The sequence below is a fragment of the Streptomyces sp. NPDC107500 genome (assembly GCF_055582785.1).
The window spans coordinates 942329-1056458 of sequence record NZ_JBVJPF010000001.1; the positions used below are offsets into that span (position 1 = coordinate 942329).

The window sequence follows — 114130 nt, forward strand, 5'->3', positions numbered from 1 at the left end:
CCTCGTGGTCCAGCAGGTGCCGGATCGCCGCCACCTCGTCGTGCAGCGCCACGAAGGACCAGTACTGGGACCCGTCGCCCAGCCGTCCGCCGAGCCCGGCCTTGAACAGCGGGAAGAGCCGCCCCCAGGCCCCGCCGCCGCTCGAGACGACCAGCCCCGTCCGGGTGAAGACGGTCCGCACGCCCGCCTCCTGGGCGGGCGCCGCCGCGGCCTCCCACTCCACGCACAGGGCCGGCAGGAAGCCCTCACCGGCGGGCGCGCTCTCGTCCACGGCCCGGTCGCCGGTCTCCCCGTAGTAGCCGATCGCGCTGCCGTTCACGAAGACCCGCGGCGGCCGTTCCATCGCCGCGACGGCCTCGGCGAGCGCCGTCGTGCCGTGTACGCGGCTGCTGCGGATGCGTGTCTTGTACGCGTCGGTCCAGCGGCGGTCGCCCACCCCGGCGCCGGCCAGGTTGACCACGGCGTCGCAGCCCGCGAGCCCGGCCGCGTCCACCCGCCCGTTCTCCGGGTCCCAGCGGACCTCGTCCGGGCCGCTGGGCGTACGGCGTACCAGCCGCACCACCTCGTGTCCGTCCGCGGTCAGGGACCGCACCAGGGCGCTGCCGATGAGACCGGACGCGCCGGCCACCACGATGCGGGAACGTTCCAAGTCCATGCGCCCATCCTGCCGGGTGGGCCGGGAAAAGCGGCGGACCGGTGCCCGCGTCCGCGTCGTACAGTGACCGTCATGCCAGCTCCGCACATACGTCCCGCCAGGTCCGACGACGAGGAGCCGCTGCGCCGGCTCGACCGCGACACCTGGTCGCTCCTGCACGCCGTCTCACCCCCGCCGGGACCGGACGACCCCTTCTTCCGGCCGCACTCGGGCCCGGACGACCACATCGTGGCCGAGCTGGACGGCGTCGTCGCGGGCTATGTCCGTCTCGGCTTCCCGACGCCACTGGCCGCCAACGCCCACGTACGCCAGATCCGCGGTCTCGCCGTCGCCGGCACGGCCCGCGGGTGCGGCGTCGGCCGCGCGCTGGTCCGCGCCGCCGTCGAGGAGGCCCGCCGCCTCGGGGCCCGCCGCATCACCCTGCGCGTCCTCGGCCACAACACGGCCGCCCGCAAGCTCTACGAGTCCGAGGGCTTCGTCGTCGAGGGGGTGCAGCCCGAGGAGTTCTACCTCGGCGGCGCCTACGTGGACGACGTGACGATGGGCCGGTTCCTGACCGAGCGGGAGCCGTCGCCGGTCACGACGTGACCGGTTCGCCCGTGTCCACCGCCTCCGTCGCGTCCGCGGCACGCTCCGCGTCGGCGGCCACCTCGGCCGCCGTCAGCACGTAACCGGTCCCCGCGTCGGAGGTGGAGCGGGCGAACACCACGCCGTACACCCGGCCGTCGGTGGTCAGCAGCGGTCCGCCCGAGTTGCCGGGGCGGACCGTGGAGCGGATCGAGTAGATCTCCCGGGTGACGTTCGCGTCGCTGTAGATGTTCTGCCCGGTCGCCCGCGTCCGGCTCGCCACCGTCGCCGCCCGCAGGTCCAGGTCGCCGTCCTGCGGGTAGCCCGCCACCACCGCGGGGTCCCCGCGCTCCGCGTCGTCGTCGAACCGCAGGACGGGCGCGGACAGGTCAGGGACGTACAGCACGGCCACGTCCTTGCCCGGGTCGAACAGCACCACGCGCGCCTGGTACGACGGGCCCACCCCGCCGATCCGCACGGTCGGGTCGTCGATGCCGGCCACCACGTGGGCGTTGGTCATCACCCGCTCCGGCGCGAAGACGAAGCCGCTGCCCTCCCGGCCCTGGGTGCCCGCGACGCCCTCCACCTTCACCGTGCTGCGCTGGGCCGCCCGGGTCGCGGCCGGCGTCACGCTGTCCCCGGACGGCTCGGCGACCCGCGCCGTCGCCTCGTTCTCGAACGGGTTGAAGACCTGCGGGAACCCGGCCTCGGTCAGCGCGGACGTCGCCCCCGAGAACCACGCGGGCGTGGTGTCCGGCATCGCCCGCTGTACGGCGCCCAGCAGCGTCGAGTCCCGGATCGCCGAGGTGAGCAGCGAGGACGAGGACGCCGCGAGCACGCTGGCAGCCACCCACGCCACGATCAACGCCGCCACCGCGTTCGCCGCCGCCCCGCCGACCCCGTCGGCCACCCTGAGCGGGCCCGCGTCCAGCTCCCGGCGCAGCCGCAGCGCCAGCCGCCCCGCGAGCTCGTGCACGACGATCGCCGGCAGCAGCACCGTGACCACCGCGAGCACCGTCGTCGACGTCGAGCCCGGCGTCACGAGATCCGTCACCCAGGGCAGGATCCACACGCCGAGCGCCGCACCGCCCACGAAACCGGCCAGCGAGACACAGCCGGCCACCAGGCCGCGCCGGTATCCGGACGCGGCGTAGGCCAGCACCACCAGCACCAGCAGAACGTCGAGCAGGTCCACGCGAGCCGCCTTTCCACCACCGGACCCCGGGAACCCTCAGTACGTGCCGTACGGCCCCGATGATCAGACTCTGCCGCGCGACCGACCGGAAACGGTCACCCGAGCGAGCATGTGCGATCAACCGGAAAACGTCGTGGACCGGGACGATGGTTCCACCAGGTGGCACAGCACACATCGCGGGCGGACCCGATCCGCCGGACAGTGGGACCATGCGTCCCCTGAGACCACGCGGGGCCCGGGAGCGGCGTACCGTTCCCGCACCGGATGCCGCCCGCGCCTCCACCACCGGTGCGGCCGGGATGCCGCGTGCGCTGCGGGCCGCCCTCGGCGCGCTGCCCGGCCTGGCCGCCGTCGCCGCGCTGTTCCTCTGCGCCAACGGGGTCGAACAGGCGGCGACCACACGGGCCAGTCCCGTCGCCGCCGACCGGCACTCCGCGCCCCGGCCGGCCATCGTGCCCAGGTCGGCCTGGCTGGGCGGGGCCGCCCGCGACCAGCCCGCCCCGCGCTACGACGACAAGATCCTCGCCGTCTTCGTCCACCACACGGACACGCCGAACGACTACGACTGCGCCGACGTGCCGGGCATCCTGCGCGGCGTGTACATGGGCCAGACCGGCGCCCGGGACTGGGACGACATCGGCTACAACTTCATCGTCGACCGCTGCGGCACCGTCTACGAGGGCCGCGCCGGCGGCGCCGACCGCCCCGTCACCGGCGCCCACACCCAGGGCTTCAACCACCGCACCACCGGCATCGCCGCCCTCGGCACCTTCACCGCGGGCGTGCCCGTGCCGGACGCGCTCACCGACGCGATCGCCGCCGTGGCCGCCTGGAAGCTCGGCGAGACCGACACCGACCCGCGCGCGAAGGTCGCCCTGGTCTCCAGCAACGGGCTCAGCCGCTACGCCGCGGGCGCCACGGCGACCCTGCCCGCCGTCGCGGGCCACGACGACGGCTACCAGACCAGCTGCCCGGGCGCCGCCCTCTCGGACCGCCTCCCGGAGATCCGCCGGACCGCGGCACGTCTCCAGGGCCGCACGGCCTGAACCGCGGCCTCACGGGCCCGGCGGACGCCGCCGGGTCACTCCGGGCCGAACCGCTCCCACAGGCGGGGGAGGCGTGCGGCGAGGGCCTGGTTGCTCTCCAGGTCGATCGCGGTGCCCAGCGGCTCCGCGGGGGCGGGGGCGATGCCGAGGTCGGGCGCGACGGTGCCGGTGAGCTGCTCGTAGGCCTCGTCGGCCGCGTAGCCCAGCTCCTCCCCGTCGCCGTCCAGCTCCTCGTCGAAGTCGTCCAGCAGTTCGGCGAGCGAGTCGGGTTCGTGCACCGCGCCCTCGTACACCTCGCGGCCCTGGCCGATCAGCCAGCAGCGGAAGAAGTCGAAGGCGTCGTCGCTGGCACCGCCCAGCAGCACCCACGCCGCGGCCCACAGGTCCCAGGTGCAGGCGCGGTTGTAGCGGGCCTCGAAGTGGCGGGCGAAGTCGAGCACGAGGTCCGGGTCCATGGTGAGCAGCCGGTCCACCAGCAGGTCGGCCTGGTCCTCGGGATCGCCGTCGGCGCCCTGCCGGGCGGCGTCGATCAGCTCCCAGAACTCCGTCTCGTCCATCACGGGTCCAGCATCGGCCCTGCGGGGGTGCCACGCACGTGGAGTGCGGCGGATCGTTATGCGGGAATCGCCGCGCGGGAACGGTCAGCCGCCGTCCGGCCCCGCACCGGCGTACAGCCCCGCGAGCCGTAGGGCGTCCCGGGCGAACCGGTCCCGCAGCCCCTCCGGCGCCAGCACCTCCACCTCCGCACCCAGCCCCGTCAGCTGAGTGTGCGCGACCTCCTCCGACTCCACCGGCAGCGACACCGTCACCCACCCGTCCGCGTCCGGCCCCTCGGCCGCCGCCAGCGCCTCCCGGGCCGACAGCGTGTCCACCACGTGCGGGAGCCCGCGCACGCCCCGCTCCGACAGCCGCACCACGACCCGCGCCCGCAGGATGGACCGCGCGAACTGCTCGGCCCGCTCCGCCCAGAACGCGGGCAGGTCGAAGTCGTCGTCCCGCGCGAAACGCTCCTCGCCCGGCTCCACCGCCGTGAACCGGTCGATCCGGTACACCCGGTACGGCCCGCCGTCCGCCTCCCTCCCGACCCGCGCGCACAGGTACCAGACTCCCGCCTTCAGGACGAGGCCGTACGGCTCCAGCTCCCGCACCACCTCGTCCCGCGCACGCCGGTAGCGCGCCGTGATCCGCCGGTCGTCCCAGACCGCGTCCGCGACCGCCGGCAGCAGCTCGGGCGTGCGGGGCTCGCGGAACCAGTTCGGCGCGTCCAGATGGAAGCGCTGCGCCGCGGTACGGGAGGCGTCCCGCAGCGACGGGAGCAGCGCCGCCGACACCTTCAGCCGGGCCGCCGAGGCCGCGTCCTCCAGGCCCATCTCGCGCAGCGCGCCCGGCACCCCGGACAGGAACAGCGCCTCGGCCTCGCCCCGGGCCAGCCCGGTCAGCCGCGTCCGGTAGCCGCCGATCAGCCGGTAGCCCCCGGCCCGCCCGCGCTCGGCGTACACCGGGACCCCGGCCTCCGACAGCGCCTGCGCGTCCCGCGTCACGGTCCGCTCGGAGACCTCCAGCTCCCGGGCCAGCTCGGCGGCGGTCATGGCCGGGCGGGACTGGAGGAGCAGCACCATCTTGATGAGGCGGGCAGCGCGCATCCCCACATCATGCAGGAGGCCCCCGCCGCGGCGGGGGCCTCCTTCGGGTCATGCCCGGCTTACAGGCCGTAGCGCTCGCGCGCCTCCTTCACGGCCGTCGCCTTGACCTCGCCGCGCCGGGCGAGCTGGGCCAGGGCCGCGACCACGATGGACTCGGCGTCGACACCGAAGTGCCGGCGGGCCGCGTCACGGGTGTCCGAGAGGCCGAAGCCGTCGGCACCGAGCGACGAGTAGTCCTGCTCGACCCACTGCGCGATCTGGTCCGGGACCTGGCGCATGTAGTCGGAGACCGCGAGGACCGGGCCCTCGGCGCCCTGGAGCGCGCGGCGGACGTACGGCACCCGCTCCTCGCCGCGCAGCAGCGCCTCGTCGGCGTCCATCGCGTCCCGGCGCAGCTCCGTCCAGGAGGTCGCGGACCACACGTCGGCGGCCACGCCCCACTCCTCGGCGAGCAGCCGCTGCGCCTTGAGCGCCCAGTGGATCGCCGTACCGGAGGACAGGAGCTGGAGCCGCGGGGCGTTCGCCGCCGGGGTCAGGCCCGCCGACTCCGCCGTGTTGAAGCGGTACAGGCCCTTGACGATGCCCTCGTCCACACCGGCGCCGGACGGCTTGGCCGGCTGCGGCATCGGCTCGTTGTAGACGGTCAGGTAGTAGAAGACGTTCGGGTCCTCGCCCGGGGCCGCCTCGCCGTACATCCGGCGCAGACCGTCCTTGACGATCGCCGCGACCTCGTACGCGAAGGCCGGGTCGTACGTCATCGCGGCCGGGTTGGTCGCCGCGATGGCCGGGGAGTGGCCGTCCGCGTGCTGGAGGCCCTCACCGGTCAGCGTGGTCCGGCCGGCCGTGGCGCCGACCAGGAACCCGCGGCCGAGCTGGTCGCCGAGCTGCCACATCTGGTCGGCCGTGCGCTGCCAGCCGAACATCGAGTAGAAGATGTAGAACGGGATCATCGTCTCGCCGTGCGTCGCGTACGACGTCGACGCGGCGATGAAGTCGGCCATCGAACCGGCCTCGGTGATCCCCTCGTTGAGGATCTGGCCGTTCTTGGCCTCCTTGTAGTACATCAGCTGGTCGCGGTCGACCGGCTCGTACGTCTGGCCCTTGGGGGAGTAGATCCCGAGGGACGGGAAGAGGCTCTCCATGCCGAAGGTGCGCGCCTCGTCGGGGACGATCGGCACCCAGCGCTTGCCGGTCTCCTTGTCGCGGACCAGGTCCTTGACCAGGCGGACGAAGGCCATGGTGGTGGCCACGCTCTGCGAGCCGGAGCCCTTGTCGAAGGAGGCGAACGCCTTCTCGGCGGGCGCGGGCAGCGGCGCGACCGGGTGCACGCGGCGGGCCGGGGCCGGACCGCCGAGGGCGGCGCGGCGCTCCTGGAGGTAGCGGACCTCGGGGGAGTCGGCGCCGGGGTGGCCGTAGGGGACCACGCCGTCGGTGAAGTCGCTGTCCTTGATCGGCAGACCGAGCAGGTCGCGCATGTCCTTGAACTCGTCCACCGAGAGCTTCTTCATCTGGTGGTTGGCGTTCTTGGAGGCGAAGCCGGTGCCGAGGGTGTGGCCCTTGACCGTCTGGGCCAGGATCACGGTCGGCGCGCCCTTGTGGGCGAGCGCGGCCCGGTAGGCGGCGTAGACCTTGCGGGACTCGTGGCCGCCGCGCGAGTAGTGGAAACACTCGAGGATCTTGTCGTCGGACAGCAGCTTCGCCATCGCGGCGAGCTCCGGGTCCTTGCCGAAGAAGTCCTCGCGGATGTAGGCGGCGTCGCGCGTCTGGTACGTCTGCACCTGCGCGTCGGGTACCTCGCGCAGGCGGCGTACGAGCGCGCCGTTCGTGTCGAGCTGGAACAGCTCGTCCCACGCCGTGCCCCACAGGCTCTTGACGACGTTCCAGCCGGCGCCGCGGAACTGGGCCTCCAGCTCCTGCACGATCTTGAAGTTGGCGCGGACCGGACCGTCGAGGCGCTGCAGGTTGCAGTTGATGACGAAGGTCAGGTTGTCCAGGCCCTCGCGGGAGGCGAGGGTGAGCGCGGTGGTGGACTCCGGCTCGTCCATCTCGCCGTCGCCGAGGAACGCCCACACGTGGGAGTTGGTCAGGTCCTTGATGCCGCGGCTGGTCAGGTAGCGGTTGAACCGCGCCTGGTAGATCGCGGAGATCGGCCCGAGGCCCATGGAGACGGTGGGGAACTCCCACAGCCAGGGCAGGCGGCGCGGGTGCGGGTAGGACGGCAGCCCGTTGCCGCCGGCCTCGCGCCGGAAGTTGTCGAGGTGGTCCTCGGTCAGCCGGCCGTCGAGGAAGGCGCGGGCGTAGATGCCGGGGGAGGCGTGGCCCTGGACGTAGAGCTGGTCGCCGGAGCCGTCACCCTCCTTGCCCTTGAAGAAGTGGTTGAAGCCGGTCTCGTACAGCCAGGCCGCGGAGGCGAAGGTGGCGATGTGGCCGCCGACGCCGTGCTTGCTGCCGCGGGTCACCATGGCGGCCGCGTTCCAGCGGTTCCAGGCGGTGATCCGCTGCTCCAGGTCCTCGTCGCCGTCCACAGCGGGCTCGTCGGCGGTCGGGATGGAGTTGACGTAGTCCGTCTCGAGCAGCTTCGGCAGCGCCAGGCCGGCGCCCTCGGCGCGCTCCAGGGTGCGGCGCATCAAGTACGCGGCACGGTGCGGCCCGGCCGCCTTGGTGACGGCGTCCAGGGAGGCCTGCCACTCGGCGGTCTCCTCGGGGTCGCGGTCCGGGAGCTGGTCGAGCTCGCTCGGCTGGATGGCTTTGGGGTCGGTCATGTCGCCGCCTTCCTCAGTCGAAGGGGGTTCCCTCATCGGCAAGGGTTCGGGGGTGCCCTAGGTCTTTGGCAGGACAGGGCGTGGGGCTCGGGTGGAAGCCCGTCCGTGACTGTAACTCCCTGATCGATGATCGATCAAAGGGTTGAGGGGCAAAACCTCTTGATTACGAGAAAGTCGGCACGGGGTGCCTTCGGCGATGGCACGGAGTGACCTTGTGCGGGTGGGTGTTTGTGCAGGTGAGCGCGGTAGGGCTCGGGTGGTTGCGGTGTCTTCGGCGGCTGCCGGCGCGTCGTGGCTGTTCGCGCAGTTCCCCGCGCCCCTGAAGGGGCGCGGGGAACTGCGCGAACGGGGGTCTGGGGGCGGAGCCCCCAGGGGCGGGAAGGGTAGGGGCGGCGGGGGCGAGGAACTACGCCCGGGGCGCGCAGCCCAACACGTGAGCCTTGACGATCTCCGGGATCCGGGGGTCCCGGCGGCGGAAGGCCGCGACCAGCTCCTCGTGCTCCTCCGCGTACGACTGCTGCACCGTGCCCAGCCACCGTATCGACAGGGCCGTGAAGACCTCGATGCCCAGCCCCTCCCACGTGTGCAGCAGCACCGAGTTGCCCGCCGCGCGGACCAGCTCGCGGTGGAAGCCCACCGTGTGCCGCACCTGGCCCGTCCCGTCGGAGACCCGGTCGGCCTCGTACAGCGCCGCGACGTGCGGCTCCAGGGCCGAGCAGTCCAGGGCGAGCCGGTCCGCCGCCAGCTCGGCCGCGATGGCCTCCAGACCGGCCCGGACGGGGTAGCTCTCCTCCAGGTCGGCGGCGGTCAGGTTCCGCACCCGCACGCCCTTGTTCGGCGCCGACTCGATCAGCCGCAGCGACTCCAGCTCCCGCAGCGCCTCCCGCACCGGCGTCTGGCTGACCTCCAGCTCGGTGGCGATCCGGCGCTCCACGATCCGCTCGCCCGGCTGCCAGCGCCCGCTGATGATCCCTTCCAGGATGTGCTCGCGGATCTGTTCGCGCAGCGAGTGGACGACGGGCGCGGTCATGGGAGCTCCTTCGGGAGGGGTCCGTTCGGCCCCCTGGGGCGTTTGACGTTGAGTAACAATACGGCCGTCGCGGCGGGCGGGAAGGGTGCACGGGGGCGCTTCGGCGCAGGTGAGACGAGACTTACACAGCGTTCCCCGCCCGGAACACGGCGATGCCCCCGCCCGGAGGGATTCCGGGCGGGGGCACCGTACAGGCGCACTGACGAGGGACTACAGGCCGAGCTCGACCTCGAACTCGCCGGCCTCCAGGATCGCCTTGACCGCCGTCAGGTAGCGGGCGGCGTCGGCGCCGTCCACCAGGCGGTGGTCGTAGGACAGGGTCAGGAACGTCATGTCGCGGATGCCGATGACGGGACCCTCCTCCGTCTCGACGACGGCCGGACGCTTGACCGTGGCGCCGATGCCGAGGATGGCGACCTGGCCCGGCGGCACGATGATCGTGTCGAACAGCGCGCCGCGCGAACCGGTGTTGCTGATGGTGAAGGTCGCACCGGCCAGCTCGTCCGGGCTGATCTTGCTGGCCCGCACCTTGCCCGCCAGGTCGGCGGTCGCCTTGGCGATGCCGGCCAGGTTGAGGTCACCGGCGTTCTTGATGACCGGGGTCATCAGGCCCTTCTCGGAGTCCACCGCGATACCGATGTTCTCGGTGTCGAAGTAGGTGATGGTCCCCTCGGCCTCGTTGATCTTGGCGTTGATCGGCGCGTGCGCCTTCAGCGCCTGGGCGGCGGCCCGCACGAAGAACGGCATCGGCGAGAGCTTGACGCCCTCACGGGCCGCGAACGCGTCCTTGGCCCGGCCGCGCAGCTTCATCAGGCGGGTGACGTCGACCTCGACGACCGACGACAGCTGGGCCTGCTCGTGCAGCGCCTTGACCATGTTGTCGCCGATGACCTTGCGGATGCGGGGCATCTTGACGGTCTGGCCGCGCAGCGGGGAGGCCTCCAGGGTGGGGGCCTTCTTCGCGGCGGTGGCCGGGGCGGCAGCGGCGGGCGCCGGAGCGGCGGCCTTCGCGGCCTCGGCGGCGGCGATGACGTCCTGCTTGCGGATGCGGCCGCCGACGCCGGTGCCCTTGACGGTGGACAGGTCGACGCCGTTCTCGGCGGCGAGCTTGCGCACCAGCGGGGTGACGTAGGCGCCGTCGTCCGCCGGCTGGGCGGCGGCCGGAGCGGCCGGGGCGGCAGCCGGAGCCGGGGCGGCCGGCTGCGGGGCGGGAGCCGGGGGCGCCTGCGGGGCCGGAGCGGCCGGAGCCGGGGCGGCCTGCGCGGGAGCCGGAGCCGGAGCCGGGGTGGGCTCGGGCTTGGCCGGGGCCTCCTGGGCCGGAGCCTCCTGGGCGGGGGCGGCGGCCGGAGCGGCACCCGCCTCGCCGATGACGGCGAGCTTGGCGCCGACCTCGGCGGTCTCGTCCTCGCCGACCACGATCTCCAGCAGGGTGCCGGACGCGGGGGCGGGGATCTCGGTGTCGACCTTGTCGGTGGACACCTCGAGCAGCGGCTCGTCGGCCTCGACGCTGTCACCGACCGACTTCAGCCAGCGGGTGACGGTGCCCTCGGTGACGGACTCGCCGAGCGCGGGCAGGACGACGTCCGTGCCCTCGGCGGAACCGCCGCCGGACTGCTCGGCGCTCGGCGCGGGCGCCGGGGCGGCCTGCTCGGTGGACGGGGCGGCAGCGGCGGGCTCGGGGGCCGGCTCGGCGGCCTGCTCGGCCTGCGGGGCCTGCTCGGCGGCCGGGGCGCCGGTGCCGTCGTCGATCAGCGCCAGCTCGGCGCCGACCTCGACGGTCTCGTCCTCGGCGACCTTGATGGAGGACAGCACGCCCGACGCGGGCGCCGGGATCTCGGTGTCGACCTTGTCGGTCGAGACCTCGAGCAACGGCTCGTCGGCCTCGACGCGCTCACCCTCGGCCTTCAGCCAACGGGTGACGGTGCCCTCGGTGACGCTCTCGCCGAGCGCCGGAAGGGTTACGGAAACCGCCATGGTTTCGGTTGCTCCTTACGAATTGCGGAAGTCTGTGTCGTCGCGCCCAATGACCGAGGGAGGTCAGTCGTGGGAGTGCAGCGGCTTGCCGGCCAGCGCCAGGTGCGCCTCGCCCATCGCCTCGTTCTGCGTCGGGTGGGCGTGGATGAGCTGGGCCACCTCGGCCGGCAGCGCCTCCCAGTTGTAGATCAGCTGGGCTTCGCCGACCTGCTCGCCCATGCGGTCGCCGACCATGTGGACGCCGACCACGGCACCGTCCTTGACCTGCACGAGCTTGATCTCGCCCGCGGTCTTGAGGATCTTGCTCTTGCCGTTGCCGGCCAGGTTGTACTTCAGGGCGACGACCTTGTCCGCGCCGTAGATCTCCTTGGCCTTGGCCTCGGTGATGCCCACGGAGGCGACCTCCGGGTGGCAGTACGTCACCCGCGGCACGCCGTCGTAGTCGACCGGGACGGTCTTCAGGCCGGCGAGCCGCTCCGCCACCAGGATGCCCTCGGCGAAGCCGACGTGCGCGAGCTGGAGGGTGGGGGCGAGGTCACCGACGGCGGAGATGGTCGGGACGTTGGTCCGCATGTACTCGTCGACGAGGACGAAGCCGCGGTCCATGGCGACCCCGGCCTCCTCGTAGCCCAGGCCCTGGGAGACCGGGCCGCGGCCGATGGCGACGAGCAGGACCTCGGCCTCGAACTCCTTGCCGTCGGCGAGGGTGACCTTGACGCCGTCCTGGGTGTACTCGGCCTTCTCGAAGAAGGTGCCCAGGTTGAACTTGATGCCGCGCTTGCGGAAGGCGCGCTCCAGCAGCTTGGAGCTGTTCTCGTCCTCGACCGGGACGAGGTGCTTGAGGCCCTCGATGATCGTGACGTCGGCGCCGAAGGACTTCCACGCGGAGGCGAACTCGACGCCGATGACGCCGCCGCCCAGCACGATCGCGGACTTCGGCACGCGGTCGAGCTTGAGGGCGTGGTCGGACGAGATGATCCGCTCGCCGTCGATGTCCAGGCCGGGCAGCGACTTCGGCACGGAGCCGGTCGCCAGCAGCACGTGCCGGCCCTGGACCCGCTGACCGTTCACATCCACGGAGGTCGGCGAGGACAGCCGGCCCTCGCCCTCGATGTAGGTCACCTTGCGCGAGGCGATCAGACCCTGCAGGCCCTTGTAGAGGCCCGAGATCACGTCGTCCTTGTACTTGTGGACGGCCGCCATGTCGATGCCCTCGAAGGTGGCCTTCACACCGAACTGCTCGCTCTCGCGGGCCTGGTCGGCGATCTCGCCCGCGTGCAGCAGGGCCTTCGTAGGAATGCAGCCGTTGTGCAGGCAGGTACCGCCGACCTTGCCCTTCTCGATCAGGGCGACGTCCAGGCCCAGCTGCGCCCCGCGCAGGGCCGCGGCGTAACCACCGCTGCCACCGCCGAGGATCACTAGGTCGAAAACGGTGCTGGCGTCGTTCGCCACGTCACGTCCTCCATGCATGTGCGCCACGCCGGTCTCCAGTGACCGGTCGGCGGCTGGTGTCCGGCCGCTCATTGTTCTCGGCCCTTGGGTGGGCCCTGTCCTGCCGGGCTCCATCTTCGCACTTGTGAGAGGCGAACGAGACGTGGGGCCGGGGTGTGAGACGCCCCACGTTCCCGTGAGGGGAATGGCCGGCTTACTTGTCACCGACGGCACGGCAGTGCCGCCAGGGGCGCGGGGAACTGCGCGACGAGCCACGACGGACCCGCAGTCGCAAGATCACCCGCACCCCCTAGCTCTCGAGCGCCCCTAGCCCAGGTCACCCGCAGCCGTCAGCTCGGCCACGCGGACCAGCGTCCGCACCGCCGTACCCGTGCCCCCCTTCGGCGTGTACCCGAAGGGACCGCCCTCGTTGAACGCCGGGCCCGCGATGTCCAGGTGCGCCCAGGCGATGCCCTCGCCCACGAACTCGCGCAGGAAGAGGCCGGCCACCAGACCGCCGCCCATCCGCTCACCCATGTTCGCGATGTCCGCGGTCGCCGAGTCCATCCCCTTGCGCAGGTGCTCGGGCAGCGGCATCGGCCAGGCCGGCTCGCCGACCTCCTCCGCCGCCTCGTGCACCGCGGCGCGGAACGCGTCGTCGTTCGCCATGACGCCGTACGTCCGGCTGCCCAGCGCCAGCATCATCGCGCCGGTCAGCGTCGCCACGTCGATGATCGCGTCCGGCTTCTCCTGCGAGGCCGCCCACAGCGCGTCCGCGAGCACGAGCCGGCCCTCGGCGTCGGTGTTGAGCACCTCCACCGTCTTACCGCTGTACATGCGCAGCACGTCACCCGGGCGCGTCGCCGAGCCGGAGGGCATGTTCTCGGCCAGCGCCAGCCAGCCGGTCACGTTGACCTCCAGGCCCAGCCGCGCGGCGGCGACGACGGCGGCGAACACGGCGGCGGCACCGGCCATGTCGCACTTCATCGTCTCGTTGTGCCCGGCCGGCTTCAGCGAGATGCCGCCCGAGTCGTAGGTGATGCCCTTGCCGACGAAGGCCAGGGACTTCGTCGCCTTGGACGACGTGTACGACAGCTTCACCAGCCGCGGACCCGCCGCCGACCCGGCGCCGACGCCCAGGATGCCGCCGTAGCCGCCCTTGGTCAGCGCCTTCTCGTCGAGCACCTGCACCTTGATGCCGTGCTCCTTGGCCGCGGCCTGCGCGACCGCCGCGAAGGCCTCCGGGTTCAGGTCGTTCGGCGGGGTGTTGACCAGGTCGCGGGCGCGGTTCAGCTCCTCGGCCACGGCCGCGGCGCGCTCGACCGCCGCCTTGTACGCCTTGTCGCGGGGCTTGCCGCCGAGCAGCGTGGCCTCCGCCAGCGGGGCCTTGCCGTTCTTGGCCTTGGCGCCGCCCTTCTCCTTGTAGGCGTCGAAGGAGTACGCGCCGAGCAGCACCCCCTCACCGACGGCGCCGGCGTCGGCGGCCTCGGTGAGCGGGAGGGCGAAGGCGGCCTTCTTGGCGCCGGCCAGGGTGCGGGCGGCGACACCGGCCGCCCTGCGCAGCGCCTCGGCGTCGAAGGAGGCGTCCTTCTCGGGCTGGGCGCCGAGACCCACGGCCACCACGATGAGTGCCTTGAAGCCGGACGGAGCGGGCAGCTTCGTCACCTCGCCCTCGGCGCCGGAGGCACCGAGGGTCTCCAGGACGCCGGCGAGCCGGCCGTCGTACGCCTTGTCCACGGCCTCGGCGCCGGGTGCGACGACCAGGCCCTGGGACTTGGACGCCGTGTCCTTGGCGACACCGATCACGATCGCGTCGGCCCGGAGGCCGGGCGCCGCTGCGGTGCTGAGAGTGAGAGCAGTCACGGTGGTGAATTCTCGCTTCCGTATGAAGTCTGGTGTGGCCGAATGCGGGTGGGTCGACCGGGCCCGACATCCGACCCTAGATCCCTCCTGCGACGCGGTCCTCGCCCGGGCGGGCGAACACCCGGGACGAGCCTACGCTCGCGCTCGCGCGTGTCAGCTCCCGCGGGGCCGCCGTTTCCCGCCGGGTACCCGGGATGAGAGATCATTCCCGGGGTACGCCACCGCGCCACCCCACACCCTGGAGCACCCCCGTGAGACGCCCGGTCCTGTCGATAGCCCTCCTCCTGCTGCTCGCGGGCTGCACCTCGTCTCCCGTTGACGGCGGGGGCGGCGGGGACGGTGGGGACGCCGAGGACCACTGGCGGCCGCGGCCCGGCACCGCCTGGCAGTGGCAGCTCAGCGGGAAGCTCGACACCTCCGTGGACGTGCCGGTCTACGACATCGACGGCTTCGACCACACGAAGGCCACGGTCGCCGGTCTGCACGACGACGGCCGCAAGGTCATCTGCTACCTCTCCACCGGCGCCTGGGAGGACTTCCGGCCCGACGCGGCGAAGTTCCCCAAGTCCGTACTGGGCAAGGGCAACGGGTGGGAGGGGGAGCGGTGGCTGGACATCCGCGCGACGGACGTCCTGGAGCCGCTGATGGCCGAACGCCTCGACATGTGCCGGGAGAAGGGCTTCGACGCCGTCGAGCCGGACAACATGGACGGCTACCGGAACGAGACCGGCTTCCCCCTCACCGCGGACGACCAGCTCCGCTACAACCGGCTGATCGCCGAACTCGCCCACGACCGCGGGATGGCCGTCGGGCTCAAGAACGACCTCGACCAGATCCCCGAACTGGTCGACGACTTCGACTTCGCCGTCAACGAGCAGTGCGCGCAGTACGGCGAGTGCGGTGACAACCAGCCGTTCATCGAGGCGGACAAGGCGGTCTTCCACGTCGAGTACGAGCTGCCCACCGAGCGGTTCTGCGCCGAGTCCCGGAAGATGCGGCTCAGTTCGATGCTGAAGAAGTACGAGCTGGGAGTGGAGCGCGAGGCCTGCTGAGGCCGGCGCCCGCTCGGCTCCCGCTCCCGGATCAGCCGAGGACCGAGACCACCAGTGCCGTGGTGGCCGCCGTCTCCGCGACGCCGCCGAAGACGTCGCCCGTGACGCCGCCGAAGCGGCGGACGCAGTGCCGCAGGAGCAGTTCGGCCGCGGCCACGGCGCACAGTACGGCGAGGGCCGTGCGTACCGTGTCGTCCGCCCCCAGGAGCGCGCCCGCGCCCGCGGCCGCCAGGGTGACGGCGGCCGCCGCACCCAGCGCCGCGGTGGTCGGGACCACCCCCGCGACCGCCGCGCCCAGTCCCTCCGGGCGGGCGGCGGGCACACCCGCGCGGGCGGCCAGCGTGAGCGCCAGCCGGGCGGCGGTCGCCGAGACCACGGCGGCGAGCGCGCCCCGGGTCCAGGAAACGTCGTAGGCCTGGGCCAGCGCGGCGACCTGGGCGAGGAGCGTGAACAGCAGGGCGAGTACACCGAACGGCCCGATGTCCGACTGCTTCATGATCCGCAGGGCGTCCTCGGCGGGCTTGCCGCTGCCCAGTCCGTCCGCGGTGTCGGCCAGGCCGTCCAGGTGCAGTCCCCGCGTGAGGACGGCGGGGACGGCGGCGGTGGCCACGGCGGCGAGGAGGCTGCCGGCGCCCAGGAACAGCAGCAGGAGCCCGGTGCCCGCGGCCGCGGCACCGACGGCCAGCCCGGCCAGTGGCGCGCACAGCATGCCGGCGCGTGCCGCCTCCCTGTCCCAGCGGGTCACTTTGACCGGGAACACGGTGAGGGTGCCGAAGGCGAAGCGGAGGCCGTCGAGGGAGGGGGTCCTGGACACCGGCGCAGAGTACCCGGAGGTGGTTGGCGCGGCGTTGACGAGGGGCGGGGATAAAGTGCGCATATGGGAGATTGGTGGCAGCGGAACATCGTGGAGCCCGGCAAGCTGCCGCTACTGCTCGCCCTGGGGTCCTTCGTGCTGACGTTCGTGATCACCCGGGTCGTCACGCGTCTGATCCGGGCGGGGAAGGGGCCGTTCGGGAACGTCAAGGCGGGCGGGGTGCACATCCACCACGTGGTGCCCGGGGTCCTGCTGACCGTCGTCGGGGGATTCGCGGCGGTCGCGGGGGGACGACACGGGTTCGGGTCCGCCGTCGCGGCCGTGGTCTTCGGCATCGGAACGGGTCTGGTCCTGGACGAGTTCGCGCTGATCCTGCACCTCGACGACGTGTACTGGAGCGAGGAGGGGCGCCAGAGCGTGGAGGTCGTGGTGGTCACGGCGGCCCTGGTGGGGCTGGTCCTCGCCGGGTTCACGCCGTTCGGGGTCGACGGGGTGGACCAGGACGAGTTCCAGGACCGCGCGAGCGTCGTCACGACCGTCGCGGGGAACTTCCTGTTCTCGTTGCTCGCCCTGGCCAAGGGCAAGACGCGGCTCGCGGTCTTCGGGGTGATCGTGCCCGTGATCGCGCTGATCGGCGCGGTCCGGCTGGCCCGGCCCGGCTCGCCCTGGGCCCGCCGCTTCTACGCCGGCCGCCCGCGCGCCCGCGCTCGCGCCCGCCTGCGGGCCTACCACCACGACCGCCGCTGGTCCGGCCCGCGCCGTGCCTTCCAGGACTGGATCGGCGGCCGCCCGGACGCCGGGCGCTGACGCCCGCGGCGCCTGCGCGGGTGCGGGCCGGGCCGTGCCCCCCCGGCCCGCGCCCGCGCCCGGCGCGGATCACTCGGCGGCGGTGACGGCCTTGTCGGCGGACGACTCCGGCAGCTCCGCGGCCAGTGCCGCCGCGGCCTGGACCAGGGGCAGGGCCAGCAGAGCCCCCGTGCCCTCACCCACCGTCACACCCTGGGACAGCAGCGGCTCCAGGGCCATCCGGTCCAGCGCCTTCGCCTGGCCCGGCTCGCCGCTGTCGTGCGACGCCAGCCACCAGTCCGGTGCCCGGAAGGCGACCCGCTGCCCGACCAGCGCGCAGGCGGCCGACACGACGCCGTCCAGGATCACCGGCATCTTCCGCACCGCGGCCTGGAGCAGGAAGCCCGTCATGGCGGTGAGGTCCGCGCCGCCCACCGTGGCGAGCAGCTGCAACTGGTCGCCGAGTACCGGCCGGGCGCGGCGCAACCCGTCCCGGATCGCCGCGCACTTGCGCATCCAGGCCAGGTCGTCGATGGGCAGCCCGCCCCGCCCGGTGACGACCGACGCGTCGGTCCCGCACAGCGCCGCGACCAGCACGCCCGCCGCCGTCGTCCCGCCCACGCTCACATCGCCGAGCACCACCAGGTCCGTGCCCGAGTCGGCCTCCTCGTCGGCCACCGCCATCCCGGCCCGGAAGGCGGCCTCCGCCTCCTCGGGGGTCAGCGCGTCCTCGATGTCGATGCGCCCGCCGCCACGCCGCACCCGGTGGCCGGAGACCTCGGCCGGCAGCGACTCGGGGTCGCAGTCCAGCGACATGTCGACGACCCGGACCGGCACACCGAGGCGCCGGGCGAGCACCGACACCGGCCGGCCGCCCTCCAGCACCTCGCGCACCAACTCGCCCGCACCGCCCGCGGGCCGCGCGGAGACACCCAGTTCGGCGATCCCGTGGTCGCCGGCGAAGAGCACGGCCCGGGGCCGTTCGACCGGCCGCACCGGCACGGCGGACTGCGCCGCGGCCAGCCACTCGCCCAGTTCGTCCAGGCGGCCCAGCGCTCCGGGCGGCACGACCTGACGCTCCCGGCGCGCCTCCGCGTCGCGACGTACGCCGCCGTCCGGGCGCTCGATCAGGTCGGTGAAGTCGTCGAGATTCAGCGAGCTCATTCGCCGAACAGTACCGGCCCCGGTCGAACACCAAGGAGGGCCCGTGGGCAGCGCGCCCGGGCGGCGTCGTTGCACCCCGGAACGCGATCACCTACGTAACGTTTTGCCTGGATTGTCGTTCGCACTCGTCCCGGGAGCCGCCCATGTCCGCACCCCCCGCCCCCTCGGTGCCTCCCGTCCCCCGCTACCGGCCCCACCGGGCGGACTGCCCCTGGTGCGGCTCGCGCCGGCTGCGGGCACGGCCGCGGCGCGAGGAGCCGCGGCAGGGCGAACCCGGCCGGTCCGTTCTCGAGAGGTGCGCGGACTGCCGGCTCGGGTTCAGGAACCCGCCGGTCCCCGCGGAGACCGGGCACGCCGCGCTCCGGGCCGGGGTCCGGCTGAGACACGCGCTCGCCGCCCGCGCGATGCTCCGCCACTGCCCCGAGCCCGAGAGCTGGCTGGACGTCGGCACCGGCGACGCCGACTTCCCGCACGCCGCCCGCGCGCACTTCCCGTACACCTCGTTCGACGGCCTGGACGCCACCCACCGCGTGCTGCGGGCCCGTGCGGTGGAGCGGGTCGAGGAGGCGTTCGTGGGGCGGCTGACGGACCCGCACATCGCGTCCCGGCTGCGCGCCCGCTACGACGTCGTGAGTCTCTTCCAGTACCTGGAGAGCGTGCCCGACCCGCGGGCCGAACTGCGGGCCGCGGTGCGGATGCTGCGGCCCGGTGGTCATCTGCTCGTCGCAGTGGCCGACCCGCGCCGGATCCTTCCCGCGCATCCCGTGGGCCTGGCCGCCGAGTTGGTGGCCCAGGGCTGCACCGTGCTCGGCGGCACCCGGGGGCAACGGATCGTCGCGCGCCGGGACTGGTCAGCCGCGTAGCACCAGGGCCTGGCCAGCAACCACCAGCAGCACCTGCTCGCACTCGTTCGCGAACGCCGCGTTCAGCCGCCCGAGTTCGTCCCGGTAGCGGCGGCCGGACGCGGTGGCCGGGACGATGCCCGAGCCCACCTCGTTCGACACCGCGACGACCGTACGCCGGGTGGCGCGGACCGCCTCCGTCAGCTCCCGCACCCGGTCCCTGAGGGCCCGTTCGCCCCCGCCGGACCACTCCGCGTCGTCCCACGCGCCGACCGCGTCCATCGCGTCCGTCAGCCACAGCGACAGGCAGTCGACCAGCAGGGGCGGGCCGTCGTCCTTCAGCAGCGGCACCAGGTCGCAGGTCTCGGCGGTGCGCCACGAACCCGGGCGCCGTTCCCGGTGGGCGCAGACCCGCGACGCCCACTCGGTGTCGCCGCCCCGGGAACCGCCGGTGGCCACGTAGAGCACGTCCGGGAAGGGCTCCAGGCGGCGTTCGGCCTCCACTGACTTGCCCGACCGGGCGCCGCCCAGGACGAGGGTGCGCCGGGGTACGTCGGGTACGTCCTCGTAGGCGCCCACCGTCAGGGTCGTGTCGTCGGGCACGGCCCTCGCCCCGGCCGCCGCGAGCCGCCGCGCCAGTTCCGGGCCGGGCGGCACGTCGTGGTCCAGGTGGACGGCGACGACGTCCGTCGTCGGGCCCGCCGCGCCGACCGACCGCAGCTTCGCCAGCGCGTCCGGCCGCCCCACCACGTCCGCGACGATCAGGTCGTACGGCTCCGCCGGCTCCTCCAGACCGGCCGGGGCGCCACCCGGCGGCACGTAGAGGAGCCGCCGCCCGTCCGGTCCCGTCACGGCGTAACCCGTGCCCGGCGCGTCCAGCGCCACCGCCCGCACCCGGTGCCCGGTCAGCACCGCCAGCTCCCGCCCGTCCGGCACCCGCCCCGGCTGCGGCAGCCCGGCCGGTACCTCCACCGCGGGCCCGTCGTGCGGATGGGAGAGCAGCACCTGCCGCACCCCGGCCAGGGACCGCCCGGCGCGGGCCGCGGCGAACGCGGCGCCCGGCGTCAGGTCGAGCAGCAGCGCACCGTCGACCAGCAACGCGGTCGCCGCGCGCGCCTGCTCGCCCTGCGCCGCGGCACAGGCCGCGCAGGGACAGTCGGGGCGGGGGAGTCCCGCGGGGGCACCGGTGCCGAGCAGAGTCACGTCCACGCACCCGATTTTCGCCGGTCGCCCGGCGACGTGCGCGCCCGAGGCCCCCAAGGAGCACGCACCGCCTTGTACGGCGCACCCCGCTCAGCGCATAGGCTGCGGTCGGAGGCCGGACCAAGATCCGGCTTCCGCTCTGCATGTGCTCACATCTTGGAGGCGTACATGGCGGCATGGACGTGGCGGTTCGAGACGGCCGGCGGGACGGAGGTCCAGCCCGCGGTGGAGCCCGAGGAGTTCACCACGCAAGGGGACGCCGAGTCCTGGATCGGGGAGTACTGGCAGCAGCTCAAGGAGGGCGGCGCGGACCAGGTGCGGCTCTTCGAGGACGCCACCGAGATCTACGGCCCGATGAGCCTGCACGCCGAGGGCGCCGAGAGCGCCGAGGCGCCCGAGGCCTCGGAGGCGTAGGCGCGGGGAGCGGACGGGGGCGGCCGCGTCCCCGTCACTGCTCGCCCAGCGTCACCTCGGCGGTGCGCTCGTCGCCGTCCCGGGTGTACGTCACCTTCGTCCGGTCGCCCGGCGCCATCGACGCCAGGGCCTCGGCCAGGGAGGTGATGGTGGTGACGTCGGTGTCCCCGACCCGGACGACGACGTCGCCGGGACGCATGCCCGCGTCGTCCGCCGCCCCGCCGTCGCTCACCTCGACGACGGCCACGCCCGCGGGACGGTAGTCGTCGTCGACGACCGTACGGGCGGTGATGCCCAGCGCCGCCCGGCCCGAGTCGGTGACCCGGCCGTCCTCGACGATCTGGCCGGCGACCGTCCGCACCATCGACGCCGGGATCGCGAAGCCGATGCCCGGGGCCGCGCTGTCGCCCATGCCCGGGTCGGTCGCCGCCAGCGTCGGGATGCCGATCACCTGGCCGTCCAGGTTCACCAGGGCGCCCCCGCTGTTGCCGGGGTTGATGGCCGCGGACGTCTGCACCATGTTGGCGATGGTCGCGCCCGTGCCGCCCCCGCCGCTGCCCTCCGTGACGGTCCGCCCGGTCGCCGACACGATGCCCTGCGTCACGCTGGAGGACAGGCCGAGCGGCGAGCCCATCGCCAGCACGATCTGCCCGACGGCGACCTTCGCGGAGTCACCGAAACGAGCCGCCCTCAGCCCGTCCGGAAGCCGGTCCAGCTTGATGACCGCCAGATCCTGCTCGGGGTACGAGGAGACGAGCCGCGCGGCCACGGCGCCCTCGCTGCCGGCCGTCGTCACCCGGAAGGACTCGCGGTCCCCGACGACGTGCGCGTTGGTGACGACGTGCCCCTTGCCGTCGTACACGACCCCCGACCCCAGCGAGTCGCCCGCCTGGATCTGCACGACCGACGGCAGCACGTCCTTGATCACCCGCTCGTAGTCGGCCTGGAGGTCGTTGGCGGCGCGCGGCGCGGCGGCCTGCGCCGTGCCGCCCTCCCGTGCGCCGTCGGAGCCCCGGCCGGATCCGGTGCAGCCGGTCACCAGCAGCAGGGCGCAGGCCCACGCGGCGACGGGACCGAGCCGGCGTGGCACACGGGTACGGGAAGCGTCCATGCCCCGAGTCTCACCGCGCACCCCGGCGGCGGCTTCCGGTGAACACCCGAACGGGCGCCGGGCAGGCCCCGGGTCGTGTCCGCGAAGTCCCGCCTGCCCCGCAGGGCTCTGAGGAGACGACTAGCCGCGCACTCCGCACAGATGCAGCAGCGCCGCCGTCCCGCGGTACGGGTCCGTCCGGCCGGCCCGCTCCTCGGCGGCCAGCAGGGGTTCGAGATCGGCCGGGGGAGCGGTCTCGTCGCTCGCCGTGTCCGTGAAGACCCGGACGCCGTACCAGACGTGCAGCGGGGCACCGATGCTCGCGAGTTTCGCCGTCAGCGCCGCCAGCCGGTCCGCGCGCACATCGAGGCCGAGACGGTTCTGGTAGTGCGTGGTGTCGAAGGCGGTCAGCGCGCCGGCCCAGTCGCCGTGCAGGCCCGGGCGCATGGCGAGCGCGTCGCCGTTGCGCACCAGGAGCGACAGCAGGCCGCCCGGCGCGAGCATCCGGGCCAGTCCCGCGAGCAGCGGATCGGGTTCCTCGACGTACATCAGCACGCCGTGGCAGAGCACCACGTCGAAGCTGCCGGGCAGGAAGTGCACGCCGGTGTCCCGGCCGTCGCCCTCGACGATCCGCATCCGCTCCCGGATGCCCTCCGGCTGCCCGGCCAGCGCGTCCCGCGCCGCGGCGATCATCGTGGCGTCCCGCTCCACGCCGGTCACCTGGTGCCCGGCCCGTGCCAGCCGCAGCGCCTGGGTGCCCTGGCCCATGCCGACGTCGAGCACCCGCAGGCGCCTGCCCACGGCGAAACGGCCGGCTATCTGCTCGTCCAGCTGTCGCGCCACCATCTCCTGCCGTACGACGTTGCGCAGACCCGGCAGTTTCGCCGTCCAGCTCTGGGCCGCGTCACCGGCGAAAGGCGTCGTGCTCAGGGCCGCTCTCCGCGCTTGACCTGGGGCTTGGGCAGCCGCAGGCGACGCATCTGGAGCGACCGCATCAGGGCGTAGGCGACGGCACCGCGGCGGCGCTCGTCGGGGAACCGCTCGGCGAGGCGCTTCTTCAGCCGGAAGCCGGTGACGATCGAGTCCAGCACGATCAGCACGATCACGACCAGCCACAGCAGCAGCGCGACGTTCTGCAGCGAGGCGACGCGGACCATGCTCAGCACGAGAATGATCACGGCCATCGGCAGGAAGTACTCCGCGATGTTGAACCGCGAGTCGACGAAGTCGCGCGCGAACCTGCGGACCGGGCCCTTGTCGCGGGCCGGCAGGTACCGCTCGTCGCCCTTCGCCAGCGCCTCGCGCTGGCGCGCCATCGCGGTCCGCCGCTCCTCGCGCTGCCGCTTGGCGGCGTCCTTGCGCGTCAACGGCGTACTGGCGACGCTGCGGCGCTGGGACTGGGCCACGCTGCGCTTGGGCGTGGGCCTGCCCTTGGGGGCCTGCGGGTCACGGGGCTGAGTGGAGTCGGTCACCGGCGCGCTGGCGCTCTGGGCCTTCTCATCCTTGGCACGGCTACGGAACACAAAACCCAAGGGTACGGGGTGCGGGGGTGTGGACCCCAGTCCGGTGGGGAACGATCCGGCAACGCCGGTCGTCAGTAAGGGGACAGAGGGGACTTTGCGTACGCCCTCGGACACCGGTCATTCCGGACAACCCCGGGGAGCACCTACTCCTTGCGCCGGATCGGGAGCGTACGCAGTCGTCCTTGGGGATGAGCGCATCCGTCCCCGAACAGTGCGGTAATGGATGCAGGGCCCGTACTGTGGGTTCTGTTGCAGTCGCTGGAGCCGGAGTCGGCCAGAAGGGGGCGCGCGAAGCCCATGAGCGGTGTCATGAAGCGTATGGGGATGATCTTCCGCGCGAAGGCCAACAAGGCCCTGGACCGGGCCGAGGACCCGCGCGAGACCCTCGATTACTCGTACCAGAAGCAGCTGGAGCTGCTGCAGAAGGTGCGCCGCGGGGTCGCCGACGTGGCGACCAGCCGCAAGCGCCTGGAGCTGCAGCTCAACCAGCTCCAGTCCCAGTCGGGCAAGCTGGAGGACCAGGGCCGCAAGGCGCTGGCGCTGGGCCGCGAGGACCTCGCCCGCGAGGCGCTCTCCCGCCGGGCCGCCCTCCAGCAGCAGGTCACCGACCTGGAGACGCAGCACGCCACCCTCCAGGGCGAGGAGGAGAAGCTCACCCTGGCGGCCCAGCGGCTCCAGGCCAAGGTGGACGCCTTCCGCACGAAGAAGGAGACCATCAAGGCCACCTACACGGCGGCCCAGGCGCAGACCCGCATCGGCGAGGCGTTCTCCGGCATCTCCGAGGAGATGGGCGACGTCGGCCTGGCCATCCAGCGGGCCGAGGACAAGACCGCCCAGCTCCAGGCCCGGGCCGGCGCCATCGACGAGCTGCTCGCCTCCGGTGCCCTCGACGACCAGTCCGGCATGCACAAGGACGACATCCAGGCCGAGCTGGACCGGCTCTCCGGTGGTACGGATGTAGAGCTGGAGCTCCAGCGCATGAAGGCCGAGCTGGCCGGTGGCAGCACCGCCGACCGGCAGGCCATCGAGGGCGGCGAAGGTCAGGGCAGGACGCAGTCCCAGCAGCAGCCGCAGGACACCCCGCGCTTCGACAAGCAGTAGCCCACGCGCCTAGGAGGGCCGACATGATCGTACGGATCATGGGGGAGGGACAGCTGACGCTGGCCGACGACCGGCTCGCGGAGCTGGACAAGCTGGACGACGAACTCCTGGCCGAAATGGAGAACGGCGACGGCCCCGGCTTCCGCGCCACCCTCCAGGCCCTCCTCGCCAAGGTCCGCGACCTGGGCGAGCCCCTCCCGGAGGACTCCCTGGAGCCGTCCGACCTCATCCTGCCCTCCCCGGACGCCACCCTGGAGGAGGTCAAGGAACTGCTGAGCGACGACGGCCTCATCCCGGGCGGGGCGTGACGTTCTGTTTTTCAGCCCGTCCGGCGTTTGAGGACGAGGCCGTCAGGCCGAAAGCGGGGGTCTGGGGGCGCAGCCCCCAGCAGACGCCCACTGAACGCGGGCCCAGTGAGAACCCACGCCCACTCCAGCTACCGTAAACAGCCGTGAGCACCCTCGCCCGCGCCCGCTGCACCCTCGGCGCCCACCCCTCCGCACTGGACACCGCCCTCGCCGCGGCGGTCCTGGTGTGCATGGTCGCGGGCTCCTTCGCGGACCCGCACGGCCCGGAGGGCGTCACCTGGAGCCTGCGCACACCCGCCGTGCTCAGCCTGGTCCTGATGGCCGTCGGCGCCGCCGCCCTCGCCTTCCGCCGCCGCGCCCCGCTCGTGGTCCTCGGCGTCACCGGCTCCGTCTCCGTCGTCGAGAGCGTCACCGGCGACCCCCGCGCACCCGTGGTGATGTCCGCCGTCATCGCCCTCTACACCGTCGCCGCCTCCACCGACCGCCCCACCACCTGGCGGGTCGGCCTGCTCACCATGACCGTGCTGACCGGCGCCGCCATGCTGTTCGGACCGCTGCCCTGGTACGCGCAGGAGAACCTCGCCGTCTTCGCCTGGACCGGCATCGGTGCCAGCGCCGGGGACGCCGTCCGCAGCCGCCGCGCCTTCGTGCAGGCCATCCGGGACCGGGCCGAGAAGGCCGAGCGCACCCGTGAGGAGGAGGCCCGCCGCCGGGTCGCCGAGGAGCGGCTGCGGATCGCCCGCGACCTGCACGACGTGGTCGCCCACCACATCGCTCTGGTCAACGTCCAGGCCGGGGTCGCCTCGCACGTCATGGACAAGCGGCCCGACCAGGCCAAGGAGGCCCTCGCCCACGTCCGGGACGCCAGCCGCAGCGCGCTGGACGAACTCCGGGCCACCGTGGGGCTGCTCCGCCAGTCCGGCGACCCGGAGGCGCCGACCGAACCGGCTCCCGGCCTCGACCGGCTGGACGAACTCGTCGGCACCTTCCACCACGCCGGGCTGACCGTCGAGGTGGCCCGCGCCGACCAGGGCACCGAACTGCCCGCCGCCGTCGACCTGGCCGCCTACCGGATCATCCAGGAGGCCCTGACCAACGTCCGCAAGCACGCGGGACAGCGGGCGAAGGCCGAGGTCAGCGTCGTACGGGTGGGGCCGAACATCGAAGTGACCGTCCTCGACGACGGAACCGGCGACGGCGGCGGGGACGGCACTTCCCCGGACAGCGGCGGCCACGGACTCCTCGGGATGCGCGAGCGCGTCACCGCCGTGCGCGGCACCCTCACCACCGGTCCCCGCTACGGAGGCGGCTTCCGCGTCCATGCGATCCTTCCGGTCAGAAGCCGCACCGAAGCCGCGGAGGACCCCGTATGACGATCCGTGTCCTGCTCGCCGACGACCAGGCGCTGCTGCGCAGCGCCTTCCGGGTGCTGGTCGACTCCGAGCCCGACATGGAGGTGGTGGGGGAGGCGTCCGACGGCGCGGAGGCGGCGCGGCTGGCCGCCGAACGGCGGGCCGACGTGGTGCTGATGGACATCCGGATGCCCGGCACGGACGGCCTCGCGGCCACCCGCCTGATCAGCGCCGACCCCGCCCTCGCCCATGTCCGTGTCGTCATACTGACCACCTTCGAGGTCGACGACTACGTGGTGCAGTCGCTGCGCGCGGGCGCCTCGGGCTTCCTCGGCAAGGGCTCCGAACCGGACGAGCTGCTCAGCGCGATCCGCGTCGCGGCCGGCGGGGAGGCCCTGCTGTCGCCGACCGCCACCAAGGGTCTGATCGCCCGCTTCCTCGCCCAGGACGGCACGGCCGGGGAGGACGGCGACCCCGCCCGCGCCGAGCGGCTGGAGACGCTGACCGGACGGGAGCGCGAGGTCCTGGTCCAGGTCGCCGGCGGGCACTCCAACGACGAGATCGCCGAGCGCCTCGAGGTCAGTCCGCTCACCGTCAAGACGCACGTGAACCGGGCCATGGCCAAGCTGGGCGCCCGCGACCGCGCCCAGCTGGTCGTGATCGCCTACGAATCCGGGCTGGTACGTCCAAGGGTGGAGTGACCTCTACCCGCGTGTACTGCGGCGGCAGTAGGCGCCGGATAAGGAAATGGACCTGCGGGCTAGGGAACCGGGGCCGCCCATGGCCCAGGGTGTTGGAGTGGGCGTACAGACGTGCCCCGTCCCCTCCGCTCGGCCACAGAAGAGAGACCCTGACCCATGTCCTGGCTGTCGAGATTCAGCCTCGCGCAACGGGCCCTGATCGGGCTGATGTCGATCGTCGCGCTCGTCTTCGGGGCGATCGCGATCCCCCAGCTCAAGCAGCAGCTGCTGCCCACCATCGAACTGCCCATGGTGTCGGTGCTCGCGCCGTACCAGGGTGCCTCCCCGGACGTGGTCGAGAAGCAGGTCGTCGAGCCGATCGAGGACAGCCTCGAAGCCGTCGACGGGATATCCGGCGTCACCGCCACCGCGAGTGAGGGCAACGCCGTCATCATGGCGTCCTTCGACTACGGCCCGAACACCCAGCAGCTCGTCGCCGACGTCCAGCAGGCCGTCAACCGGGCCCGCGCGCAGCTCCCCGACGACGTCGACCCGCAGGTCATCTCCGGCTCGACGGACGACATCCCGACCGTCGTCCTCGCCGTCACCTCCGACGAGGACCAGCAGGCGCTGGCCGACCGGCTCGACAGGACCGTCGTCTCCGAGCTGAAGGACATCGACGGCGTCGCCCAGGTCACCGTCGACGGCGTGCGCGACGTCGAGGTCACCGTCACGCCGGACCCGGCGAAGCTGGCCGCGGCCGGGGTGAGCCCGCAGGTGCTCGCCCAGTCCCTCCAGGCCGGCGGCGCCACCGTCCCCGCGGGCTCCTTCGACGAGGACGGCGCCAACCGCACCGTCCAGGTCGGCGGCGGTTTCACCTCGCTCAAGCAGATCCAGGACCTCATGGTCACCGGCGAGGGCGTCGACAAGCCCGTCCGCCTCGGCGACGTCGCCACCGTCAAGGAGGAGGAGGCCAAGGCCGACTCCCTCACCCGCACCGACGGCAAGCCGTCCCTCGCGGTCGCCGTGACGATGGACCACGACGGCAGCGCGGTCGCCATCTCGAACGCCGTCGAGGACAAGCTGCCCGACCTGCGCGAGCAGCTCGGCTCCGGCGCGGAACTCACCGTCGTCAGCGACCAGGGCCCGGCGGTCTCCAAGGCCATCTCGGGTCTGACCACGGAGGGCGGGCTCGGTCTGCTCTTCGCCGTCCTGATCATCCTGGTCTTCCTGGCGTCCATCCGCTCCACCCTGGTCACCGCGGTCTCCATCCCGCTGTCGGTGGTGCTGGCGCTGATCGTCCTGTGGACGCGCGACCTGTCGCTGAACATGCTGACGCTGGGCGCGCTGACCATCGCCATCGGCCGGGTCGTGGACGACTCGATCGTGGTCCTGGAGAACATCAAGCGCCACCTCGGCTACGGCGAGGAGCGCCGGGAGGCCATCCTCCAAGCGGTCCGCGAGGTCGCCGGGGCGGTAACCTCCTCGACCCTCACCACGGTCGCCGTGTTCCTGCCGATCGGTCTGGTCGGCGGCATGGTCGGCGAGCTGTTCGGCTCCTTCAGCCTCACCGTCACCGCCGCGCTGCTGGCGTCCCTGCTGGTGTCGCTGACGGTCGTCCCGGTGCTGTCGTACTGGTTCCTGCGGCCCCCGAAGGGCACCCCCGAGGACGCCGCCGAGGCCCGCAGGCTGGCCGAGGAGAAGGAGTCCAGGAGCCGCCTCCAGCGCTTCTACGTCCCCGTCCTGCGCTTCGCCACCCGCCGCCGGCTGACCAGCGTGGCCATCGCGGTCGTCGTGCTGATCGGCACCTTCGGCATGGCGCCGCTGCTGAAGACGAACTTCTTCGACCAGGGCGAGCAGGAAGTCCTCAGCGTCAAGCAGGAGCTGAAGCCGGGCACCAGCCTCGGCGCGACCGACGCCCAGGCGAAGAAGGTCGAGAAGCTCCTCGGCGACACCGAGGGCGTCAAGGACTACCAGGTCACCATCGGCTCGTCCGGCTTCATGGCGGCCTTCGGCGGCGGTACGGACACCAACCAGGCGTCGTACCAGATCATGCTGGAGGACTCCGCGTCCTCCGAGGACGTCCAGGACCACATCGAGGACGGTCTCGCGAAGCTCGACGGCATCGGCACCACCACGGTCGCCGCCGGTGACGGCTTCGGCAGCCAGGACCTGAGCGTCGTCGTCAAGGCGGCCGACGCGAAGGTGCTCCGGGACGCCTCCGAGCAGGTCCGCAAGACGGTCGCCGGGCTCGACGACGTCACCGACGTCACCAGCGACCTGGCGCAGAGCGTGCCGCGCATCTCGGTCAAGGCCAACGCCCGTGCCGCCGAGGCCGGTTTCACCGACCAGACGCTCGGCGCCGCCGTCGGCCAGGCCGTGCGCGGCACGCCCGCGGCCAAGGCGACCCTGGAGGACACCGAGCGCGACGTGGTGATCCGGTCGGCGCGGCCCGCCGAGACGATCGCCGAACTGAGGGCCCTGAACCTGGGTCCGGCCAAGCTCGGTGACATCGCCACCGTGCGACTGGTGGACGGTCCGGTCTCGATGACCCGGATCGACGGTCAGCGCGCGGCGACCATCACCGCCAAGCCGACCGGCGACAACACCGGCGCGGTCGGCGCCGACCTCCAGTCGAAGATCAACGCGCTGGACCTGCCGGCCGGCGCCACCGCCGAGATCGGCGGCGTCACGGCGGACCAGGACGATGCCTTCGTCAACCTGGGCCTCGCCATGCTCGCGGCGATCGCGATCGTGTTCATGCTGCTGGTCGGCACCTTCCGGTCGCTGGCCCAGCCGCTGATCCTGCTGGTGTCCATCCCCTTCGCGGCGACCGGCGCGATCGGCCTGCTGATCGCCACGGGCACTCCGATGGGTGTCCCGGCGATGATCGGCATGCTGATGCTGATCGGCATCGTGGTCACCAACGCGATCGTGCTGATCGACCTGATCAACCAGTACCGCAAGCAGGGCTACGGCGTGGTCGAAGCGGTCGTCGAGGGCGGCCGGCACCGGCTGCGGCCCATCCTGATGACGGCCCTGGCGACGATCTTCGCCCTGCTCCCGATGGCGCTGGGCGTCACCGGCGAGGGCGGCTTCATCGCCCAGCCGCTGGCGGTGGTCGTGATCGGCGGTCTGGTCACCTCGACCCTGCTGACCCTCCTGCTGGTCCCGACGCTCTACGCGATGCTGGAACTCCGCAAGGAGCGGCGCGCGAAGAAGCGGGCGGCGAAGAAGGGCGGCGGCGACGTGCCGCCGCAGGCGGCGGCTTCGGACGAGCCGGAGCCGGCGAAGGTCTGAGACCGCGAAACGGCGGAGGTCCCGCCCGGCACCGAAGGTGGCCGGGCGGGACCTCCGCCGTTTCCAGCACCCCGCACGGGACGGAACCGGCTACGGCAGCGCCAGCATCCGCTCGAGCGCCAGCTTCGCGAACGCCTCCGTCTCCGTGTCCACCTCGATGCGATTGACCAGCGTGCCCTCGGCCAGTGACTCCAGCGTCCAGACCAGGTGCGGCAGGTCGATGCGGTTCATCGTCGAGCAGAAGCAGACCGTCTTGTCGAGGAAGACGATCTCCTTGTCCTCCGCAGCGAAACGGTTCGCCAGCCGCCGGACCAGGTTCAGCTCGGTCCCGATGGCCCACTTGGAACCGGCCGGGGCCGCCTCCAGGGCCTTGATGATGTACTCGGTCGAGCCGACGTAGTCCGCCGCCGCGACGACCTCGTGCTTGCACTCGGGGTGCACGAGGACGTTCACCCCGGGGATGCGCTCGCGCACGTCGTTCACCGAGTCGAGGCTGAAGCGGCCGTGCACCGAGCAGTGCCCCCGCCAGAGGATCATCTTCGCGGCGCGCAGCTCCTCGGCGGTCAGCCCGCCGTTCGGCTTGTGCGGGTTGTAGACGACGCAGTCCTCGAGCGTCATGCCCATGTCCCGCACCGCGGTGTTGCGGCCCAGGTGCTGGTCGGGCAGGAACAGCACCTTCTCGCCCTGCTCGAAGGCCCAGTCCAGGGCGCGCTTGGCGTTGGACGAGGTGCAGATGGTGCCGCCGTGCTTGCCGGTGAACGCCTTGATGTCCGCCGACGAGTTCATGTACGAGACGGGCACGACCTGCTCGGCGATCCCGGCCTCGGTCAGCGCGTCCCAGCACTCGGCGACCTGCTCGGCGGTGGCCATGTCCGCCATGGAGCACCCGGCGGCCAGGTCGGGCAGGACCACCTTCTGGTCGTCGGAGGTCAGGATGTCGGCCGACTCCGCCATGAAGTGGACACCGCAGAAGACGATGTACTCGGCCTCCGGGCGCGCGGCCGCGTCCCGGGCCAGCTTGAAGGAGTCACCCGTGACGTCGGCGAACTGGATGACCTCGTCGCGCTGGTAGTGGTGGCCGAGGACGAAGACCTTGTCCCCGAGCTTCTCCTTGGCCGCGCGGGCGCGTGCGACCAGGTCCGGGTCGGAGGGCGAGGGCAGGTCGCCCGGGCACTCCACGCCGCGCTCGCTCCTCGGGTCGGCCTCACGGCCGAGCAGCAGCAGGGCGAGGGGCGACGGCTGTACGTCGAGCTCCTGGGTTTGGGCGGTGGTCACGACACGCACCCTTTCTACTTTTCGTCTAACTGACGCTATATATCATAACCGCTTCACGTCAGTTTGACGATGCCCATTGTGTCGGTGTGACGTGAATCCCGGTGCCGCTTACCGTGGGCGGGGGCGTGTGCGAGCATGAAGGGAACGCCGAGGACAAAGACTCGGGCCCGCCCGGAATGAATCCGCGGCTCCGCCGGTTGAAACCGTCGGCAAGCAGTCTCCGTACAACCCGGGAGAGATGTAGATGTCCGTATCGGACGAGTCCACCACCGTCACCGACGGCATCATCGTGACCGACGCCGCCGCGGCCAAGGTCAAGGCCCTGCTCGACCAGGAAGGCCGTGACGACCTCGCGCTGCGCGTGGCCGTCCAGCCCGGCGGCTGCTCCGGCCTGCGCTACCAGCTCTTCTTCGACGAGCGCTCGCTCGACGGCGACGTGGTGAAGGACTTCGACGGCGTCAAGGTCACCACCGACCGCATGAGCGCCCCGTACCTGGGCGGCGCCACCATCGACTTCGTGGACACGATCGAGAAGCAGGGCTTCACGATCGACAACCCGAACGCGACGGGTTCCTGCGCCTGCGGCGACTCCTTCAGCTGAGCCGCGCGGCACACGCGCACGCGACACGAAGAGGGCGGCGGCCCGGGGTCAGACCCCGGGCCGCCGCCCTCTTACGCTCACCCGTCCGGTGTCACCGGTTCCCGGACGGCGCCGGCAGTCGCGCGCCGGGCTTGTGCAGCGGGACCTTCTCGCCGTCCGCGCCCACGACCTTCCGGTCGCCGAGCGGTGCGTCGAGCCGCACCGTGCGCTCGTACTCCTTGGCGATCAGGATGCACACCTTGTCCGGATGCGGGGTCTCGGTCACCGTCACGGTCACCTCCCCGTCCTTCTCCTCGGCCTTCGCCTCGTAGTCCGCGCACACCCCGCCCGTGAAGTGCACGGTCAGCTCTCCGCCGGCGGCCGTGTACCCGTTCACCCGCACGTCCCGCGGCTCGCCCGGCTTCGAGGCCGACTCGCCGGACGGGGACGGCGAGGCCGGGGCCGCGGTGGTCAGGTACTTCGGCTCGACCGCCGGATACGTGACCGTGGACCTGTCCTCCGCGCCCGGCGCGCGCACCTCGAACAGCCAGGAGGGCACCAGCGTCTGCCGCCCCCGCACCGGATGCGCGGCCAGACCGAACACCGCGTCCTCGACCGTGACCGTCTGCTTCCCGGACTTCTCCGGTGAGCCGGCCGGCGGCGCGCACGGCGTGTCCGCGCCGTCCTCGTGCGGCACCGGGCTCGCGCAGCCCCCGATGCCTCCGACGCCGGGCCCGGAACCGCCGCCCGGCGAGTTCAGCAGCGCCAGCGCCTCCTTCGCGTCCAGGACGGGGTACGTGTCCCCCTTGACCGGCGCCTTGACCTGCCCGCTGCCGCCGACCACGTCGCCCTGCGCGCCGACCACCACGCCGGTCGTCCAGCCGTGCGTGGGCAGCCCGCCGACCTCGGGTTCGGCGTTCACGGCCCGCCGGGCGCCCATGACCTGGCCCGCGTCCAGTTTGGCGTCGTCCTGGCCCAGCGCCTTCAGCACCGGCGCCGCCGCCTTCTTCGCGGCCGCCTCGCTGACCGGGCTCCCGTCGGCGGACGGGGCCCGGCACACGGCGCCCTTCTTGCAGTCGTCGGTGCCGGGTGTGTAGCGGTGGAACGTCCAGGTGCCCGGCGCCTGCGTGGTCACCGTCAGCAGGGGGCCCGAGCCGTCCTTGGCGTTGCCGACCTTCCAGGCCCCGCCCTGGACGCGCGGTGCGCCCGCCACCCCGAGCGCCTCGGCCAGCCGGGCCACCTCCGCCTCGGTGACCTCGCCCTTCGTCCGGTACACGGGCGCCGAGCCGGGCCCCTCGGGGAGGGAGCCGTCGGCGCGGTAGGTGACGCCGTACGGGTCGGGCTCACCGGGCGCGATGCCGTTGGTTCCGTCCGTACCGCCGTCGGGGGACGTCCCGTGGTCGTCCAGGGCCAGCGGCGGGGGAGTGTCGTCGCCGGACGCCCCGGACGCCGTACCGCCGTCCGGGTCACCGCCGGAGGCGGACGTGGCCAGGTAGGCACCGCCCGTGCCGACCAGCAGCACGGCGGCGGCGACCGACGCGACGACGACCGCGGAGGGACGCCGTCGCGCGGGACGCCCGGTGCCGGCCTCGTCGGCGGCGGTGGCGTCGTTGTCGGGTCGCTCGCTGTTCACCGCATCGCTCCTTCAGCTGTTACCGGGGACAGCGATGGGACGCGGTGGGCGGGCATCCGGTTCCCGGCGACGGCGCGCGTCGCCCGAACGGCTCAGTCGCCGTAGTCCGACATCGCCTCCAGCAACTGGGCCGACGTCTGCGGCACCCGTACACCGTGGAGCAGCGAGACGGGCACCGGGCGGGTGGCGACGTGAGCCGGGGCCGACCAGCGCGGCGTCATCCGGGCGCAGTCACCGCGCAGCGACGCCAGGTCGCCGTCCAGGTCGGCCGGGGCGGGGTCGGCGGTCCTCAGGTTCGTCATAACAGAACCGTAGGCACGTCACGGACCGCGAAGAAAGTTGTACTACCGGGTAGTTTTGCCTGCTTCGATCGCGAGGCGGTCCCGGGTAGCGTGAACTGTCAACCCGCCTCCCCTCAGGAGAGAGTCCACGCCGTGCGCATCGCAGTCACCGGCTCCATCGCCACCGACCACCTCATGACCTTCCCCGGCCGATTCTCCGACCAGCTCGTCGCGGACCAGCTGCACACGGTCTCGCTCTCCTTCCTGGTCGACCAGCTGGACGTACGCCGGGGCGGCGTCGCCGCGAACATCGCCTTCGGCATGGGCCAGCTCGGCATCCGGCCGATCCTGGTCGGCGCGGCGGGCTCGGACTTCGCCGAGTACCGCGCCTGGCTCGACCGGCACGGCGTCGACACCGGCTCGGTGCGCATCTCCGAGACCCTGCACACCGCCCGCTTCGTCTGCACCACCGACGCCGACCACAACCAGATCGGCTCCTTCTACACGGGCGCGATGAGCGAGGCCCGCCTCATCGAGCTGAAGACCGTCGCCGACCGCGTGGGCGGCCTCGACCTGGTCTCCATCGGCGCCGACGACCCGGAGGCGATGCTCCGGCACACCGAGGAGTGCCGCGCGCGGTCCATCCCCTTCGCCGCGGACTTCTCCCAGCAGATCGCCCGGATGAACGGCGACGAGATCCGGATACTGCTGGACGGGGCGACCTACCTCTTCTCCAACGAGTACGAGAAGGGGCTCATCGAGACCAAGACCGGGTGGACCGACGAGGAGATCCTCGGCCGCGTGGGGCACCGCGTCACCACCCTCGGCGCGCGGGGCGTGCGGATCGAGCGGGTCGGCGAGGAGACCATCGAGGTCGGCGTGCCCGACGAGGAGCGCAAGGCCGACCCGACGGGGGTCGGCGACGCCTTCCGGGCCGGGTTCATGGCGGGACTGGCGTGGGGGGTCTCGCTGGAGCGGGCGGCGCAGGTGGGCTGCATGCTGGCGACCCTCGTCATCGAGACGGTCGGTACGCAGGAGTACCAGCTGAGCCGGGGGCACTTCATGGAGCGGTTCACCAAGGCGTACGGGGACGAGGCCGCGGACGAGGTTCGGGGGCGGCTGGGCTGATCGGCCGGGTGCGGCCTATGTGATCCGGCGGACCAAGTAGGCCGTTCCCCTTTCCTCCCGCTCCTCGCCCACGTACTCCTGGCCCCGCATCTCGCACCACGCCGGGATGTCCAGGCGGGCGGCCTCGTCGTCGGAGAGCACGCGCACCGTCCCGCCGACGGGGACGTCGCCGATGACCTTGGCCAGTTCGATGACCGGGATCGGGCAGCGGCGGCCGATGGCGTCCACGACGAGGTCCGCCCCGGTCTGCGGGGCGGACTCCGCGGCCGTCGGCGCGCCGAGCCTCTCCCGCACCGCGGCCACCGCGCCCGGCAGCACTTCGAGGAACCGTTCCACGTCCTCGGCCGGCGTCCCCGGGGGCAGTGACACCCGGACGTTGCCCTCGGTCAGCACGCCCATCGCCTTGAGGACGTGGCTCGGCGTCAGCGTGCTGCTGGTGCAGGACGACCCGGACGAGACGGAGAAGCCGGCCCGGTCCAGCTCGTGCAGCAGAGTCTCCCCGTCGACATAGAGACACGAGAAGGTGACGATCCCGGGCAGCCGCCGCACCGCGTCGCCGACCACCTCGACGTCCGGGACCAGGCCGGGCACCCGCGCCCGGATCCGCTCCGTCAGCTCCCGCAGCCGGGCCGCCTCCTGCGCGGCCTCGGCCCGCACCGCACGCAGCGAAGCCGCCGCGGCCACGATCGCCGGCAGGTTCTCGAACCCGGGCGCCCGCCCCGACTCCCGCTCGTCCGCCGCCCCTTGCGGCGCGAACCGCACCCCCTTGCGCACGGCCAGCAGCCCGACCCCGGACGGCCCGCCCCACTTGTGCGCGCTCGCCGTGAGCAGCGACCAGTCGGCCTGCACCTTGCCCCAGCCCAGCGACTGGGCCGCGTCCACCAGCAGCGGCACGCCCGCCGCCCGGCAGGCCTCCGCCACCTGCGCCACCGGCTGCTCGGTGCCGACCTCGTGGTTGGCCGACTGGAGGCAGGCCAGCGCGGTGTCGTCACCGAGGGCCGCGGCGAAGGCACCCGCGTCCACCGCGCCGGCGCGGTCCACGGGGACCTGGGTGACGGTCCCGCCGTCACGCTCCAGCTCCTCGGCCGCGTGGAGTACGGAGGAGTGTTCGACGGCAGACACGATCAGGTGGCGTCCGACGCGCCGCCGCCCGGCGAGCGCACCCGCCACCCCTGAATGCACCGCCCGCGTCCCCGAAGGAGTGAACACCAGCTCGTCGGCCCGGCACCCCACCGCCTCGGCGGCGGCCTCCCGGGCGGCGTCGAGCAGCAGCCGCGCCCGCCGCCCTTCCCGGTAGAGGCGCGCGGGATCGGCCCACCCCTCGTCGAGAGAGGCCAGCAGCGCCTGCCGGGCGACGGGATGGAGGGGAGCGGCGGAAGCAGCGTCGAAGTAGCCCACACGGCAACGCTAGAACGCCGGGTGGGACAGCGCCCCACCAGGGGCGCGGGGAACTGCGCGACAAGCCACGACGAACCGTCAGCCGCGAGACAACCCCCGCCCGCCACCCCCGTAGGCGCCCCATCCCACCCTTAAAGAGTGACCCCCGGCGCGTATGCCACCCTCCCCGCGACCCCCCGGAGGGCGTCGGCTAGGGTTTGGTCCGCATAAACATCAAACCCCTGCCCGACGCAGGGCGGCGACCGACCAGCGAGAAGGCCGCAGCCGAACAGCGCGGGCGAGACTCTCGGGAAGGCGCTACGTGAGTCCCAACGGCTCCGACCGCTCGCCGCGGCGCCCGATGCGGCGGAAGCTGCTGCAGGCACTGACCGCGGGCCTGGTCCTGGCGACCGCCACAGGTTGCACATACGAGGACTTCCCCCGCCTCGGCTTGCCCACCCCAACCACGGAAGAGGCTCCGCGGATCCTCTCCCTCTGGCAGGGTTCCTGGGCTGCCGCGCTGGCCACCGGCGTGCTGGTGTGGGGCCTGATCCTGTGGAGTGTGTTCTTCCACCGGCGCAGCCGCACCAAGGTCGAGGTCCCTCCACAGACCAGGTACAACCTGCCCATCGAGGCGCTGTACACCATGGTTCCGCTCGTCATCGTCTCGGTGCTGTTCTACTTCACCGCGCGTGACGAGTCCGAGCTCCTGAGCCTCAAGAAGAAGCCCGACGTCACGGTCAACGTGGTCGGCTTCCAGTGGAGCTGGTGCTTCAACTACGTCGAGAGCGTCAACGGTTCCTCCGGTGACGCCAAGACCTCCGAGGAACTGTCCGCGATCCCGGACCGGTTCAAGGAGGACTTCCCGGCCAACGCCGGCGGCACCTACGACTGCGGTACCCCGAGCACGCGGAACCCGCAGACCGACAACCCCGGTCCGACCCTCTGGCTCCCCAAGGGCAAGACGGTTCGCTTCGTCCTGACCTCGCGTGACGTCATCCACTCCTTCTGGGTGGTGCCGTTCCTCATGAAGCAGGACGTCATTCCGGGCCACACCAACGCCTTCGAGGTGACCCCCAACAAGGAGGGCACCTTCCTCGGCAAGTGCGCCGAGCTGTGCGGCGTGGACCACTCCCGGATGCTGTTCAACGTGAAGGTCGTCTCCCCGGAGCGCTACGAGCAGCACCTCCAGGACCTCGTGAAGAAGGGGCAGACCGGTTACGTTCCCGCAGGCATCGCGCAGACGAGCCACGAGAAGAACCGGGAGACGAACAACCTGTGAGCATCCTCAACGAACCCCAGGGTGCCTCGGCAGCGGAGGACTCGTACGAGAACGAGCTGCCGGTACGGCGCAAGCAGCCCGGCAACGTCGTGATCAAGTGGCTGACGACCACTGACCACAAGACGATCGGCACGCTGTATCTGGTGACGTCGTTCGCCTTCTTCTGCATCGGCGGCGTGATGGCGCTCTTCATGCGCGCCGAGCTGGCCCGGCCGGGTCTGCAGATCATGTCGAACGAGCAGTTCAACCAGGCGTTCACGATGCACGGCACGATCATGCTGCTGATGTTCGCGACGCCGCTGTTCGCCGGCTTCACGAACTGGATCATGCCGCTGCAGATCGGCGCGCCGGACGTGGCGTTCCCGCGGCTGAACATGTTCGCCTACTGGCTGTACCTGTTCGGCTCGACCATCGCGGTGGGCGGGTTCCTGACCCCGCAGGGCGCGGCCGACTTCGGCTGGTTCGCGTACTCCCCGCTGTCCGACGCGGTGCACTCGCCCGGCATCGGCGGCGACCTGTGGATCATGGGTCTGGCCTTCTCCGGCTTCGGTACCATCCTCGGCGCGGTCAACTTCATCACCACGATCATCTGCATGCGCGCGCCCGGCATGACGATGTTCCGGATGCCGATCTTCACCTGGAACGTGCTGCTGACCGCGGTGCTGGTCCTGCTGGCCTTCCCGGTGCTGGCCGCGGCCCTGTTCGCGCTGGAGGCGGACCGCAAGTTCGGCGCGCACATCTTCGACTCGGCCAACGGCGGGGCGCTGCTGTGGCAGCACCTGTTCTGGTTCTTCGGCCATCCCGAGGTGTACATCATCGCGCTGCCGTTCTTCGGCATCGTCAGTGAGATCATCCCGGTCTTCTCCCGCAAGCCGATCTTCGGTTACACGGGTCTGGTCGCGGCGACGATCGCGATCGCGGGTCTGTCGGTGACGGTGTGGGCGCACCACATGTACGTCACGGGCGGCGTGCTATTGCCGTTCTTCTCCTTCATGACCTTCCTGATCGCGGTCCCGACCGGTGTGAAGTTCTTCAACTGGATCGGCACCATGTGGAAGGGCTCGCTGTCCTTCGAGACACCGATGCTGTGGTCCACCGGCTTCCTGATCACCTTCCTCTTCGGTGGTCTGACCGGTGTCATCCTGGCCTCGCCGCCGCTGGACTTCCACGTCTCGGACTCGTACTTCGTGGTGGCGCACTTCCACTACGTGGTGTTCGGCACGGTGGTGTTCGCGATGTTCGCGGGCTTCCACTTCTGGTGGCCGAAGTTCACCGGCAAGATGCTGGACGAGCGCCTGGGCAAGATCACGTTCTGGACGCTGTTCGTCGGCTTCCACGGCACGTTCCTGGTCCAGCACTGGCTGGGCGCCGAGGGCATGCCGCGCCGGTACGCGGACTACCTGGCGGCCGACGGGTTCACCGCCCTGAACACGATCTCGACGATCAGCTCGTTCCTGCTCGGCGCGTCGATCCTGCCGTTCTTCTACAACATCTGGAAGACGGCCAAGTACGGCAAGCCGGTCGAGGTGGACGACCCGTGGGGCTACGGGCGTTCGCTGGAGTGGGCGACCTCCTGCCCGCCGCCGCGGCACAACTTCCTCACCCTGCCGCGCATCCGCAGCGAATCCCCGGCGTTCGACCTGCACCACCCCGAGATCTCGGCGATCGACCAGCTGGAGAACGTCGGTCACGGGGAGAAGACCCTCGCCGGCGGCAAGGAGGCCGGGAAGTGAAGATCCAGGGCAAGATGTTCATCTGGTTGAGCGTCTTCATCCTCGTCGTGGCGGTGGTCTACGGCTACTGGTCCAAGGAGCCGGCCGGCACCACGGCGCTCTTCCTGGCCTTCGGCCTGTCCATCATGATCGGCTTCTACCTGGCCTTCACGGCCAAGCGGGTCGACGTCGGTGCGCAGGACAACAAGGAGGCGGACGTCGCGGACGACGCCGGCGAGGTCGGGTTCTTCAGCCCGCACAGCTGGCAGCCGCTCGCGCTCGGTCTCGGCGGTGCGCTCGCCTTCCTGGGCGTGGCCGTCGGCTGGTGGATCATGTACTTCTCGGCACCGGTGATCCTGGTCGGCCTGTTCGGCTGGGTCTTCGAGTACTACCGCGGTGAGAACCGCACCCAGTAGCACGCGCTGAGCACAGAAGGGCCCGGACACTCCGTCAGGAGCGTCCGGGCCCTTCGTATGCCGTACGCCTTTCACTCGTCCGGATTACCCACCGTGCCGTCCTTGACGTGGCTCCCTAGCGTGAGGTCATGAGCGACACGGTTCACTTCCAGGCGCGGGGGCGTACGGTCGTCGGCTGCACCCTGCTGGTGATGGCCCTCGGCGCGGGCGTCACCGCCTGCACGGACGACGACAACCCGCTGTCGGCCTCGCCCTACGACGCGGCCGGCCAGATCTCCTTCAACGGCCCCAAGGACGCCGGGAAGAAGGCCGACCCGGACAAACCCCTGGAGGTCGTCGCCGAGGGCGCCGACGGGCGCATCACGGACGTCACGGCCATGGACGCGTCCGGCCGCTACGTCGCCGGCGAGCTGTCCGCCGACGGCGCCCGCTGGCACAGCACCTCACCGCTGGCCGCCAACGCCAGCTACACGGTGCGGGTCAGCACCGAGGACGGCGACGGGGCGCCCGGCCGCAAGGTGCTCACCTTCGAGACGGGCAAGCCCGGCGCCAAGAAGACCCTGGGCATCACCTTCGGGCCCAAGGCGGGCGCGTACGGGGTCGGCCAGCCCGTCACCGCGGAGCTGAGCCAGCCGGTCCGGGACAAGGCGCAGCGGGCCATAGTGGAGCGTGCGCTGAAGGTGGACTCCACGCCCGCGGTGGAGGGCGCCTGGCACTGGGTGGACGACAAGAAGCTCCACTACCGCCCGAAGGAGTTCTGGCCCGCGCACGCGACCATCGAGGTCCGCAGCACCCTCGACGGCATCAAGGTCGGCGACCGGATGTGGGGCGGCGCCGCCAAGCCCTTGAAGATCACCACGGACGACCGGGTGGTGGCCGTCACCGACGCCGCCGCACACACGCTGACCGTCTTCCAGGACGGCAAGGAGATCAAGCAGATCCCGGTCACCACCGGCAAGCCCGGCTTCGACACCCGCAACGGCGTCAAGGTCGTCCTCGGCAAGGAAGCCTTCGTACGCATGCGCAGCACGACCGTGGGCATCGCCGAGGGCTCCTCGGAGTCGTACGACCTGCCCGTCCACTTCGCCACCCGCGTCACCTGGAGCGGTGAGTACGTGCACGCCGCCCCCTGGTCGGTGGGCTCCCAGGGCTCGGCCAACGTCAGTCACGGCTGCGTCGGCATGAGCACCGCCAACGCGGAGTGGTTCTTCAAGGCCGTCCAGGAGGGCGACCTCGTGGAGGTGGTCAACTCCGGCGGCGAGACGATGGAGCCCTTCGGCAACGGCTTCGGCGACTGGAACCTGGACTGGAACAAGTGGCGCACGGGCAGCGCCCTGACGGGCGGCACGGGAACCGCCTCGAACAACCAGGAGACGGCACGCCTACGCCCGACAGTGGTTTGACCCACCTAGGGGCGCGGGGCCGTGTCGATGTGCGGCTCCGCCGCGTGGGCGCGACAAGCCACAACGGCGCCGCACCCGCCACACAACCCCGCCCCCACCCCCTGGGGCGCCCTAAACGCCCTGCAGCCTCTTCTCCCGCAACAGCGCGGCCAGCGCACCCGCGAACTCCACAGGCTCCACCGGCAGCGTCACAGCGGCCTCCGCCCGGCTCCACGTGGCCAGCCACGCGTCCTGCGGCCGCGCGATCAGCAGCAGCACCGGCGGGCACATGAAGACCTCGTCCTTGATCTGGCGGCAGACCCCCATGCCGCCCATGGGAACGGCCTCCCCGTCCAGCACGCAGACGTCGATCCCGCCCTTGTCCAGCTCCTTGATCACGGCGGCCGGGGTGGCGCACTCCACGAACTCGACGACGGGGACGTCCGGAGCCGGCCGGCGGCCGGTCGCGAGCCGCACCTGTTCGCGGGTGTTGGAGTCGTCGCTGTAGACCAGCACCGTGGCGGTCGCCTGCATGCTTCCTCCGATACGCGGTGAAGACCGGTAAGGCTGTCGTGGCTGTCGTAGCCCGTTGGGCCGGATGCTACTCCCTTGAACACCTCGTCAACACCGGTTGGGACACGCCTTCGACGGGCCGTTCGATGGGCCATACGGGCAGTACAGACGGGGCGGACACTCCGAACGGCACCCCCCGGGGTGAGGGCGGGATAAGCGACCGACATAATGTCGGTCGTGGCGACAGCAACGACAGTAGAAACCGGGCACGCGCACCCGTCGGTCAACCGGCCGAACCTCACCAGCGTCGGAACCATCATCTGGTTGAGTTCCGAGCTGATGTTCTTCGCGGCCCTCTTCGCGATGTACTTCACCCTGCGATCGGTGACCGGCCCGGACTTCTGGTCCGAGAAGGCCGACGCGCTGAACTTCCCGTTCTCCGCGACGAACACCACGATCCTGGTGCTCTCCTCCCTCACCTGCCAGCTCGGCGTGTTCGCGGCCGAGCGCGGTGACGTGAAGAAGCTCCGGATGTGGTTCATCGTCACCTTCGTGATGGGTGCGATCTTCATCGGCGGTCAGGTGTTCGAGTACACCGAGCTGGTCAAGCACGAGGGTCTCTCGCTCTCGTCCGACCCGTACGGCTCGGCGTTCTACCTGACCACCGGCTTCCACGGACTGCACGTGACGGGCGGCCTCATCGCCTTCCTGCTGGTCCTCGGCCGCACCTACGCGGCCCGGAGGTTCACCCACGAGCAGGCGACCGCGGCCATCGTCGTGTCCTATTACTGGCACTTCGTCGATGTCGTCTGGATCGGCCTCTTCGCCACGATCTACATGATCAAGTAGTCGCGGCACGCACCCGCGCAATACCAGAAGCATCGACGCAGAAGATCCTGACACCGGGGTAATCCGTGAAAAAGCTCTCCGCACGACGACGCCATCCGCTGGCGGCGCTCGTCGTCCTACTCCTCGCGCTGGCATGCACAGGGGGGCTGTACGCCGCGTTCGCACCCGCGAGCAAGGCGCAGGCCGATGAAACCGCCCAGTCCCTCGCCATCGACGAGGGCAAGAAGCTCTACGCCGTCGGCTGTGCCAGTTGCCACGGCACCGGAGGGCAGGGCACCACCGACGGCCCGAGCCTGGTGGGCGTGGGCGCCGCCGCCGTCGACTTCCAGGTCGGCACCGGCCGCATGCCGGCCCAGCAGCCCGGCGCGCAGGTCCCGAAGAAGAAGGTCATCTACTCCCAGGCGGAGATCGACCAGCTCGCGGCCTACATCGCCTCGCTGGGTGCCGGTCCCGCCGTCCCCTCGGAGGAGAAGTACGGCCCGGAGGGCGCGGACATCGCCAAGGGTGGCGAGCTGTTCCGCACCAACTGCGCGCAGTGCCACAACTTCACCGGCAAGGGCGGCGCCCTGACGCACGGCAAGTACGCGCCGACCCTCGAGGGTGTGGACCCCAAGCACATCTACGAGGCCATGCAGACCGGCCCGCAGAACATGCCCTCCTTCCCCGACACCACGCTGTCGGAGCAGAACAAGAAGGACATCATCGCCTACCTGGACGCGGTCAACGGTGACGACACCGTCGAGCCCGGTGGTCTCAGCCTCGGTGGACTGGGTCCGGTCAGTGAGGGTCTGTTCGCGTGGGTCTTCGGACTGGGCGCGCTGATCGCGGTCGCCGTCTGGGTCGCCGCTCGGACCGCAAAGGCCAAGAAGTCATGAGTAGCCAAGACATTCCAGAAGAGAACCTGCCCGCTGAGCAGGGCCACGCGCACGGCGCGGTGAAGGTCGCGGACGAGGAGAACCCGTTCGCCGACCCGGGGCTGCCGCCCCACGAGCACCGGATCCAGGACATCGACGAGCGGGCCGCCAAGCGGTCCGAGCGCACGGTCGCCCTGCTGTTCACGGTGTCGATGCTGGCCACCGTCGGCTTCATCGCCTCGTTCGTGGCGATCCCGGTCGACAAGTCGGTCTACATCTGGCCGCTCGGTCACATCAGCGCGCTGAACTTCGCGCTCGGCATGACGCTCGGCGTCGCGCTGTTCGCCATCGGCGCGGGCGCGGTCCACTGGGCCCGCACCCTGATGTCCGACGAGGAGGTCGCCGACGAGCGGCACGCGATCGAGGCCGACACCGAGACCCGTGCCAAGGTCCACGCGGACTTCAAGCAGGGCGCCAAGGAGTCCGTGATCGGGCGCCGCAAGCTGATCCGCAACACGATGCTGGGCGCGCTCACCCTGGTGCCGCTCTCCGGCGTCGTCCTGCTGCGCGACCTCGGCCCGCTGCCCGGCACCAGCCTCCGCCACACCATGTGGTCCAAGGGCAAGCTGCTCGTCAACATGAACACCAACGAGCCGCTGCGTCCCGCCGACGTCGCGGTGGGCTCCCTCACCTTCGCCAAGCCCGAGGGCCTGGAGGAGCACGACGAGGGGTTCATGAACGAGATCGCCAAGGCGGCCCTGATGATCATCCGGCTGGAGCCGGACGCCATCAAGGACAAGCGCGAGCTCGAGTGGTCGCACGAGGGCATCGTGGCGTACTCGAAGATCTGCACCCACGTCGGTTGCCCGATCTCCCTGTACGAGCAGCAGACGCACCACGCGCTCTGCCCCTGCCACCAGTCCACCTTCGACCTTGCCGACGGTGCCCGGGTGATCTTCGGTCCCGCAGGTCACGCCCTGCCGCAGCTGCGCATCGGCGTGAACGACGAGGGGTACCTCGAAGCGCTCGGCGACTTCGACGAGCCCGTCGGTCCTTCCTTCTGGGAGCGCGGATGAGTACTACACCCAACGAAGCCCCGCGCTCTCGCGGGAAGGCACCGGCCGGCGAGCGCGTCGCCGACTGGGCCGACGGCCGGCTGGGGATCTACTCCCTGGCCAAGGCCAACATGCGCAAGATCTTCCCCGACCACTGGTCGTTCATGCTGGGTGAGATCTGCCTCTACAGCTTCATCATCATCATCCTCACGGGTGTGTACCTGACGCTGTTCTTCCACCCGTCGATGAACGAGGTCACGTACCACGGCTCGTACGTGCCCCTCCAGGGCCAGCTGATGAGTGAGGCGTACGCCTCCACGCTGGACATCAGCTTCGACGTCCGCGGTGGTCTGCTCATCCGGCAGATCCACCACTGGGCGGCGCTGATCTTCCTGGCCGGCATGTTCGTGCACATGATGCGCGTCTTCTTCACCGGCGCGTTCCGCAAGCCGCGTGAGATCAACTGGCTGTTCGGCTTCCTGCTGCTCGTCCTCGGCATGTTCACCGGCTTCACCGGTTACTCGCTCCCGGACGACCTGCTCTCCGGCACCGGTATCCGCTTCATGGAGGGCGCGATCCTGTCCGTGCCGATCGTCGGCACGTACATCTCGTTCTTCCTGTTCGGCGGGGAGTTCCCCGGACACGACTTCGTGGCCCGGTTCTACTCGATCCACATCCTGCTGCTGCCGGGCATCATGCTCGGCCTGGTGGTCGGCCACCTGATCCTGGTCTTCTACCACAAGCACACGCAGTTCGCGGGTCCCGGCAAGACCAACAAGAACGTCGTCGGCATGCCGCTGCTGCCGGTGTACATGGCGAAGGCCGGAGGCTTCTTCTTCCTGGTCTTCGGTGTGATCGCCGCCGTCTCGGCCATCGCCACGATCAACCCGATCTGGGCCATCGGCCCCTACCGGCCGGACCAGGTCTCCACCGGCGCACAGCCCGACTGGTACATGGGCTTCTCCGAGGGCCTGATCCGCGTGATGCCGGGCTGGGAGATCAACTTCTGGGGTCACACACTCGCCCTGGGCGTGTTCATCCCGCTGCTGATCTTCCCGCTGGTGCTGGTCGCGATCGCGGTCTACCCGTTCATCGAGTCCTGGGTCACCGGGGACAAGCGCGAGCACCACATCCTGGACCGCCCGCGCAACGCCCCGACGCGCACCGCCTTCGGCGTCGCCTGGATGACGGTGTACTTCGTGCTGCTGATCGGTGGCGGCAACGACCTGTGGGCCACCCACTTCCACCTGTCGATCAACGCGATCACCTGGTTCGTCCGCATCGCGTTCTTCGTCGGGCCGGTCCTCGCGTTCATCGCCACCAAGCGGATCTGCCTCGGCCTCCAGCGCCGGGACAAGGAGAAGGTGCTGCACGGCCGCGAGTCGGGCATCATCAAGCGCCTGCCGCACGGTGAGTTCATCGAGGTGCACGAGCCGCTCAGCCAGGAGCAGCTGCACACCCTCACCGCGCACGAGCAGTACAAGCCGGCCGAGATCGGTCCGACGGTCGACGAGAACGGCGTCGAGCGCAAGGTGTCCCGCGGCGAGAAGCTCCGCGCCAAGCTGAGCGAGTCGTACTACGGCGAGGAGTCGCAGATTCCGAAGCCGACCGTCGAGGAGTACAAGGAGATCACGAGCGGCCACGGCCACCACTGACCCTCCTGCGTCGCCACACCACGGTCGAAGGGCCCCGTCCGTTCCGCGGACGGGGCCCTTCGCCGTGCCCGGGGCTGGATAGGGTGGGACCACACTCCTTCTCCACGACCTACGACCATCAGGAGCGGCCATGAGCGCTGTGACCCCCGCTGGAGGCGACACCGCGGGCGGCCGCTCCTGGCCCGCCCTGCTGAACCGGCTGCTGGACGGCCACGACCTGTCCCAGGACGACACCGCGTGGGCACTGGACGTGATCATGCGCGGCGAGGCGACCGACGCGCAGATCGCCGGCCTCGCGGTGGGCCTGAGGTTCAAGGGCGAGACCGTGGAGGAGATCTCCGGCCTGGTCCGCACCATGTACGCGCACGCCAACGTCATCGAGGTGCCGGGCGAGACCGTCGACATCGTCGGGACCGGCGGCGACGGCGCCAAGACGGTCAACATCTCCACCATGTCGGCGATCGTCGTGGCCGGCACCGGCGCGAAGGTCGTCAAGCACGGCAACCGCGCCGCCTCCTCCGCGTCCGGTGCCTCCGACGTCCTGGAGAAGCTCGGCGTCAATCTGGAGCTGACGCCGCAGCGGGTGGCGGAGGTCGCCGACGAGGCCGGCATCACCTTCTGCTTCGCCGTGAAGTTCCACCCGGCACTGCGCCACGTGGCCTCGGCGCGCGGCCAGCTCGGCATCCGCACGGTGTTCAACTTCCTCGGTCCGCTGACCAACCCCGCGAAGGTCAAGGCCCAGGCGATCGGCGTCGCCCACGCCCGGATGGCCCCGATCATCGCCGGTGTCTTCGCCGAGCGCGGCCACTCGTCCCTGGTCTTCCGGGGCGACGACGGCCTCGACGAGCTGACCACGACCGCCACCTCCCGCGTCTGGGTCGTGCGCGACGGCCGGGTGACCGAGGAGACCTTCGACCCGCGGGACGTCGGTCTCGAACTGGTGCCGGTCGAGGCCCTGCGCGGCGCCGACGCCTCCTACAACGCCGACGTCGCCCGGCGCCTGCTGAACGGCGAGACGGGCCCCGTGCGGGACGCCGTGCTGCTGAACTCCGCGGCCGCCCTGGTCGCCCTGGAGGGCGGCGAGGGACCCCTGCCGGAGCGCATCCGGGCCGGCATGGACCGCGCGGCCGAGGCGATCGACTCGGGCGCCGCCAAGCGCGTCCTGGACCGCTGGGTGGCCGCCAGCAACGCGTAGGCACCACCGTGTGACGTGCGTCCCGCGATCCGGACTCGGGTTGCGGGACGCCGATCACTTCCCATAGGTTTTTCGACAGGTCATGAGTGACAGTCATGAGGCCCCGGCCGACTGTCCGGCAACCCTCCGTCCGTGGCGGGGTGCCCCGGGTGAAGACCAGGTCGTGGACAGCAAGGTCCACGGCAAGCGCGGACCCCTCGCGAAACCAGGGGTCCTGGGTCCTCCGAGGGAGTCTCCCGTGAACCAGCGAATGCGATAGGGCCGCAGAGCCCCGCCTCCGCACACCCTCTTCTTCTCTTCACAGCGCCCTGCTTCGCGCTGGTCCTCACGGGAGTCCGCCATGTCCGTACCCACCGCTGTCGCCACTCCGCTGCCCGTCCTGGGCCGCGACGTCACCGTCCCGCTCGTCACCGGCGGCGAGGTCACCTACGCCGCGCTCGACTACGCCGCCAGCGCCCCCGCGCTCCAGCGGGTCTGGGACGACGTGGCGGCCTACGCCCCGTACTACGGCAGCGTGCACCGCGGGGCCGGGTACCTGTCGCAGCTGTCGACCGACCTGTTCGAGAACGCCCGCGACACCGTCGCCGGGTTCCTCGGCTGCCGGGAGGACGACCAGGTCGTGTTCACCCGGTCCACCACCGACTCCCTGAACCTGCTGGCCGGCGCGCTGCCCGCCGGCTGCCGGGTCTTCGTCTTCGAGACCGAGCACCACGCCTCGCTGCTGCCCTGGCGGGACGCGGACGTGACCTACCTCGACGCGCCCCGCACCCACGCCGAGGCCGTCGAGACCCTGGAGCGCGCCCTCGCCGCCCGCGAGCCGTACGGGCCCGCCCTGGTCTGCGTCACCGGCGCCTCCAACGTCACCGGCGAGCTGTGGCCGGTGCGTGAACTGGCCGCCGCCGCGCACGCGCACGGCGCCCGGATCGTGCTGGACGCCGCCCAGCTCGCCCCGCACCACCCGGTGAGCGTCCGCGACCTCGACGTCGACTGGGTCGCCTTCTCCGGGCACAAGCTGTACGCCCCGTTCGGCTCCGGCGTGCTGGCCGGCCGGGCCGACTGGCTGCGCGAGGCCGAGCCGTACCTCGCCGGCGGCGGCGCCAGCCGCAGCGTCACCCGGCGCGCCGACGGTGGTGTGGACGTGCGCTGGCACGAGAGCGCCGCCCGGCACGAGGCCGGTTCGCCCAACGTCATCGGCGCCTACTCGATCGCCTCCGCCTGCAAGGCGCTCACCGAGGCCGGGTTCGACTCGCTGGTCGCCCGCGAGGAGTACCTGATCGCCAAGGTGCGGGAGGGCCTCGCCGAGGTGCCCGAGGTGCGGGTCCTCTCCCTCTTCGGCGACGACGCGCCCCGCGTGGGCGTGCTCTCCTTCGTCGTCGACGGCTGGAACAGCTCCCACTTCGCGGCCGCGCTCTCCGCCGAGTACGGCATCGGGGTGCGCGACGGCCTGTTCTGCGCCCACCCGCTGGTGCGCACCCTGCTCGGCGGCGAGCCCGGGGCACAGGGCGAGTGCGGTGCCCCGGAGGCGGCGCCGGGGGAGAAGTCCCTCAACGCCATCCGCGTGAGCTTCGGCGCCGGCACCCCGGACGAGCACGTCGAGCGGTTCGTGCACGCCGTCAAGGAACTGGTCAGCGACGGCGCCCGGTGGAGCTACCGCACCGAGGACGGGCGCTGCGTGCCCGACACCTCCGCCGCCTGAGCCGGCCGGCCCGGCAGCCGCGACCCCAGCAGGACCATCCGCAGCGCCCGCTCCGTGGCGTCCGTCAGCAGCTCGGCGGCGCGCGACAGCGCGTCCGCCAGCGCCATCGGGGCCGGCATGATCCCGTGGCAGGCGTCCACCCCCGGCACGTCGTGCGCGCCCTCGCCGAGCGTGCCGGCCAGGGCGAGGACCGGACGGCCGTGGAGCTTGGCGCGCCGGGCCACCTCCGCCGGCACCTTGCCGCGCGGCGTCTGGTGGTCCAGGGCGCCCTCGGCGGTGAGCACCAGGTCGGCACGGGCGAGGCGGGCGTCCAGGTCCAGGTGGTCGAGCAGCACGTCGAAACGCGGCAGCAGCCGGGCGCCGACCGCGGCCAGCCCGGCGCCGAGTCCGCCGGAGGCACCGGTGCCGGGGCCGCCCCGCAGGTCCGTGCCGACGACCCCGAGGTCGCGGGTGAGGACGCGCGCCCAGTTCTCCAGCCCGGCCGACAACTGCTCCACCTGCACGGGCGTCGCCCCCTTCTGCGGGCCGAACACCCGGGCCACGCCCCGCTCGCCGCACAGCACGTTGTACGGGTTGCAGGCGACGAGCAGCTCGGTGTTCTTCAGGCGGGTGTCCAGGCCGGACGCGTCGACGCGGGCCAGGCGGACCAGCTCGCCCCCGCCGGGCGGCAGTTCGAAGCCGTCCGCGTCCAGCAGCCGCGCCCCGAGCGCCTGGAGCGCCCCCGCGCCCCCGTCCGACGTACCGGAGTCGCCGCAGCCGACCAGGATCCGCCGCACCCCGGTGTCGAGCGCGGCACCGATCAGCTCGCCGACGCCGTACGTGGTCGTCGCGCCGGGGTCGCGCAGGGCACGGGGGACCAGGGACAGACCCGCGACCGCGGCCATCTCCACGACCGCCGTGTCCCGGCCGCCGAGCAGCGCGAAGTGGGTGCCGACGGGCTCGCCGACCGGGCCGGTGGCGGCCAGCGCGACCAGCCGCCCACCGGTCGCGGCGGCCAGCGCCACGGCCGTGCCCTCACCGCCGTCGACCAGCGGGATCCGGTCGATCTCGGCGGCCGGCAGCACCCGGCGGACACCGGCCGCGATGGCGTCGGCGGCGGCCTGCGCGGACAGGGACTCCTTGAAGCCGCTGGGGGCGACGGCGACGCGGCCCAGCAGGGAGGGGGGTGAGGGCGCTGAGGACAGGGCGAACGTGGCGGACATGGCGGACTCCTTCATCGGGTGACGGGCACGCCGAGCAGCGGCCAGACGGCGGCGGCGAAGAACAGCACGAGCAGCGCGGTCAGCGGGGCCAGGACGGCGGACAGCCGCAGCAGGTCGCGCGGGGTGTAGGTGGGGGTGCCGGGGATGTCGGAGAAGAGCGTGACCGGCTTGGCGGAGGCCGGCAGCGTGTGGCAGAAGCCGGCCGCGGCGGTGGACGCGAGCGCCGCCGCGACCGGGTTGACGCCCGCTCCCACGGCCGCGGCGATCACCAGCGGGACCAGCACGGACGAGCGGGCCGAACGGGACTGGAGGACCAGGTGGGCCGCCGTGCTCACCGCGACCACGACCCCGAGGAAGACGGCCGGCGCCACGTGCGCGGGCAGCCCCGACACCAGCCACTTCGCCGCCCCGGAGTCCGCGAGCGCCACGCCCATCGCCATGGTCGCCGCCATGAACAGCAGCAGCGACCAGGGCACCGTCTTCAGCGCGTCCTTGAGCCGTACGGTGCCCAGCGCGGGGGAGGAGGCGACGACCGCCCCGATCAGCGCCACCACGGCGGGCGACACCTGGTGCAGGGGCTCGCTGCACCACAGCGCCACCACCGTGGCCAGCAGCAGGGCGCAGCGCTTCTCCGCCTGCGTCCAGGGGCCGGTGACCGGGCTCTCGCTGTGCCGCTGTATCTCCTCGGCGGTGATGTGGACCGGGCCCTGCCGGTCAGCGCGGCGCGTGGTGGTCAGCAGGACGGTCTCGGCGGCCAGATGGGAGGACGCCACCGCCAGCGGCAGCCCCAGCAGCAGCCACTGGGTGAAGCCGATCCGCTCCCCGGTCGCCTCCCACAGCACCGACACGGTGATCAGGTGCGCGCCCGCGCCGATCAGGGTGGCGACCGCCGACAGCAGGATCACCGTCGGGAACAGCAGCGCCAGCATCACCACCAGCCGCTTCCGGTCCGCGAGGGCCTTGGCGAGCGCCAGGAACACCGGCAGCGCGAGCGCCGCCCGGCCCGACGTGGCCGGCACCGCGAACGCGGTCACGACCAGCGCGGCCGTCGTCAGGTGCGTCAACTGCCGTACGGTGCGCGCCCCGCCGACCAGGAACGCCGCCGCCCGGCCGGCGAGCCCGGTCCGGGCCACCGCCGCCGCCAGCACGAAGGCGCAGATCAGCAGCCACACCGTGGCGTCCCCGAGGGCGCCGAAGAGGGTGTCGCTGCTGATCACTCCGGTCGCGGTCAGCGCGAGCCCGGCGCCCAGCGCGATGTACGTGTCGTCGATCGGCGTGCCGATCCAGGCACAGGTCGCCAGCGCGAACACGGCCAGGGTGAGCCGCGCGTCGCCGCCCAGGGCGGGGAAGTTGGCGGGGACCGCCAGCAGCGCGCACAGGGACAGCGCCACGCACAGGGCCGCCGCGAGGCGGAGGTTCAACGTCACGTCATCGAGGGTTCACGGGTGCGGTGAGCCGTCGATGAGCGTCACATGAAGGGAACTTCACCAGGCCGGCAGCCGGTACCCCATCCCGCGCACGGTCTCCACCTGCTGCGCCCCGAGCTTCTTGCGCAGCGCCCGCACGTAGACGTCCACGATGTTGGAGCCCGGGTCGAAGTCGTAGCCCCACACGTGCGACAGGATCTGCTCGCGGGACAGTACCTGCCCCGGATGGCGCAGGAACAGCTCAAGGAGCACGAACTCACGGGCCGTCAGGTCGACCGTGCGCCCCTGGGAGCGGGCCCTGCGGGTGCGCAGATCAAGGCTGAGCGCCCCCGACTTCAGCACCGTCACCTCGGGCGCGCGGGCCGCCGTGCGCAGCCGCAGCCGCACCCGGGCGAGCAGTTCCTCGAAGCGGAACGGCTTGGTCATCCAGTCGTCGGCGCCGCCCTCCAGGCCGGCCACCGTGTCCCGGACCGAGTCCCGGGCGGTCAGCACGATGACCGGGGTCGTCACCCGGGCCTCGCGCAGCTCGCGCAGGACCGTGAAGCCGTCCCGGCCGGGCAGCCCGATGTCCAGCACGACCAGGTCGAAGCCGCCGGTGAGGGCGTACTCGTAGGCGGCCTCGCCGTCGCCGACGGCGGTGGTGGTGAAGCCGTTGGCGCGCAGGCCCTTCTCGACGAAGGAGGCGATGCGCTCCTCGTCCTCGACGATGAGGATGCGGTTCATGGGCGTGCCTCTCCCGGAGTCATTCCAGTGTCAGTACGAAGATGGCGCCGCCGCCTTCCGCGGCGCGCAGGTCGACCCGGCCGCCGTGGCCCTCGGCGATCGCCCGGACGATCGACAGTCCGAGCCCGGCGCCCGTGCCGCGCACCCCGCGCCGGGCCGTGCCGCGCCGGAACCGCTCGAAGATCACCTCGGCGTCCTGCGCCTGGACCCCGGGGCCGGAGTCGGCGACGTACAGCTCGACGCGGGTGCCGTCGGCGCGGGAGCCGATGCGGATGGTCTGGCCGGTGGTGGTGTGCTGCACCGCGTTCTGGGCGAGCTGCACCATGGCCTGCGTGATCCGCTGGGGGTCGAGCCGGGCCTCCCGGTCGGCGACCTCCGCCAGCACCCAGTCGCGGTCGCCGAGGGTGCGGGCCTTGACGAAGACGTCGGCGGTGAGTTCGGCCAGCTGCACCGGCTCGGGGGTGACGAAGTCGGGGCGTTCGGCCTTGGCGAGCAGCAGCAGGTCCTCGACGATGCGGCTCATCCGGTCCAGTTCGTCGGTGACGAGCCGGACGGTCTCCTCGCGCTCGGCGGGCTCGTCGCCCATCAGTTCCAGGTGGCCGCGCACGATGGTGATGGGGGTGCGCAGTTCGTGGCCCGCGTCGTCGACGAACCGGCGCTGGGTGGCGAAGGCGCGCTCCAGCCGGTCCAGCATGGCGTTGAAGGTCTCGGCCAGGGCGGCGACGTCGTCGTGGCCGTGCACCGGGATACGCCGGGTCAGGTCCTGCTCGGTGAGCTGCGCGGCCGTGGCGCGCACGAGCCGCACCGGTTTGAGGATGCGGCCGGCGACCACCCAGGCGATGCCCGTCGTCATCAGCAGGGCGACGCCCGAGATGGCGAGCAGGACGCGGAACACCTCGTCCGCGCGGGCCTGTTCGCGCCCCGGGTGGAAGGCGACCACGAAGGCGGCCGCCGGTTCACCGCCGTAGCGGGCCACGGTGACCTTGGCCCAGCGGATCTCGCCCTCGGGCCGCTCCAGGGTGCCGGTGGAGTCGGGCGAGGCGTGGATGCGGCGCCGGGCGTCGGCGTCCTCGTGCAGGGGGCGGTCGACCGGGATCTCGCGCTGCTGGATGATCTGGGTGGGCCTGCTGCCCACCTCGCCCACCAGGCCGACCAGTTCCTCGTCCAGGTCGGCGTACTGGCGCTCCAGGAAGACCCGCAGCAGCCGGCCCGGGTCGGTGAAGGGGCGGCCGGTCTCCGGGTCGAACCCCTGCTCCTCGAAGTTGGCGAACTCGCCCGCCTCCTGCGCGAGCAGGCCGTTGATCCGCTGGTCGGTGTCGCGGAGCAGGATCGAGCGGGTGGTCGCCGCCACCGAGGCGAGCGCGACGGCCATCACGAGCAGCAGCCAGAGCAGGATGCGGACCCGGGCCGAGATCCGTCGGCGTTCACGGTCAGCCGTCGGCTCCGTCGTCCCCGGCTCCGTCGTCCCCGCCGTCCCTGCCCCGGTCGTCGTCATCGTCGTCATCCGAAGGGCCGTCCGTCACCGGCGGCCGGGTCACCACCTGGTCGCTGGGCGTGGGGTCGGGCGAGGAGGAGGCCGGTGCCGGGCTGGGGGAGCCGCTCTCCAGCTCCACCTTGGCCGGGACCCTGGGCTCCTGAGGACTGTCGGTGAGGGCGAAACTGGTCGCGGCGATACCGAGTGGAATCAGGACGACGGCGGCGAGTGCCGCCATCCGGCGGGAGAAGACCATACGTCCGATGCTGCGCCCGGTACCCGGTGGTTGTGATGAGTCCCGCATGAAGAACCCTTCATCCGCGACGGCCCGCGGAGCGTCGGCTCAGCTGTCGAGCCCGATGGCGAACGCCGCCTCCAGGTCGTGCTGCGAGTACGTCCGGAACGCGACGTGGGTGTCGGTGCCCTCCACGCCCGGGATCTTGCTGATCCGGCCCGGGATGACGTCGGCCAGGTCCTCGTGCCGGCTCACCCGCACCATGGCGATCAGGTCGTAGGTGCCGGTGACGGAGAAGACCTCGCTGACGCTCTCCAGCGCGGCGATCTGCTCCGCGATCTCGGGAATCCGGTCCACGCTGGTCTTGATGAGCACGATCGCGCTGATCACGGCTGGTTCTCTCCCTCGGGGGCCGCCACTGGAACGCTCTTCACTCTAGTCGTACGCCCGAACCGCACCCACGCGAAAGTGAAGCCCAGGCCGAAGCCCACCAGGTGGGCGAGGTAGGCCACCCCCGGGCCGTCGCCCGCCCGGCCCGCCGCCATCCACTGGAGGGCGGCCCAGAAGGGGAGGACCAGCCAGGCCGGGAAGCGCAGGGGCAGGAAGAAGAGGAAGGGCAGGAGGCTGGTCACCCGGGCGCGGGGGAAGAGGAACAGGAACGCACCGAGAATCGCGGAGATCGCCCCGGAGGCGCCGACCAGGGACTGAAGGGAGTGGGCGTTCGCGCCCGCGTAGCCGAGCAGCGCCAGGTAGCCGCAGCCGAGGTAGAACAGGGCGAACTGGAACCGGCCCATGCGCTCCTCGGTCATCGCGCCGAAGACGTACAGGAAGAGCATGTTGCCGAGCAGATGCACCCAGCTGCCGTGGACGAACAGCGCCGTGGCGGGGGTGAGCGCGGAACCGGGGGAGCCCTCGAACAGTTCTGCGGGGATCACGCCCCAGCGCCGGAAGTACGCGCGCTGAGCGGCCAGCAGCTCCTCCCCGGTGCCGTACCCCGGATTGAGGCCTGCCGCCGGGCTGACCAGGAACAGTACGCAGCAGAGCGTGATCAGCGTGTACGTCACCGGCGCCGTGCGGCCCCGTGGCGTGAGGGCCGTGCCGAGCGTTCGAGCCGTCCCTAGGGCCGTCCTGCTCCAGTTACCGATCATGGACACAGAGCATGACGTAACGGACCGCAACCGCCCATACCGCCTCGCCGCCGTGGACACGCGGGCGTCGGGTACCCGCCAGGCCGTAGGGTTACGAGCCACACGCACCGGGAGAGCCCGGCGCGTCACCGACACTGGAAGAGAGCGAACAGCCACGATGACGGTTCCCCTGCCGACGGACACGACACGGTGGCGCTGCACCCTGTGCGGCAACCTGACCCGATTCGACGTGACCCGGGCCTCGAAGGTCGTCGAGTACGTCCACCTCGACCTGGCCGGCGAGCCGAAGGTCGAGGAGCGCGAGGTGCTCAGCGAGACCGTCGAGTCGGTGCGGTGCCGCTGGTGCAACGCCGTGGACCAGGTGGAACTCGTGGACAGGCCGGGCGCCGCCTCCTGAGCGGAGCGGTTCCCGCACGAGGCGGTCCCCGGCCGGGACCGCCCTGAGACATGGGGATGACGGATGGTGGAGACACACGACGGGGAGCCGGGCGACGGCGCCGCCGAGGTGCTCGACCGCCCGCTGCCCGACGGCGTGCGCCGCAGAGTGGTGCAGATCGTGTCCGACGGCTTCGGCGGACTCACCCTCGCCGAGCTGCCCGCCCAGCTGAGGCAGTACGCCAGGTTCGCCCCCAACCGCAGGGCCAAGTTCGCCGGCAACGCCATGGCCGCCGCCGTGGAGAGCGACCCGCTGTTCCGCCAGCGCATCGGTGAGAAGTTCCGCGACGCCCAGCCGGAGCTGGCAGACGCCCTGGACGCCGGCTCCCCGCCGCCCGCCGCCGACCCGCTCGACGTGGCCGCCGCGGCCTACGTGCTGCGCCCGCACGGCTGGGTGAAGCTGGTGACCGCCGCCGGCGAGGAGGCGCAGCGCGCGGACGCCGAGCGCGCCGACGAGGAGAGCCGCGCCGAGCTGGAGCGGCTGCACGAGGACCTGGCCCGGGCCCGGGAGCACACCCGGACGGAGACCGAGCGGCTGCGCGCCGAGCTGGAGTCGGCCAAGAAGGAGACCGAGGCGCTCCACCGCAAGCTGCGCTCGGCCCTCAGCGACGTCAAGCGCGGTGAGGCCGCGCTGCGCAAGGTGCAGGCCGAGATGGACACCGTCCGCACCGAGGGCCAGACCCAGGTGTCCGCCGCCGAGAGCGAGTCCCGGCGGCTCAAGACCCGCCTCGCGGAGGCGGAGGCGGCCCTGGAGGCCACCCGCAAGGCGGCCCGCGAGGGGCGCAGCGTCGAGGACATGCGCGTCCGGCTGCTCCTGGACACCCTGCTGGACGCCACTCAGGGGCTGCGCAGGGAGCTGGCGCTGCCTCCGGTGTCCGTGCGGCCCGCCGAGACCGTGGACGCGGTCGAACCCGGGCGGATGACGCCGAAGGACATCGCCGCGCGCGCCCTGTCCGAGAACGACCCCGCCATTCTCGACCAGTTGCTCGCCCTGCCCCAGGCCCACCTGGTCGTCGACGGCTACAACGTCACCAAGACCGGCTATCCGCAGATGCCGCTGGAGAAGCAGCGGCTCAGGCTGCTGGGGCAGCTCTCCCAGCTCGCCGCCCAGACCGGCGCCGAGATGACCTGCGTCTTCGACGGGGCCGAACTGGCGGCGCCGGTGCTGCTCGCGCCGCCGCGCGGCGTGCGGGTGCTCTTCTCCAAGCCCGGCGTCACCGCCGACGAGCTGATCCGCCAACTGGTGCGCGCCGAGCCGCCGGGACGGCCCGTCATCGTCGTCTCGACCGACCGCGAGGTGGCCGACGGCGTGGCGCGCGCCGGCGCACGCCCGGTGGCGTCCGTGGTGCTCCTCAAGCGGCTTTCCTAGCCGCTCATTCACATCCGCACCAACCGCAACGTAGGCGCCCTATGCCTGAATTGACGGAACTGTCACGCAACGTAGTGTCAGGTGGGCGTCACTGCAGGTGAGTTGTGACGAAGAACGCGGTGCGTAACCAGGATTTTTCGGCGGAGGATTTGAACTGATCACGAGTGGGTCACTAGGGTCAGCCCTCGAACCCTCGAACGGGTGATCCCTCTCAAGAAGGAGCTCGTCTCCGTGGCGTCCCACCGTCGTCCCAAGCAGCCGAGCCGCACGCGCGTGACCGTGCTCACCACCGCTGCCGCCGCCGCTGTCGCTCTCAGCTCGCAGGCCGCCAACGCCGCGCCGAGCGAGAAGCCGAGCAAGGACGAGGTCAAGGCCAAGGTCGACAAGCTCTACGAGGAGGCCGAGAAGGCCACCGAGAAGTACAACGGCGCCAAGGAGAAGCAGGAGAAGCTCCAGAAGGAGATCTCCACCATCCAGGACAACGTCGCCCGCGGCCAGGAGGAGCTCAACGAGCTGCGCGACGGCCTCGGTTCGATGGCCAGCGCCCAGTACCGCTCCGGCGGCATCGACCCCTCCCTCCAGCTCTTCCTCTCCGCCGACCCGGACAACTACCTGGACAAGGCCTCCACCCTCGACCAGCTCAGCGGTCAGCAGGTCGAGGCGCTGAAGAAGATCCAGGGCAAGCAGCGCGACCTCGCCCAGCAGCGCTCCGAGGCGTCCGAGAAGCTCAAGGACCTCTCCGCCACCCGCACCGAACTGGGCAACAAGAAGAAGGAAGTCCAGGGCAAGCTCTCCTCCGCGCAGAAGCTGCTCAACACGCTCACCGCCAAGGAGAAGGCCGCGCTCGCCGCCGAGGAGCAGCGCGCCACCCGCAGCAGCGAGCGCGAGGTCCTCTCCGGCAACGGGACCCCCGCCTCCGGCCGGGCCGCCGCCGCCTTCGCCGCCGCCCAGAGCAAGATAGGCACGCCGTACGTCTACGGCGCCACCGGCCCGTCCTCCTTCGACTGCTCGGGCCTGACCTCCTGGGCCTACGCCCAGGCCGGCGTCGGCATCCCGCGCACCTCCGAGGCGCAGACCGGCGCGGGTACCCGGATCTCCTCGATGAGCCAGCTCCAGGTCGGCGACCTCGTCTTCTTCTTCAACGACCTGCACCACGTCGGCCTCTACGCCGGCAACGGCCAGGTCCTGCACGCGCCGCGTACCGGCACGGTCGTGCGCTACGAGTCGATGAGCACCATCGGCGGTCCGTTCATGTTCGGCGTGCGGGTCTGACCCGGAGCACGCGCCACCCCTGAACCACCCTCGCCATGCCGCCCGTTCGGGCGAATCACGGCACGGCCTGTGGACCCCCGCCCCGCCGGTGACCTGCGTCAGCGGCGGGGGGCCGCCGTGCGCGGCGCCCGGAGGTCGTTGGCCGGTACCCCGTCACGGGGTTACTGTCTGCCGCGTTTCCCCGTCCGCCAGCGGAAGGAGTGCGGCTTCCCGTGGGGTCCCATCGCCGCCTTGCACCGTCCGGGTTCGACCGCGGCTCGGCCGCCGCCGTCGGCCTGCTCTCCGTCGCCGCCGCAGTCCTGGGCGCCGTACCGGCCACCGCCGCGCCCGCGGCCCCGGCCGCCCCGCAGGACGACCGGCGGGCGGAGGTGGACCGCCTGCACACCGAGGCGGAGCAGGCGACCGAGGCCTACAACAAGGCCGACGCGCGCACCGACGCCCTGCAGAAGGAGGTCGGCACCGCGCAGGACTCGATCGCCCGGCAGCAGGAGCGGATCAACTCCATGCGCGACGCGCTCGGTTCGCTGGCCGGCGCCCAGTACCGCTCGGGCGGCATCGACCCCTCGCTGGCCCTGCTGCTCTCCGCGAACCCGGACGAATACCTGGAGCGGGCCTCCGTCCTCGACCGGATCTCCAGCCGTCACGCGGGTGAGCTGCGGGAACTCCAGCAGGCCATGCGCGACCTCGCCCAGGACCGCACCGAGGCCGCCGAGAAGCTCGCCGAGCTGGAGAAGGGCCGCAAGGCCGTCGCCGCCCACAAGAAGACCGTGGAACGCAAGCTCGCCAAGGCGCGCGCGCTGGTCAACTCCCTCCCGGACGGCGAGCGCGCGGGCTACGAGCGCGGCTCCCGCTCCGGCCGCGCCGACCTGACCGCGCTCACCGGCGCCGGGGGCCCCGCCTCCGGCCGCGCGGGCGCCGCGTTCGCCGCCGCCCGCGCCGCCCTCGGCAAGCCGTACGTGTGGGGCGCCAACGGCCCCTCCGGCTTCGACTGCTCCGGCCTGACCCAGTGGGCCTACGCCCAGGCCGGGGTCGGCCTGCCGCGCACCTCGCAGGCGCAGTCCGGCAGCGGTCAGCGGGTCTCCCTCTCCGAGGCCCGGCCCGGCGACCTCGTCGCCTACCGCGACGACGCCAGCCACATCGGCATGTACGCCGGAAACGGCCAGGTGATCCACGCGCCCTACCCCGGCGCGCCGGTGCGCTACGACCCGGTCGGCATGATGCCGGTCTCCTCCATCACCCGGGTCTGACCCGCCGCGGCACCGGAATCCGGAACGCCGCCCTGTCACCCGTACCGCCACGCGCCCGTACGATCGGGAAGGTGGCTGGTCGATGGCGGGTGTCGGGTTCCTCGGTGGTGGCGCTGTGCCTGCTGCTGGTCGCCCTCGTGGCCTGCGGCGGCAGGGTCACCGCCGACCCGGTGCGGGCCGAGGTGCAGAAGGTGCTGGACCGGCGCGCGGCGGCCGTCCTCGGCCACGACCGGGCCGCCTACGCCCGTACGGGCACCGCGACCGGCTTCGGCAACCTGAGCGCGATTCCGCTGGCCGACTGGTCGTACCGGGTGACCGACGTGGACCGCGGCGGCGACACCGCCACCGCCGAGGTCGAGCTGCGCTACCGCGTCGACGGCTACGACCGGGGCGCCGTCACCGTGAACCGCACCGTCGCGCTGAGCCGGGACGGCGCGGACGGGGAGTGGGCCGTCGACTCCGAGCGGCCCGCCAAGGAGTCCGGCCAGCAGCCCTGGGACCAGGGCACGGTCCGGGTGGTGCGCGGCACGCACAGCCTGGTGCTCGGCGTCGGGCAGTCCACCGGCACCCTGCGCGCCTTCGCCGGCCTCGCCGACCGGGCGGTGCCCGCCGTCTCCGACGCCTGGGACGGCGACTGGGCCCGCCGGGTCGTCGTGCTCGTCCCCCGGTCCGTGGAGGGCATGGCGGGTCTGCTGGGTTCGCCCGCCTCCTCCTACCGGGGCATCGCCGCGGTCACCACGGGGGAGACGGGCGGCCGGGAGCACGCCCCGGCGGACCGGATCATCGTCAACCCCGACGCGTACGGGCTGCTCGGCAGCCTCGGCAAGCAGGTCGTGCTCACCCACGAGACGACCCATGTCGCCACCCGCGCCGACACCACCGCCGCCACCCCGCTGTGGCTCTCCGAGGGCTACGCCGACTGGGTCGGCTACCGCGGCAGCGACCGCGACCCCGACGAGGCCGCTCCCGAACTGCGCGGCGAGGTGTCCGAGGGCCGGGTGCCCGGCGCACTGCCGACGGACGAGGACTTCGGCTTCACCGCCGACGCCGACGAACTGGCCCGCGCCTACGAGGGCGGCTGGCTGGCCTGCCGCATGATCGCCGATCGGTGGGGCGAGGACCGCCTGGACGCGTTCTACCGCGCCGTGGGCACCCATGACGAGCGCGCGGGCGCGGTGGAGGCGGCGATGAAGAAGACCCTCGGGACGACACCCGGGGACTTCACGGCACGCTGGCGGGAGTACGTGCGGAGCGAACTGGGCTGAGACCGCCCGGCTCGGTGGGTGGCGCGCGGCGTCACGGTGCGATGGCGGGCGTGTCCGTGGGGCGAGTCGTGGTGAGCCGTTCGCTCCGGGCGGCGGGAGTGCGCCGCCGGGTGTCGTGCCACAGGGCGCGGGCCCCGATCAGGGCGGCGGCCACCAGCAGGCCGTTGCGGACGACCAGCAGCGCGATGCCGAGGGGCGTGCTCGCCACGACGTCGGTGAACAGGACCGGGAACTCCAGCGCCGTCACCGGGGTCGCCGCCAGCACCAGCGCGGCCGGCACCCGCATCCGGGTCGCCCGGTAGCACCGGCAGACCGCCGCGAGGCCGACCAGCCACACCAAGTACTGCGGGCTGATCACCCGGCTCGTGACCGTGAACACCAGCACCGCCACGAAGGCCGCGTCCGCCGCCGTGTGCGCCGCGAACCGGGCCGCCCGCAGCCGCCACAGCAGCAGCCAGCCGAAGCCGAGCGCGCTCAGCACCAGGGCCACCGTGCTCACCGCGCCCACGTACGGGCCGAGGAACTCCACCGAGCCGTAGTTCAGCAGCACCTCGCCCTGCCAGCCGAAGTGTCGGGCGACGTGGAACACCAGCGCCCCCAGCGACTCCACCTCGGTGCCCCGCTCACTCTGGAACGTCAGGAACGCGAACGCCCCCGGCATCGTCACCGCGAACAGCGCCGCCAGCCCCGCCCCGCTCACCGCGGCCGCGGCCCACGGCCCACGCCCCCGCATCCCGAGCAGCACCAGCGCCGGCCAGACCTTCAGCAGCGCCCCGAGCGCCGCCAGGGCCCCCGCCACCCGCGGATGCCGCCCCGCGGCCAGCAGGGCGGCCACGGCGACGGCGGTGACCATCACGTCGTAGCGGGCGTACACCGTCGGGCCCAGCAGCGGCACGCCCACCACCCACACCCACGCCCCGCGCGGCGAACGCCCGGCGCCCCGGCCCGCGTGCCGCAGCAGCGCCAGCACGGCCAGGTCCACGGCACAGACCAGGACGAAGAAGGCCGTGGCGTACGTCAGGAAGGGCAGCAGCCCGGGGGAGAGGACCGCGAAGGCCGCCGCCGGCGGGTACTGCCAGGTGACGTCGTCCAGCGGAAACGTTCCGGTGCGCAGGATCTCGCACCAGCCCCGGTAGATGACGGACACGTCGCTGGTGACGTCCGGACCGGGGAAGACCAGCACCTTCAGCACGAACAGCAGCAGTAGCAGCCGTGTGGCGCCCCAGGCCGTCAGCAGCCACCGCGGTGACCGCCCCTCGTCCCTCGTCTCCACGTGCTCCCTGCCCGTCCGCGTCCGCCCTGCCGGTGCGGCCATGATGACCCGGACACCTGTGCGTCTGCCACAGGACGCGGCCGGGCCCCGGCCCGCACGGAGGGTTCGGTAGGGTCGGCGGCGTGCGCAAGACCTTGATCGTGACGAACGACTTCCCGCCCCGTCCGGGCGGCATCCAGGCGTTCCTGCACAACATGGCGCTGCGCCTGGACCCCGAGCGGCTGGTCGTCTACGCCTCCACCTGGAAGCGGAGCCGCGAGGGCGTCGAGGCCACCGCCGCCTTCGACGCCGAGCAGCCCTTCACCGTCGTACGGGGCCGTACGACGATGCTGCTGCCGACACCGGGCGCGACCCGGCGTGCGGCCGGACTGCTCCGCGAGCACGGCTGCACGTCGGTGTGGTTCGGCGCGGCGGCACCGCTCGGCCTGATGGCACCGGCGCTGCGCCGGGCGGGCGCCGAGCGCCTCGTCGCCACTACCCACGGCCACGAGGCGGGCTGGGCCCAGCTGCCCGCCGCCCGGCAGCTGCTGCGCCGCATCGGGGAGTCGACCGACACCATCACGTACCTCGGCGAGTACACGCGCTCACGCATAGCGGACGCGCTCACCCCGGCGGCCGCCGCACGGATGACGCAGCTGCCGCCCGGCGTCGACGAGAAGACCTTCCACCCGGACAGCGGCGGCGACGAGGTCCGCGCCCGGCTCGGGCTCACCGAGCGCCCCGTCGTGGTCTGCGTCTCACGCCTGGTCCCGCGCAAGGGCCAGGACACCTTGATCCGGGCCATGCCCCGCATCCTCGCCGCCCAGCCGGACGCCGTCCTGCTGATCGTCGGCGGCGGCCCCTACGAGAAGGACCTGCGCCGCCTCGCCGAGGACACCGGCGTCGCCGCCTCCGTGCACTTCACGGGCGCCGTGCCCTGGTCCGAGCTGCCCGCCCACTACGGCGCCGGCGACGTCTTCGCCATGCCCTGCCGCACCCGCCGTGGCGGCCTCGACGTCGAGGGCCTCGGCATCGTCTACCTGGAAGCCTCCGCGACCGGCCTCCCCGTCGTCGCCGGCGACTCCGGCGGCGCCCCGGACGCGGTACTCGACGGGGAGACGGGCTGGGTGGTCCGCGGCGACTCGCACGACGACACGGCCGACCGCGTCATCACCCTCCTGGCCGACCCCGAACTCCGCCACCGCATGGGGGAGCGGGGCCGTGCCTGGGTCGAGGAGAAGTGGCGCTGGGATTTGCTGGCGGAACACCTGAAGGCGCTGCTGTAGCGCGGAGTGACTGCGCGCCCCTCAGGGGCGCGGGGAACTGCGCGACCGGCCACGACGAACGGAAAGCCGCCGACGATCCGCACCCGGCACCCCCTCAGGCGCCCCTACTTGGCGTAAATCGCCTCGATCTCCCCCGCGTAATCCTTGGCGACGACGTTCCGCTTCAGCTTCAACGACGGCGTCAAGTGCCCGGAGTCCTCGGTGAACTGAGCCCCCAGCACCCGGAACCTCCGCACCGACTCCGCCTTCGAGACCGCCGAGTTCCCGTCGTCGATCGCCGACTGGATCTCGGCGAGCAGCTCCGCGTCGTCCCGCAGCGACGCCGCCGTGGAGCCGGCCGGCTTGCCGTGCTCCGCGCACCACCGTCCGAGGAACTCCTCGTCGAGGGTGACCAGCGCGCCCACGAAGGGCCGCCCGTCGCCGACCACCATGCACTCCGCGACCAGCGCGTGCGCGCGGATGCGGTCCTCGATCACGGCCGGGGCGACGTTCTTGCCGCCGGCGGTGACGATGATCTCCTTCTTGCGGCCGGTGATCCGCAGGTACCCGTCCTCGTCGAGGGTGCCGATGTCACCGGTGTGGAACCAGCCGTCGGCCAGCGCCTCGGCGGTCGCGCCCGGGTTGTTCCAGTACTCCTTGAACAGGTGCTCGCCGTGCAGCAGCACCTCGCCGTCGTCCGCGATGCGCACCACGGAGCCCGGCAGCGGCTGACCGACCGTGCCGATCTTCTGCCGGTCCCAGGGGTTGAAGGCGGTGGCGGCGCAGGACTCGGTCAGGCCGTAGCCCTCCAGGACCGTGAAGCCGATGCCGCGGAAGAAGTGGCCGAGCCGCTCGCCGAGCGGGGCGCCGCCGGAGATGGCGTACTCGCCGCGTCCGCCGAGGACCGTGCGCAGTTTGCTGTAGACGAGCCGGTCGAAGACCTTGTGCTTGATCTTCAGGCCGACGGACGGACCCGACGGCGCGTCCAGCGCCCTGCTGTACGCGATGGCGGTGTCCGCCGCCTTGTCGAAGATCTTGCCCTTGCCGTCGGCCTGCGCCTTGGCGCGCGCCGAGTTGTAGACCTTCTCGAAGACACGCGGCACACCGAGGATCAGCGTCGGCCGGAAGGCGGCCAGCTCGTCGGTGAGGTTCTTGATGTCGGGGACGCAGCCCAGCTTGATCGGCGCGATCATCGGCGCGACCTGCACCAGCCGCCCGAAGACGTGCGCGAGGGGCAGGAAGAGGAGGACGGAGCACTCACCGGTGCGGAACAGGGGGCGCAGGCGCTCGACCACGTTCCCGCACTCGGCGAAGAAGCTGCGGTGGGTGAGGACGCAGCCCTTGGGGCGGCCGGTGGTGCCGGAGGTGTAGACGATCGTCGCGGGGTCGTCGGCCTTCGCGATCGAGCCGCGCTCCTCGACGGCGCGGTCGGTGACGTCCTGGCCGAGGCGGCCCAGTTCCTCCACGGCGCCGGCGTCGATCTGCCAGACGTTCTTGAGGGCGGGCAGCGCCTCGCGCACCGACTCGACGACGGCCGAGTGCCCGGCCGACTCCACGACGCAGGCGGTGGCCCCCGAGTCGCCGAGGATCCACTGCACCTGCTCCGGCGAGCTGGTCTCGTACACCGGCACGGTGATCGCGCCCGCGCTCCAGATGGCGAAGTCCAGCAGCGTCCACTCGTAGCGGGTGCGGGACATGAGGCCGACCCGGTCGCCCGGCTGGACACCGGAGGCGATCAGGCCCTTGGCGGCGGAGTGCACCTCGGCGAGGAAGTCGCGGGCCGTCACGTCCTGCCAGACGCCTGCCGCCTTGCGGGAGATGACGGCGACGTCGGGATACTGCGCGGCGTTTCTGCGGACGATGTCGGTCAGGTTTCCGTCCGCGGGGACCTCGTACAAGGCCGGAAGGCTGAACTCGCGCAAGACTGCTGCTCCTCATAGGGCGCCGGCGCCACGACACTGTGTGATGCGACGGTGCGGTCCAAGGCTCGGGCTGGTGCTCGGGAGATGGTTGAAATCCTGAGCACGACTGGACTGCCCGGACGTTACCCGCCGGTATGTGTTCTCCGACAGGGGGTCCCCGCGAGATGTTCGACGCGTCACACGGATGGGGTTTCCTTTGCGCACAGTAGTCGACGGATCAACCGACCAGCCAGTAACCGCAGGTCCGACCGCCACTGTTCACAAGAGGCGCGCGCTGCTTACGCTTGATCACCATGGCACCCACACCGGCCCGTAACACGAGCACGCGCGTCCACGTGGTCAGCGACGTGCACGGCAACGCCCGCGACCTGGCCAGGGCCGGCGAGGGCGCCGACGCCCTGATCTGCCTCGGCGACCTGGTCCTCTTCCTCGACTACGCCGACCACTCGCGCGGCATCTTCCCCGAACTGTTCGGGGTCGCGAACGCCGACCGCATCGTCGAGCTGCGCACCGCCCGCCGCTTCGCCGAGGCGCGGGAGTTCGGGGCGGGGCTGTGGGCGGGCGTCGGCGGGGACCGGTCGAAGCTGATCGAGGGGGCGGTGCGCAAGCAGTACGCCGAGCTGTTCGCCGCCTTCCCCACCCCGACGTACGCCACCTACGGCAACGTCGACGTGCCGCCGCTGTGGCCCGAGTACGCCCGCCCCGGCACGACCGTGCTCGACGGTGAGCGGGTGGAGATCGGCGGCCGGGTCTTCGGCTTCGTCGGCGGCGGCCTGCGCAGCCCGATGCGCACGCCGTACGAGATCAGCGACGAGGAGTACGCCGCGAAGATCGAGGCCGTCGGCGAGGTGGACGTGCTGTGCACCCACATCCCGCCGCAGGTGCCGGACCTGGTCTACGACACGGTGGCGCGGCGCTTCGAACGGGGCAGCCGGGCGCTGCTGGACGCGATCCGGCGGACCCGGCCCCGGTACGCGCTGTTCGGGCACGTGCACCAGCCGCTGGCCCGCCGCATGCGCATCGGCGCCACCGAGTGCGTGAACGTCGGCCACTTCGCGTCGACCGGGCGGCCGTGGGTGCTGGAGTGGTGATTTTTCCGACCGGGGCCGCACAGGCAGGTGGTGACCGTCGCGGCGTCCGTGCGCGATAGCCTTCACGCGGCACACACGTGCGCGCCACGGGCGCACGGGACCCAAGACGACTCACCACGACACCTGTACCGGCCCGCATCCGGAGGAGCCACGGCGATGGCGGAACACACCAGCTCGAGCATCACCATCGAGGCGGCACCCGCCGACGTCATGTCGGTGATCGCGGACTTCGCCCGCTACCCGGACTGGACCGGCGAGGTGAAGGAGGCCGAGGTCCTCGCCAGCGACGCCCAGGGGCGCGCCGAGCAGGTCCGGCTGGTCATGGACGCCGGCGCGATCAAGGACGACCAGACGCTGGCGTACACCTGGACCGGCGAGCACGAGGTCTCCTGGACGCTGGTGAAGTCGCAGATGCTGCGCTCACTCGACGGCTCCTACCTGCTCCGGCCGGCGGGCACCGGCACGGAGGTCACCTACCGGCTCACCGTCGACGTCAAGATCCCGATGCTGGGCATGATCAAGCGCAAGGCCGAGAAGGTCATCATCGACCGTGCGCTGGCGGGCCTGAAGAAGCGAGTGGAGACCCCGGCGAAGTAGCGTCGGCCGAGCCGCGGGCAATCGCGAACCACCCCGGCGTCACGCGGCCCGGGGCCGGACCGCGCAGGTACCGTTCAGCCTCATGCGCACCATCCTGATCACAGGCCCCGGCGGCAGCGGCCGTACCACCGTCGCGGCCGCCACCGCGCTCGCCGCCGCCCGGCAGGGCACCCGCACCCTGCTGCTCGGCACCGACCGCGACGACACCCTCGGTGCCGCGCTCGGGGTGCGCACCGGCCCGGCGCCGACGTCCGTCGAACCCCGCCTCACCGCCTGGCGGCCGGACGCCGCCCAGGGGTTCCGGGACGGCCTCGCCGCGCTCCAGGACCGCGCCTCCTCCGCCCTCGACCTCCTCGGCGCCGCCCGCCTCGACCCCGAGGAACTCACCCCCCTCCCCGGCGCCGACGAACTCGCCCTGCTGCGCGCCCTGCGCGACGCCGCCCTCGCGGAGCGGCACGACCTCCTCGTCGTCGACCTCCCGCCCGCCCCGCGCGCCCTCGCCCTGCTCGCCGCCCCCGAGGAACTGCGCCGCTGCCTGCGCCTGCTGCTGCCCCCCGAGCGGCAGGCGGCCCGCGCCCTGCGCCCCGTCCTCGGCAGGCTCGCGGGCGTCCCCATGCCCGCCGAGGCGCTGTACGAGGCCGCGGCCCGCTGGGACCTGGAACTCGCCGCCGCCGAAGCCGTCGTCGCCGACCGGAACACCGTCGTACGGCTGGTCGCCGAGCCCGGCCCGGCGGGCGCCGACGCGATCCACGCCACCGTCCTCGGCCTCGCCCTGCGCGGCCTGCGCACCGACCTGCTGATCGCCAACCGCGTGCTGCCCGAGGAGGTCCCGGCCGACAGCTGGCTCACCGGCCCCCTCGCCCAGCAGCGCAAGACGCTGGAGGAGTGGCGGGGCACGTACGACGTCCGCGCGCTCGCCCACCTCGGCCGCGATCCGCGCGGCACCGACGACCTCGCCGCGCTCGGCGCGCCGGGCGCCGGCCCGGCCGTCTCCCCGGTCGAATGGCCCGTCACCGACCGGCTGGCCGAGGACGGCGTCCTGGTCTGGCGCATCCCGCTGCCCGGCGCCGTACGCGAGGAACTCGACCTGGTCCGCCGGGGGGACGAACTGGTCGTCGCCGCCGGGCCGTTCCGCCGGATCGTTCCGCTGCCGTCCGCGCTGCGCCGCTGCACCGTCGACGGGGCCGCGCTGCGGGAGGGCACGCTCGCCGTCCGGTTCGCGCCGGACCCCCAGCTGTGGCCGCGGGGCCGCTGATCCCGCCACGGGGCCCGAGTCCGTTCGGGTAACGTCGTAAGGACGAAACGTAGTCAGGAGTCCGTCATGAGCGAAAAGCTCCCCCCGTCCGAGGCACCCCGCCCCGACGAGGCCGACGGGGCCGACGCCGCGCGGCCGGGCGACGCCGACGCCTGGGCGACGGCGTGCGCCGAGGACCTGGAGTCGGAGAAGGCCCGCCGCCGTGCCGAGTACGGGGTACCGCCCGGCTCGGCCGCCGAGGAGCTGCGCCGGCTCGTCGACACCGTGGCGGACAAGCTGTCCGGCCTCCAGTCCCCACTGCTCGGCCAGGTCGCCGGACCCGCCGCGCAGCAGGTGTTCCGGCAGGTCGTCCAGCAGGCCAGGGCCGCCGTCGAACCGGTCATCGAGCGCAACCCGGACGTCTTCGACCACCTCGCGGCCGCCGGCGGCGAACTCCTCGCCGCCTACCGCTCCGCCGTCCAGGACCAGGAACGCCGCTGGACCACCGGCAGTGCCGCGGCCAAGGACCCGCGCGACCCCCGCGACCAGGCCGAACACCGCGACGGCGACGGCGACGACGGCGACGAGGGCACCGGTCCGGGCCAGCGCATCGACCTGGACTGAGCCCCGCCTCGGGTACGGTTGGCCATAGCGGGGCTCGACCGAACTGAGGGATTCATGGGACTCACCATCGGCGTCGACATCGGCGGCACGAAGATCGCGGCCGGCGTGGTCGACGAGGAAGGCAACATCCTCTCGACCCACAAGGTGCCGACCCCCAGCACACCCGAGGCCATCGTGGACGCCATCGCCTCCGCGGTGGAGGGCGCACGCGTGGGGCACGAGATCGTCGGAGTGGGCATCGGCGCCGCCGGATACGTCAACCGCCAGCGCTCCACGGTCTACTTCGCGCCCAACATCGACTGGCGCCAGGAACCGCTCAAGGAGAAGGTCGAGGCCCGCGTCGGCCTCCCGGTCGTCGTGGAGAACGACGCCAACGCGGCCGCCTGGGGCGAGTACAAGTTCGGTGGTGGCAAGGGCCACCGCAACGTCATCTGCATCACCCTCGGCACCGGCCTCGGCGGCGGCATCATCATCGGCAACAAGCTGCGCCGCGGTCACTTCGGCGTGGCCGCCGAGTTCGGCCACATCCGCATGGTCCCGGACGGCCTGCTGTGCGGCTGCGGCTCGCAGGGCTGCTGGGAGCAGTACGCCTCCGGGCGCGCCCTGGTGAGGTACGCCAAGCAGCGCGCCAACGCCACCCCCGAGCGCGCCGAGGTGCTCCTCGCGCTCGGCGACGGCACCCCCGAGGGCATCGAGGGCAAGCACATCTCCGTGGCCGCCCGCCAGGGCTGCCCGGTCGCCGTCGACTCCTACCGGGAACTGGCCCGCTGGGCCGGCGCCGGCCTCGCCGACCTGGCCTCCCTCTTCGACCCGTCCGCCTTCATCGTCGGCGGCGGCCTCTCCGACGAGGGCGACCTGGTCCTCGACCCGATCCGCAAGTCCTACAAGCGCTGGCTGGTCGGCGGCAACTGGCGCCCGGTCGCCGACGTGGTCGCCGCGCAACTCGGCAACAAGGCGGGCCTGGTGGGCGCGGCCGACCTGGCCCGGGAGCCCGACCCGATCATGTAGGTCTCCGAGCCCCACGCGTACGACCGTGCCCGCCGGGCCCCCACCGGGGACGGCGGGCTCCGTCGTATCTTGATCCGCATGGCAACGTCGTCCCTCCCTCCCCTCCCCAACTCGTGTACCGAACCAGACGGTTCCGCCGTCGTCCGCGTCCTCGGCTACAACATCCGCTCGATGCGCGACGACACCGACGCCCTCGCCCGCGTCATCACCGCCTGCGCCCCCGACCTCGTCCTCCTCCAGGAGGCCCCCCGCTTCTTCCGGTGGCGCAAGAAGCTCACCCGGCTCGCCGACGCCTCCGGCCTGGTGCTGCTCTCCGGCGGCGCCCCCGCGGCCGGCCCCGCGCTGCTGTGCTCCCTGCGGGCCACCGTCGAGCGCACCGAGGACGTACTGCTCCCGCTCACCCCCGGCCGGCACCGGCGCGGCCTCGCCACCGCCGTGGTCCGGTTCGGCGGCGCCCGCCTCGGCGTCCTGAGCTGCCACCTGTCCCTGGAGGCGGAGGAGCGCCACGAGCAGGCGGGCCTGCTCCTCGACCGGCTGGCCGCCCTGGACGTCCCGCACGCGGTCGCGGGCGGCGACCTCAACGAGCGCCCCGGCGGCCGCACCTTCCGGCGCCTCGGCGAAGGGCTGCGGGACTGCTGGACCGCCGCGCCCTGGGGCGGCGAGTACACGTTCACACCCACGGCGCCCGACCGCCGCATCGACGCCGTCTTCGTCACCGAGGGCGTCGAGGTGCTGGGCTGCGGGGTGCCGCTGGGGCTGGCCGGAGTGGCCGAGGCGGACCTGAGGGCGGCCTCGGACCACCTTCCGGTCCTGACCGCCCTCCGCGTACCCGCGACGCCCTGAGCCCGGGCGCTGCCCGGGCGCCGGCTAGACCACCGCGCCCCGCCCCGGATCGTCGTCGTCCTCGTCGTCCGTCCGCATCCGCATGACCAGCGTGGCGAAGCCGCCGAGGAAGCCGCCGATGCTGAGGGTGGTCAGCCACCAGGTCATGTCCCAGCCGAACAGCACCGCCAGCAGGAGCAGCACGGGCCCGCCCAGCACGCCCAGCCAGGCGAACTTCGCGGTGGGGTCCGCCTCGGGCAGCGGCGGCGGCTCGGGCGGCACGAAGTGGCCCTCGTCGTCCTCGTCGAGGTCGTCGTCGGACGGCTCGGCCGGCGTGTGGTCGCGGGGACCGACGCCGGGCGCGAACGCGACGGAGCTGCCCAGCGGCCGGGCCGAGGACGGCTGGTCCGGCGCGGGCTTCTCGTCGTTCGTCTCGGGCTCCAGGAGGGCCAGGTCCTCGACCGACTTGAACGGCTTCGCGCCCGGCGGGTCCGGCGGCTCGTCCCCGTACCCGGCGACGATCGCGGCCCAGGCGGCGTCCTCGTCGAGGGGCACGCCGCCCTGCTCCTCGGGCCCGCGGTCCCCCGCGCGCTCCCGCCCCTCGGGGTGCTCCCGCTCCCGCTCCTCGCGGTCCTCGCGGTCGGAGTCGTGCTCAGCCACCTGCGGCCGTCCCTTCCTTGCCGAGACCGGGCTCCGGCTCCCTGACGGAACCGGGCGCGAGCCGGCCGATGAACGCGACGCTCTCCGCGAAGATCCGGTCCGCATCGTGGTCCAACGTCGCCACGTGGTAGCTCTGTTCCAGCAGGATCTCCGTCACGTCCGTGGACGACACCCGGCCGAGGATCCGCGCCGAGTCGGCCGGCGGCACCACGTGGTCCTGCGGGCTGCGCAGCAGCAGCAGCGGCTGCGTCACCTGCGGCAGGTCGCCGTCGGCGAGCCGGAAGTACGAGCGCAGCGAGTGGGCCGCGTGCAGCGGCACCCTGTCGTAGCCCAGCTCCGAGCTGAGCGGCTTGGCGATGTCGCTGGCGATGCCCTTCGTCGCCGGCAGCAGATGGCGGACGACCGGCAGGGCGTGCTGGGCCACGCCGTGCATCCGGTTCGCCGGGTTGACGACCATGACGCCCAAGACCGCGTCCCCGTGCTTGGCGGCGAGCCGCAGCGCCAGCGCGCCGCCCATCGACAGACCGGCCACGAAGACCCGCGCGCAGCGCTCGCGCAGGGCGCGCAGCTCACGGTCCACCTCCGCGTACCAGTCCTGCCAGCCGGTGACCTGCATGTCCTGCCAGCGGGTGCCGTGCCCGGGCAGCAGGGGCAGCGCCACGGTCAGGTCGCGGGCGGCGAGATACCGGGCCCAGGGGCGCAGCGACTGCGGGGAACCGGTGAAGCCGTGACAGAGGAGGACGCCGGTCTCCCCGCCCTCGTGGCGGAACGGCTCGGCTCCGGGCAGGACCGACACGTCTCGGTCTCCTGTCGTCAGATACTTGCGGGTACTTCACCGTACGCGACCGCACTGACACCGACCAGGGCCGTCGGGGCCATTGACGGTGCCCCGGGATAGGGTCTGACCCACAGACACAGGAGGCAATCGGTTGTTGTACGGCGCGATGAAGGTCACCGTCGGGGGTTCGCTGAAGCTCGCCTTCCGGCCCTGGGTGGAGGGCCTGGAGCACATCCCGGCCGACGGCCCCGCCATTCTGGCGAGCAACCACCTGTCGTTCTCCGACTCGTTCTTCCTGCCCGCCGTCCTCGACCGCAAGGTGACCTTCATCGCCAAGGCCGAGTACTTCAACACCCCGGGCGTCAAGGGACGGCTCACCGCCGCGTTCTTCAAGGGCGTCGGCCAGCTTCCGGTGGACCGCTCCGGCGTGCGCGGCGCCGGCGAGGCCGCCATCCGGAGCGGCATAGAGGTCCTGGAGCGCGGTGAGCTGTTCGGCATCTACCCCGAGGGCACGCGCTCGCCCGACGGCCGCCTCTACCGGGGCAAGCCGGGCGGGCTCGCGCGCGTCGCGCTGGCCACCGGCGCGCCCGTGATCCCGGTCGCCATGATCGACACCGAGAAGATCCAGCCGCCCGGCCAGGTGATGCCGAAGCTGATGCGGCCCGGCATCCGCATCGGCCGGCCCCTGGACTTCTCCCGCTACCAGGGCATGGAGCACGACCGCTTCGTGCTCCGCGCGGTGACCGACGAGGTCATGTACGAGATCATGAAGCTCTCCGGCCAGGAGTACGTCGACGTCTACGCGACCGCGATGAAGCGGCAGATCGCGGACGCGGCCAAGGCCGAGAAGGAGGCGGGCAAGGCGGCGAAGGCCGCGCTCGCCCAGGCGGAGAAGGCCGAGAAGGGCGACAGAGAAGAGAAGGCCGAGAAGGCCGAGAAGGACCCTGCCGGGTCCTAGCCCGGGAGACCGGCAGCGCGGGGGAGGGGGGGACATGGCCAGGCGCGAGAGAGTCATGCGGATGTCGGTCGAGCAGCCGCTGTGGCGCGCGCTCGCCGGGTACCGCGTGCTGACCATGCTGTACGCGATCGGCTTCTTCGCCACCGCCTACTCCGGCTTCGTCCGCCCCTGGCTCGCCGTCGCCTACTACGCCCTCCTGTTCGTCTGGACCCTCGCCACCCTGCCGAAGGTCGCGGGCGCCGCGAACTGCACCAAGCGCTTCCTCGCCGCCGACCTCACCATCGCCGTCACCGGCATCCTGATCACGCCCCTCGCCGACGCCCACGAGCGGGTCATGGACGGCGGCCCCACCCTGCCGTCGATATGGACCGCCGGCTCCGTCCTGGCCTTCGCCATCAAGGGCGGCTGGCGCTGGGCGGCCGCCGCCTCCACCCTGGTCGCCGTCGCCAACCTGGTCGAGCGCGGCACCCCGGCCCGCGACACCGTGCACAACGTGATCCTCGTCTGGGTCGCCTCCATCGCCATCGGCTACGTCGTCGAGGTAGCCCGCGCCTCCGAGCGCACCCTCGCCCGCGCCCTGGAGATCGAGGCGGCCACCAGGGAACGCGAACGGCTCGCCCGGGACATCCACGACAGCGTCCTCCAGGTACTGGCGATGGTGCAGCGGCGCGGCGCCGTCATCGGCGGCGAGGCGGCCGAGCTGGGCCGGATGGCCGGTGAGCAGGAGGTGGCGCTGCGCACCCTGGTCTCCGGCGGCCTGGTCCCGGTCTCCCGCGTCTCCGAGGACACCGCCGAGGGCGCGGTCGTCCGGGCGGTGGAGGAACCGGAACCGGCGGACCCGGACGGCCACGTCGACCTGCGGGCCCTGCTCGCCCCGTACGCCGGTTCCCTCGTGCACCTCGCCGAGCCGGGCGCGCCCGTCCCGCTGACCCCGGCCGCGGCGCGGGAGCTGGCGGCGGCCGTGGGGGCCGCCCTGGACAACGTACGCGTGCACGTCGGTGAGCGGGCGCGGGCCTGGATCCTGGTCGAGGACGAGCCGCACGAGGTGATCGTCACCGTCCGCGACGAGGGACCGGGCATCCCGGACGGGCGGCTCGCCGAGGCCGAGGGCGAGGGGCGGCTCGGGGTGGCCCTGTCGATCCGGGGCCGGCTGCGCGACCTCGGCGGCACGGCCGAACTGATCTCGGTGCCCGGCCAGGGCACGGAGGTCGAACTGAGGGCACCGAAGGTAACCGGCGGCGGCGCCGCCCGGGGGAAGGCAGCGGACCATGAGTGAACGACGGGAACCGATCAGGGTCATGGTGGTCGACGACCACCCGATGTGGCGCGACGCGGTCGCCCGGGACCTGGCCGAGTCCGGCTTCGACGTGGTCGCCACCGCGGGCGACGGGGACCAGGCGGTGCGCCGTGCCCGGGCCACCGCGCCCGAGGTCCTCGTCCTCGACCTCAACCTGCCCGGCAAGCCCGGCGTCCAGGTCTGCAAGGAGGTCGTCGGCGCCGATCCGAGGCTGCGCGTCCTCGTCCTCTCGGCGAGCGGGGAGCACGCCGACGTGCTGGAGGCGGTGAAGTCCGGCGCGACCGGCTACCTGCTGAAGTCGGCGTCCACCGAGGAGTTGCAGGACGCGGTGCGCCGTACGGCCGTCGGCGACCCGGTGTTCACGCCGGGACTGGCCGGCCTGGTCCTCGGCGAGTACCGCCGCCTCGCCTCCGAACCCGCCCCCGCCGCGGGCGCCGACGAACCCGGGGCGCCCCGGCTCACCGACCGGGAGACCGAGGTGCTGCGCCTGGTCGCCAAGGGCCTGAGCTACAAGCAGATCGCCGAGCGCCTCGTGATCTCCCACCGCACCGTGCAGAACCACGTCCAGAACACGCTCGGCAAGCTCCAACTGCACAACCGGGTCGAGCTGGTCCGGTACGCGATAGAACGAGGTCTGGACGACGCCTGACCCCACGCGGGACAGTGGCCCCAACCAATCACCCTCCCAAAGGGGTTGTGCGATGAAGGTCGGAGTACTGACCGGAGGCGGCGACTGCCCCGGGCTCAACGCCGTCATCAGGGCCATCGTCCGCAAGGGAGTCCAGGAGTACGGCTACGAGTTCACCGGCTTCCGGGACGGCTGGCGCGGCCCCCTGGAAGGCGACACCGTCCGCCTCGACATTCCGGCCGTCCGCGGCATCCTGCCCCGCGGCGGCACCATCCTCGGCTCCTCGCGCACCAATCCGCTCCAGCAGGAGCACGGCATCCGGCGCATCAAGGAGAACCTGGCCAAGCTCGACGTCGGCGCGCTCATCGCCATCGGCGGCGAGGACACCCTCGGCGTCGCCACCCGGCTCGCCGACGAGTACGGCGTGCCCTGCGTCGGCGTCCCCAAGACCATCGACAACGACCTGTCCGCCACCGACTACACCTTCGGCTTCGACACCGCGGTCGGCATCGCCACGGAGGCCATCGACCGGCTGCACACCACCGCCGAGTCCCACATGCGGGTCCTCGTCGTCGAGGTCATGGGACGGCACGCGGGCTGGATCGCCCTGCACTCGGGCCTGGCCGGCGGCGCCAACGTCATCCTCATCCCCGAGCAGCGCTTCGACGTCGAGCAGGTGTGCACCTGGGTGACCTCCCGGTTCCGGGCGTCCTACGCCCCGATCGTGGTCGTCGCCGAGGGCGCGATGCCGCGCGACGGCGACATGGTGCTCAAGGACGAGTCGCTCGACTCCTACGGACACGTCCGGCTGTCCGGGGTCGGCGAATGGCTGGCCAAGCAGATCGAGAAACGCACCGGCAAGGAGGCCCGCACCACCGTCCTCGGCCACGTCCAGCGCGGTGGCACACCCAGCGCCTTCGACCGCTGGCTCGCCACCCGTTTCGGCCTGCACGCCATCGACTGCGTGCGCGACGGCGACTTCGGCAAGATGGTCGCCCTGCGCGGCACGGACATCGTCCGCGTCCCGATCGCCGACGCCACGGTCCGCCTGAAGACCGTCGACCCGAAGCTGTACGAGGAGGTGGGCGTCTTCTTCGGCTGACCGGCCGAGGGGCCACCGGCCGACCGGCGGCTCCGGGCGGCGAGTCGTATATTCGGCCCGGAGCCCACCGGAAGGGGAGCGGTCATGGAGATCCTGGCCTTCGGCGTCCAGGCCGACGAGCAGCCCCTGATCGAGCGGGCCTTCCGCGACGCCGAGGAGGTCCGCTGCCTGGACGTCTTCCTCAACGAGGACACCGCCCCCATCGCGGCCGGCCACGAGATCATCTCGACCTCCGTCAACGCCGACCTCGGCGAGGGCGTCCTGGAGATCCTCGCGGCCGGCGGCACCCGGATGGTGGCCCAGCGCTCCACCGGCTTCAACAACATCGACCTGGACACCGCCGAGCGGCTCGGCCTGACCGTGGCGAGGGTGTCGTACTACTCGCCGTACTCGGTCGCCGAATTCGCCTGGGCGCTGGCCATGGCCGTCAACCGCCGGATCGTCCGCGCCTCCATCCGCACCCGTGACTTCGACTTCCGCCTGCACGGCCTGATGGGCCGGGACATGCACGGCCGCACCGCCGGTGTCATCGGCACCGGCAAGATCGGCGAGGCCTTCGCCCGGATCGCCCACGGATTCGGCATGCGCCTGCTCGGCTGGGACGTCGCCGAGAACCCCGCCTGCGTAGAACTCGGCATGCGCTACGTCCCGAAGGACGAGCTGCTCACCCGGTCCGACCTGATCACCCTGCACGTCCCGCTGATGGCCGAGACCCGGCACCTGATCGACGCGGCCGCCCTCGAGGCGATGCGCGACGACGCCATCCTGGTCAACTCCAGCCGCGGCGGCCTGATCGACACCGCCGCACTCGTCGGCCAGCTGCGCGCGGGCCGCCTCGCGGGCGTGGGCCTGGACGTCTACGAGGCGGAGGCGGGCCTGTTCTTCCTCGACAAGTCGCTGGAACCCGTCGAGGACGACACCCTGGCCCGCCTCGTCACCTTCCCGAACGTCCTGGTCACCTCGCACCAGGCGTACTACACCGAGGACGCCGTCGGCCAGATCGTCGACGCGACGGCGCGCAACGTCCTCGACTACCGGGAGGGCCGCCGCTCGGAGAACGTGCTGGTGCCGCGCAGCTGACCGGCCAGCTCCCGCACGATCGCGGCGCCGTTCAGCGTCAACACCGACTCGGGGTGGAACTGGACCCCGGCGAAGCCCGGCCCGCGCAGCGCGTGCACCTCGCCGCCCGCCGAGCGGCTCACCTCGATGCCGTGCGCGGCCAGCTCGGCGGCGCTTCCGTCGTCGCAGTGCGCGGTGAAGCTGTTGTAGAAGCCGACCGTCTCGCGCCGCCCGAAGAGGTCGATCTCGGTCTGCGCCCCCTGGTACGGCACCTCCTTGCGGACGATGTCCAGACCCAGCTCCGCCGCGATCAGCTCGTGCCCGAGGCAGACGCCGAGGACACCGTGCCGGTGGTCCCGGATCACCTCGGCGGCCAGGGCGCGCAGGAAGCGCATCTTCGGGTCGCCGGGGTCCGACGGGTCACCGGGCCCCGGCCCCAGGACCACCGGCCCCTCGTGCCCGAGCACCGCCTCGCGCAGCCCCGGCTCGTCGTACCGCCGTACGCTCACCGCGAGCCCCGAGGAGCGCAGCAGGTGGGCGAGCATCGCCGTGAAGGTGTCCTCGCCGTCGACGACCAGGGCGTGCCCGGTGAGCGCGTCGGCCGGCTCCCGCATCCGCAGCCAGAACGGGGCCAGCGAGGCCCGGCGCCCGTCCAGCGCCGCCCGGACCCGGGGGTCGTCGGCCAGCCTCGGCCGGTCCGCCTTCGCACGCGGCCGGGACGGGCGTACACCGAGCGCCGCCAGTACCCCGGCCGCCTTGGCGTGGGTCTCCGCGACCTCGCCCGCCGGGTCCGACCCGCGCACCAGCGTGGCGCCGACCGGCACCCGCAGCCGCCCGTCGGCGTCGAGGTCGGCGGTGCGGATCAGGATGGGGGAGTCGAGGGTCTGGGCGCCGCCGGAGTCCCGCCCCAGCAGCGCCAGCGCCCCCGCGTAGTAGCCGCGCCCCCCGGCCTCGTGCCGCTCGATGACCCGGCAGGCGTTCTGCACCGGAGAGCCGGTGACCGTCGCCGCGAACATCGTCTCCCGCAGCACCTCCCGCACGTCCAGCGAGGAGCGGCCGCGCAGTTCGTACTCGGTGTGCGCGAGGTGCGCCATCTCCTTGAGCCGCGGCCCGACCACGACGCCGCCCATGTCGCCGACGGTGCACATCATCTTCAGCTCCTCGTCGACGACCATCGACAGCTCCTCGATCTCCTTGCCGTCGGCGAGGAAGCGGAGCAGGTGCTCGGGGGTCGGGCCCTCGGCGGGGTAGCGGTAGGTCCCGCTGATCGGGTTCATCACGACGGTGCCGCCGGACATCCGCACGTGCACCTCCGGGCTCGCCCCGACCAGCGTGCGGTCGCCGGTGTGCACCACGAAGGTCCAGTAGGCGCCCCGCTCGCCCGCGAGCAGCCGCCGGAACAGGGCCAGGGCGTCGGCCCGGCCGAAGCCGGGGACGCGGCCCCGGTACGTCCGCCGGATCACGAAGTTGGCGCCCTCACCGCGCCCGATCTCCTCCTCCAGCACCCGGCCGACGATCCGCGCGTACTCCTCGTCGTCGACGTCGAAGCCGCCGTCCTCGACCCGGACGTCGTGCGCGGGCAGCTGGTCGAGGACGTCGGCGAGCGGGATCTCGTACCGCTCCTCGGGGGTCAGCACGAGCAGCGGCGTGCCGTCGTCGCGGACGTCGAAGCCGCGTTCGCGGATCTGCCGGAACGGGACGAGCGCGAGTCCCTCGTCGGGCAGGTCGGCGAGTCTGTCGTGCTCGGTCACCGGGCCGCGCAGCAGTTCCACGGTGTCGTGATCGTGGCCCGGGGTGCGGCGGCGGAGCAGGGCGAACGGGCGGGAGTCGGCCAGGAGGCCGTCGAGCGGTGTCATGAGTCCGTGTCCTTCTCGGTTCGTCGGAGAGAGGAACGGACCCGGTCGCGGAAACACCGAAGGCCGCCCCTCGGGCGGCCTTCGCGAAGTCTTACGTCACGCGCAGTCAGCGGGCCGCCGGATGAGCGGTCCACCACCAGTTCTGGGTCGAGTGCGCGAACATGCCGCAGACCCTACTGCATCCCCGCGCGGCGCCGCGGCACATCCCGGGATCCGGGACGCCCGCGGCGCCGGTGCCGACGTCAGACGATCATGTTGTACGTGTTCCAGCCGCCGCCGACCCGGGCGCGGGCCTTGAACGGAGCGGAGGCGCTGCCGGTGCCCTGGTAGAACCAGAGCACGCCGTCCTTGTCGCGGGCGATCAGGTCGGGCACCCCGTCGCGGTTGAGGTCGCTGGGGCCGTTCAGCACGTCGTAGGCGGACCAGCCGCCGCCGACCCTGCTCATGGCCTCGAAGGGCTTCGCCGGGTTGCCGGTGCCCTTGTAGAGCCAGAGCACCCCGCTCTTGTCCCGGGCGATCAGGTCGGCCCTGCCGTCCCCGGTGAGATCGCCGGTGTCGGCCAGCGCGTTGAAGGCGGACCAGCCGCCGCCGACCCTGCTCATGGCCTCGAAGGGTTTGGCCGGGTCGCCGGTGCCCTTGTAGAGCCAGAGGACCCCGCTCTTGTCGCGGGCGATCAGGTCGGCCCTGCCGTCCCCGCTGAGGTCCCGGGCGCCGGTGAGCGTGTCGTAGACCGACCAGCCGCCGCCGACCCGGACACGGGACCCGAAGGGCTTCGCCGGGTTGCCGGTGCCCTTGTAGTACCAGAGCACCCCGCTCTTGTCGCGGGCCACCATGTCGCCGGTGCCGTCCGCGCGCAGCGCCGTCAGGGTCGTCACCGCGTTGTAGTCGTTCCAGCCGCCGCCGACCCGGAAGCGGCCGAAGAACGGGGTGGAGGGGTCCCCGGTGCCCTGGTACTGCCACAGCACGCCCGAGGCGTCCCGGCCGAGGATGTTGTAGCGGTCGGTGCCCGGGTCGGGCGCGGTGCCCTTGACCAGCTGGACGTCGGCCGTGCGCACGTAGCCGATGCGGTGGTTGAAGCGGATCGGGTAGTACGTCGTGTCGCCCACGACCACGACGCGCGAGCCGGTGCCCGAGCCGTCGATGTTGCCGCTGTTGTAGTACGAGCCCTTCACGGCGCCGCCGGCCAGGGCGTACTTCTGCCCGCTCAGGACGCCGTACTTGCTCAGGGACTCGTTGTTCTTGTTCTGCACCGGCACGCCCGTGCCCGCGTACGCGCCGTCCTCGGGGTAGGCGCGGCCGTACACCGGGACGGAGCTCGCCCCGGCCTTGGCCGTGACCACGTCCGGGGTGCCGGCGGCGGTGGCGAACTGGCCGCCCCGGTTGTAGAACCAGGCCTTCTTGCCGCCGTACCAGATGGCCGTCCAGTCCTGCCGCGCCTCGGCGACCACGAACTCACCGCCGGCCAGGGCCTTGTTGCCCCAGTTCCAGCCCTCGCTCCAGGTCTGGCTGCCCAGGTACGGGTCGGTGAGCGTGGCCGAGGAGGTGGACGGCGAGGAGTACAGGTACGTGAAGTTCGCCGGCTGCTGCGGGACCGCGGAGCCGTTGTTGGTGATCTTCGGCTGGTTCGCCGTGGTGAACGGCGGCACGACGCGGACCACCTGACCGGCCTTGTACGGGCCGCCCGGCCCCTCGGCGCCGGTGGGGGCGCCCAGCAGGCCCATGTAGTGGTTCCAGTCCCAGAACGGGCCCGGGTCCCAGTGCTGGGTCTTCACGTTCGCGTCCAGGACGCCCGGCACCTCGTCGTGGCCGATGATGTGCTCGCGGTCCAGGGGGATGCCGTACTTCCCGGCCAGGTACTTCACCAGCGCCGCCGAGGACTCGTACTGCGGCTCGGTGTACCAGCTGCCGTCCTTGATGGCGTAACCCTCGTGCTCGATGCCGATCGAGTGCATGTTGAGGGTCTTGTTGGCCGCGTGCCAGGCCTCGTTCTTGTTCTCGACGAGCTGGGTGACCAGACCGTCGGAGGCGCGGATCAGGTAGTGGGCGCTGGCGTACGACAGGGAGTTCTGGAAGACGCCCAGGGCGCTGCTGTAGCTGCCCTCGGTGTCGTGGATCACGATCGAGGTGATCTCGTTGCCCGCCACCGGGCGGTTCGCCACGTTGTAGTTGCCCCAGTCGTCGATGCCGCCGTTCTGCTTGTAGGCGGCGGGACGGAAGTCGCAGCTGAGGCCCGAGGGGCAGTCGGGGGCCGGGGCGGCGGTGGCGGCGGCGAGGTCCAGGTCCGCCGTGCGGTCCGGCCGCACGGCCGGGTCGGCCGGCAGCGTGAGGGACTGGCCGTCGGCGGTGACGCGCCGCTCACCGGTCCTGATCGACTCGTACACGCGCTGCGCGAACTGCCGCGCGCCCTTGGCGTCCGTCGACTGGCCGGCCCGGGCGACCGCCGGGTACCAGGCCCCGGGGTCCTCGGACAGCGAACCGGTCGCGTCCCGCTGGTACTCGGCGAGCAGGGCGGCGCCCGCCCGGATGCTCTCCCCGGAGTCGCCGCGCACCTCCTCGGGCGAGGCGTCGATGAGACCGGCCGCCTCGTCCAGGGTGTGCAGCCGGGGGTCGCTGGTGTCGACGGGCTCCTGGCGCAGGCTCCGGAGCGCCTTCGCGGCGTCGAAGTTCTTCTCGACGACCGGGTCGCCGCTGCGGTTCATGTGCTCGAGCCGGTGCTCGCGCTCCTCGGCGGAGCCGTCGTCCGGCAGGCTCTCCGGGTCGACGTCCGTGAGTCCCATCACGTTGTAGGCGCCGGTGGTGCTCGGCAGCCCGTCGTGGTCCTCCCAGCGCGTCTGCCGGTACGAGACCGCCATGAGGACGCTCTGCGGGACGCCGAACTCCTCCGCGGCCGCCCGGAACTCGTCCTGCAACCGGGCCCCCGGCGCCGTCGCGGCCCGGGCGGTGTCCGAGCCCAGGAACCCGGGCGAGGCCAGGGCCAGGGTGCCGGCCGTGGCGGCGACGGCCACCGCCGACGCGACGCCGTAGACGAGCAGTCTCTTCTTCGTGCGGTCCCTGCGGTGTTCCGCGCTCAAATCCCCACCCCGATATACGCGCTCGACATGTACTTGAGATGTCCGTGATCACAACCACGGAAGGCGCGTGAGGGTATCAACCCGGCCGCCGGGCCCGCCGCCCGGGTCCGTCTCACCTGTCGAGCCGGGCACCGACCGCGTACGCGGACCCCGTAGGGTTGAGGGGTGACCGTGAACGCTAAGACCAGCCCGAGCGCTGGCAACACCTGGCGAGACCTGCCCGCGGCGCAGCAGCCCGAGTACCCCGACACCGAGGCTCTGCGCGCAGTGATCGCGGACCTCGAGTCGTATCCGCCGCTCGTCTTCGCGGGCGAGTGCGACCAGCTGCGCGCCCGGATGGCGGCCGTCGCCAAGGGAGAGGCGTTCCTCCTCCAGGGCGGCGACTGCGCCGAGGCCTTCGACGGCGTGTCCGCGGACCACATCCGCAACAAGCTGAAGACACTGCTCCAGATGGGCGCCGTGCTCACGTACGCCGCGTCCGTGCCCGTGGTGAAGGTCGGCCGGATCGCCGGCCAGTACTCCAAGCCGCGCTCCAAGCCGACCGAGACCCGCGACGGCGTGACCCTGCCGACCTACCGCGGCGACTCGGTCAACGGCTTCGACTTCACCGAAGAGGCCCGGATCCCGGACCCCGAGCGGCTCAAGCGCATGTACCAGGCCTCGGCCTCCACGCTGAACCTGGTGCGCGCCTTCACCACCGGCGGCTACGCCGACCTGCGCCAGGTGCACGCCTGGAACCAGGACTTCGTGAAGTCCTCCCCGTCCGGGCAGCGCTACGAGCAGCTGGCCCGGGAGATCGACAGCGCGCTGAACTTCATGCGGGCCTGCGGCACGGACCCGGAGGAGTTCAAGACCGTCGAGTTCTTCTCCTCGCACGAGGCGCTGCTGCTCGACTACGAGTCGGCCCTCACCCGGGTCGACTCCCGCACGGGGCAGCTGTACGACGTCTCCGGGCACATGGTGTGGATCGGCGAGCGCACCCGGCAGCTGGACCACGCGCACATCGAGTTCGCCTCGCGGATCCGCAACCCGATCGGCATCAAGCTCGGCCCCACGACGACGGCCGAGGAGGCGCTCCAGTACATCGAGCGTCTCGACCCGGAGCGTGAGCCGGGCCGCCTGACCTTCATCGTCCGCATGGGCGCCGACAAGATCCGGGACAAGCTCCCCGAGCTGGTCGAGAAGGTCACCGCCTCCGGCGCCACCGTCGCATGGATCACCGACCCGATGCACGGCAACACCTACGAGGCGGCCTCCGGGCACAAGACCCGCCGCTTCGACGACGTGCTCGACGAGGTCAAGGGCTTCTTCGAGGTCCACAAGGGGCTCGGCACCCACCCGGGCGGCATCCACGTGGAGCTGACCGGCGACGACGTCACCGAGTGCGTGGGCGGCGGCGACGAGATCTTCGTCGACGACCTGCACCAGCGCTACGAGACGGCCTGCGACCCCCGGCTCAACCGCAGCCAGTCGCTCGACCTGGCGTTCCTGGTGGCGGAGATGTACCGGGACCAGTGAGGTCGCGCCCCTTACGGGCGGTGGAATGGGGCGCGGGTCACATGGGATCCGCGCCCCCTCCACTTTTGCCGGCCTGGCCTGATGGGTAAGGTTAGGTTTGCCTCACCGATCAGTCGGACCCTCCGGTCGTCGGTACGGCAGGACCTTGTACCCCGCCCGGGAGGTGAACCGCGTGTTCGTCTGCAGCTGCTTCGGTGTCACCGAGGAACAGGTGAAGAGCCACGCGGACGCCGGTGCGTGCACGCCCCGGCAGATCGCGTCCGCCTGCAAGGCCGGCACCGACTGCGGCGGCTGCGTACGGCGCATCCAGGCGCTGCTCGGCCGCGGTGCCTGCCCCCGCCGGAGCCTGGCCGACCAGGGCGAACCGGTACTCGCCGAGCTTCCGGAAGCCGCCTAGCCGGCCGGAGCCGCGCCGCTAGAGCGAGCCGGGGCCGGAGGGGTCGGGCTGGGACTGCTCGATCACCGTCGACAGGTACAGCGACTCGCCCAGCTTCTCGATCAGGTCGAGCTGGGTCTCCAGGTAGTCGATGTGGTGCTCCTCGTCGGCGAGGATCGCCTCGAACACGTTGGCCGACGTGATGTCGTGCTTGGCCCGCATCACCTCGATGCCGCGGCGCAGCCGGTCGATCGCCTCGATCTCGATCTCCCGGTCCGCCTGGAACATCTCGGTCACGCTCTGGCCGACCCGCACGTGGAAGAGCCGCTGGTAGTTCGGCAGGCCGTCCAGGAGCAGGATGCGGTCGGTGAGCACCTCCGCGTGGCGCATCTCGTCGAAGGACTCCGCGCGCGTGTACTTCGCGAGCTTGGTCCAGCCCTTGTGGTCCTGCAGCTTCGCGTGCAGGAAGTACTGATTGATCGCCGTGAGCTCGGCGGTCAGCTGCTCATTCAGGAACTCGATGACCTCGGGGTCGCCCTGCATCGCTTGACGCTCCTTAAAACGGGAACTGGCCTGTTGCGCCGCATGATTGCACCGGCATCGAAGATCGTCCAGTAAGTGTTGACTTAGTAAGTAAGTACAGGCTTAGTCGATTTTGCTAAGGTCTTTCCCGTTTGCCCGAATGTAAGTGGGGTGCGTCAAGGGCATCGGTCCGGGTCTGTCAGGATGGAGACATGGGTCAGCCGGTGGGAAACGAAATGGGGGAAGACGGTTCGGAAGGAGCGTCCTCGTTCGAGCTCCCACCAGGACAGCGCCTCCAGCGCGGCTGGCCGGTCACGCACTACGGACCGGTCCCCAAGTTCCGTCCCGAGCGCTGGGAGTTCCGGGTCTTCGGCGCCACCGCCGACGGTGACAAGCGCGGCTGGACCCACGAGGAGTTCACCGCGCTGCCGTACACCACGGTCGTCGCCGACCTGCACTGCGTCACGAAGTTCAGCATGCTCGGCGCCGAGTGGGGCGGGGTGCCCGCCGCCACGATCCTGGAGCTCGCGCCGCCCGCCCCGGCCGTCACCCACGTGATGGTCTGGGCCGAGTACGGCTTCAGCTCCAACCTCCGGCTGGCCGACTTCGCCGACGGGCGCGCCCTCTTCGCCACCCACAAGGACGGCGAACTGCTCACCGCCGAGCACGGCTTTCCGCTGCGGCTGATCGTCCCTCACCTGTACGCCTGGAAGGGCCCCAAGTGGGTCCGCGGCATCGAGTACATGACAGCCGACCGGCGCGGGTTCTGGGAGGAGCGCGGCTACCACAACATCGGGGACCCGTGGCGCGAGCAGCGCTACTCCTACCAGGAGGAACCCGGGGACGGCCCCGAGCTCTGAGCCCGCCGCCGGACGCGGATCAGCCGTCGCGCAGCTTCTTCAGCCGCTCCACGTCCGCCGCGTGCCCCTCCTTGCCGCCCGGCGTCTCGATGATCAGCGGCACGCCCTCGGTCGCGGGGTGGGTCATGAGCGCGCGGAACGGGTCCTCGCCTATGTGCCCGGCGCCGATGTTCTCGTGCCGGTCCTTGTGGGCGCCCGCCACGTCCTTGGAGTCGTTGGCGTGGATCAGCTTCAGCCGGCCCGTGCCGACGGTGTCCACCAGCAGGTCCAGGGTCTGGTGCATGCCGGAGGGGCCGGTCAGGTCGTGCCCCGCCGCGAAGACGTGGCAGGTGTCCAGGCACACGCCCAGCTTCGGATGGGAGTCCAGCGCCTCGAAGTACGGGCCGAAGTCCCAGGTCCGCGAGCACAGCGAGGCGCCCTGCCCGGCGGTCGACTCCAGCAGGAGGAACGGGTCGTCGTCGTGGGTCAGCTCGTCGAGCAGCGGCAGCAGGTACTCCCGCACCTGCTTGAGCGCCACCGACCTGTCCCGGCCGCCGGTCGCGCTGCCGGTGTGCACGACCACGCCCAGCGCCCCGATGGCCCGCCCGCGCCGCAGCGAGTGCCGCATGGACTCCACCGACCGCTCCGCCGTCGCCTCGGTGTGCGAGCCGAAGTTGATCAGGTACGGGGCGTGCACGTACGCCGGGATCGACTCGGCCGCGCAGGTCTCCCGGAACGCCTCGTCCTGCTTCGGGTTGCCGGCCGGCGTGGCCCAGCCGCGCGGGTTGGCGACGAAGACCTGCACGGTCTCCGCCTTCAGCTCGCGGGCGTAGGACAGTCCCACGGAGTGCAGCCCGCCGGCCACGGGGACGTGACCGCCGACCGGGTTGCGGGGGAGCGCGGGCGTGCCGCTCGTGCCTCCGGTCATCGGATGGTGATCGTGACGGTGGAGCCCTCGGCCGCCGTGTCCCCGGCGTCCACGGACTGCTTCTTCACCGTGTCGCCGAACAGCCCGAGCAGCCCGCGGTCCTCGTCCACCCGGAAGCCGGCCTCCGTCAGCTTCCGCTTGGCGTCGTCCACGCTGTCGCCGACCACGTCCGGGACCTCGATCTGCCGGGGGCCCTTGGACACCGTGAGCGTCACGGTGTCGCCCTCGGCGGCGCGGCTGCCCGGCTCCGGGGTCTGCCGGGCGACCTGACCGCTGTCGTACTCGGAGTTCACCCGCGTCTCGTCGACCTTCACCTTGAGGCCGGCCTCCGTCAGTTGGCTCCGCGCGTCCTCCAGGCCGACGCCCGCGACGTCCGGGACGTCCACCGGGCTGCCCTTGCTGACCACGAGCGCGACCGCCGAGCCGCCGCGCACCGTGGTGCCCGAGGCGGGCTTGGTGGAGATCACGAAGCCCTTGGGCACCTCGTCGCTGAACGCGCGGGTCACCATGCCCGGCTCCAGCCCCTCGTCCTTGAGCAGGGTGCGGGCCCGGTCCAGCCTGTAGCCCTCCAGGTCCGGCAGCTTCACGGTGTCGGGGCCGTCGGAGACCGTGAAGGAGACGGAGTCGTTCTTGCGGATCCGGGAGCCCACGCCGGGGTCGGTGCTGATGATCCGGCCGCGGTCCACGGTGTCGCTGTGCGCGTGCCGCACCTTGCCGACGTCCAGCCCGGTGTCCTCCAGCCGGTCGCGGGCCTCCGCCTCGGTCTTCGAGAGCAGCGGCGGCACCTTCGTGAACTGGCCGGAATTGATGTACCAGATGCCGGTGCCCAGGCCGAGTACGAGCAGCACGGCCAGCACGATCGTCAGCGGGCCGCGCCGCACCCCCGGCCGGCGGCGCCGGGGCGGGTCCGGCGGGGGAGACGCCAGCCGGCTGGTGTGCTGCACGCCGTCGTCGGCGGCGCCGTACTCGTCCTCGTTGACCGGCAGCGGCCGGGGCACCGTGAGCGAGCGCGGAATGACGCTCGTACGGTCCTCGGCGTTGTCGTGTTCCGTGCCGAGCGCCTGCGGCGGCACCGCGTCCAGCTGCTCGGCGGTCAGCGCCGCGCGCGCCTCACGGGTCCGCGCGAGCAGCGCGACGGCGTCGTGCGGGCGGATCTCCGGGTTGCGCGAGGTGGCCGAGGCGACCAGCTCGTCCAGCTCGTACGCCATCCCCGGCACGGCGGAGGACGGCGGCGGCACGTCCTCGTGGAGGTGCTTGTAGAGCACCACCGCGGCCGAGTCCCCCTCGTGCGGCTTGCCGCCGGTCAGCATCTCGTAGAGCACCACGCCGCACGCGTACACGTCGACCCTGGGGTCGGCGGCCCCGTGCTCGACCTGCTCGGGCGCCAGGTAGGAGACGGTGCCGAGGACGGCGCCGGTGGTGCTGGTGACGGTGTCCACGGAGCGGACCAGGCCGAAGTCGGCGACCTTGACCCGGCCGTCGTCCCCGATCAGCACGTTCTCCGGCTTCATGTCCCGGTGCACGAAACCCGCCCGGTGCGCGGCGCCGAGCGCGGCCAGCACCGGCTCCAGGATGTCCAGCGCGGCACGCGGCCGGAGCGCACCGCGCTCGCGCAGCACGTCACGCACGGTGCAGCCCGGGATGTACTCCATGGCCAGGTAGACGTACGCCCCGTCGGCCCCCTGGTCGAAGACCTGGACGACGTTGGGGTGGTCGAGGCGGGCCACCGACTTGGCCTCGCGGATGAACCGCTCGACGAAGCCGGCGTCGGTCGCGAGCGCCGGATGCATCACCTTCAGCGCGAGCACGCGGTCCAGGCGGGTGTCCACGGCCCGGTAGACCGTGGCCATCCCGCCGACCGCGATCCGCGCCTCGACGCGGTACCGGCCGTCGAGCACCTGCCCGACGAGAGGGTCCTGAAGGGTCGTGTCCACGCAGGCGAGTGTACGAGCCACGACCGACACCCCGCGCTCGCCGCCCGCCGCCGGGGCGGTACTGAAGCGCACCTGTGACGGACGTGACACGCGCCGGGTCACGAACGGGCGGTGCGCGGGTGGGAGAGGACCCCCCGAGCAACGCAGGCTCACTGAAAAGCGGGCCGCTCCGGATCAAGCGCCGCCAAGCCCTCCGCGGGAGACGACGCCTCGGCGAAGTGCCGCCGCGGGATCCGTCCCGCAAGCCGCGCCAACCGCCCGGCCTCGACCCCCGCACGCATGGCGGAAGCCATCAGCACCGGCTCCTGCGCCCGCGTGACCGCGGAGGCCAGCATCACACCCGCACACCCCAGCTCCATCGCCAGCGCCACGTCCGACGCCGTACCGGCCCCCGCGTCCAGGATCACCGGCACCCCCGCGCGCTCCACGATCAGCTCGAAGTTGTGCGGGTTGCGGATCCCGAGCCCCGACCCGATCGGCGAACCGAGCGGCATGATCGCCGCACACCCCACGTCCTCCAGCTTCCGCGCGAGAACGGGGTCGTCGTTCGTGTACGGCAGCACCGTGAACCCGTCGTCGACCAGCGTCTCCGCCGCCTCCAGCAGCTCGATCGGGTCCGGCAGCAGCGTCCGCTCGTCGGCGATGACCTCCAGCTTGACCAGGTCCGTACCCAGCGCCTCGCGCGCGAGGCGGGCGGTGAGCACCGCCTCCCCGGCGGTGAAGCAGCCGGCCGTGTTGGGCAGCACGCGGATGCCGAGCTTCTCCAGCACCGACAGCACGGACCCGTGCACCGACGCGTTCACACGCCGCATCGCGACCGTGGTCAGCTCCGTCCCGGAGGCCACCAGCGCGCGCTCCAGCACGTCCAGGCTGGGCGCCCCGCCGGTACCCATGATCAGACGGGACGCGTACGACGTGCCGTCGAGGACGAAGGGATCGTCGGCCATGGTTCAGCCTCCTTGCACAGCGGTGAGGACCTCGACGCGGTCGCCGTCGGCCAGGGCGGTGGCAGACCACCGCGCGCGCGGGACCACGGTCTCGTTCAGGGCGGCGGCCACTCCGGACGGCGCGGTGGTGAGCGTGCCCACCAGGGCGTCCAGGGCCGTACCGGGAGCCACCTCGCGCGGCTCGCCGTTGACGGAGATGTTCATGCGGACTGCTCCGAGAGTGCGGGGGCGGCGTCGAAGCGCCGGGGGGTGAAGGGGCGGGCCTCGTCCGGCAGCTCCCCGGTGGTCAGGGCGTGCGCCATGGCGTCGCCGGTGACGGGGGTGAGCAGGACGCCGTTGCGGTGGTGGCCGGTGGCCAGCAGCAGCCCGTCGAGGCCGGTCGGCCCGAGCAGCGGGGCGTTGTCGGGGGAGGTGGGGCGCAGGCCCGCGCGGGTCTCCGTCAGGGGCAGCTCGGTGATGCCGGGGACCAGCTCGTGGGCGTCGCGCAGCAGCTCGTAGACGCCCCCCGCGGTCACCGTGGTGTCCCAGCCCATCTCCTCGCTGGTGGCGCCGACGACCAGCTCGCCGCTCTCCCGGGGCACCAGGTAGACGTGGTTGCCGCGCACCACCGCGCGCACCGTGCGGTTCAGCAGCGGCCCGTGGGTGCGCGGCATCGTCAGCCGCAGCACCTGCCCCTTCACCGGCCGCACCGGCGGAAGCACGGCGTCCGGTACGCCCGCGAGCCGTCCGCTCAGGCTGCCCCCGGCCAGCACCACCTGCCCGGCCTCCAGCGCGGTTCCGTCGGCGGTGGCGACCCCGGTGGCCCGCTCCCCGGGCCCGACGACGAGCCGGTCGGCCCACACCCGGTGGAAGACCACGCCCGCCCGTTCACACGCGGCCACGAGCGCGTGGGCGAGGCGCCGGGGATCGATCTGGTGGTCGCCGTCCACCCGCAGGCCCCCACGCACGCCCGGCGCGAGCATCGGCTCCAGGCGCCGGCACTCACGCCCCGACAGCCACTCGGACTCCAGGCCGGAGCGCTGCTGGAGCGCGTGCAGTTCGCGCAGGTGGGCCCGGTCGTCGGCGTCCAGCGCGACGGCGAGGGTGCCGCAGCGGCGGTAGCCCAGGTCATGGCCGGTGGCGTCGGTCAGCTCGGCCGCGAACTCCGGGTAGCGGCGGGCCGAGGCGAGGTTCAGCGAGAGCAGCGTCTGCTCGCCGTAGTGCAGCTCCGTGACGGCGGCCAGCATCCCGGCCGCCACCTGCGCCGCCCCGCCGCCGGGCTCGGGGTCGACGAGGGCCGTGACGAGCCCGCGCTGGGCGGCCCGCCAGGCGGTGACCAGACCGATGACGCCCCCGCCCACCACGAGGACGTCGGGCGTACGGGACGCGGTGGGTGACGGCACGGTGGGTGACGGCGCGGTGTGCGACGGCACGGTGTGTGACGAGCTGTGTGATGCGGACGGCATGGGCGTCCAGCCCCTCCCTTCGCCGGCATGACCCGGATCAGGTTCGTACGGTCGGAGGCCGCCAGCCTCCCTCTCAGCCCGGTGCGTCCGGGCTCCCGCGAGTGCTTTACGTTGGCCAGCCTAGCCCGCAGCGCCTCGCACTCGTAAGGGAGCCTCCGCCCGTGCCCCGTTCACTCGACGGTCTCGTCCTCGCCCCCGTCGCCGACCAGGCGCCCGGCCAGGTGGGCACCCGCACCCGGTTCAGCTACCACGAGCGGGACGGCGCCGTCTGGGCCGACTACGCGGGCGGCGACGTCGTCCGCGGCCACCTGGTGGGTACCCGCGCGGGGGACCGGCTCGACTTCCGGTACGTGCAGCTCAGGACGGACGGCAGCACGGCGTCGGGCCACTGCGTGTCGACCGTGGTGGAGCTGCCGGACGGCCGGGTGCGTCTGGAGGAGAGCTGGGAGTGGGAGTCGCGTCGCGGCCGCGGCACGAGCGTTGTGGAGCAGGTCACGGCGCACGACCGCTGACTGACAAATTGTCAGGTGGCTAAGGTGATCAGGTGAGCGAGCAGACGCGGGAGCGGGGAACGGAACCGGCGGCGGACGACGCCCGCCGCGTGGTCGTGGCGGGTGCCGGCATGGCGGGCGTGCAGACCGCCGTCGCCCTGCGGGAACAGGGCTTCATCGGCGCCCTGACACTGATCGGCGCCGAGCCCCACCAGCCCTACGACCGGCCTCCGCTGTCCAAGGCCGTCCTGCTCGGCACGGCCGAGGGCTCCGCCTTCGACGTCGACTTCGAGGCGCTAGGCATCACCCTGCGGCTCGGCTGCGAGGCCCTGGGCGTCCGCCCCGGCGAGCACCTCCTGGACACCTCCGAGGGCCCCGTGCCGTACGACGCCCTCGTCCTCGCGACCGGTGCCGAGCCGGTCCGGCTCCCCGGCACCGACGGCGTGCCGGGAGTGCACCTGCTGCGCACCCTGGACGACGCCGAGCGGCTGCGCCCCGTGCTCGCCCGCCGCCACGACATCGTCGTCGTCGGCGCCGGCTGGATCGGCGCCGAGTTCGCCACCGCCGCGCGTGAGGCGGGCTGCGCGGTGACCGTGGTGGAGGCCGCCGACCGGCCGCTCGCCGACGCGCTGCCCGCCGAGGTGGCCGCGCCGATGACCGCCTGGTACGCCGAGGCGGGCGCCGCGCTGCGCACGCACGCGCGCGTGGAGCGCGTCGAGCCCGGCGACCCGGGGGAGCCCCTCCGGGTCCTGCTCGACGACGGCACCCGGCTGCCCGCCGACGCGGTCGTCGTCGGCATCGGCGCCCGCCCCTCCACCGCGTGGCTCGCCGGCTCCGGGATCGCCCTCGGCACGCACGGCGAGGTCCTGGCCGACGACCTCCTGCGCACCTCGGCGCCGGACGTGCACGCGGTCGGCGACTGCGCCTCCTTCCCCTCCGCCCGCTATGGCGAGCGGCTGCTGGTGCACCACTGGGACAACGCCCTCCAGGGCCCGCGCACCGTCGCCGCCGACATCGTCGGCGCCCCCGCGGACGAGACCCCGGCGGCGTACGACCCGGTGCCGTATTTCTGGTCCGAGCAGTTCGGCCGCTTCGTCCAGTACGCCGGTCACCACACGGCCGGGGACACGGTCCTGTGGCGCGGGGACCGCACGGGCCCGGCCTGGACGGTCTGCTGGCTGCGCGAGAACCGGCTGGTGGCCCTGCTCGCGGTGGGCCGCCCCCGCGACCTGGCGCAGGGAAAGCGGCTGATCCAGGCGGGCACGACGATGGACCCGGTGCTGCTGGCCGACCCGGCGAGGCCGCTCAAGCGGGCGACGGCGTGACACCGGTCCGGACGGGTCCGGCTTCCTCCTGTCAGTGCCAGATGGCAGGCTGGAGACGTGACCGAGATTGACGCAAAGACCGATGCTCTCGTGCCTGCCTGGCTCACCGTTCCCGACATCGCCGAGATGCTCGGTGTCGAGGTGACCCGCGTACGCCAGCTGATCAAGGAAGGCCAGCTCATCGCCGTACGCCGGGGTGAGAACCGCGCGCTGCACATTCCGGCGGCCTTCATCGACGAGGACAAGGTCGTCAAGGGCCTGGTCGGGACCCTGACGCTGCTGCGGGACGACGGCTTCACGCCGGAGGAAATGCTGGAGTGGCTCTTCACCCCCGACCCGACCCTGCCGGGCACCCCGGCACAGGCGCTGAGTGAGAATCGCGGCACGGAGGTGAAGCGCCGCGCCCAGGCGCTCGCCGTCTGACCCGACCCACCGCCCGGCGTACGGGCCGCGCGGCCGTCACGGTCCGCGGCCCGTACGCCGCACGGCCGTGCGGCCCGCGCCGTCCACGCCATCCACCGACCCGGGGGGACACCCGCATGCCCGACACCGCTCCGACCACCGCCCGCGCCCGCCTCGCAGACGCCCGGCTCTACCTGTGCACGGACGCCCGCCGGAGCCAGGGCGACCTGCCCGAGTTCCTGGACGCCGTACTGGCCGGCGGTGTCGACATCGTGCAGCTGCGCGACAAGGGCATGGAGGCCGCCGAGGAGCTGGAGCACCTGGCGGTCCTCGCCGACGCCTGCGCCCGGCACGGCAAGCTCCTCGCGGTCAACGACCGCGCGGACGTCGCGCACGCCGCCCGCGCCGACGTGCTGCACCTCGGCCAGGGCGACCTCCCGGTGCCCGCCGCCCGCGCGATCCTCGGCGACGACGTCCTCGTCGGGCGCTCCACGCACGCCGAGTCCGAGGCCTCCGCGGCGGCCGTCCAGGACGGCGTGGACTACTTCTGCACCGGCCCGTGCTGGCCCACCCCCACCAAGCCCGGCCGTCACGCCCCCGGCCTCGACCTGGTCCGCCACACCGCGTCGCTGGGCACCGACCGCCCCTGGTTCGCCATCGGCGGCATCGACCTCGGCAACCTCGACGAGGTGCTGGAGGCGGGCGCCCGGCGGGTCGTCGTGGTCCGCGCGATCACCGCCGCCGAGGATCCGGGCGCGGCCGCGGCCGAGTTCGCGAAGCGGCTGCGGCAGGCGTAGGCGGATGCCGGAGGCATGTGTCCAAGGGGTGGACAACAAATCGACAATGCGGACAAATATCCCGCATCCGGTTGGGTGACCGCCGCCCCCTGGCTAACCTGCCCGTATGGCCCTCGGAACCGCAAGCACGAGGACTGACCGCGCCCGCACGGTGCGTGACATCCTCGCCACCGGCAAGACGACGTACTCGTTCGAGTTCTCGGCGCCGAAGACGCCCAAGGGCGAGAAGAACCTGTGGAGCGCGCTGCGCCGCGTGGAGGCGGTGGCCCCGGACTTCGTCTCCGTGACCTACGGCGCCGGCGGTTCCACGCGCGCGGGCACGGTCCGGGAGACCCAGCAGATCGTCGCCGACACCACGCTGACCCCCGTGGCCCACCTCACCGCCGTCGACCACTCCGTCGCCGAGCTGCGCAACATCATCGGCCAGTACGCCGACGCCGGGATCCGGAACATGCTGGCCGTGCGCGGCGACCCGCCCGGCGATCCGACGGCCGACTGGATCGCGCACCCGCAGGGACTGACCTACGCGGCCGAACTGGTCCGGCTCATCAAGGAGTCGGGCGACTTCTGCGTCGGTGTCGCGGCCTTCCCGGAGATGCATCCGCGCTCCGCCGACTGGGACGCGGACGTGAAGCACTTCGTGGACAAGTGCCGGGCCGGCGCCGACTACGCGATCACGCAGATGTTCTTCCAGTCCGAGTCCTACCTGAGGCTGCGCGACCGGGTCGCCGCGGCGGGCTGCGAGACCCCGGTCATCCCCGAGGTCATGCCGGTGACCAGTGTGAAGATGCTGGAGAGGTTGCCGAAGCTCAGCAACGCCTCGTTCCCGCCGGAGCTGAAAGAGCGGATCCTCACAGCCAAGGACGATCCGGCGGCTGTACGCTCCATTGGCATCGAGTTCGCCACGGAGTTCTGCGCGCGGCTGCTGGCCGAGGGAGTCCCCGGTCTGCACTTCATCACGCTGAACAACTCCACGGCGACGCTGGAGATCTACGAGAACCTGGGCCTGCACCACCCACCGCGGGCCTAGACCGGCCGCACATATTTACGACACACTGCGTAACGGCCACTGGGAGAGGGGCGTACATGGGCTGGACGGTCCTCTACATCGCGTTCGGCGTGGTCGCGCTGTGGTTGCTCGGTGAGGTGCTGCTTCAGTACAAGGCGCGGCTGCGCTGGCGGCTGCTCGCCTTCGGCGGCTTCGTCGGCGTGGTGGCCGGCGTGCTGATGTCCAACGTGCTCGTCATCGGACTGGGCGCCGCCGCCTTCGCGGTCGGCCAGACCTACGTCACGCTGTCGTTCCGCCGCGGCTTCGAGGCCGGCTGGGCGGTCAACGCCCCGGCGAGCCTCGTCGGCAAGCGCGGCCGTCCCGAACGCGGCCGCCAGGAGCCGACGCTGGAGGTCTCCGGTCTGGAACCGGCCGGCGCCGGCCAGGACCACCGGGACGGCTACGACGACCAGGCGGGCCACGCCCCGTCCCAGGACGGCCCGGCCTACGGTCACGACGACTACGACCGCGACGACGTCTTCACCCCGGCCCGGCCCGGCGCCCCCACGGCCGCCGAGACCACCGCCGTCTACGAGCCGCAGCCGATGCCGGACGACACCGGCTCCTACGGCGTCTACGCCGACTCCGGCTACGGCCACGACCAGCAGGCACCCGCCGCCGCACCGGGCGCCGACCAGTCCTACGCCTACGACTACTCGGGCTACGGGCAGCAGGGGTACGGCTACGACACCGGCGCCCAGCAGCAGTACGCCGCCTACTCCGACCCGTACATCGGCACCCACGCCTACGGCGGGGCGTCGTACGACACCGGCGGCTACGACACCACCGGGGCCCAGCAGTACGGCCAGCAGGGCTACGGGCAGGACCAGTACGCCACCGGCACGCACGGCGGCTACGGCGGCGAGACCCCGGCCGGCGGGGTGTGGGTGCCGCAGCAGCGCAGCACCGACGACCCCTACGGCGGCGAACTCCCCCCGGAGCAGCAGTACCCCTACCAGGACAACGGCCAGACCCAGGGCCAGGGCCAAGGACAGGGCCAGGGATACGACGAGCAGTACCGCTTCTGACGGCCCCTCCGGCGCCCGGTGACCGTCCCCGGTCGCTCACCGGGCCGTCACTGCGAGCCGCGGAACTCCGGCCCCTCCACCACGAGTCCGGCGACCAGCGCGCCCGACATGCCCGCGTGCGGGAGGCCCCCGCCGGGGTGCGACCAGCCGCCGACCGTGAACAGGCCCGCCACGCGCGTGCTGTTCGCGGCGTGCAGCAGCCGTCCGCCGGCCGCCGCCAGCGCCGGCACCGGAATCGCCCCGTCCGCCACGCCGGTGGCCGCGGCGATGTCGGCCGGGGTGCGCACCTCGCGCCACAGAAGGCGGTCGCGGAGCCCGGGTATCGCCCGCTCGGCGGCATCGACGAGGTGTTCGGCCGCGTCCTCGGCGTCCACTCCCTCGCCCGCGGGCACCACCGAACTGAGGGTGACCGCCTCGTGGTCCGCGTCCGGCACCAGCGCCGGGTCGTCGGGCCGCAGGACGGTGACGGTCGCCCGCGCGGGCATCCGCGGTTCCGGGCCGAACAGGGCGTCCAACTCGGCGTCCCCGTCCGGCGCGTGCACCACCGTCCGGTGTGCCGCGCCCTCCGTGCGCCCACCCCGCAACGCCAGATGCACCGTCAGCCGGCTCGCCCCGCCGCGCCGCGGGGGCACCTCGCCCGCACCCCGCACCGGCGACCCGCCGGACAGCCGGTCCAGCACGTCCGGCGCCACCCCGGCGACCACGAACTCGGCCTCCGCCAGGCCCCCTTCGGCCAGCTCCACGCCCGCCACCCGGCCGTCCTTCTCGACCACCGCGGTGACCTCGGTGCCGAAGCGGAACTCGACCCGGCGGGCCAGACACCGCTCGTACACGGCGCGCGCCAGCTCCCGCAGGCCGCCACCGCGCACGTACCACATCCCGAACGCGTACTCCATGTACGGCAGCACGGCGGTGTTCGCCGGGGCGGTCCGGGGATCCAGGCCGTACGCCAGCGCGTGGCTGCCCAGGAGGGCGGCGAGCCGGGCGTCCCGCAGCTCCCAGGCGCCCACCTCGGCGAGCGTGCCGGCGCGGCGGGTGCGCAGCAGCCGCTTGTGCGGGACCGACGGGTAGGGGTCGCGTTCGGCCAGCACCTCCCAGTTCGGCCACAGGGGCTCCTCCAGGAGCGGGCGGCGCGTCCGGTCCCAGGCCTCGCGGGCCCGCACGAGGAAGTCGCTCCAGCGCCGCCCGGCCGTCGGACCGAGAGCCGCGTCCAGGGCCTCGACCACGCCCGCCCGGGAGGCGTTCGGCAGCGCGACCTCCGTGCCGTCCGCGAACACGTGCCGTGACGACGGGTCGACCTGGACCAGCTCGACGCGGTCCTCCAGCGCCTCCTTGCCGGTCTTGACGAACAGATCGCGCCAGACCGCGGGCAGCGGCAGCAGACCGGGGCCGGTGTCGAAGGAGAACCCGTCCCGCTCGAAGCGGCCGAGGGCCCCGCCGTACGTCCCCGTCCGCTCGTACACCACCACCCGGTGGCCCGCGACGGCCAGCCGGGCGGCCGCCGCCATCGCGCCCATCCCGGCGCCGATCACCGCAATCCGTGCCATGCCAGGGACTTTATCCGCCGCCGCCGGCAGTCCTCCTCCGGCCTGCTCCCGCTTCGTCCGAGTACCGCGACGGACGCCCGGGTGACCAGTCGGCTGGACGCTGCCGTGAGCCGGGGTGCGCAGGACTGAGTACGCGTACCTAGCCGCGTAGATGAGTACGCGCGCGGATGGGCCCCGACCTGCGGGAACGAGAGAGTGGAGGCACGGAGAGGGGCGCGGCTCCGGTACCGGCGACACGGGGTGCCGGAACGGAGCCGGGCCCGCGATCCGCTCCTTCCGCCGGCCGCGGTCGGCGGGAGCGAGGCACGGGGGAACCCGGGGGAACGACCGACCACGGGGGTTCCGTACGGGGGGACGCAGGGGGAGCACGAGAAGGCGCCGGTCCGACGGCGGCCCGCGGGGGACGCGGCCACCACGGGCCGGCGTTCTTCGTGTGCGGGCGGCGGCTCAGGGGCGGCCGCTCACCCGCCCCTGGAGCAGCCGCGACAGCGCGGCGTGCACGTCGTCCAGGGAGCGCTCCGGCTGGAAGGACTGCCAGTCCAGCGCGGCCACCAGCACCATGCCCACCAGCGCCGCGGCGGTCAGCGGCACGTCGATGCCGTCGCTGAACTCCCCGCTCGCCACGCCCTCGCGCAGCACGCCCTCCACCACCGCCACGGCCTCCTGCCGGACCACCAGCAGAGTCGACTGCCAGGCCCGGTTGGTGCGCCACAGCTCGGCCACGTACAGCTGGGTGAAGGCCGGGTAGCGGTCGATGAACACGAGCCCCGCGCGGATCATCGCGTCCAGGGCGTCGACCCGGCCGCGGCCCTCCCGCGCGGTGCGCTCCGCGGCCTCCCGCAGCGAGGCGGTGAGCAGTCCGACGCCGTGCCGCAGCAGCTCCTCGAAGAGGACGGCCTTGCTGGCGAAGTTGTAGTAGACCGTGCCCTTCGCGACGCCGGCCCGCTCGGCGATCTCGTCCACGGTGGTGGCGGAGAAACCCTGCTCGGCGATGAGGGTGACGGCCGCCTCGTACAGCTTCTGCCGGGTGGCCTCGCGACGGCTGCTGCCCGGCGCGGCGGTGCTGCTGCTTTCCATGGTCCGGATTCTCCCAGCACCGCTCGCGCCGCGGTCACCGCAGGGCCCGCCCACCGGCCCAACCGAACTGTCGCTCGAATCAAAAGTCCAGGTCAGAACGGATTGTCAGTGCCATACCTCACGATGGGCACATACGGCACCTCCTGCCAGGACGTGCCGTCCAGGAGACGACAGGAGGATCGTCATGGCCCACTCGTCCGCAGCCGCCTCCCGGCGGCGCCGCGCAGCCGGCCCTGCACCCTCACTGACCGGCCCGGCGAGCGACGTGCACCCGGTGCTCCGCCGGGCGACCGCCCCGCCCGCCGCCCTCGACCTGCTCGCCCAGGCCCGCGCCGGCCTGGAGGAGGCCACCACCCTCGCGACGCCGAACGAGCGCTACGCGACGGCCCACCTCGCCGCCCTGCGCACCGCGGCCGCGGTCCTCGCCGCGCGGGGCCGCCCGGAGACCACCCCGCGGGGCCGCGCCCGCATCCGCAGCGCCTGGGAGGTGCTCCCCGAGATCGCGCCCGAGCTGTCCGACTGGAGCGCCCTGTTCGCCGCGGGCGCCCGGCGCCGGGCCCGGGCCGAGGCGGGCATCCAGGGTGCGGCGGGCCGCCGGGACGCCGACGACCTGATACGCGACGTGGCGATGTTCCTGCGCCTCGTGGAGCGGATGCTGGTCCTCCAGCCGGTGCTGCCCCAGCCCCGCTCCGACACGGACCAGCCGGATCCCGACCTGCCGGACACGGGGTGAGCGGCGCGGGGCGCCGGGCGCCACCTTGCGGGCGCGGCGGAGGCAATAGGGTGGGAGGCGCCTGAAGCCTCCCCCTTCCCACGCGGGCGGGGGCGGCAGCCCGTTCGCTCCGCCCGAGTCCGAGGCGGTGCCGCGCCGAGGAGTCGACTGCCGTGCCGGACCCGAGCCCGAACCCCGCGTCGCCGCGCTCCGAGCCCTCGCGCTCCCGGGCGGCCCTGCGCACCGCCGTGGTCTGGGACGTCCTCCAGGACGCCCTGGACCGCCGGGTGAAGGCCACGGGCCGCCAAGCGCTGGACGTCCTCGACACCGGCGGCGGCAGCGGCAACTTCGCGGTGCCGGTGGCCCGCCTCGGCCACCGCGTCACCGTCGTCGACCCCAGCCCCAACGCCCTGTTCGCCCTGGAGCGCCGTGCCGCCGAGGCCGACGTCGCCGACCGCGTGCGAGGCGTCCAGGGGGACGCCCACGGCCTCTTCGACGTGGTCGAGCGCGGCGGCTACGACGTGGTGCTGTGCCACGGCGTCCTGGAGTACGTGGACGACCCCGCCGAGGGCGTCCGCAACGCGGTCGCCGCCCTGCGCGCCGAGGGCGTCCTCAGCCTGCTCGCCGCGGGCCTGGGCGGCGCCGTGCTCGCGCGCGCCCTCGCCGGGCACTTCACGGAGGCCCGGCAGGCCCTCGACGACCCGAACGGCCGCTGGGGCACGGGTGACCCCGTGCCGCGCCGGTTCACCGCCGAACAGCTCACCGGGCTGGTCGAGGCCGCGGGGCTGCGGATCGGGGCCGTGCACGGTGTACGGGTCTTCGCCGACCTCGTTCCCGGCGTGCTGGTGGACACCGAGCCCGGCGCCATGGACGCCCTGTTGAAGCTGGAGGCCGCGGCGGCCGAACTCGCCGCCTTCCATTCTGTGGCCACGCAGCTTCATGTGCTCGGTGAGACCGCGGGGACCGACGAGACCTGAGCGACCGGGTGGGGTACGCCGCTGATCAGGGGCGCGACTGCACATGGAGTACGCCACAGGCCCCCCGAACGGGGGCCACTCGCCGTATGATCGAGGGAGACGGCCCGGCATGACGGGTCGGCCGCTGGGGAATGGGAACTTCAGCGAGCCGGCACGGCCATGACGGAGTCCGGTTGGCCAATTGGCGCAGAGGGGCGGGTTTCACGGGGGCGATTCCCTGCCTATCCTGAAGGGACCCCCCCGGGTCGCCCCGGCGACTGCACGATGAGGAGGACTCCGTGCCGCTCTCGGAGCACGAGCAGCGCATGCTCGAGCAAATGGAGCGAGCGCTGTACGCCGAAGATCCCAAGTTCGCGACAGCGCTCGAGGGAAGCGGGCTGCGTACGTACACCCGGCGACGGGTCTACCAGGCGGTCGCGGGCTTCCTCGTAGGTATTGCGCTCCTCATGGCCGGTATGGTCGCCCAGCAGGTGTGGCTCAGCGTGGTGGGCTTCCTGGTCATGCTGGGTTGCGCGGTGCTCGCCGTGACCGGCTGGCGCAAGGCCCCCAAGCCGGGCGAGCAGCCGGCTGCCGGACCACAGACCGCGGGCCGCCAGCAACGCCAGAAACGCTCGATGATGGACCGCATCGACGAGCGCTGGCAGCGCCGCAGGGATGAGCAGCAGGGCGGCCAGTAGCGCGTCCGGGCAACCGCTCACCAGGACATTCGCGTGAGGGGGTGACCACCGACCGGGTGGTCACCCCCTCACGTGTCCCCGCGTGCGGCCGGCGGTCTCCCCGCACGGCCCGCGCCGCCCCGGCGCCTCTCCCTCAGCCCTGCTGTCCCGTCGTCTTCCGCAGCGCCGGCCGCGCCGCAGCGGCCCGCCGTTTCAGAGCCGTCCACCGGTCCGAGAGCGCCCAGGCCACCCGTACGGCCGAACGCGGGGCGATCCGTGCGCGCAGCCGCGTGCGGCGGCCGACCGCCGCCCGCAGACCGGCCGTCGCGAGCCGGACGTCCTCGGCGAGCCCCGCCGTCAGGCGCGGTCGCGGCGCGTAGAGCACCTGCTCCACCGCGTCCGCGACCCGGTGCACCGCCGCCGCGGCCGTCGGATCGAGCCGGCCCAGCCGGACGATCCGGGCCGCCGCCTTGCGGGGCGTCTGCGATTCCTCCGGCGGGATCCCGTGGTCCCACGCCGAATCGGCCAGCTCCTGCCAGACCGCCAGGGTGTGCGGACCCGCGTCCGCGTCGGCGCGGCCGTGCGCCCCCAGCCGCCTGGCCCGGGTACGCAGCCGCCACAGCATCGGCGACAGCGGGATCAGCAGCACCAGGAGACCGGCCAGCGCCCAGGCCGGCGCCTCGTACCACTTCGGGCCGCCGCCGTCCGAGACGGGCACGGGCAGCGCGGACTCGGTGTCGCAGGCGTCCAGCTTCTTGTCCTGCGCCGAGCAGCTCTCGCTCGTCGACGGCGCCGCCGACGGCTCCGTCTCGCTGTCCTGCGACGGAAGGGCCGGGTCCGGCACCGAACTGCCCGGCGTGTCCGGCACGGTGTACGACGGGGTCGAGCCGCGCGTCGGCGTCGGCTCGAAGCGGGTCCAGCCCACGCCCTCGAAGTACACCTCGGGCCAGGCGTGCGCGTCCCGCAGCCCCACCGACACCGAACCGTCCGCCTGCGGAGAGCCCGGCGCGAAGCCCACCGCGACCCTGGCCGGAATGCCCAGGGAGCGGGCCATCGCCGCCATGGCGAAGGAGAAGTGGACGCAGAAGCCCTCCTTGTCCCTCAGGAACCGGGCGATCGCCTCCGAGCCACTGCCGACGCTGACCTCGGTGTCGTACTCGAAACCGCCGTTGACCGCGAAGTACTCCTGGAGCCTGACCGCCTGCTCGTAGGGGTTCGCCGCGCCCGCGGTGACCTCGCGGGCGGTCCTGGAGACCAGCTCGGGCAGCGAGTCCGGCAACCGCGTGTACTCGCGCTTCAGCGCGGTCGACGGCGGCGGCGCGGCGGCGAGCTGCTCCGCCGTCGGCTGCACGTTCAGGCTGCGCACCTCGTACTTCAGCCCGCGGGTGTTCTGGCCGTGGTCGCCGACCAGGGTCATGCCGACCGGTTCGTACCGCCAGTTCCCCGCGACGCGCACGCCGGTGGGCGGGTACGGCATCGGCAGCCAGTCCTGCGCGTACCAGTCGGCGGCCGAGATGAAGGTCCGGGTCTCGCTGCGCCGGACGTCGGGGCCGAGGCCGACGGGGGTGGGGAACGAGCCGTCCGGCACGCCGGTGATCTGCCGCTTGGACGGTTTCCAGGTGGTGCCGTCGAAGTCGTCCAGGGACACGATGCGCAGGTAGAGGTCGGACAGGTCGTTCGAGTCCGTCTGGACGGAGAGCACCTGCCGGTTCTCGTCGACGTTGAGACTGTCCCGCAGGGAGACCAGCGGGTTCACCGCCGAGATCGTGCCGCCGCCACCGGTCCCGGAGCCGACGCCCGTCCGGGCGCTGTCCAGCAGCCCGCCGTTCATAGCGGGCAGGGCGAGCGGCACCACCAGGGCGATGCCCAGAGCGAACGCGCCGATCCGCCGTCCGGTGCGGACCGGGGCGACAGCGCCGCCCTGCTCGGCGCCCGGGGCGCGCGCCGCACCGCCGAAGACCCGGCCCCACTGCGAGAGCCGGTCCCGCCCCTCCGCCAGCAGCAGCGTCAGATAGCCGACCGCCGCCACCAGGAACCACAGCCAGTCGGCGCCGCCCTCGGAGAGCCCCGCGGCCACCGAATACAGCGCGAGCAGCGGCAGGCCGGCCGGCGCGGCGCTGCGGAAGGTCACCGCGAGGGTGTCCACCAGCAGCCCGATCACCAGGACACCGCCGACCAGCATCAGCCGGATGCCGTCGGACTCCAACGGCGCCGGGATGGCGTACCGGGCGATGTCGTCGCCGCCCTGTCGCAGCAGGTCGCCGAAGCGCTGGATGGCCTGCGGGCCGGGGATCAGCCCCGCGAACGCCTGCTGCCGGGCGAAGACCAGGGTCAGGAGCAGCAGCGTGACCAGGGCCTGCGCGGCGATGGTCAGCGGGCGCGCCAGCGGCACCCGCCGCGCCACCGCACCCACCACGGCCTGCACCGCCAGCAGGACCGCGGCCTGCAGGATCCAGGTCGCCGGTTCGACCAGCGGCAGCAGCGCGCACGCCGCCATCAGGGTGGCCGCCCACGCGCACACCGCCAGCCGCGCCCGCCCGCTCATCGCGTCCCCTCCCCGCCGGCCGCCGCCGCGACGGCGGTGCGTTCCCGGTCCGCCAGGCGCCACAGCTCCTCCAGGGTGGCGCCGTACGGAACGCTCACGGCGGTCCAGCCGGCCTCGCGCAGCATCCGCAGCCGCTCCTCGCTCCTGTCCGGCGGACCGGGCACGTCGGCCGGTCCCCGCGCCCAGGCCCCGCTGTCCAGGACGAAGGCGACCGCGCCGCCGCTGCGCTGCCGCATCCTGGCGGCCACCGCGGCCTGCTCCTCGTCGAGGTCGCCGAAGAACGCCACCAGCAGCCCCTCGTTCCCGCCGCGCAGCAGGTCGTAGGCGGGGGACAGGCTCGTGCCGTCGGAGTGGTCGATCACCGCGAGGGTGTCCATCATCAGCCCGGCCGCGTCGGCCGTGCCCTGGCTCGCGCCCGCGAAGCCGTCGGTGCCCTCGCCCGGCACCGAGGTGCCGGTGTCGGTGAGCAGCCGGACGGAGAAGCCCCGCTCCAGCATGTGCACCAGCACGGAGGCCGCGCCCGACACCGCCCACTCGAACGGCGAGTCGGGGCCCGCGCCCTCGTAGGCCAGGCCCCGGGTGTCGAGGAGCACCGTGCAGCGGGCGCGCTGCGGCTGCTCCTCGCGGCGCACCATCAGCTCGCCGTAGCGCGCGGTGGAGCGCCAGTGCACGCGGCGCAGGTCGTCGCCGTGGCGGTACCCGCGCGGGATCACGTCGTCGTCGCCCGCCAGCGCGAGCGTGCGCTGCCGTCCCTCGCCGTACCCCTTCGCCTCGCCGCTGAGCCGCACCGGTGGCAGCGCCTCCACGCGCGGGATCACGGTCAGGGTGTCGTACGTGGAGAAGGACCGGGTCAGCTCGCACAGTCCGAACGGGTCGGTCAGCCGCAGTTGCAGCGGGCCCAGCGGATAGCGGCCGCGCAGGTCGGAGCGGACCCGGTAGGACACCTCGCGGCGACCGCTCGGCTCCACCCGGTCGAGCACGAAGCGGGGCCGGGGGCCCAGTACGTAGGGCACCCGGTCCTGGAGCATCAGCAGCCCCGTGGGCATCCGCGAGACGTTGTCGACGCGCAGGTGCACCCGGGCCTCGCTGCCCGCGGGCACCCGCTCGGGGGAGAGTCGGCGGCTGCCCGCCACCCGGTAGCGCGTGCGGTACAGCACGGCCGCGCAGACCAGGGGCAGCACACTCAGCAGCAGCCCGACCCGCAGCAGGTCGCTCTGCCCGAGGACGTAGGCGCAGACCGCGGCGGCGATTCCGGCGGCCAGGAAGGAGCGGCCGCGGGTGGTCAGACCGGTCAGGGCGGTGCGGATCCCGCCGCTCTCGCCCCGGTCGTCGTGCGACCGGTCCGTCCCCCCGGCGTCCATCAGAGCCTCCGCGGCGGCTGCTGGGGGTATGCCGGTGTGCCGCGGCCCACGCCGAAGCCGGTCTGCTGCTGGGGCGCCGCGGGGACCGGGGTGCGCTGGAGGATCTCCTGGACGACCTGTTCGGCGCTGCGGCGGTTGAGCTGGGCCTGGGCGGTCGGCAGCAGGCGGTGGGCCAGGACCGCGACCGCGAGGGCCTGCACGTCGTCCGGCAGCGCGTAGTCCCGGCCGCTCAGGGCGGCGGACGCCTTCGCCGCGCGCAGCAGATGCAGCGTGGCACGCGGCGAGGCGCCGAGTCTGAGATCGGGGTGGTTCCTGGTGGCCGCGACCAGGTCCACGGCGTACCTGCGGACCGGCTCCGCGACGTGGACGCCGCGGACGGCCTCGATCAGCTTGAGGATCTCGTCGGCGTGCGCCACCGGCTGGAGGTCGTCCAGCGGGTTCACCCCGCCGTGCACGTCGAGCATCTCCAGCTCGGCCTCCGGGCTGGGATAGCCGATCGAGACCCGGGCCATGAAACGGTCGCGCTGGGCCTCGGGCAGCGGGTAGGTGCCCTCCATCTCGACCGGGTTCTGCGTGGCCACCACCATGAAGGGGCTGGGCAGCTCGTAGGTCTGGCCGTCGATGGTGACCTGGCGCTCCTCCATCGACTCCAGGAGCGCCGACTGCGTCTTCGGCGAGGCGCGGTTGATCTCGTCGCCGATCACCACCTGCGCGAAGATCGCGCCGGGCTTGAACTCGAAGTCCCGCCGCTGCTGGTCCCAGATGGAGACTCCGGTGATGTCGGAGGGCAGCAGGTCCGGCGTGAACTGGATCCGGCGCACGGAGCAGTCGATGGACCGCGCCAGCGCCTTGGCCAGCATGGTCTTGCCGACTCCCGGGACGTCCTCGATCAGCAGGTGCCCCTCGGCGAGCAGCACGGTCAGTGAGAGCCGCACGACCTCGGGCTTGCCCTCGATCACCTCCTCGACCGAACCACGCACCCGCTCGACGACAGCGGTCAGATCGTCCCCCACCCGCGCGTACGCCCGGTCGGGGCTGCCTCCATGGCTCGCCTGGTCGTCAAAGGTCGTCACCCGGCCCTCCTCGGCCTTTCCCCGCGCTTCCCGGGAAGCGGGGGTACCCCAACTTGCCGGGCCGGTCCCGCACCGCGCGGACCGGCCCACCCCGAATCACGGACACCGCGCGGAAAAAGTTCCGCGCGACACCACTTCCCGCATTCTTGCCGCCGTTACCGATTCGTGTCACTCGCCTGTGGACAACTGGCCGCGCTTTGTCATGCCTTGCGGCCTTTGCGGGGCTTGGATCAGGCGGGGACGATCTCGCGCAGCAGTCCCGTCTTCACGTCGTAGACGAAACCACGTACGTCGTCGGTGTGCGGCAGGAACGGCGAGGTGCGCACCCGTTCGATCGACTGGCGCACGTCCTGGTCGACGTCCTGGAAGGACTCGACCGCCCAGACGGGACGCTGGCCGACCTCCAGCTCCAGCTCGTGCCGGAAGTCCTCGGTGAGGGTCTCCATGCCGCACGCCGTGTGGTGCACGAGGACCACGCCGGTGGTGCCGAGCGCCCGCTGGCTGATGGCGAGGGACCGGATCACGTCGTCGGTGACGGCGCCGCCGGCGTTGCGGATGACGTGGCAGTCGCCGTTGCGCAGACCGAGTGCGGCGGTCACGTCCAGGCGCGCGTCCATGCAGGCCACGACGGCGGTGTGGAGTGCGGGGCGGCCCGCCAGTTCGGCGTCGGAGAACTCGGCGGCGTAGCGCGCGTTGGCCTCGACGAGCCGGTCGGTGGCGGAGCCTGCGGGAACCGATGCAGAAGTCGTCATATCCATGACGTTACTGGTCACCGATGGGCCAGGCCCGCTGTGAAGAGGGACAAAGAACGTCAACGAGGCTTGTTGTGAGCCACTCCACAGGCCCGTACGGGTGCCTCCGTGCGAGTGAAGTACCGACCCGCGCCGATTCGCGCCGTCCGGCGGCGTCCGCGACGCGCAGGCCGGTTGATTGACCGGGCGACAGGGTGGACTAAAGTGACGCGAAGCGGGAGGCGAGGCTCTCCCTGCTGGACTGAATTCCCCGGAGACCTGGGCGACGCCCCGCCAGTTCTCCCCACGTGCGCGGCGCGTACGTACGGCTCGGCCTCCTCCCGCTCCCGGCCGGCCGACGCCTCCGGCGCCGGCGGGGCTCCCCTTCACGAGCGAGCGGGAGGGGACCCGGCGGTGCGTGACGCCGCGCCGGACCTGAGAGGCCGCCCCACTTGAGCCAGAGTCGACACGTCCCGGTGATGCTCCAGCGGTGTCTGGACCTGCTGGCGCCCGCCCTGAAGGAGCCGGGGGCCGTGGTCGTCGACTGCACACTGGGACTCGGCGGGCACAGCGAGGCGCTGCTCGAACGCTTCCCCGAGGCCCGGCTCGTCGCGCTCGACCGGGACAAGGAGGCCCTGCGCCTGTCCGGCGAGCGGCTCGCCCCGTACGGCGACCGCGCCACCCTCGTGCACGCCGTCTACGACGAGCTGCCCGACGTACTCGACCGGCTCGGCGTCCCGCGCGTCCAGGGCGTCCTGTTCGACCTCGGCGTCTCCTCCATGCAACTCGACGAGGCGGACCGCGGCTTCGCCTACGCCCAGGACGCCCCGCTCGACATGCGCATGGACCAGACGTCCGGCATGAGCGCCGCCGAGGTCCTCAACACCTATCCGCCCGGCGAACTCGTCCGCATCCTGCGGGCGTACGGCGAGGAGAAGCAGGCCAAGCGGATCGTGTCCGCGGTCGTGCGCGAGCGCGAGAAGGAGCCGTTCACCAACAGCGCCCGGCTCGTGGAGCTGATCCGCGCCGCCCTCCCGCAGGCCGCCAAGCGCACCGGCGGCAACCCGGCCAAGCGCACCTTCCAGGCCCTGCGCATCGAGGTCAACGGCGAGCTGTCCGTCCTGGAGCGGGCGATCCCGGCCGCCGTGGAGGCGATCGCGGTGGGCGGGCGGATCGCAGTGCTCTCCTACCAGTCCCTGGAGGACCGGCTGGTCAAGCAGGTCTTCGCGGCCGGTGCGGCCAACACCGCGCCGCCCGGTCTCCCGGTGGTCCCCGAACGCTACGCGCCCCGGCTCAAGCTGCTCACGCGCGGTGCCGAACTTCCCACCGAGGAGGAGATCGCCGAGAACCGGCGGGCGGCTCCGGCGCGGCTGCGCGGCGCCGAGCGCATCAGGGAGTCCATCGGGTGAAGCGAGCGAGGCAGGCCAGGCACGGGGGCGGACGGTCCGCCCGGGCCGAGGGGGAGGGTCAGTGAGCAGGAAACCCGAACTGAAGGGGCGGGCGGCCCGGCTGGCCCGGCTCCTCCCGCCCGGCGGCGGCCGCGGCCAGGCGGCCCGGGCGCCCTTCGTCCTCCTCGTCGTCCTCCTCCTCGGCGGCGGCCTCATCGGGCTTCTGGTACTGAACTCCGCCCTGAGCGAGGGCTCCTTCCAGCTGGACGACCTCAAACAGGAGACCAAGAGCCTCACCGACGAGGAACAGGCACTCCAGCGCGACATCGACGCCTACTCCGCCCCCCGGGCCCTCCAGCGCCGCGCCCGCGAACTGGGCATGGTCCCCGGCGGCGACCCCGCCTTCCTCGGTCCCGACGGCACCGTCAAGGGCTCGCCCAGCGCCGCGCCGACCGGGACCACCCCGCTGGTCCTCGCCCCCGAGGCGCTGACCGCGCCGCCCGGCGGCGTGCCCACGGCCACCCCCTCGCCCGTCGGCACCCAGCCGCCCCCGGCCCCCGCCGCCACGCCCGCCGGCCCCACCGCGGCGGCGACCTCCACCCCGAGCCCGACTCCGACCCCGACTCCCGGCAGGTGACGGAAGTGTCCGACAGGGAACCGCCGCGCCGCCGTGTGCCCGGACCCGCGAGGCCCGTCCGTCCCGGCGGACGGCGGCAGCCCGGCCCGGGCGCCAGGCCCGCCCGCCGCCCCGGCCCGCCCCGGCCCGCCGCGCCCCGCACCATCCGGCTGGGCAGCCCCCGGCCGCGGCTCAGGATGATCGGCCTCGCGCTGACCCTCGTGCTGGCCGCCTTCGTCGTACGGCTCCTCCAGGTGCAGGCCGTCGACGCCGGCACCTACTCCGCCAAGGCCGAGCAGAACCGCTACGTGGTCCACACCCTGCCCGCCGAGCGCGGTGGCATCACCGACCGCAACGGCGTCGCCCTCGCGACGACCGTGGACTCCTACGACATCACCGCCGACCCCACGATGTTCACCCGCGAGGAGCTGAAGGTCGCCGACGGGCCCGAGCAGGCGGCGGCGCTCCTCGCGCCCATCCTCGGCCAGGAGCAGGAGGACCTGGTCGAGCGGCTGCGCCCCGCGAACAAGGAGCTGCGCTACGTCCGCCTCGCCCGTCGGCAGACCCCGCAGGTCTGGAACCAGATCAAGGACCTGAAGTCCGCGCTCACCACGAAGGCGGAGACGGACAAGTCCGTGGTCAACGCCCTCGCGGGGGTCTTCGCCGACCCCAGCAGCAAGCGCGTCTACCCGGGCGGCGACCTGGCCGCCGGCGTCCTGGGCTGGGTCGGCGCCGACGGCAAGGGCGGCGGCGGCCTGGAGCGGCAGCTGGACAAGACGCTGGCGGGCGAGGACGGCAAGATCCGCTACGCGCAGTCCGGCGGCCGCCAGGTCCCCACCGCCGGCTCCACCGAGACACCGGCCGTGCCCGGCAGCGACGTCGAGCTGACCATCGACCGCGACATCCAGTGGGCCGCGCAGGACGCCATCAGCGAGCAGGTGGAGAAGTCCAAGGCGGACGGCGGCTACGTCATCGTCCAGGACACCGCCACCGGCGAGATCCTCGCCATGGCCAACTCGCCGGGCTTCGACCCGGGCGACCTCGCCCACGCCGACCCGAACGCGCTGGGCAACGCCGCCCTCCAGGACGCCTTCGAACCCGGTTCCACCGCCAAGGTGCTGTCGATGGCGGCCGTACTGGAGGAGGAGGCCGCCACCCCGGGCACCCACATCACCGTCCCCAACCGCCTCAAGCGCGGCGACCGGCTCTTCAAGGACGACATCGACCACCCGACCTGGTACCTCACGCTCAACGGCGTGCTCGCCAAGTCCAGCAACATCGGCACCATCATGGCCACCGGCGAGCTGGGCAAGACCCAGGCCGAGGCCAACAAGGTGCTCTACTCCTACCTGCGCAAGTTCGGCCTGGGCGGCTACACCGGCCTCGGCTTCCCCGGCGAGACCAAGGGCATCCTGGCGCCGCCCGAGCAGTGGTCGACGTCGCAGCAGTACACGATCCCTTTCGGCCAGGGCGTCTCCCTGAACGCGCTCCAGGCGGCCTCCGTGTACTCGACCATCGCCAACGGCGGCGTCCGCGTCGAACCCACCCTCGTACGCGGCACCAAGGACGCCGACGGACGCTTCGCACCGTCCCCGGAGCCCGAGAAGCGCCGTGTGATCAGCGAGAAGACCGCGAAGACCCTCTCGCAGATGCTGGAGTCCGTCGTCGACGACGAGGAGGGCACCGGCACCAAGGCCCGCATCCCCGCCTACCGCGTGGCGGGCAAGACCGGCACGGCCAACCGAGTGGATCCGGACACCGGCAAGTACCGGGGCTACACCTCGTCGTTCGCCGGGTTCGCACCCTCCGACAAACCCCGCGTCACCGTCTACTGCGCCATCCAGAACGCCACCGAGGGCAGCTACTTCGGCGGCCAGATCTGCGGACCCATCTACAAGCAGGTCATGGAGTTCGCCCTGAAGACCCTTCAGATCCCCCCGACCGGGGCCGCCCCCGCGAGACTCCCGGTCACCTTCAAGCCCTGACCCCCATCGGGCCAGTACCGAGCCAGCGTCGATTCAGTACCGAGCCACCAGGAACCACCCGTGACAACGATCACCCCCGACCCCGGGAACCAGAGCAGCCCCGAGCCCTCACTTCGCCCGGAAGCCGGTACGCCCGGTACGCTCACCGCCGTGCCACACCCTGATCAGTCCCAAACCACCCAGAAGGGCCAACCCGTGACATACCCGGGACCGCCCCGGCCGGTGCGGATCTCCGCCACACCCCTCGCGGAACTCGCCGATCAGCTGGGTGTCGCCGCGCCGGACAGCACCGCCGGAGTCACGGGCATCACCCATGACTCCCGCGCCGTCCGCCCCGGTGACCTGTACGCCGCCCTGCCCGGTGCCCGCCTGCACGGCGCCGACTTCGCCACCCAGGCCGAGGGCCTCGGCGCCGTCGCCGTGCTGACCGACCCGTCCGGCGCCGAGCGCGTCGCCGCCGCCGGCCTGCCGGCGCTCGTCGTCGACGACCCGCGGGCGCGGATGGGGGAGCTGGCGGCCACGATCTACGGCCACCCCGGCCGCGACCTGCTCCAGATCGGCATCACCGGCACCTCCGGCAAGACCACCACGGCCTACCTCGTCGAGGGCGGTCTGCGCACGGCGAAGTCCACCGGGCTCATCGGCACGGTCGAGATGCGCATCGGCGACGAGCGCATCAAGTCCGAGCGGACCACGCCCGAGGCCACCGACCTCCAGGCCCTGTTCGCGGTGATGCGCGAGCGCGGCACCGAGGCGGTCGCCATGGAGGTCTCCAGCCACGCCCTGGTGCTCGGCCGCGTGGACGCCTGCGTCTTCGACATCGCGGTCTTCACCAACCTCAGCCCGGAGCACATGGAGTTCCACTCCGGCATGGAGGACTACTTCCAGGCCAAGGCGCAGCTGTTCACGCCACTGCGCAGCAAGCTCGGCGTGGTCAACGTGGACGACGAGTACGGGCGCCGCCTCGCGAACGAGGCCACCGTCCCGGTCGTCACCTACTCCGCCGAGGGCCACCCCGACGCGGACTGGCGCGCCGACGAGGTCGAGGTCGGCCCGCTGGACTCCACGTTCACCGTGCTCGGGCCCAAGGGTGAGCGCGTCACCGCCAAGTCGCCGCTGGCCGGACCCTTCAACGTGGCGAACACCCTCGCCGCGATCGTCGCCCTCGCCGCCGCGGGCCTGGACCCGCAGACCGCCGCCGACGGCGTCGCCGCGGTGCCCGGGGTGCCCGGCCGCCTGGAGCGCGTGGACGAGGGCCAGCCGTACTTCGCGGTGGTCGACTACGCCCACAAGACCGACGCCGTCGAGTCGGTCCTGCGCGCCCTGCGCAAGGTGACCGAGGGCAAGCTGCACGCCGTGCTCGGCTGCGGCGGCGACCGGGACACCACCAAGCGCGAGCCGATGGGCGCCGCCGTGGCCCGGTTCGCCGACACGGCCGTACTGACCTCCGACAACCCCCGCTCCGAGGACCCCCTCGCGATCCTCGCCACCATGCTCCAGGGCGCGGCCTCCGTGCCTGCCCACGAGCGCGGCGAGGTGCAGGTCTTCGAGGACCGGGCCGCCGCGATCGCCGCCGCCGTCGCCCGGGCCGAGCCCGGCGACACGGTGCTGGTGGCGGGCAAGGGCCACGAGCAGGGCCAGGACATCGCCGGGGTGGTCCGTCCCTTCGACGACCGCCAGGTGTTGCGCGAAGCCATCAAGAAGACCCAGGGATGAGATCCCGAATGACCCAGATGATCCAGGGGACGAACTTGTGATCACCCTCTCTCTCGCCGAGATCGCAGAAGTCGTCGGCGGGCGGATGCACGACATACCGGACGCGTCCGCGCAGGTCACCGGCCCCGTCGTCCGGGACTCCCGGGAAGCCGGGCCGGGCAGCCTCTTCGTCGCCTTCGTCGGCGAACGGGTGGACGGCCACGACTTCGCCGCCGCGGTCGTCGAGGCGGGGGCGGTGGCCGTGCTCGGCTCCCGCCCCGTCGGCGTGCCCGCGATCGTCGTGGACGACGTCCAGGCCGCCCTCGGCGCCCTCGCCCGGCACGTCGTGCACCGTCTCGGCACCACGCTCGTCGCCCTCACCGGGTCCGCCGGCAAGACCAGCACCAAGGACCTCATCGCCCAGGTGCTGCGCCGCAAGGCGCCCACGGTCTTCACGCCCGGCTCCCTCAACAACGAGATCGGGCTGCCGCTCACCGCGCTCACCGCCACCGAGGAGACCAGGTTCCTCGTCCTGGAGATGGGCGCCCGCGGCATCGGCCACATCCGGTACCTCTGCGAGCTGACCCCGCCGAAGGTCGGCCTCGTCCTCAACGTCGGCTCCGCGCACATCGGCGAGTTCGGCGGCCGGGAGCAGATCGCCCAGGCCAAGGGCGAACTCGTCGAGGCGCTGCCGCCGGCCGAGGAGGGCGGTACCGCGATCCTCAACGCGGACGACCCCCTCGTACGGGCCATGGCCTCCCGAACGAAGGCGAAGGTGATCCTTTTCGGAGAGTCCGACGAAGCGGACGTTCGCGCCGAGAACGTGCGACTCACGGACACCGGACAGCCTTCGTTCAGGCTTCACACACCCTCCGGTGCAAGCGATGTGACCATGCGCCTGTACGGTGAGCACCACGTGTCGAACGCGCTCGCCGCGGCCGCCGTCGCCCACGAGTTGGGCATGTCCGCAGACGAGATCGCCACCGCGCTCTCCGAAGCGGACTCCCTCTCCCGCTGGCGGATGGAGGTCACCGAGCGCCCGGACGGCGTGACGGTCGTCAACGACGCCTACAACGCGAACCCCGAGTCCATGAAAGCCGCGCTGCGCGCGCTGGTGGCCATCGGCAAGGGGCGCCGTACGTGGGCGGTGCTCGGCAAGATGGCCGAGCTCGGGGACGAGGCGCTCGCCGAGCACGACGCGGTCGGGCGGCTCGCCGTCCGGCTCAACGTCAGCAAGCTCGTCGCGGTCGGGGGCAGGGAAGCCCAATGGCTGCAACTGGGCGCATATAACGAGGGTTCGTGGGGTGAGGAGTCGGTGCACGTGTCCGACGCACAGGCGGCGGTCGACCTGTTGCGCAGCGAGTTGCGCCCGGGGGACGTCGTGCTCGTGAAGGCGTCCCGTTCGGTGGGTCTGGAGAGTGTCGCCGCGGCGCTGCTCGAGACCGGTGCCGAGGGTGAGGTTGCCGCCCGATGATGAAGCAGATCCTGTTCGCGGGCGTCATTGGCCTCTTCCTGACGCTGGTCGGCACCCCGCTGCTGATCAAGCTCCTGGCCCGCAAGGGCTACGGCCAGTACATCCGCGACGACGGACCGCGCGAGCACGCCAGCAAGCGCGGTACGCCGACGATGGGCGGTATCGCCTTCATCTTCGCCACGGTCGCCGCCTACTTCCTGGCCAAGGTGATCACCAGCTACCTGGACCCCGACACCGACGCGGGGCCGACCTTCTCGGGTCTGCTGGTGCTCGGCCTGATGGTGGGCATGGGCCTGGTCGGCTTCCTCGACGACTACATCAAGATCGTCAAGAGGCGGTCGCTGGGCCTGCGGGCCAAGGCGAAGATGGCCGGCCAGTTGATCGTCGGCATCGGCTTCGCGGTGCTGTCGCTGCAGTTCGCGGACAACCGCGGCAACACCCCGGCCTCGACCAAGCTGTCGTTCATCACCGACTTCGGCTGGTCGATCGGCCCGGTGCTGTTCGTCATCTGGGCGCTGTTCATGATCCTCGCGATGTCGAACGGCGTGAACCTGACCGACGGCCTGGACGGCCTGGCCACCGGCGCCTCCGTCCTGGTCTTCGGTGCCTACACCTTCATCGGCGTCTGGCAGTTCCAGGAGTCCTGCGCCAACGCGCTGACCCTGACCAACCCGGGCGCCTGCTACGAGGTGAGAGACCCCCTCGACCTCGCCGTGGTCGCGTCCGCGCTGATGGGCGCCTGCCTCGGCTTCCTGTGGTGGAACACCTCGCCGGCCAAGATCTTCATGGGCGACACCGGTTCGCTCGCACTCGGCGGTGTGCTCGCGGGTCTGGCGATCTGCTCGCGCACCGAGCTGCTGATGGCCATCCTCGGCGGCCTGTTCGTCCTGATCACCATGTCGGTGGTCATCCAGGTCGGCTCCTTCCGCCTGACCGGCAAGCGGGTCTTCCGGATGGCGCCACTCCAGCACCACTTCGAACTCAAAGGCTGGTC

The 114130-nt window shown here is 72.5% G+C and carries 104 protein-coding genes and 2 riboswitches (2 of these 106 cut by a window edge); of the genes, 58 read left to right on the forward strand and 46 right to left on the reverse strand.

From position 1 onward, the window contains the following. A protein-coding gene (locus tag ACZ67M_RS04150) for a TIGR01777 family oxidoreductase (protein ID WP_361355445.1) crosses the window boundary here: on the reverse strand, positions 1-655 show its 5' portion. 248 nt of this gene lie to the left of the window's left edge; only the first 655 of its 903 coding nucleotides appear in the window; the start codon lies at positions 653-655; the stop codon falls past the left edge of the window. A gap of 63 nt (positions 656-718) precedes the next feature. On the opposite strand from ACZ67M_RS04150, the gene ACZ67M_RS04155 reads away from it, so the two are divergent. Further along, a complete protein-coding gene (locus ACZ67M_RS04155; RefSeq protein ID WP_385804149.1) occupies positions 719-1243 on the forward strand; it encodes a GNAT family N-acetyltransferase in 525 nt (174 codons plus the stop codon). Here the strand turns inward: ACZ67M_RS04155 and ACZ67M_RS04160 are convergent. After that, positions 1233-2417 carry a MarP family serine protease gene (locus ACZ67M_RS04160; protein ID WP_469849487.1) on the reverse strand — a complete coding sequence of 395 codons (1185 nt, stop codon included), beginning with the start codon at positions 2415-2417 and terminating at the stop codon, positions 1233-1235. The genes ACZ67M_RS04155 and ACZ67M_RS04160 overlap by 11 nt on opposite strands. Positions 2418-2563: 146 nt before the next feature. Between ACZ67M_RS04160 and ACZ67M_RS04165 the strand changes: the two genes are divergently transcribed. Then, positions 2564-3463 carry a peptidoglycan recognition protein family protein gene (locus ACZ67M_RS04165; RefSeq protein ID WP_469849489.1) on the forward strand — a complete coding sequence of 300 codons (900 nt, stop codon included), beginning with the start codon at positions 2564-2566 and terminating at the stop codon, positions 3461-3463. 35 nt (positions 3464-3498) lie between these two features. Here the strand turns inward: ACZ67M_RS04165 and ACZ67M_RS04170 are convergent, their stop codons facing one another. From ACZ67M_RS04170 to ACZ67M_RS04200, 7 genes are all read right to left on the reverse strand, one after another. Beyond that, entirely contained in the window at positions 3499-4020 is a 522-nt protein-coding gene (locus ACZ67M_RS04170) for a DUF4240 domain-containing protein (RefSeq protein ID WP_361355541.1), read from the reverse strand. 84 nt (positions 4021-4104) lie between these two features. After that, the gene (locus ACZ67M_RS04175; RefSeq protein ID WP_392009055.1) at positions 4105-5106 is read right to left on the reverse strand and encodes a helix-turn-helix transcriptional regulator; all 1002 of its coding nucleotides are present in this window, start codon (positions 5104-5106) and stop codon (positions 4105-4107) included. A 59-nt stretch (positions 5107-5165) separates the two neighbouring features. Beyond that, positions 5166-7868 carry a pyruvate dehydrogenase (acetyl-transferring), homodimeric type gene (aceE, locus tag ACZ67M_RS04180; RefSeq protein ID WP_361355454.1) on the reverse strand — a complete coding sequence of 901 codons (2703 nt, stop codon included), beginning with the start codon at positions 7866-7868 and terminating at the stop codon, positions 5166-5168. A gap of 406 nt (positions 7869-8274) precedes the next feature. Beyond that, positions 8275-8898 (reverse strand): GntR family transcriptional regulator, encoded by a 624-nt coding sequence (locus tag ACZ67M_RS04185; RefSeq protein WP_234953874.1) that lies wholly within the window; start codon positions 8896-8898, stop codon positions 8275-8277. 210 nt (positions 8899-9108) lie between these two features. After that, positions 9109-10872, reverse strand: coding sequence for a 2-oxoglutarate dehydrogenase, E2 component, dihydrolipoamide succinyltransferase (gene sucB, locus ACZ67M_RS04190; protein ID WP_398918687.1), 1764 nt, complete (start codon positions 10870-10872; stop codon positions 9109-9111). A 63-nt stretch (positions 10873-10935) separates the two neighbouring features. Then, positions 10936-12324: a dihydrolipoyl dehydrogenase gene (gene lpdA, locus ACZ67M_RS04195; protein WP_161330460.1), complete on the reverse strand. Its 1389-nt coding sequence runs from the start codon at positions 12322-12324 to the stop codon at positions 10936-10938. 306 nt (positions 12325-12630) lie between these two features. Then, the gene (locus ACZ67M_RS04200; RefSeq protein ID WP_469849491.1) at positions 12631-14166 is read right to left on the reverse strand and encodes a leucyl aminopeptidase; all 1536 of its coding nucleotides are present in this window, start codon (positions 14164-14166) and stop codon (positions 12631-12633) included. Between the two features lie 251 nt (positions 14167-14417). On the opposite strand from ACZ67M_RS04200, the gene ACZ67M_RS04205 reads away from it, so the two are divergent. Further along, positions 14418-15218, forward strand: coding sequence for an endo alpha-1,4 polygalactosaminidase (locus tag ACZ67M_RS04205; RefSeq protein WP_392234932.1), 801 nt, complete (start codon positions 14418-14420; stop codon positions 15216-15218). A gap of 31 nt (positions 15219-15249) precedes the next feature. On the opposite strand, the gene ACZ67M_RS04210 is transcribed toward ACZ67M_RS04205, so the two are convergent. Further along, complete coding sequence (locus ACZ67M_RS04210; protein WP_469849494.1) at positions 15250-16032, reverse strand: adenosylcobinamide-GDP ribazoletransferase; 783 nt, start codon at positions 16030-16032, stop codon at positions 15250-15252. 63 nt (positions 16033-16095) lie between these two features. Here ACZ67M_RS04210 and ACZ67M_RS04215 point away from each other — a divergent pair, with 63 nt between their 5' ends. Next, on the forward strand, positions 16096-16839 hold the full coding sequence (locus ACZ67M_RS04215) for a hypothetical protein (protein WP_385803976.1): 744 nt from the start codon (positions 16096-16098) through the stop codon (positions 16837-16839). A gap of 69 nt (positions 16840-16908) precedes the next feature. Here the strand turns inward: ACZ67M_RS04215 and cobT are convergent, their stop codons facing one another. Further along, positions 16909-17982 (reverse strand): nicotinate-nucleotide--dimethylbenzimidazole phosphoribosyltransferase, encoded by a 1074-nt coding sequence (gene cobT / locus ACZ67M_RS04220; RefSeq protein WP_385803979.1) that lies wholly within the window; start codon positions 17980-17982, stop codon positions 16909-16911. Positions 17983-18125: 143 nt separating this feature from the next. Between cobT and ACZ67M_RS04225 the strand changes: the two genes are divergently transcribed. Beyond that, positions 18126-18845: a class I SAM-dependent methyltransferase gene (locus tag ACZ67M_RS04225; protein ID WP_361355466.1), complete on the forward strand. Its 720-nt coding sequence runs from the start codon at positions 18126-18128 to the stop codon at positions 18843-18845. On the opposite strand, the gene ACZ67M_RS04230 is transcribed toward ACZ67M_RS04225, so the two are convergent. Beyond that, a complete protein-coding gene (locus ACZ67M_RS04230; protein WP_469849495.1) occupies positions 18834-20033 on the reverse strand; it encodes a bifunctional adenosylcobinamide kinase/adenosylcobinamide-phosphate guanylyltransferase in 1200 nt (399 codons plus the stop codon). The two genes, ACZ67M_RS04225 and ACZ67M_RS04230, sit on opposite strands and share 12 nt — an antisense overlap. 162 nt (positions 20034-20195) lie before the next feature. Between ACZ67M_RS04230 and ACZ67M_RS04235 the strand changes: the two genes are divergently transcribed. Next, on the forward strand, positions 20196-20441 hold the full coding sequence (locus tag ACZ67M_RS04235; RefSeq protein ID WP_361355469.1) for a hypothetical protein: 246 nt from the start codon (positions 20196-20198) through the stop codon (positions 20439-20441). A 34-nt stretch (positions 20442-20475) separates the two neighbouring features. Here the strand turns inward: ACZ67M_RS04235 and ACZ67M_RS04240 are convergent, their stop codons facing one another. The 3 genes from ACZ67M_RS04240 to ACZ67M_RS04250 all read right to left on the reverse strand — a co-directional run bounded on the left by ACZ67M_RS04240 (position 20476) and on the right by ACZ67M_RS04250 (position 23129). After that, entirely contained in the window at positions 20476-21552 is a 1077-nt protein-coding gene (locus ACZ67M_RS04240) for a S1C family serine protease (protein ID WP_392100364.1), read from the reverse strand. Positions 21553-21672: 120 nt separating this feature from the next. Continuing rightward, a complete protein-coding gene (locus tag ACZ67M_RS04245; RefSeq protein ID WP_361355543.1) occupies positions 21673-22374 on the reverse strand; it encodes a class I SAM-dependent methyltransferase in 702 nt (233 codons plus the stop codon). 83 nt (positions 22375-22457) lie between these two features. After that, positions 22458-23129, reverse strand: coding sequence for a DUF3043 domain-containing protein (locus ACZ67M_RS04250; protein WP_386935209.1), 672 nt, complete (start codon positions 23127-23129; stop codon positions 22458-22460). Between the two features lie 234 nt (positions 23130-23363). Here ACZ67M_RS04250 and ACZ67M_RS04255 point away from each other — a divergent pair, with 234 nt between their 5' ends. The 5 genes from ACZ67M_RS04255 (at position 23364) to ACZ67M_RS04275 (ending at position 29795) form a co-directional block, all read left to right on the forward strand. After that, positions 23364-24155 (forward strand): PspA/IM30 family protein, encoded by a 792-nt coding sequence (locus ACZ67M_RS04255; protein WP_277343334.1) that lies wholly within the window; start codon positions 23364-23366, stop codon positions 24153-24155. 23 nt (positions 24156-24178) lie between these two features. Then, positions 24179-24463 (forward strand): PspA-associated protein PspAA, encoded by a 285-nt coding sequence (pspAA, locus tag ACZ67M_RS04260; RefSeq protein ID WP_392100361.1) that lies wholly within the window; start codon positions 24179-24181, stop codon positions 24461-24463. 143 nt (positions 24464-24606) lie between these two features. Beyond that, a complete protein-coding gene (locus ACZ67M_RS04265; RefSeq protein ID WP_392009081.1) occupies positions 24607-25836 on the forward strand; it encodes a sensor histidine kinase in 1230 nt (409 codons plus the stop codon). Beyond that, positions 25833-26516, forward strand: coding sequence for a response regulator (locus ACZ67M_RS04270; RefSeq protein WP_122620512.1), 684 nt, complete (start codon positions 25833-25835; stop codon positions 26514-26516). The genes ACZ67M_RS04265 and ACZ67M_RS04270 overlap by 4 nt, the downstream gene beginning before the upstream one ends. Before the next feature lie 156 nt (positions 26517-26672). Beyond that, entirely contained in the window at positions 26673-29795 is a 3123-nt protein-coding gene (locus ACZ67M_RS04275) for an efflux RND transporter permease subunit (RefSeq protein ID WP_469849497.1), read from the forward strand. A 90-nt stretch (positions 29796-29885) separates the two neighbouring features. Here the strand turns inward: ACZ67M_RS04275 and nadA are convergent, their stop codons facing one another. Further along, the gene (nadA, locus tag ACZ67M_RS04280) at positions 29886-31070 is read right to left on the reverse strand and encodes a quinolinate synthase NadA (RefSeq protein WP_361355476.1); all 1185 of its coding nucleotides are present in this window, start codon (positions 31068-31070) and stop codon (positions 29886-29888) included. A gap of 244 nt (positions 31071-31314) precedes the next feature. Between nadA and ACZ67M_RS04285 the strand changes: the two genes are divergently transcribed. Next, positions 31315-31671: an iron-sulfur cluster assembly accessory protein gene (locus ACZ67M_RS04285; RefSeq protein WP_122620514.1), complete on the forward strand. Its 357-nt coding sequence runs from the start codon at positions 31315-31317 to the stop codon at positions 31669-31671. Positions 31672-31762: 91 nt separating this feature from the next. Here ACZ67M_RS04285 and ACZ67M_RS04290 read toward each other — a convergent pair whose 3' ends face one another. After that, positions 31763-33283, reverse strand: coding sequence for a hypothetical protein (locus ACZ67M_RS04290; RefSeq protein WP_469849500.1), 1521 nt, complete (start codon positions 33281-33283; stop codon positions 31763-31765). 92 nt (positions 33284-33375) lie between these two features. After that, positions 33376-33585, reverse strand: coding sequence for a hypothetical protein (locus tag ACZ67M_RS04295; protein WP_352152982.1), 210 nt, complete (start codon positions 33583-33585; stop codon positions 33376-33378). A 132-nt stretch (positions 33586-33717) separates the two neighbouring features. Here ACZ67M_RS04295 and ACZ67M_RS04300 point away from each other — a divergent pair, with 132 nt between their 5' ends. Then, complete coding sequence (locus tag ACZ67M_RS04300; protein ID WP_361368527.1) at positions 33718-34692, forward strand: carbohydrate kinase family protein; 975 nt, start codon at positions 33718-33720, stop codon at positions 34690-34692. A gap of 15 nt (positions 34693-34707) precedes the next feature. On the opposite strand, the gene ACZ67M_RS04305 is transcribed toward ACZ67M_RS04300, so the two are convergent. Continuing rightward, entirely contained in the window at positions 34708-36090 is a 1383-nt protein-coding gene (locus ACZ67M_RS04305; protein WP_469849501.1) for an aminotransferase class V-fold PLP-dependent enzyme, read from the reverse strand. A gap of 301 nt (positions 36091-36391) precedes the next feature. On the opposite strand from ACZ67M_RS04305, the gene ctaC reads away from it, so the two are divergent. The 4 genes from ctaC to ACZ67M_RS04325 all read left to right on the forward strand — a co-directional run bounded on the left by ctaC (position 36392) and on the right by ACZ67M_RS04325 (position 40882). Next, complete coding sequence (gene ctaC, locus ACZ67M_RS04310) at positions 36392-37351, forward strand: aa3-type cytochrome oxidase subunit II (RefSeq protein WP_125491475.1); 960 nt, start codon at positions 36392-36394, stop codon at positions 37349-37351. Then, positions 37348-39084 carry an aa3-type cytochrome oxidase subunit I gene (gene ctaD, locus ACZ67M_RS04315; protein ID WP_376299491.1) on the forward strand — a complete coding sequence of 579 codons (1737 nt, stop codon included), beginning with the start codon at positions 37348-37350 and terminating at the stop codon, positions 39082-39084. The genes ctaC and ctaD overlap by 4 nt, the downstream gene beginning before the upstream one ends. Further along, the gene (locus ACZ67M_RS04320; protein WP_064727489.1) at positions 39081-39479 is read left to right on the forward strand and encodes a cytochrome c oxidase subunit 4; all 399 of its coding nucleotides are present in this window, start codon (positions 39081-39083) and stop codon (positions 39477-39479) included. Before ctaD ends, ACZ67M_RS04320 begins: the two co-directional genes overlap by 4 nt. A gap of 128 nt (positions 39480-39607) precedes the next feature. Next, positions 39608-40882 carry a L,D-transpeptidase gene (locus ACZ67M_RS04325; RefSeq protein WP_469849503.1) on the forward strand — a complete coding sequence of 425 codons (1275 nt, stop codon included), beginning with the start codon at positions 39608-39610 and terminating at the stop codon, positions 40880-40882. A 111-nt stretch (positions 40883-40993) separates the two neighbouring features. Here the strand turns inward: ACZ67M_RS04325 and ACZ67M_RS04330 are convergent, their stop codons facing one another. Further along, positions 40994-41395 (reverse strand): response regulator, encoded by a 402-nt coding sequence (locus tag ACZ67M_RS04330; protein ID WP_122614988.1) that lies wholly within the window; start codon positions 41393-41395, stop codon positions 40994-40996. A 207-nt stretch (positions 41396-41602) separates the two neighbouring features. Between ACZ67M_RS04330 and ctaE the strand changes: the two genes are divergently transcribed. From ctaE to ACZ67M_RS04360, 6 genes are all read left to right on the forward strand, one after another. Further along, positions 41603-42223, forward strand: a complete 621-nt coding sequence (ctaE, locus tag ACZ67M_RS04335; RefSeq protein ID WP_064727486.1) for an aa3-type cytochrome oxidase subunit III — start codon at positions 41603-41605, stop codon at positions 42221-42223. 65 nt (positions 42224-42288) lie between these two features. After that, positions 42289-43098 (forward strand): cytochrome bc1 complex diheme cytochrome c subunit, encoded by an 810-nt coding sequence (qcrC, locus tag ACZ67M_RS04340; RefSeq protein WP_064727485.1) that lies wholly within the window; start codon positions 42289-42291, stop codon positions 43096-43098. Further along, the gene (qcrA, locus tag ACZ67M_RS04345; RefSeq protein WP_122614987.1) at positions 43095-44153 is read left to right on the forward strand and encodes a cytochrome bc1 complex Rieske iron-sulfur subunit; all 1059 of its coding nucleotides are present in this window, start codon (positions 43095-43097) and stop codon (positions 44151-44153) included. Before qcrC ends, qcrA begins: the two co-directional genes overlap by 4 nt. Next, positions 44150-45787: a cytochrome bc1 complex cytochrome b subunit gene (gene qcrB / locus ACZ67M_RS04350; RefSeq protein WP_122614986.1), complete on the forward strand. Its 1638-nt coding sequence runs from the start codon at positions 44150-44152 to the stop codon at positions 45785-45787. The genes qcrA and qcrB overlap by 4 nt, the downstream gene beginning before the upstream one ends. Before the next feature lie 130 nt (positions 45788-45917). After that, positions 45918-46982 carry an anthranilate phosphoribosyltransferase gene (trpD, locus tag ACZ67M_RS04355; protein ID WP_361361621.1) on the forward strand — a complete coding sequence of 355 codons (1065 nt, stop codon included), beginning with the start codon at positions 45918-45920 and terminating at the stop codon, positions 46980-46982. A gap of 78 nt (positions 46983-47060) precedes the next feature. Beyond that, a riboswitch (SAM riboswitch) is annotated at positions 47061-47177 on the forward strand. A 145-nt stretch (positions 47178-47322) separates the two neighbouring features. Continuing rightward, positions 47323-48678, forward strand: coding sequence for an aminotransferase class V-fold PLP-dependent enzyme (locus tag ACZ67M_RS04360; protein WP_469849506.1), 1356 nt, complete (start codon positions 47323-47325; stop codon positions 48676-48678). Here the strand turns inward: ACZ67M_RS04360 and ACZ67M_RS04365 are convergent. From ACZ67M_RS04365 to ACZ67M_RS04395, 7 genes are all read right to left on the reverse strand, one after another. Further along, complete coding sequence (locus ACZ67M_RS04365; RefSeq protein WP_469849740.1) at positions 48630-49835, reverse strand: glycerate kinase; 1206 nt, start codon at positions 49833-49835, stop codon at positions 48630-48632. The genes ACZ67M_RS04360 and ACZ67M_RS04365 overlap by 49 nt on opposite strands. A gap of 56 nt (positions 49836-49891) precedes the next feature. Continuing rightward, a complete protein-coding gene (locus ACZ67M_RS04370) occupies positions 49892-51307 on the reverse strand; it encodes an SLC13 family permease (protein ID WP_469849507.1) in 1416 nt (471 codons plus the stop codon). Between the two features lie 57 nt (positions 51308-51364). Beyond that, entirely contained in the window at positions 51365-52030 is a 666-nt protein-coding gene (locus ACZ67M_RS04375) for a response regulator transcription factor (protein ID WP_122614982.1), read from the reverse strand. A gap of 19 nt (positions 52031-52049) precedes the next feature. Next, positions 52050-53525: a sensor histidine kinase gene (locus ACZ67M_RS04380; RefSeq protein WP_469849509.1), complete on the reverse strand. Its 1476-nt coding sequence runs from the start codon at positions 53523-53525 to the stop codon at positions 52050-52052. After that, positions 53461-53760, reverse strand: a complete 300-nt coding sequence (locus tag ACZ67M_RS04385; RefSeq protein ID WP_125491482.1) for a small secreted hydrophilic protein — start codon at positions 53758-53760, stop codon at positions 53461-53463. Before ACZ67M_RS04385 ends, ACZ67M_RS04380 begins: the two co-directional genes overlap by 65 nt. Positions 53761-53847: 87 nt before the next feature. Beyond that, positions 53848-54129, reverse strand: a complete 282-nt coding sequence (locus ACZ67M_RS04390; protein ID WP_122614980.1) for an Lrp/AsnC family transcriptional regulator — start codon at positions 54127-54129, stop codon at positions 53848-53850. Beyond that, positions 54126-54887, reverse strand: a complete 762-nt coding sequence (locus ACZ67M_RS04395) for a rhomboid family intramembrane serine protease (protein WP_361361611.1) — start codon at positions 54885-54887, stop codon at positions 54126-54128. Before ACZ67M_RS04395 ends, ACZ67M_RS04390 begins: the two co-directional genes overlap by 4 nt. Positions 54888-55044: 157 nt before the next feature. Between ACZ67M_RS04395 and ACZ67M_RS04400 the strand changes: the two genes are divergently transcribed. The 5 genes from ACZ67M_RS04400 to ACZ67M_RS04420 all read left to right on the forward strand — a co-directional run bounded on the left by ACZ67M_RS04400 (position 55045) and on the right by ACZ67M_RS04420 (position 60475). Next, positions 55045-55284: a hypothetical protein gene (locus tag ACZ67M_RS04400; RefSeq protein ID WP_064727475.1), complete on the forward strand. Its 240-nt coding sequence runs from the start codon at positions 55045-55047 to the stop codon at positions 55282-55284. A 63-nt stretch (positions 55285-55347) separates the two neighbouring features. Then, positions 55348-56691, forward strand: coding sequence for an NYN domain-containing protein (locus tag ACZ67M_RS04405; RefSeq protein ID WP_361361609.1), 1344 nt, complete (start codon positions 55348-55350; stop codon positions 56689-56691). A 231-nt stretch (positions 56692-56922) separates the two neighbouring features. Next, positions 56923-57963, forward strand: a complete 1041-nt coding sequence (locus tag ACZ67M_RS04410; protein ID WP_361361607.1) for a C40 family peptidase — start codon at positions 56923-56925, stop codon at positions 57961-57963. A 212-nt stretch (positions 57964-58175) separates the two neighbouring features. After that, entirely contained in the window at positions 58176-59210 is a 1035-nt protein-coding gene (locus tag ACZ67M_RS04415) for a C40 family peptidase (RefSeq protein ID WP_392009117.1), read from the forward strand. A 71-nt stretch (positions 59211-59281) separates the two neighbouring features. Next, positions 59282-60475, forward strand: a complete 1194-nt coding sequence (locus ACZ67M_RS04420) for a hypothetical protein (protein WP_469849512.1) — start codon at positions 59282-59284, stop codon at positions 60473-60475. Between the two features lie 31 nt (positions 60476-60506). On the opposite strand, the gene ACZ67M_RS04425 is transcribed toward ACZ67M_RS04420, so the two are convergent. Further along, positions 60507-61748: a glycosyltransferase 87 family protein gene (locus ACZ67M_RS04425; protein WP_469849742.1), complete on the reverse strand. Its 1242-nt coding sequence runs from the start codon at positions 61746-61748 to the stop codon at positions 60507-60509. Between the two features lie 122 nt (positions 61749-61870). Between ACZ67M_RS04425 and ACZ67M_RS04430 the strand changes: the two genes are divergently transcribed. Further along, positions 61871-63013: a glycosyltransferase family 4 protein gene (locus tag ACZ67M_RS04430; protein WP_469849514.1), complete on the forward strand. Its 1143-nt coding sequence runs from the start codon at positions 61871-61873 to the stop codon at positions 63011-63013. A gap of 104 nt (positions 63014-63117) precedes the next feature. Here ACZ67M_RS04430 and ACZ67M_RS04435 read toward each other — a convergent pair whose 3' ends face one another. Then, positions 63118-64914, reverse strand: a complete 1797-nt coding sequence (locus tag ACZ67M_RS04435; protein WP_469849515.1) for an AMP-dependent synthetase/ligase — start codon at positions 64912-64914, stop codon at positions 63118-63120. A gap of 293 nt (positions 64915-65207) precedes the next feature. Between ACZ67M_RS04435 and ACZ67M_RS04440 the strand changes: the two genes are divergently transcribed. The 6 genes from ACZ67M_RS04440 to ACZ67M_RS04465 all read left to right on the forward strand — a co-directional run bounded on the left by ACZ67M_RS04440 (position 65208) and on the right by ACZ67M_RS04465 (position 70311). Beyond that, positions 65208-66005 (forward strand): metallophosphoesterase family protein, encoded by a 798-nt coding sequence (locus tag ACZ67M_RS04440; protein ID WP_122614974.1) that lies wholly within the window; start codon positions 65208-65210, stop codon positions 66003-66005. 156 nt (positions 66006-66161) lie between these two features. Then, positions 66162-66602 carry an SRPBCC family protein gene (locus ACZ67M_RS04445; protein WP_122614973.1) on the forward strand — a complete coding sequence of 147 codons (441 nt, stop codon included), beginning with the start codon at positions 66162-66164 and terminating at the stop codon, positions 66600-66602. 82 nt (positions 66603-66684) lie between these two features. Continuing rightward, on the forward strand, positions 66685-67857 hold the full coding sequence (locus ACZ67M_RS04450) for an ArsA family ATPase (RefSeq protein ID WP_361361595.1): 1173 nt from the start codon (positions 66685-66687) through the stop codon (positions 67855-67857). A 66-nt stretch (positions 67858-67923) separates the two neighbouring features. After that, a complete protein-coding gene (locus ACZ67M_RS04455; RefSeq protein ID WP_361361593.1) occupies positions 67924-68460 on the forward strand; it encodes a DUF5304 domain-containing protein in 537 nt (178 codons plus the stop codon). Between the two features lie 54 nt (positions 68461-68514). Further along, on the forward strand, positions 68515-69468 hold the full coding sequence (locus ACZ67M_RS04460; protein WP_122614970.1) for an ROK family glucokinase: 954 nt from the start codon (positions 68515-68517) through the stop codon (positions 69466-69468). A 78-nt stretch (positions 69469-69546) separates the two neighbouring features. Next, positions 69547-70311, forward strand: coding sequence for an endonuclease/exonuclease/phosphatase family protein (locus ACZ67M_RS04465; protein ID WP_392103638.1), 765 nt, complete (start codon positions 69547-69549; stop codon positions 70309-70311). A gap of 24 nt (positions 70312-70335) precedes the next feature. Here the strand turns inward: ACZ67M_RS04465 and ACZ67M_RS04470 are convergent, their stop codons facing one another. Both ACZ67M_RS04470 and ACZ67M_RS04475 read right to left on the reverse strand, forming a co-directional pair. Beyond that, positions 70336-70950: a hypothetical protein gene (locus ACZ67M_RS04470; RefSeq protein ID WP_392009136.1), complete on the reverse strand. Its 615-nt coding sequence runs from the start codon at positions 70948-70950 to the stop codon at positions 70336-70338. Beyond that, positions 70943-71746, reverse strand: coding sequence for an alpha/beta hydrolase (locus tag ACZ67M_RS04475; protein ID WP_385801746.1), 804 nt, complete (start codon positions 71744-71746; stop codon positions 70943-70945). The genes ACZ67M_RS04470 and ACZ67M_RS04475 overlap by 8 nt, the downstream gene beginning before the upstream one ends. A 148-nt stretch (positions 71747-71894) precedes the next feature. Between ACZ67M_RS04475 and ACZ67M_RS04480 the strand changes: the two genes are divergently transcribed. The 5 genes from ACZ67M_RS04480 (at position 71895) to ACZ67M_RS04500 (ending at position 76793) form a co-directional block, all read left to right on the forward strand. Beyond that, positions 71895-72686: a lysophospholipid acyltransferase family protein gene (locus ACZ67M_RS04480; protein WP_392240112.1), complete on the forward strand. Its 792-nt coding sequence runs from the start codon at positions 71895-71897 to the stop codon at positions 72684-72686. Between the two features lie 34 nt (positions 72687-72720). After that, the gene (macS, locus tag ACZ67M_RS04485) at positions 72721-73962 is read left to right on the forward strand and encodes a MacS family sensor histidine kinase (RefSeq protein ID WP_469849519.1); all 1242 of its coding nucleotides are present in this window, start codon (positions 72721-72723) and stop codon (positions 73960-73962) included. Next, a complete protein-coding gene (locus ACZ67M_RS04490; protein ID WP_450735996.1) occupies positions 73955-74632 on the forward strand; it encodes a response regulator in 678 nt (225 codons plus the stop codon). The genes macS and ACZ67M_RS04490 overlap by 8 nt, the downstream gene beginning before the upstream one ends. Positions 74633-74684: 52 nt before the next feature. Continuing rightward, the gene (locus ACZ67M_RS04495) at positions 74685-75713 is read left to right on the forward strand and encodes a 6-phosphofructokinase (protein WP_469849521.1); all 1029 of its coding nucleotides are present in this window, start codon (positions 74685-74687) and stop codon (positions 75711-75713) included. Positions 75714-75797: 84 nt separating this feature from the next. Then, on the forward strand, positions 75798-76793 hold the full coding sequence (locus tag ACZ67M_RS04500; protein WP_361361579.1) for a 2-hydroxyacid dehydrogenase: 996 nt from the start codon (positions 75798-75800) through the stop codon (positions 76791-76793). Here ACZ67M_RS04500 and ACZ67M_RS04505 read toward each other — a convergent pair. The 3 genes from ACZ67M_RS04505 to ACZ67M_RS04515 all read right to left on the reverse strand — a co-directional run bounded on the left by ACZ67M_RS04505 (position 76745) and on the right by ACZ67M_RS04515 (position 81699). After that, on the reverse strand, positions 76745-78628 hold the full coding sequence (locus tag ACZ67M_RS04505; protein ID WP_469849523.1) for an anthranilate synthase family protein: 1884 nt from the start codon (positions 78626-78628) through the stop codon (positions 76745-76747). The genes ACZ67M_RS04500 and ACZ67M_RS04505 overlap by 49 nt on opposite strands. Positions 78629-78734: 106 nt before the next feature. Then, complete coding sequence (locus ACZ67M_RS04510) at positions 78735-78833, reverse strand: trp operon leader peptide (RefSeq protein ID WP_122614961.1); 99 nt, start codon at positions 78831-78833, stop codon at positions 78735-78737. 37 nt (positions 78834-78870) lie between these two features. Next, positions 78871-81699: an N-acetylmuramoyl-L-alanine amidase gene (locus ACZ67M_RS04515; protein WP_469849525.1), complete on the reverse strand. Its 2829-nt coding sequence runs from the start codon at positions 81697-81699 to the stop codon at positions 78871-78873. 165 nt (positions 81700-81864) lie between these two features. On the opposite strand from ACZ67M_RS04515, the gene ACZ67M_RS04520 reads away from it, so the two are divergent. Both ACZ67M_RS04520 and ACZ67M_RS04525 read left to right on the forward strand, forming a co-directional pair. Further along, complete coding sequence (locus ACZ67M_RS04520) at positions 81865-83217, forward strand: class II 3-deoxy-7-phosphoheptulonate synthase (protein WP_361361573.1); 1353 nt, start codon at positions 81865-81867, stop codon at positions 83215-83217. A 163-nt stretch (positions 83218-83380) separates the two neighbouring features. After that, positions 83381-83614, forward strand: a complete 234-nt coding sequence (locus ACZ67M_RS04525) for a (2Fe-2S)-binding protein (protein ID WP_361361646.1) — start codon at positions 83381-83383, stop codon at positions 83612-83614. A gap of 18 nt (positions 83615-83632) precedes the next feature. On the opposite strand, the gene bfr is transcribed toward ACZ67M_RS04525, so the two are convergent. After that, positions 83633-84136 (reverse strand): bacterioferritin, encoded by a 504-nt coding sequence (gene bfr, locus ACZ67M_RS04530; RefSeq protein ID WP_122614957.1) that lies wholly within the window; start codon positions 84134-84136, stop codon positions 83633-83635. A gap of 191 nt (positions 84137-84327) precedes the next feature. Here bfr and ACZ67M_RS04535 point away from each other — a divergent pair, with 191 nt between their 5' ends. Next, complete coding sequence (locus tag ACZ67M_RS04535; protein ID WP_122614956.1) at positions 84328-84975, forward strand: sulfite oxidase-like oxidoreductase; 648 nt, start codon at positions 84328-84330, stop codon at positions 84973-84975. Between the two features lie 19 nt (positions 84976-84994). Here ACZ67M_RS04535 and ACZ67M_RS04540 read toward each other — a convergent pair whose 3' ends face one another. The 5 genes from ACZ67M_RS04540 to thiO all read right to left on the reverse strand — a co-directional run bounded on the left by ACZ67M_RS04540 (position 84995) and on the right by thiO (position 90145). Beyond that, positions 84995-85882, reverse strand: a complete 888-nt coding sequence (locus tag ACZ67M_RS04540; protein WP_469849527.1) for a deoxyribonuclease IV — start codon at positions 85880-85882, stop codon at positions 84995-84997. Next, positions 85879-87816 (reverse strand): Stk1 family PASTA domain-containing Ser/Thr kinase, encoded by a 1938-nt coding sequence (gene pknB / locus ACZ67M_RS04545; protein WP_392009158.1) that lies wholly within the window; start codon positions 87814-87816, stop codon positions 85879-85881. Before pknB ends, ACZ67M_RS04540 begins: the two co-directional genes overlap by 4 nt. Before the next feature lie 149 nt (positions 87817-87965). Next, positions 87966-88763, reverse strand: coding sequence for a thiazole synthase (locus tag ACZ67M_RS04550; RefSeq protein WP_385801729.1), 798 nt, complete (start codon positions 88761-88763; stop codon positions 87966-87968). Between the two features lie 3 nt (positions 88764-88766). Next, positions 88767-88967: a sulfur carrier protein ThiS gene (thiS, locus tag ACZ67M_RS04555; RefSeq protein ID WP_122614953.1), complete on the reverse strand. Its 201-nt coding sequence runs from the start codon at positions 88965-88967 to the stop codon at positions 88767-88769. Then, a complete protein-coding gene (thiO, locus tag ACZ67M_RS04560; protein WP_392103628.1) occupies positions 88964-90145 on the reverse strand; it encodes a glycine oxidase ThiO in 1182 nt (393 codons plus the stop codon). Before thiO ends, thiS begins: the two co-directional genes overlap by 4 nt. Before the next feature lie 60 nt (positions 90146-90205). Then, positions 90206-90317, reverse strand: a riboswitch (TPP riboswitch). 52 nt (positions 90318-90369) lie between these two features. On the opposite strand from thiO, the gene ACZ67M_RS04565 reads away from it, so the two are divergent. The 6 genes from ACZ67M_RS04565 to ACZ67M_RS04590 all read left to right on the forward strand — a co-directional run bounded on the left by ACZ67M_RS04565 (position 90370) and on the right by ACZ67M_RS04590 (position 95299). After that, positions 90370-90720 carry an avidin-fold protein gene (locus ACZ67M_RS04565; protein ID WP_469849528.1) on the forward strand — a complete coding sequence of 117 codons (351 nt, stop codon included), beginning with the start codon at positions 90370-90372 and terminating at the stop codon, positions 90718-90720. Positions 90721-90752: 32 nt separating this feature from the next. Beyond that, the gene (locus ACZ67M_RS04570; protein ID WP_469849529.1) at positions 90753-92024 is read left to right on the forward strand and encodes an NAD(P)/FAD-dependent oxidoreductase; all 1272 of its coding nucleotides are present in this window, start codon (positions 90753-90755) and stop codon (positions 92022-92024) included. 57 nt (positions 92025-92081) lie between these two features. Beyond that, positions 92082-92447, forward strand: coding sequence for an Rv2175c family DNA-binding protein (locus ACZ67M_RS04575; RefSeq protein ID WP_122614951.1), 366 nt, complete (start codon positions 92082-92084; stop codon positions 92445-92447). A gap of 116 nt (positions 92448-92563) precedes the next feature. After that, positions 92564-93223 (forward strand): thiamine phosphate synthase, encoded by a 660-nt coding sequence (gene thiE, locus ACZ67M_RS04580; RefSeq protein WP_392103624.1) that lies wholly within the window; start codon positions 92564-92566, stop codon positions 93221-93223. A gap of 106 nt (positions 93224-93329) precedes the next feature. After that, positions 93330-94253: a methylenetetrahydrofolate reductase [NAD(P)H] gene (gene metF / locus ACZ67M_RS04585; RefSeq protein WP_361361555.1), complete on the forward strand. Its 924-nt coding sequence runs from the start codon at positions 93330-93332 to the stop codon at positions 94251-94253. A gap of 56 nt (positions 94254-94309) precedes the next feature. Then, on the forward strand, positions 94310-95299 hold the full coding sequence (locus tag ACZ67M_RS04590) for an SCO2102 family sporulation regulator (protein ID WP_392240099.1): 990 nt from the start codon (positions 94310-94312) through the stop codon (positions 95297-95299). Between the two features lie 47 nt (positions 95300-95346). Here the strand turns inward: ACZ67M_RS04590 and ACZ67M_RS04595 are convergent, their stop codons facing one another. Then, on the reverse strand, positions 95347-96846 hold the full coding sequence (locus ACZ67M_RS04595; RefSeq protein WP_469849531.1) for a phytoene desaturase family protein: 1500 nt from the start codon (positions 96844-96846) through the stop codon (positions 95347-95349). Between the two features lie 447 nt (positions 96847-97293). Continuing rightward, positions 97294-97923, reverse strand: a complete 630-nt coding sequence (locus ACZ67M_RS04600) for a TetR/AcrR family transcriptional regulator (RefSeq protein WP_122614947.1) — start codon at positions 97921-97923, stop codon at positions 97294-97296. A 184-nt stretch (positions 97924-98107) separates the two neighbouring features. On the opposite strand from ACZ67M_RS04600, the gene ACZ67M_RS04605 reads away from it, so the two are divergent. The 3 genes from ACZ67M_RS04605 to ACZ67M_RS04615 all read left to right on the forward strand — a co-directional run bounded on the left by ACZ67M_RS04605 (position 98108) and on the right by ACZ67M_RS04615 (position 100289). After that, positions 98108-98656 carry an SAV_6107 family HEPN domain-containing protein gene (locus tag ACZ67M_RS04605; protein WP_361361549.1) on the forward strand — a complete coding sequence of 183 codons (549 nt, stop codon included), beginning with the start codon at positions 98108-98110 and terminating at the stop codon, positions 98654-98656. A gap of 152 nt (positions 98657-98808) precedes the next feature. Beyond that, entirely contained in the window at positions 98809-99612 is an 804-nt protein-coding gene (locus ACZ67M_RS04610) for a methyltransferase (RefSeq protein ID WP_361361547.1), read from the forward strand. Positions 99613-99890: 278 nt separating this feature from the next. After that, positions 99891-100289 (forward strand): spore wall synthesis complex protein, encoded by a 399-nt coding sequence (locus ACZ67M_RS04615; protein ID WP_361361545.1) that lies wholly within the window; start codon positions 99891-99893, stop codon positions 100287-100289. Between the two features lie 133 nt (positions 100290-100422). On the opposite strand, the gene ACZ67M_RS04620 is transcribed toward ACZ67M_RS04615, so the two are convergent. From ACZ67M_RS04620 to ACZ67M_RS04635, 4 genes are all read right to left on the reverse strand, one after another. After that, a complete protein-coding gene (locus ACZ67M_RS04620) occupies positions 100423-102813 on the reverse strand; it encodes a transglutaminase TgpA family protein (protein ID WP_469849533.1) in 2391 nt (796 codons plus the stop codon). Continuing rightward, positions 102810-104174, reverse strand: a complete 1365-nt coding sequence (locus ACZ67M_RS04625) for a DUF58 domain-containing protein (protein WP_392009183.1) — start codon at positions 104172-104174, stop codon at positions 102810-102812. Before ACZ67M_RS04625 ends, ACZ67M_RS04620 begins: the two co-directional genes overlap by 4 nt. Then, positions 104174-105247 carry an AAA family ATPase gene (locus tag ACZ67M_RS04630; RefSeq protein WP_385801712.1) on the reverse strand — a complete coding sequence of 358 codons (1074 nt, stop codon included), beginning with the start codon at positions 105245-105247 and terminating at the stop codon, positions 104174-104176. The genes ACZ67M_RS04625 and ACZ67M_RS04630 overlap by 1 nt, the downstream gene beginning before the upstream one ends. A gap of 230 nt (positions 105248-105477) precedes the next feature. Then, complete coding sequence (locus tag ACZ67M_RS04635) at positions 105478-106005, reverse strand: beta-class carbonic anhydrase (protein ID WP_469849535.1); 528 nt, start codon at positions 106003-106005, stop codon at positions 105478-105480. Positions 106006-106430: 425 nt separating this feature from the next. Here ACZ67M_RS04635 and rsmH point away from each other — a divergent pair, with 425 nt between their 5' ends. The 6 genes from rsmH to mraY form a co-directional block, all read left to right on the forward strand. Next, positions 106431-107387 carry a 16S rRNA (cytosine(1402)-N(4))-methyltransferase RsmH gene (gene rsmH / locus ACZ67M_RS04640; protein WP_361361537.1) on the forward strand — a complete coding sequence of 319 codons (957 nt, stop codon included), beginning with the start codon at positions 106431-106433 and terminating at the stop codon, positions 107385-107387. A 61-nt stretch (positions 107388-107448) separates the two neighbouring features. Then, positions 107449-108003, forward strand: a complete 555-nt coding sequence (gene ftsL, locus ACZ67M_RS04645) for a cell division protein FtsL (protein WP_361361535.1) — start codon at positions 107449-107451, stop codon at positions 108001-108003. Further along, positions 108000-109967, forward strand: coding sequence for a peptidoglycan D,D-transpeptidase FtsI family protein (locus ACZ67M_RS04650; RefSeq protein WP_469849537.1), 1968 nt, complete (start codon positions 108000-108002; stop codon positions 109965-109967). The genes ftsL and ACZ67M_RS04650 overlap by 4 nt, the downstream gene beginning before the upstream one ends. Before the next feature lie 195 nt (positions 109968-110162). Further along, on the forward strand, positions 110163-111683 hold the full coding sequence (locus ACZ67M_RS04655) for a UDP-N-acetylmuramoyl-L-alanyl-D-glutamate--2,6-diaminopimelate ligase (RefSeq protein ID WP_385801710.1): 1521 nt from the start codon (positions 110163-110165) through the stop codon (positions 111681-111683). 37 nt (positions 111684-111720) lie between these two features. Next, the gene (locus tag ACZ67M_RS04660) at positions 111721-113136 is read left to right on the forward strand and encodes a UDP-N-acetylmuramoyl-tripeptide--D-alanyl-D-alanine ligase (RefSeq protein WP_361361529.1); all 1416 of its coding nucleotides are present in this window, start codon (positions 111721-111723) and stop codon (positions 113134-113136) included. Next, positions 113136-114130, forward strand: partial view of a phospho-N-acetylmuramoyl-pentapeptide-transferase gene (gene mraY / locus ACZ67M_RS04665; RefSeq protein ID WP_064727430.1) — the 5' portion only. It continues 97 nt past the right edge of the window; 995 of the gene's 1092 nt are visible here — the first part of the coding sequence; it begins with the start codon at positions 113136-113138; its stop codon lies beyond the right edge, outside the window. Before ACZ67M_RS04660 ends, mraY begins: the two co-directional genes overlap by 1 nt.

Bases quoted from the DNA above. Each gene is read 5' to 3' on its own strand.
- ACZ67M_RS04330 (WP_122614988.1), bottom strand. From the start codon at position 41,395: ATGCAGGCGACCGCCACGGTGCTGGTCTACAGCGACGACTCCAACACC.
- cobT (WP_385803979.1), bottom strand. From the start codon at position 17,982: ATGAGCTCGCTGAATCTCGACGACTTCACCGACCTGATCGAGCGCCCG.
- ACZ67M_RS04240 (WP_392100364.1), bottom strand. From the start codon at position 21,552: ATGGACGCTTCCCGTACCCGTGTGCCACGCCGGCTCGGTCCCGTCGCC.
- thiS (WP_122614953.1), bottom strand. From the start codon at position 88,967: ATGAACATCTCCGTCAACGGCGAGCCGCGCGAGGTGGCTCCCGGTACG.
- ACZ67M_RS04225 (WP_361355466.1), top strand. From the start codon at position 18,126: ATGTCCGCACCCCCCGCCCCCTCGGTGCCTCCCGTCCCCCGCTACCGG.
- ACZ67M_RS04185 (WP_234953874.1), bottom strand. From the start codon at position 8,898: ATGACCGCGCCCGTCGTCCACTCGCTGCGCGAACAGATCCGCGAGCAC.
- ACZ67M_RS04505 (WP_469849523.1), bottom strand. From the start codon at position 78,628: ATGACACCGCTCGACGGCCTCCTGGCCGACTCCCGCCCGTTCGCCCTG.
- ACZ67M_RS04400 (WP_064727475.1), top strand. From the start codon at position 55,045: ATGACGGTTCCCCTGCCGACGGACACGACACGGTGGCGCTGCACCCTG.
- ACZ67M_RS04535 (WP_122614956.1), top strand. From the start codon at position 84,328: ATGGGTCAGCCGGTGGGAAACGAAATGGGGGAAGACGGTTCGGAAGGA.
- ACZ67M_RS04325 (WP_469849503.1), top strand. From the start codon at position 39,608: ATGAGCGACACGGTTCACTTCCAGGCGCGGGGGCGTACGGTCGTCGGC.
- ACZ67M_RS04490 (WP_450735996.1), top strand. From the start codon at position 73,955: ATGAGTGAACGACGGGAACCGATCAGGGTCATGGTGGTCGACGACCAC.
- ACZ67M_RS04550 (WP_385801729.1), bottom strand. From the start codon at position 88,763: ATGGCCGACGATCCCTTCGTCCTCGACGGCACGTCGTACGCGTCCCGT.
- ACZ67M_RS04600 (WP_122614947.1), bottom strand. From the start codon at position 97,923: ATGGAAAGCAGCAGCACCGCCGCGCCGGGCAGCAGCCGTCGCGAGGCC.
- sucB (WP_398918687.1), bottom strand. From the start codon at position 10,872: ATGGCGGTTTCCGTAACCCTTCCGGCGCTCGGCGAGAGCGTCACCGAG.
- ACZ67M_RS04500 (WP_361361579.1), top strand. From the start codon at position 75,798: ATGGAGATCCTGGCCTTCGGCGTCCAGGCCGACGAGCAGCCCCTGATC.
- ACZ67M_RS04375 (WP_122614982.1), bottom strand. From the start codon at position 52,030: ATGAACCGCATCCTCATCGTCGAGGACGAGGAGCGCATCGCCTCCTTC.
- thiE (WP_392103624.1), top strand. From the start codon at position 92,564: ATGCCCGACACCGCTCCGACCACCGCCCGCGCCCGCCTCGCAGACGCC.
- ACZ67M_RS04170 (WP_361355541.1), bottom strand. From the start codon at position 4,020: ATGGACGAGACGGAGTTCTGGGAGCTGATCGACGCCGCCCGGCAGGGC.
- ACZ67M_RS04440 (WP_122614974.1), top strand. From the start codon at position 65,208: ATGGCACCCACACCGGCCCGTAACACGAGCACGCGCGTCCACGTGGTC.
- trpD (WP_361361621.1), top strand. From the start codon at position 45,918: ATGAGCGCTGTGACCCCCGCTGGAGGCGACACCGCGGGCGGCCGCTCC.
- ACZ67M_RS04450 (WP_361361595.1), top strand. From the start codon at position 66,685: ATGCGCACCATCCTGATCACAGGCCCCGGCGGCAGCGGCCGTACCACC.
- macS (WP_469849519.1), top strand. From the start codon at position 72,721: ATGGCCAGGCGCGAGAGAGTCATGCGGATGTCGGTCGAGCAGCCGCTG.
- ACZ67M_RS04235 (WP_361355469.1), top strand. From the start codon at position 20,196: ATGGCGGCATGGACGTGGCGGTTCGAGACGGCCGGCGGGACGGAGGTC.
- ACZ67M_RS04590 (WP_392240099.1), top strand. From the start codon at position 94,310: ATGGGCTGGACGGTCCTCTACATCGCGTTCGGCGTGGTCGCGCTGTGG.
- aceE (WP_361355454.1), bottom strand. From the start codon at position 7,868: ATGACCGACCCCAAAGCCATCCAGCCGAGCGAGCTCGACCAGCTCCCG.
- ACZ67M_RS04455 (WP_361361593.1), top strand. From the start codon at position 67,924: ATGAGCGAAAAGCTCCCCCCGTCCGAGGCACCCCGCCCCGACGAGGCC.
- ACZ67M_RS04175 (WP_392009055.1), bottom strand. From the start codon at position 5,106: ATGCGCGCTGCCCGCCTCATCAAGATGGTGCTGCTCCTCCAGTCCCGC.
- ACZ67M_RS04495 (WP_469849521.1), top strand. From the start codon at position 74,685: ATGAAGGTCGGAGTACTGACCGGAGGCGGCGACTGCCCCGGGCTCAAC.
- ACZ67M_RS04460 (WP_122614970.1), top strand. From the start codon at position 68,515: ATGGGACTCACCATCGGCGTCGACATCGGCGGCACGAAGATCGCGGCC.
- ACZ67M_RS04395 (WP_361361611.1), bottom strand. From the start codon at position 54,887: ATGATCGGTAACTGGAGCAGGACGGCCCTAGGGACGGCTCGAACGCTC.
- ACZ67M_RS04480 (WP_392240112.1), top strand. From the start codon at position 71,895: ATGAAGGTCACCGTCGGGGGTTCGCTGAAGCTCGCCTTCCGGCCCTGG.
- ACZ67M_RS04275 (WP_469849497.1), top strand. From the start codon at position 26,673: ATGTCCTGGCTGTCGAGATTCAGCCTCGCGCAACGGGCCCTGATCGGG.
- ACZ67M_RS04385 (WP_125491482.1), bottom strand. From the start codon at position 53,760: ATGGTCTTCTCCCGCCGGATGGCGGCACTCGCCGCCGTCGTCCTGATT.
- bfr (WP_122614957.1), bottom strand. From the start codon at position 84,136: ATGCAGGGCGACCCCGAGGTCATCGAGTTCCTGAATGAGCAGCTGACC.
- ACZ67M_RS04445 (WP_122614973.1), top strand. From the start codon at position 66,162: ATGGCGGAACACACCAGCTCGAGCATCACCATCGAGGCGGCACCCGCC.
- ACZ67M_RS04360 (WP_469849506.1), top strand. From the start codon at position 47,323: ATGTCCGTACCCACCGCTGTCGCCACTCCGCTGCCCGTCCTGGGCCGC.
- ACZ67M_RS04255 (WP_277343334.1), top strand. From the start codon at position 23,364: ATGAAGCGTATGGGGATGATCTTCCGCGCGAAGGCCAACAAGGCCCTG.
- ACZ67M_RS04285 (WP_122620514.1), top strand. From the start codon at position 31,315: ATGTCCGTATCGGACGAGTCCACCACCGTCACCGACGGCATCATCGTG.
- ACZ67M_RS04540 (WP_469849527.1), bottom strand. From the start codon at position 85,882: ATGACCGGAGGCACGAGCGGCACGCCCGCGCTCCCCCGCAACCCGGTC.
- ACZ67M_RS04465 (WP_392103638.1), top strand. From the start codon at position 69,547: ATGGCAACGTCGTCCCTCCCTCCCCTCCCCAACTCGTGTACCGAACCA.
- ACZ67M_RS04380 (WP_469849509.1), bottom strand. From the start codon at position 53,525: ATGACGACGACCGGGGCAGGGACGGCGGGGACGACGGAGCCGGGGACG.
- metF (WP_361361555.1), top strand. From the start codon at position 93,330: ATGGCCCTCGGAACCGCAAGCACGAGGACTGACCGCGCCCGCACGGTG.
- ACZ67M_RS04595 (WP_469849531.1), bottom strand. From the start codon at position 96,846: ATGGCACGGATTGCGGTGATCGGCGCCGGGATGGGCGCGATGGCGGCG.
- ACZ67M_RS04605 (WP_361361549.1), top strand. From the start codon at position 98,108: ATGGCCCACTCGTCCGCAGCCGCCTCCCGGCGGCGCCGCGCAGCCGGC.
- ACZ67M_RS04405 (WP_361361609.1), top strand. From the start codon at position 55,348: ATGGTGGAGACACACGACGGGGAGCCGGGCGACGGCGCCGCCGAGGTG.
- ctaE (WP_064727486.1), top strand. From the start codon at position 41,603: ATGTCGGTCGTGGCGACAGCAACGACAGTAGAAACCGGGCACGCGCAC.
- ACZ67M_RS04165 (WP_469849489.1), top strand. From the start codon at position 2,564: ATGGTTCCACCAGGTGGCACAGCACACATCGCGGGCGGACCCGATCCG.
- qcrB (WP_122614986.1), top strand. From the start codon at position 44,150: ATGAGTACTACACCCAACGAAGCCCCGCGCTCTCGCGGGAAGGCACCG.
- ACZ67M_RS04215 (WP_385803976.1), top strand. From the start codon at position 16,096: ATGGGAGATTGGTGGCAGCGGAACATCGTGGAGCCCGGCAAGCTGCCG.
- ACZ67M_RS04295 (WP_352152982.1), bottom strand. From the start codon at position 33,585: ATGACGAACCTGAGGACCGCCGACCCCGCCCCGGCCGACCTGGACGGC.
- ACZ67M_RS04620 (WP_469849533.1), bottom strand. From the start codon at position 102,813: ATGAGCGGGCGGGCGCGGCTGGCGGTGTGCGCGTGGGCGGCCACCCTG.
- ACZ67M_RS04510 (WP_122614961.1), bottom strand. From the start codon at position 78,833: ATGTGCCGCGGCGCCGCGCGGGGATGCAGTAGGGTCTGCGGCATGTTC.
- pspAA (WP_392100361.1), top strand. From the start codon at position 24,179: ATGATCGTACGGATCATGGGGGAGGGACAGCTGACGCTGGCCGACGAC.
- ACZ67M_RS04270 (WP_122620512.1), top strand. From the start codon at position 25,833: ATGACGATCCGTGTCCTGCTCGCCGACGACCAGGCGCTGCTGCGCAGC.
- ACZ67M_RS04625 (WP_392009183.1), bottom strand. From the start codon at position 104,174: ATGGACGCCGGGGGGACGGACCGGTCGCACGACGACCGGGGCGAGAGC.
- qcrA (WP_122614987.1), top strand. From the start codon at position 43,095: ATGAGTAGCCAAGACATTCCAGAAGAGAACCTGCCCGCTGAGCAGGGC.
- ACZ67M_RS04635 (WP_469849535.1), bottom strand. From the start codon at position 106,005: ATGGATATGACGACTTCTGCATCGGTTCCCGCAGGCTCCGCCACCGAC.